Source organism: Veillonella sp. 3_1_44 (assembly GCF_000163715.1).
In the GTDB taxonomy this organism is placed as follows: Bacteria; Bacillota; Negativicutes; order Veillonellales; family Veillonellaceae; genus Veillonella; species Veillonella parvula_A.
Genome location: NZ_GG770199.1, coordinates 59,002 through 174,344, shown reverse-complemented (window position 1 = coordinate 174,344; position 115,343 = coordinate 59,002). Strand labels below are relative to the sequence as shown.

Annotated in this window: 104 protein-coding genes and 2 pseudogenes (1 of these 106 running past the window's edge); 6 read left to right on the top strand and 100 right to left on the bottom strand. The window is 36.8% G+C overall.

Features of this window, described 5'->3' with window-relative positions; genetic code table 11:
* The 16 genes from HMPREF0873_RS00780 to HMPREF0873_RS00705 all read right to left on the bottom strand — a co-directional run.
* Positions 1 to 967, bottom strand: partial view of an aminopeptidase gene (locus tag HMPREF0873_RS00780; protein WP_008713783.1) — the 5' portion only. It extends 425 nt beyond the left edge of the window; the window shows 967 of its 1,392 coding nt (coding positions 1–967); its start codon is at positions 965 to 967; its stop codon lies beyond the left edge, outside the window.
* Between the two features lie 71 nt (positions 968 to 1,038).
* The gene (locus tag HMPREF0873_RS00775) at positions 1,039 to 2,022 is read right to left on the bottom strand and encodes a 3'-5' exonuclease (protein WP_008713781.1); all 984 of its coding nucleotides are present in this window, start codon (positions 2,020 to 2,022) and stop codon (positions 1,039 to 1,041) included.
* 4 nt (positions 2,023 to 2,026) lie between these two features.
* Positions 2,027 to 3,067, bottom strand: a complete 1,041-nt coding sequence (locus tag HMPREF0873_RS00770; RefSeq protein WP_008713778.1) for a glycosyltransferase family 9 protein — start codon at positions 3,065 to 3,067, stop codon at positions 2,027 to 2,029.
* Positions 3,067 to 4,086 (bottom strand): glycosyltransferase family 9 protein, encoded by a 1,020-nt coding sequence (locus HMPREF0873_RS00765; RefSeq protein WP_004692982.1) that lies wholly within the window; start codon positions 4,084 to 4,086, stop codon positions 3,067 to 3,069. Before HMPREF0873_RS00765 ends, HMPREF0873_RS00770 begins: the two co-directional genes overlap by 1 nt.
* 70 nt (positions 4,087 to 4,156) lie before the next feature.
* The gene (locus HMPREF0873_RS00760) at positions 4,157 to 4,651 is read right to left on the bottom strand and encodes an HAD-IIIA family hydrolase (RefSeq protein WP_008713775.1); all 495 of its coding nucleotides are present in this window, start codon (positions 4,649 to 4,651) and stop codon (positions 4,157 to 4,159) included.
* Complete coding sequence (gene rfaD, locus HMPREF0873_RS00755) at positions 4,651 to 5,616, bottom strand: ADP-glyceromanno-heptose 6-epimerase (RefSeq protein ID WP_008713773.1); 966 nt, start codon at positions 5,614 to 5,616, stop codon at positions 4,651 to 4,653. Before rfaD ends, HMPREF0873_RS00760 begins: the two co-directional genes overlap by 1 nt.
* Positions 5,613 to 7,091, bottom strand: coding sequence for a D-glycero-beta-D-manno-heptose-7-phosphate kinase (rfaE1, locus tag HMPREF0873_RS00750; RefSeq protein ID WP_004697349.1), 1,479 nt, complete (start codon positions 7,089 to 7,091; stop codon positions 5,613 to 5,615). Before rfaE1 ends, rfaD begins: the two co-directional genes overlap by 4 nt.
* A gap of 93 nt (positions 7,092 to 7,184) precedes the next feature.
* Positions 7,185 to 7,754, bottom strand: a complete 570-nt coding sequence (gene gmhA / locus HMPREF0873_RS00745) for a D-sedoheptulose 7-phosphate isomerase (RefSeq protein ID WP_008600733.1) — start codon at positions 7,752 to 7,754, stop codon at positions 7,185 to 7,187.
* Positions 7,754 to 8,680, bottom strand: coding sequence for a dipeptidase (locus HMPREF0873_RS00740; RefSeq protein ID WP_008713770.1), 927 nt, complete (start codon positions 8,678 to 8,680; stop codon positions 7,754 to 7,756). Before HMPREF0873_RS00740 ends, gmhA begins: the two co-directional genes overlap by 1 nt.
* Positions 8,681 to 8,740: 60 nt before the next feature.
* Positions 8,741 to 9,232, bottom strand: a complete 492-nt coding sequence (nrdR, locus tag HMPREF0873_RS00735; protein WP_004692976.1) for a transcriptional regulator NrdR — start codon at positions 9,230 to 9,232, stop codon at positions 8,741 to 8,743.
* A 198-nt stretch (positions 9,233 to 9,430) separates the two neighbouring features.
* Entirely contained in the window at positions 9,431 to 12,877 is a 3,447-nt protein-coding gene (locus HMPREF0873_RS00730) for a pyruvate carboxylase (protein ID WP_008713768.1), read from the bottom strand.
* A 281-nt stretch (positions 12,878 to 13,158) separates the two neighbouring features.
* On the bottom strand, positions 13,159 to 14,508 hold the full coding sequence (locus HMPREF0873_RS00725; protein ID WP_008713766.1) for a M18 family aminopeptidase: 1,350 nt from the start codon (positions 14,506 to 14,508) through the stop codon (positions 13,159 to 13,161).
* Between the two features lie 233 nt (positions 14,509 to 14,741).
* Complete coding sequence (locus HMPREF0873_RS00720; protein WP_008713765.1) at positions 14,742 to 16,142, bottom strand: anion permease; 1,401 nt, start codon at positions 16,140 to 16,142, stop codon at positions 14,742 to 14,744.
* Between the two features lie 233 nt (positions 16,143 to 16,375).
* On the bottom strand, positions 16,376 to 17,209 hold the full coding sequence (locus HMPREF0873_RS00715; protein WP_004697392.1) for an Mrp/NBP35 family ATP-binding protein: 834 nt from the start codon (positions 17,207 to 17,209) through the stop codon (positions 16,376 to 16,378).
* A 119-nt stretch (positions 17,210 to 17,328) separates the two neighbouring features.
* Complete coding sequence (locus HMPREF0873_RS00710) at positions 17,329 to 18,522, bottom strand: PLP-dependent aminotransferase family protein (RefSeq protein ID WP_008713762.1); 1,194 nt, start codon at positions 18,520 to 18,522, stop codon at positions 17,329 to 17,331.
* Positions 18,523 to 18,673: 151 nt separating this feature from the next.
* Entirely contained in the window at positions 18,674 to 19,411 is a 738-nt protein-coding gene (locus HMPREF0873_RS00705) for a TVP38/TMEM64 family protein (protein ID WP_004692970.1), read from the bottom strand.
* Between the two features lie 246 nt (positions 19,412 to 19,657).
* On the opposite strand from HMPREF0873_RS00705, the gene HMPREF0873_RS00700 reads away from it, so the two are divergent.
* Positions 19,658 to 20,050, top strand: coding sequence for a thioesterase family protein (locus HMPREF0873_RS00700; RefSeq protein ID WP_008713760.1), 393 nt, complete (start codon positions 19,658 to 19,660; stop codon positions 20,048 to 20,050).
* 144 nt (positions 20,051 to 20,194) lie between these two features.
* Here the strand turns inward: HMPREF0873_RS00700 and HMPREF0873_RS00695 are convergent, their stop codons facing one another.
* Complete coding sequence (locus tag HMPREF0873_RS00695) at positions 20,195 to 21,217, bottom strand: branched-chain amino acid aminotransferase (protein ID WP_008713759.1); 1,023 nt, start codon at positions 21,215 to 21,217, stop codon at positions 20,195 to 20,197.
* 287 nt (positions 21,218 to 21,504) lie between these two features.
* On the opposite strand from HMPREF0873_RS00695, the gene HMPREF0873_RS00690 reads away from it, so the two are divergent.
* Positions 21,505 to 22,167 (top strand): fumarylacetoacetate hydrolase family protein, encoded by a 663-nt coding sequence (locus HMPREF0873_RS00690; RefSeq protein WP_008600718.1) that lies wholly within the window; start codon positions 21,505 to 21,507, stop codon positions 22,165 to 22,167.
* A gap of 172 nt (positions 22,168 to 22,339) precedes the next feature.
* On the opposite strand, the gene HMPREF0873_RS00685 is transcribed toward HMPREF0873_RS00690, so the two are convergent.
* The 14 genes from HMPREF0873_RS00685 to HMPREF0873_RS00620 form a co-directional block, all read right to left on the bottom strand.
* A complete protein-coding gene (locus tag HMPREF0873_RS00685) occupies positions 22,340 to 22,837 on the bottom strand; it encodes a methylated-DNA--[protein]-cysteine S-methyltransferase (RefSeq protein ID WP_008713758.1) in 498 nt (165 codons plus the stop codon).
* A gap of 17 nt (positions 22,838 to 22,854) precedes the next feature.
* The gene (locus tag HMPREF0873_RS00680) at positions 22,855 to 23,706 is read right to left on the bottom strand and encodes a Sir2 family NAD-dependent protein deacetylase (protein WP_008713757.1); all 852 of its coding nucleotides are present in this window, start codon (positions 23,704 to 23,706) and stop codon (positions 22,855 to 22,857) included.
* Positions 23,678 to 24,457 carry a protein-ADP-ribose hydrolase gene (locus HMPREF0873_RS00675; protein WP_038125341.1) on the bottom strand — a complete coding sequence of 260 codons (780 nt, stop codon included), beginning with the start codon at positions 24,455 to 24,457 and terminating at the stop codon, positions 23,678 to 23,680. The genes HMPREF0873_RS00680 and HMPREF0873_RS00675 overlap by 29 nt, the downstream gene beginning before the upstream one ends.
* A 108-nt stretch (positions 24,458 to 24,565) precedes the next feature.
* The gene (locus HMPREF0873_RS00670; RefSeq protein WP_008713755.1) at positions 24,566 to 25,333 is read right to left on the bottom strand and encodes a putative quinol monooxygenase; all 768 of its coding nucleotides are present in this window, start codon (positions 25,331 to 25,333) and stop codon (positions 24,566 to 24,568) included.
* A 10-nt stretch (positions 25,334 to 25,343) separates the two neighbouring features.
* Positions 25,344 to 26,684, bottom strand: coding sequence for a radical SAM protein (locus tag HMPREF0873_RS00665; protein WP_008713754.1), 1,341 nt, complete (start codon positions 26,682 to 26,684; stop codon positions 25,344 to 25,346).
* 129 nt (positions 26,685 to 26,813) lie between these two features.
* On the bottom strand, positions 26,814 to 27,299 hold the full coding sequence (locus tag HMPREF0873_RS00660; protein WP_008713753.1) for a prolyl-tRNA synthetase associated domain-containing protein: 486 nt from the start codon (positions 27,297 to 27,299) through the stop codon (positions 26,814 to 26,816).
* Positions 27,300 to 27,365: 66 nt separating this feature from the next.
* Positions 27,366 to 28,388, bottom strand: a complete 1,023-nt coding sequence (locus tag HMPREF0873_RS00655) for a DMP19 family protein (protein ID WP_008713752.1) — start codon at positions 28,386 to 28,388, stop codon at positions 27,366 to 27,368.
* A gap of 56 nt (positions 28,389 to 28,444) precedes the next feature.
* Positions 28,445 to 29,953 carry an SMI1/KNR4 family protein gene (locus HMPREF0873_RS00650; RefSeq protein WP_008713751.1) on the bottom strand — a complete coding sequence of 503 codons (1,509 nt, stop codon included), beginning with the start codon at positions 29,951 to 29,953 and terminating at the stop codon, positions 28,445 to 28,447.
* 29 nt (positions 29,954 to 29,982) lie between these two features.
* Positions 29,983 to 30,453 carry a hypothetical protein gene (locus tag HMPREF0873_RS00645; RefSeq protein ID WP_008713750.1) on the bottom strand — a complete coding sequence of 157 codons (471 nt, stop codon included), beginning with the start codon at positions 30,451 to 30,453 and terminating at the stop codon, positions 29,983 to 29,985.
* Between the two features lie 47 nt (positions 30,454 to 30,500).
* On the bottom strand, positions 30,501 to 30,860 hold the full coding sequence (locus tag HMPREF0873_RS00640; protein WP_038125340.1) for a hypothetical protein: 360 nt from the start codon (positions 30,858 to 30,860) through the stop codon (positions 30,501 to 30,503).
* On the bottom strand, positions 30,853 to 31,272 hold the full coding sequence (locus HMPREF0873_RS00635; RefSeq protein WP_038125339.1) for a hypothetical protein: 420 nt from the start codon (positions 31,270 to 31,272) through the stop codon (positions 30,853 to 30,855). Before HMPREF0873_RS00635 ends, HMPREF0873_RS00640 begins: the two co-directional genes overlap by 8 nt.
* A gap of 28 nt (positions 31,273 to 31,300) precedes the next feature.
* Positions 31,301 to 32,362: an ankyrin repeat domain-containing protein gene (locus HMPREF0873_RS00630; protein ID WP_008713746.1), complete on the bottom strand. Its 1,062-nt coding sequence runs from the start codon at positions 32,360 to 32,362 to the stop codon at positions 31,301 to 31,303.
* 220 nt (positions 32,363 to 32,582) lie between these two features.
* On the bottom strand, positions 32,583 to 33,218 hold the full coding sequence (locus HMPREF0873_RS00625; RefSeq protein WP_038125337.1) for a DUF6037 family protein: 636 nt from the start codon (positions 33,216 to 33,218) through the stop codon (positions 32,583 to 32,585).
* Between the two features lie 44 nt (positions 33,219 to 33,262).
* Positions 33,263 to 33,679 (bottom strand): hypothetical protein, encoded by a 417-nt coding sequence (locus HMPREF0873_RS00620; protein ID WP_038125336.1) that lies wholly within the window; start codon positions 33,677 to 33,679, stop codon positions 33,263 to 33,265.
* A 207-nt stretch (positions 33,680 to 33,886) separates the two neighbouring features.
* Between HMPREF0873_RS00620 and HMPREF0873_RS00615 the strand changes: the two are divergent.
* A pseudogene (locus HMPREF0873_RS00615) lies at positions 33,887 to 36,172 on the top strand (TonB-dependent receptor).
* Between the two features lie 106 nt (positions 36,173 to 36,278).
* Here HMPREF0873_RS00615 and HMPREF0873_RS00610 read toward each other — a convergent pair.
* The 10 genes from HMPREF0873_RS00610 to HMPREF0873_RS00565 form a co-directional block, all read right to left on the bottom strand.
* On the bottom strand, positions 36,279 to 36,932 hold the full coding sequence (locus HMPREF0873_RS00610) for a DUF4304 domain-containing protein (RefSeq protein ID WP_008713737.1): 654 nt from the start codon (positions 36,930 to 36,932) through the stop codon (positions 36,279 to 36,281).
* A 106-nt stretch (positions 36,933 to 37,038) separates the two neighbouring features.
* Entirely contained in the window at positions 37,039 to 37,518 is a 480-nt protein-coding gene (locus HMPREF0873_RS00605; RefSeq protein ID WP_008713734.1) for a pyridoxamine 5'-phosphate oxidase family protein, read from the bottom strand.
* A 9-nt stretch (positions 37,519 to 37,527) separates the two neighbouring features.
* Positions 37,528 to 38,172, bottom strand: a complete 645-nt coding sequence (locus tag HMPREF0873_RS00600; protein ID WP_008713731.1) for a hypothetical protein — start codon at positions 38,170 to 38,172, stop codon at positions 37,528 to 37,530.
* A 110-nt stretch (positions 38,173 to 38,282) separates the two neighbouring features.
* Positions 38,283 to 40,076, bottom strand: a complete 1,794-nt coding sequence (locus HMPREF0873_RS00595) for a DUF262 domain-containing protein (protein WP_008713729.1) — start codon at positions 40,074 to 40,076, stop codon at positions 38,283 to 38,285.
* A 19-nt stretch (positions 40,077 to 40,095) separates the two neighbouring features.
* Positions 40,096 to 40,827 (bottom strand): hypothetical protein, encoded by a 732-nt coding sequence (locus HMPREF0873_RS10040; protein ID WP_008713727.1) that lies wholly within the window; start codon positions 40,825 to 40,827, stop codon positions 40,096 to 40,098.
* 194 nt (positions 40,828 to 41,021) lie between these two features.
* On the bottom strand, positions 41,022 to 41,933 hold the full coding sequence (locus HMPREF0873_RS00585; RefSeq protein ID WP_038125334.1) for a DUF4435 domain-containing protein: 912 nt from the start codon (positions 41,931 to 41,933) through the stop codon (positions 41,022 to 41,024).
* Complete coding sequence (locus tag HMPREF0873_RS00580) at positions 41,917 to 43,467, bottom strand: AAA family ATPase (protein WP_038125333.1); 1,551 nt, start codon at positions 43,465 to 43,467, stop codon at positions 41,917 to 41,919. Before HMPREF0873_RS00580 ends, HMPREF0873_RS00585 begins: the two co-directional genes overlap by 17 nt.
* 79 nt (positions 43,468 to 43,546) lie before the next feature.
* The gene (rlmD, locus tag HMPREF0873_RS00575; RefSeq protein WP_038125332.1) at positions 43,547 to 45,067 is read right to left on the bottom strand and encodes a 23S rRNA (uracil(1939)-C(5))-methyltransferase RlmD; all 1,521 of its coding nucleotides are present in this window, start codon (positions 45,065 to 45,067) and stop codon (positions 43,547 to 43,549) included.
* Positions 45,067 to 45,735 (bottom strand): TerC family protein, encoded by a 669-nt coding sequence (locus HMPREF0873_RS00570; RefSeq protein WP_008713722.1) that lies wholly within the window; start codon positions 45,733 to 45,735, stop codon positions 45,067 to 45,069. Before HMPREF0873_RS00570 ends, rlmD begins: the two co-directional genes overlap by 1 nt.
* A 200-nt stretch (positions 45,736 to 45,935) precedes the next feature.
* The gene (locus HMPREF0873_RS00565) at positions 45,936 to 46,595 is read right to left on the bottom strand and encodes a TerC family protein (RefSeq protein ID WP_038125331.1); all 660 of its coding nucleotides are present in this window, start codon (positions 46,593 to 46,595) and stop codon (positions 45,936 to 45,938) included.
* A 271-nt stretch (positions 46,596 to 46,866) separates the two neighbouring features.
* Between HMPREF0873_RS00565 and HMPREF0873_RS00560 the strand changes: the two genes are divergently transcribed.
* On the top strand, positions 46,867 to 48,225 hold the full coding sequence (locus HMPREF0873_RS00560; protein WP_008713720.1) for an MATE family efflux transporter: 1,359 nt from the start codon (positions 46,867 to 46,869) through the stop codon (positions 48,223 to 48,225).
* A gap of 143 nt (positions 48,226 to 48,368) precedes the next feature.
* Here HMPREF0873_RS00560 and uvrC read toward each other — a convergent pair whose 3' ends face one another.
* The 20 genes from uvrC to HMPREF0873_RS00460 all read right to left on the bottom strand — a co-directional run bounded on the left by uvrC (position 48,369) and on the right by HMPREF0873_RS00460 (position 71,594).
* Entirely contained in the window at positions 48,369 to 50,195 is a 1,827-nt protein-coding gene (gene uvrC, locus HMPREF0873_RS00555; RefSeq protein WP_008713719.1) for an excinuclease ABC subunit UvrC, read from the bottom strand.
* Positions 50,196 to 50,329: 134 nt separating this feature from the next.
* Positions 50,330 to 53,182, bottom strand: a complete 2,853-nt coding sequence (gene uvrA, locus HMPREF0873_RS00550; protein ID WP_008713718.1) for an excinuclease ABC subunit UvrA — start codon at positions 53,180 to 53,182, stop codon at positions 50,330 to 50,332.
* 134 nt (positions 53,183 to 53,316) lie between these two features.
* Positions 53,317 to 55,494, bottom strand: a complete 2,178-nt coding sequence (gene uvrB / locus HMPREF0873_RS00545) for an excinuclease ABC subunit UvrB (RefSeq protein WP_004697449.1) — start codon at positions 55,492 to 55,494, stop codon at positions 53,317 to 53,319.
* The gene (locus HMPREF0873_RS00540; RefSeq protein WP_008600675.1) at positions 55,494 to 55,877 is read right to left on the bottom strand and encodes a hypothetical protein; all 384 of its coding nucleotides are present in this window, start codon (positions 55,875 to 55,877) and stop codon (positions 55,494 to 55,496) included. The genes uvrB and HMPREF0873_RS00540 overlap by 1 nt, the downstream gene beginning before the upstream one ends.
* Entirely contained in the window at positions 55,867 to 56,802 is a 936-nt protein-coding gene (gene ftsY, locus HMPREF0873_RS00535; RefSeq protein ID WP_004693455.1) for a signal recognition particle-docking protein FtsY, read from the bottom strand. The genes HMPREF0873_RS00540 and ftsY overlap by 11 nt, the downstream gene beginning before the upstream one ends.
* Entirely contained in the window at positions 56,802 to 60,356 is a 3,555-nt protein-coding gene (gene smc, locus HMPREF0873_RS00530; protein ID WP_008713716.1) for a chromosome segregation protein SMC, read from the bottom strand. Before smc ends, ftsY begins: the two co-directional genes overlap by 1 nt.
* 45 nt (positions 60,357 to 60,401) lie before the next feature.
* A complete protein-coding gene (locus HMPREF0873_RS00525) occupies positions 60,402 to 61,601 on the bottom strand; it encodes an elongator complex protein 3 (RefSeq protein WP_038125330.1) in 1,200 nt (399 codons plus the stop codon).
* A gap of 170 nt (positions 61,602 to 61,771) precedes the next feature.
* On the bottom strand, positions 61,772 to 62,512 hold the full coding sequence (gene rnc, locus HMPREF0873_RS00520) for a ribonuclease III (protein WP_004693448.1): 741 nt from the start codon (positions 62,510 to 62,512) through the stop codon (positions 61,772 to 61,774).
* Positions 62,512 to 63,756, bottom strand: a complete 1,245-nt coding sequence (gene fabF / locus HMPREF0873_RS00515) for a beta-ketoacyl-ACP synthase II (protein WP_004693446.1) — start codon at positions 63,754 to 63,756, stop codon at positions 62,512 to 62,514. The genes rnc and fabF overlap by 1 nt, the downstream gene beginning before the upstream one ends.
* A gap of 35 nt (positions 63,757 to 63,791) precedes the next feature.
* Complete coding sequence (locus HMPREF0873_RS00510; RefSeq protein WP_004693443.1) at positions 63,792 to 64,748, bottom strand: nitronate monooxygenase family protein; 957 nt, start codon at positions 64,746 to 64,748, stop codon at positions 63,792 to 63,794.
* A gap of 77 nt (positions 64,749 to 64,825) precedes the next feature.
* Complete coding sequence (locus HMPREF0873_RS00505) at positions 64,826 to 65,056, bottom strand: acyl carrier protein (protein ID WP_004693441.1); 231 nt, start codon at positions 65,054 to 65,056, stop codon at positions 64,826 to 64,828.
* Positions 65,057 to 65,107: 51 nt separating this feature from the next.
* A complete protein-coding gene (gene fabG / locus HMPREF0873_RS00500) occupies positions 65,108 to 65,851 on the bottom strand; it encodes a 3-oxoacyl-[acyl-carrier-protein] reductase (protein WP_008713711.1) in 744 nt (247 codons plus the stop codon).
* Position 65,852: 1 nt separating this feature from the next.
* Complete coding sequence (gene fabD / locus HMPREF0873_RS00495; protein ID WP_008713710.1) at positions 65,853 to 66,794, bottom strand: ACP S-malonyltransferase; 942 nt, start codon at positions 66,792 to 66,794, stop codon at positions 65,853 to 65,855.
* 11 nt (positions 66,795 to 66,805) lie between these two features.
* Entirely contained in the window at positions 66,806 to 67,750 is a 945-nt protein-coding gene (fabK, locus tag HMPREF0873_RS00490) for an enoyl-[acyl-carrier-protein] reductase FabK (protein WP_008600662.1), read from the bottom strand.
* 15 nt (positions 67,751 to 67,765) lie between these two features.
* Positions 67,766 to 68,761 (bottom strand): beta-ketoacyl-ACP synthase III, encoded by a 996-nt coding sequence (locus tag HMPREF0873_RS00485; protein ID WP_008713708.1) that lies wholly within the window; start codon positions 68,759 to 68,761, stop codon positions 67,766 to 67,768.
* Positions 68,745 to 69,773 (bottom strand): phosphate acyltransferase PlsX, encoded by a 1,029-nt coding sequence (gene plsX / locus HMPREF0873_RS00480; protein ID WP_008713706.1) that lies wholly within the window; start codon positions 69,771 to 69,773, stop codon positions 68,745 to 68,747. Before plsX ends, HMPREF0873_RS00485 begins: the two co-directional genes overlap by 17 nt.
* Before the next feature lie 3 nt (positions 69,774 to 69,776).
* On the bottom strand, positions 69,777 to 70,337 hold the full coding sequence (gene fapR, locus HMPREF0873_RS00475; protein WP_008713703.1) for a transcription factor FapR: 561 nt from the start codon (positions 70,335 to 70,337) through the stop codon (positions 69,777 to 69,779).
* 307 nt (positions 70,338 to 70,644) lie between these two features.
* Positions 70,645 to 70,821, bottom strand: coding sequence for a 50S ribosomal protein L32 (rpmF, locus tag HMPREF0873_RS00470; protein WP_004693428.1), 177 nt, complete (start codon positions 70,819 to 70,821; stop codon positions 70,645 to 70,647).
* Positions 70,822 to 70,846: 25 nt separating this feature from the next.
* Positions 70,847 to 71,359, bottom strand: a complete 513-nt coding sequence (locus tag HMPREF0873_RS00465) for a DUF177 domain-containing protein (protein ID WP_038125328.1) — start codon at positions 71,357 to 71,359, stop codon at positions 70,847 to 70,849.
* A 100-nt stretch (positions 71,360 to 71,459) separates the two neighbouring features.
* Complete coding sequence (locus HMPREF0873_RS00460) at positions 71,460 to 71,594, bottom strand: rubredoxin (RefSeq protein ID WP_004693422.1); 135 nt, start codon at positions 71,592 to 71,594, stop codon at positions 71,460 to 71,462.
* A gap of 546 nt (positions 71,595 to 72,140) precedes the next feature.
* Here HMPREF0873_RS00460 and HMPREF0873_RS00455 point away from each other — a divergent pair.
* Positions 72,141 to 73,094 carry a nitronate monooxygenase gene (locus HMPREF0873_RS00455; RefSeq protein WP_008713701.1) on the top strand — a complete coding sequence of 318 codons (954 nt, stop codon included), beginning with the start codon at positions 72,141 to 72,143 and terminating at the stop codon, positions 73,092 to 73,094.
* A gap of 21 nt (positions 73,095 to 73,115) precedes the next feature.
* Positions 73,116 to 73,664, top strand: a complete 549-nt coding sequence (locus tag HMPREF0873_RS00450) for a gamma carbonic anhydrase family protein (RefSeq protein WP_008713700.1) — start codon at positions 73,116 to 73,118, stop codon at positions 73,662 to 73,664.
* A 92-nt stretch (positions 73,665 to 73,756) separates the two neighbouring features.
* Here HMPREF0873_RS00450 and HMPREF0873_RS00445 read toward each other — a convergent pair whose 3' ends face one another.
* The 39 genes and pseudogenes from HMPREF0873_RS00445 to HMPREF0873_RS09840 form a co-directional block, all read right to left on the bottom strand.
* Complete coding sequence (locus HMPREF0873_RS00445) at positions 73,757 to 74,995, bottom strand: chloride channel protein (protein WP_008713697.1); 1,239 nt, start codon at positions 74,993 to 74,995, stop codon at positions 73,757 to 73,759.
* Positions 74,996 to 74,997: 2 nt separating this feature from the next.
* Positions 74,998 to 75,495, bottom strand: a complete 498-nt coding sequence (nrdG, locus tag HMPREF0873_RS00440; protein ID WP_008713695.1) for an anaerobic ribonucleoside-triphosphate reductase activating protein — start codon at positions 75,493 to 75,495, stop codon at positions 74,998 to 75,000.
* Positions 75,496 to 75,750: 255 nt separating this feature from the next.
* Positions 75,751 to 77,901 carry an anaerobic ribonucleoside-triphosphate reductase gene (gene nrdD, locus HMPREF0873_RS00435; protein WP_004693410.1) on the bottom strand — a complete coding sequence of 717 codons (2,151 nt, stop codon included), beginning with the start codon at positions 77,899 to 77,901 and terminating at the stop codon, positions 75,751 to 75,753.
* A gap of 244 nt (positions 77,902 to 78,145) precedes the next feature.
* Complete coding sequence (locus tag HMPREF0873_RS00430; protein ID WP_008713693.1) at positions 78,146 to 78,949, bottom strand: tyrosine-protein phosphatase; 804 nt, start codon at positions 78,947 to 78,949, stop codon at positions 78,146 to 78,148.
* A 288-nt stretch (positions 78,950 to 79,237) separates the two neighbouring features.
* Positions 79,238 to 79,672, bottom strand: coding sequence for a VanZ family protein (locus HMPREF0873_RS00425; protein ID WP_008713690.1), 435 nt, complete (start codon positions 79,670 to 79,672; stop codon positions 79,238 to 79,240).
* A 36-nt stretch (positions 79,673 to 79,708) separates the two neighbouring features.
* A complete protein-coding gene (locus tag HMPREF0873_RS00420; RefSeq protein ID WP_008713688.1) occupies positions 79,709 to 80,875 on the bottom strand; it encodes a nucleotide sugar dehydrogenase in 1,167 nt (388 codons plus the stop codon).
* A complete protein-coding gene (locus HMPREF0873_RS00415; RefSeq protein WP_008713687.1) occupies positions 80,876 to 81,973 on the bottom strand; it encodes an NAD-dependent epimerase/dehydratase family protein in 1,098 nt (365 codons plus the stop codon).
* A gap of 22 nt (positions 81,974 to 81,995) precedes the next feature.
* Entirely contained in the window at positions 81,996 to 83,450 is a 1,455-nt protein-coding gene (locus HMPREF0873_RS00410) for a lipopolysaccharide biosynthesis protein (RefSeq protein WP_008713685.1), read from the bottom strand.
* The gene (locus HMPREF0873_RS00405; RefSeq protein ID WP_232192000.1) at positions 83,450 to 84,583 is read right to left on the bottom strand and encodes a CapA family protein; all 1,134 of its coding nucleotides are present in this window, start codon (positions 84,581 to 84,583) and stop codon (positions 83,450 to 83,452) included. The genes HMPREF0873_RS00410 and HMPREF0873_RS00405 overlap by 1 nt, the downstream gene beginning before the upstream one ends.
* On the bottom strand, positions 84,567 to 85,499 hold the full coding sequence (locus tag HMPREF0873_RS00400) for an ATP-grasp fold amidoligase family protein (RefSeq protein ID WP_038125308.1): 933 nt from the start codon (positions 85,497 to 85,499) through the stop codon (positions 84,567 to 84,569). The genes HMPREF0873_RS00405 and HMPREF0873_RS00400 overlap by 17 nt, the downstream gene beginning before the upstream one ends.
* A complete protein-coding gene (locus tag HMPREF0873_RS00395) occupies positions 85,477 to 86,718 on the bottom strand; it encodes an O-antigen ligase (RefSeq protein WP_004693397.1) in 1,242 nt (413 codons plus the stop codon). Before HMPREF0873_RS00395 ends, HMPREF0873_RS00400 begins: the two co-directional genes overlap by 23 nt.
* 19 nt (positions 86,719 to 86,737) lie before the next feature.
* Entirely contained in the window at positions 86,738 to 87,805 is a 1,068-nt protein-coding gene (locus tag HMPREF0873_RS00390; protein ID WP_008713679.1) for a glycosyltransferase, read from the bottom strand.
* A complete protein-coding gene (locus tag HMPREF0873_RS00385; RefSeq protein ID WP_008713676.1) occupies positions 87,802 to 88,851 on the bottom strand; it encodes an NAD(P)-dependent oxidoreductase in 1,050 nt (349 codons plus the stop codon). Before HMPREF0873_RS00385 ends, HMPREF0873_RS00390 begins: the two co-directional genes overlap by 4 nt.
* A complete protein-coding gene (locus HMPREF0873_RS00380) occupies positions 88,844 to 89,566 on the bottom strand; it encodes a 2-C-methyl-D-erythritol 4-phosphate cytidylyltransferase (protein WP_008713674.1) in 723 nt (240 codons plus the stop codon). Before HMPREF0873_RS00380 ends, HMPREF0873_RS00385 begins: the two co-directional genes overlap by 8 nt.
* Positions 89,567 to 89,575: 9 nt before the next feature.
* Positions 89,576 to 90,442 carry a phosphorylcholine transferase LicD gene (locus HMPREF0873_RS00375; RefSeq protein WP_008713672.1) on the bottom strand — a complete coding sequence of 289 codons (867 nt, stop codon included), beginning with the start codon at positions 90,440 to 90,442 and terminating at the stop codon, positions 89,576 to 89,578.
* A gap of 11 nt (positions 90,443 to 90,453) precedes the next feature.
* The gene (locus tag HMPREF0873_RS00370) at positions 90,454 to 91,140 is read right to left on the bottom strand and encodes a sugar transferase (protein WP_008713670.1); all 687 of its coding nucleotides are present in this window, start codon (positions 91,138 to 91,140) and stop codon (positions 90,454 to 90,456) included.
* A complete protein-coding gene (locus tag HMPREF0873_RS00365; protein ID WP_008713668.1) occupies positions 91,134 to 92,333 on the bottom strand; it encodes a DegT/DnrJ/EryC1/StrS aminotransferase family protein in 1,200 nt (399 codons plus the stop codon). The genes HMPREF0873_RS00370 and HMPREF0873_RS00365 overlap by 7 nt, the downstream gene beginning before the upstream one ends.
* Positions 92,334 to 92,410: 77 nt before the next feature.
* Positions 92,411 to 93,022 carry a CpsD/CapB family tyrosine-protein kinase gene (locus HMPREF0873_RS00360; protein WP_008713665.1) on the bottom strand — a complete coding sequence of 204 codons (612 nt, stop codon included), beginning with the start codon at positions 93,020 to 93,022 and terminating at the stop codon, positions 92,411 to 92,413.
* A 1-nt stretch (position 93,023) separates the two neighbouring features.
* Positions 93,024 to 94,469: a GumC family protein gene (locus tag HMPREF0873_RS00355; protein ID WP_008713663.1), complete on the bottom strand. Its 1,446-nt coding sequence runs from the start codon at positions 94,467 to 94,469 to the stop codon at positions 93,024 to 93,026.
* A 150-nt stretch (positions 94,470 to 94,619) separates the two neighbouring features.
* A complete protein-coding gene (locus HMPREF0873_RS00350; RefSeq protein WP_008713661.1) occupies positions 94,620 to 96,446 on the bottom strand; it encodes a nucleoside-diphosphate sugar epimerase/dehydratase in 1,827 nt (608 codons plus the stop codon).
* Between the two features lie 37 nt (positions 96,447 to 96,483).
* Positions 96,484 to 97,227 (bottom strand): polysaccharide biosynthesis/export family protein, encoded by a 744-nt coding sequence (locus HMPREF0873_RS00345; protein WP_008713659.1) that lies wholly within the window; start codon positions 97,225 to 97,227, stop codon positions 96,484 to 96,486.
* Positions 97,228 to 97,638: 411 nt separating this feature from the next.
* Positions 97,639 to 98,349 carry an ABC transporter ATP-binding protein gene (locus HMPREF0873_RS00340; RefSeq protein WP_004697319.1) on the bottom strand — a complete coding sequence of 237 codons (711 nt, stop codon included), beginning with the start codon at positions 98,347 to 98,349 and terminating at the stop codon, positions 97,639 to 97,641.
* 1 nt (position 98,350) lies between these two features.
* A complete protein-coding gene (locus HMPREF0873_RS00335; protein ID WP_008713656.1) occupies positions 98,351 to 99,112 on the bottom strand; it encodes an ABC transporter ATP-binding protein in 762 nt (253 codons plus the stop codon).
* Positions 99,113 to 99,123: 11 nt separating this feature from the next.
* Positions 99,124 to 100,134 carry a branched-chain amino acid ABC transporter permease gene (locus tag HMPREF0873_RS00330; RefSeq protein ID WP_008713655.1) on the bottom strand — a complete coding sequence of 337 codons (1,011 nt, stop codon included), beginning with the start codon at positions 100,132 to 100,134 and terminating at the stop codon, positions 99,124 to 99,126.
* The gene (locus tag HMPREF0873_RS00325) at positions 100,134 to 101,015 is read right to left on the bottom strand and encodes a branched-chain amino acid ABC transporter permease (protein ID WP_004697158.1); all 882 of its coding nucleotides are present in this window, start codon (positions 101,013 to 101,015) and stop codon (positions 100,134 to 100,136) included. The genes HMPREF0873_RS00330 and HMPREF0873_RS00325 overlap by 1 nt, the downstream gene beginning before the upstream one ends.
* Before the next feature lie 16 nt (positions 101,016 to 101,031).
* Positions 101,032 to 102,180, bottom strand: a complete 1,149-nt coding sequence (locus tag HMPREF0873_RS00320) for an ABC transporter substrate-binding protein (protein ID WP_008713654.1) — start codon at positions 102,178 to 102,180, stop codon at positions 101,032 to 101,034.
* Positions 102,181 to 102,300: 120 nt separating this feature from the next.
* Entirely contained in the window at positions 102,301 to 104,220 is a 1,920-nt protein-coding gene (locus tag HMPREF0873_RS00315) for an ABC-F family ATP-binding cassette domain-containing protein (protein WP_008713653.1), read from the bottom strand.
* A 28-nt stretch (positions 104,221 to 104,248) separates the two neighbouring features.
* Positions 104,249 to 105,571, bottom strand: coding sequence for a type II secretion system protein GspD (locus HMPREF0873_RS00310; RefSeq protein ID WP_038125307.1), 1,323 nt, complete (start codon positions 105,569 to 105,571; stop codon positions 104,249 to 104,251).
* The gene (locus HMPREF0873_RS00305; RefSeq protein WP_004697230.1) at positions 105,553 to 106,401 is read right to left on the bottom strand and encodes a hypothetical protein; all 849 of its coding nucleotides are present in this window, start codon (positions 106,399 to 106,401) and stop codon (positions 105,553 to 105,555) included. Before HMPREF0873_RS00305 ends, HMPREF0873_RS00310 begins: the two co-directional genes overlap by 19 nt.
* 125 nt (positions 106,402 to 106,526) lie before the next feature.
* Positions 106,527 to 107,516 (bottom strand): UDP-glucose 4-epimerase GalE, encoded by a 990-nt coding sequence (gene galE, locus HMPREF0873_RS00300; protein ID WP_008713651.1) that lies wholly within the window; start codon positions 107,514 to 107,516, stop codon positions 106,527 to 106,529.
* Between the two features lie 9 nt (positions 107,517 to 107,525).
* Complete coding sequence (locus HMPREF0873_RS00295) at positions 107,526 to 108,962, bottom strand: glucose-6-phosphate isomerase (protein ID WP_004697345.1); 1,437 nt, start codon at positions 108,960 to 108,962, stop codon at positions 107,526 to 107,528.
* Positions 108,963 to 109,045: 83 nt separating this feature from the next.
* The gene (locus HMPREF0873_RS00290; protein ID WP_004697386.1) at positions 109,046 to 109,324 is read right to left on the bottom strand and encodes a DUF1294 domain-containing protein; all 279 of its coding nucleotides are present in this window, start codon (positions 109,322 to 109,324) and stop codon (positions 109,046 to 109,048) included.
* A gap of 20 nt (positions 109,325 to 109,344) precedes the next feature.
* Positions 109,345 to 110,268: an NAD-dependent epimerase/dehydratase family protein gene (locus HMPREF0873_RS00285; protein ID WP_004693351.1), complete on the bottom strand. Its 924-nt coding sequence runs from the start codon at positions 110,266 to 110,268 to the stop codon at positions 109,345 to 109,347.
* A gap of 22 nt (positions 110,269 to 110,290) precedes the next feature.
* Entirely contained in the window at positions 110,291 to 111,016 is a 726-nt protein-coding gene (locus tag HMPREF0873_RS00280; protein WP_008713648.1) for a viroplasmin family protein, read from the bottom strand.
* 10 nt (positions 111,017 to 111,026) lie between these two features.
* Positions 111,027 to 111,518, bottom strand: a complete 492-nt coding sequence (ybaK, locus tag HMPREF0873_RS00275) for a Cys-tRNA(Pro) deacylase (protein ID WP_008713646.1) — start codon at positions 111,516 to 111,518, stop codon at positions 111,027 to 111,029.
* A gap of 81 nt (positions 111,519 to 111,599) precedes the next feature.
* Positions 111,600 to 112,598 (bottom strand): nucleoid-associated protein, encoded by a 999-nt coding sequence (locus HMPREF0873_RS00270; RefSeq protein ID WP_008713644.1) that lies wholly within the window; start codon positions 112,596 to 112,598, stop codon positions 111,600 to 111,602.
* Positions 112,599 to 112,625: 27 nt separating this feature from the next.
* Complete coding sequence (locus HMPREF0873_RS00265; RefSeq protein WP_008713642.1) at positions 112,626 to 113,921, bottom strand: AMP-binding protein; 1,296 nt, start codon at positions 113,919 to 113,921, stop codon at positions 112,626 to 112,628.
* A gap of 1 nt (position 113,922) precedes the next feature.
* Positions 113,923 to 115,029: an acetyl-CoA C-acyltransferase gene (locus tag HMPREF0873_RS00260; protein WP_008713641.1), complete on the bottom strand. Its 1,107-nt coding sequence runs from the start codon at positions 115,027 to 115,029 to the stop codon at positions 113,923 to 113,925.
* Positions 115,030 to 115,192: 163 nt separating this feature from the next.
* A pseudogene (locus HMPREF0873_RS09840) lies at positions 115,193 to 115,343 on the bottom strand (IS200/IS605 family transposase); the annotation flags it as partial.

Here is a 115,343-nt window from a genome sequence, read left to right as displayed (position 1 = left end):
GTACACTTACAGAGTTAGGTTTACCCATAAGTGTTAAAATTTCAGCCACTGCATTTTCAAAGAAACGTGATTGCATACCTGTAGCACCTACAGAACCAATTTCCTCTTTATCTACAAGTAAACAACAAGTAGTACGCTTTACATTATCCACTTCAAGCATTGCTACCAAGGATGTGTAGGCACACACGCGATCATCTTGGCCATACGCCATTACCATGGAACGATCAAAGCCCATATCACGTGCTTTACCAGCTGGTACAATTTCTAGTTCTGCAGACAATAAGTCACGTTCAATAAATCCATACTCTTTTTCAAGAAGGCTATTAATAAATTTAGTAACCCCTTCTTTTTCTTCGTCTTTAACTGGACGGCTACCGATGAGTAAATCAAGAGCTTCCCCTTCAATTACTTTAGCTGCATTTTTTTGCATTTGTTCTTGTCCCAAATGAGGCAACAAGTCAGTAATACAGAATACAGGATCGCTTTCCTTATCACCAATATTAATATTGATACGAGTACCATCTGTTTTTACCACAACGCCATGAATAGCAAGAGGCATAGCTACCCAATGATATTTTTTAATACCTCCATAATAATGAGTATCCCAAAATACTAAATTACTATCCTCATATTGTGGATTTTGCTTTACATCGATGCGTGGAGAATCAATATGAGCACCTAAAATATTCATACCCAATTCAATATTATCAGTACCAATATTAAATAAAGCAATAGATTTATCCATATGTGTGTAATAAATCTTATCACCAGCTTTAATTGACGTATTGCTTTTAATAATGTCATTTAGATTTACATAGCCCTTTGCTTCTGCAAATTCTACAGCTTGCACAACGCATTCACGTTCTGTTTTACCATTATCTAAAAATTGACGATATGTATCACTTAAAGCATATACCTTTTCCATAGTGGCATCATCATAATTATGCCATGCATATTTACGTTCCATAATCTATCCTTTCTAAAAGTTCATATCCTAATATATAGTACAGTTCAGAAAACGAACTTGAATTTACATAACTATTTTTGGCGGACTTTTTCTTGTTCCGCCTTACGATACTCTAAATATTTTCGCTCTTTTTCGCGATTGATTTCAGACTTCTGAGTATATAGAGAACGAATTTCATCCGTACAATGGGTCAGTACCTTAGTAACATAGAATTTACTACTGCCGGACTTAATCGTATACTTTCCAACTTTAAGTTGCACCGCAAAATCGCCATGTTTAGGACATACTCCAATGGCTAGGTGCTTATCCCCTTGTAATCGTTCAGGTCTTGTCATTTCTAAACGTGTTTGACAGTACGGACAGAAGGACATACGTACTCTTCTATCATGAACAATACGTTTTTTCTCAGAAAAATTTTCATACATAAAGAATGTGAGAATTGGAGGATATAGGAAAGGATTACTACTTTCCTTGCGAATTAGATCATAATGTAAAATTCCTTGTGCAATATCTAAAGTCTGACAAATGTGAGCTGTAAAAACTGCATCATGCAAGGCATTATGAGCAGATAGATGCTCCGTTGATATATTGAGATCCTCCATAGCATGCGCCACAGAATACTGCTGACTTGTTCCATAGCGTTGATAAGAATAAATCATTTGCGCATCTACCCATTGATCATAAGATAATGCTTTCATCTTATGAAGCATAAGATTTTCTCGAAGGATAAGAATATCGTCTGATCCCCAAGAAAGCAGCATATATTCATCACCACACCATTTTTGAAAGTATTGCATAGCCGTCTTAAATGGCACACCATGATTGAGCTCATGGGTGGTTATCCCTGTCAACTCACGCACATGTTTATGCATCCGTGTCAGATATTGAGGTTTGATGAACATCGTAAAATGATCTATAATGTCCATCTTTTCATTCAGTTTTACCGCTCCGATTTGAATGATTTCCCCTGTCAACGGCATTTTTGTGCGCTTCATAAAGCTAATATCATTGCTATAGGGTTGATTCCATTCTAAATCAAATACAATATAGTTCATATGTTTATTTCGATTCTAAAAGCAATGTTTCCGCTGCTTTAATAACCTGTTCTTCAGAAATTACAGATAATCCTTTATAATTTCCTTCTTTAATAATTTTTTTCATGCTTTTACCAATCTCATAAGAATCCATCGTTTCTAAAACGATAGCATGAGCTTGATAAGGTCCATAAAAGAATGGATTTGATGGACCATACAGTGCCACAATTGGCACACCTTGACTGATTCCTACATGCATTGGTCCAGAATCATTAGTAATAAATAGATTACAACGGCTCATAGCCGCTGCCAAAGGGCCTAACTGGAATTTTCCGGTAGCCACAATAGGCTTTGTTTCCATTTGTTCTACTACGGGCTGCACCATTTCAAGGTCCATAGGTCCGCCAAAGAAAACCGTCTTATAACCTAAACGACCAAAGTAATCTGCTACATGAGCAAATCGTTGAGCTGGCCAACGTTTCTCAGGAACGGCGCTACCGATATTAAAACCAATGAGTATATCAGTATCAGTTAATCCATGACCAGAATAAAACTCTCGAGCCTGACGACGCCATTCTTCACAGGTCTCAATATGTAAACCAGAGTTAGAAGTATCTGTTACACCTAATTGCTCTAGTACATTAATGTACATATCCGCAGCATGACGAGTTTTACGATCTAAGCGCGTATACTTTGTCATGAATGGTCTAAAGAGGAAATGACTCATACCAGTTGTAATAGGTGCATGAATCTTCCAAGCTAAATATGAAGTACGCTCATTAGGATGTAAATTAATGACAATGTCAGATTTTCCCTTAGCATTGATTTCACGAGCCACTTCATTGAGACCTGAGATGCTATTATGGCGCCCTTTTTTATCTACAACAATAAGTTCATCAATATTTGGATTATATTCCATTACTTGTTGTAATTTTTCATCTATTACATACGTAATATGACTATGAGGAGCCGCTTTGCGAAGCACTTCTAAAAATGGAGTCGTTAATATAACATCGCCTAAATGCATTAAAAAGGTTACCACAATGCGCTTATAATCTAGTTCCATTATAGTTCCTTTCCAAGTACTTGTTCATACACTGACCATACCGCGTCTACAGGAATTTGTGCCATACAGTCTGGATCATCTACTAGTGGTTGCTCAGGTGTAGCCTTAGAAGTAGGTGAAATAATGAGATGTACATGACTACCACCATAAGGACCTGTACGCTTAGGTGATGTTGTACCAAACATGGCAATCAAAGGACGCTTCAAAGCATTTGCAATATGCAATGGTCCCGTATCGGCACTAATAAAAATCTGACAATGACGAATCAACTCAATGAGTTCAGGCATGGTTGTAGATCCAACTAAATTGATGAGATTCTTATGTTTTACATAATTTTCTATGAAAGCACCTTTATCTACATCATCAGGAGCACCGGCAATAACAACCTTCTTACCAGATTCACATAAACGAATACAAAGTTCTCCAAAATTTAGAAGTGGCCACTCCTTAACAATCCATCGTGCCCCTGGTACAACTACAATATATTCATCATCTACACCATGGCATTTCAACTTTTGTTTTATGGATTTCTCAGCCTCAACGTAAGCTGGCATAGGAAATTCAATCTCCTCTACCTCGCCACCAAGTACACGTACAGTATCAAGATACCGTTCGATAACATGGTCGTATTTATGCTCACCTACTAAGGCTTTATTAACAAGATTACTGCCCTCACGAAGCTCCCAGTAGCCATATTTTTCAGGAGCACCAGATAATAAGGAAACAATAGCACTTTTTGCGATGCATTGAAGGTCTAAGGTCATATCAAAATGACGACTATGTAGCTCCTTGCGCAATTGATATAAATACGTAGGCTTCTTTAGTTGCTTTTTGTCAATGATAATCACGTCATCAACCCATGGTGTACCAGGTAAGAGGCTAGCGAATTGCTCATGAATAGCCCATGTAATACGCGCATTAGGCCAATTCTTGCGCACAGCATACAAGGTAGGCAATGCGTGAATTACATCACCTAAGGAACTCATCTTGATGATGAGTATATTCTTGTAATCTTTCATAAAGCCTCCCCAAATACAACACAACAAACCCAAATATATTCTTCCGAAATAAACTAAATGGAATAAATGATTAAATTATTGTTTTAATGAAATCCAATAGATTAGAGCCTTTAAATAGATACCCCTTAATGCCAGCAGCCTCAGCTGCATCAACATCACGCTGACTATCACCGATAAGAAAACTATTTGATATATTTACATCATAATCCTTAATGGCTTGCTTAATCATGCCAGGTTTAGGCTTTCTACATTCACATTCTACTGCATAGAGAGGAACAATACCTTCTTTATGATGTGGACAGTAATAGAAATGTAAAATCGGTGCTCCACTGCGATCTAATTCATGAGCCATATAGTCATGTAAAATCTGAACATCAGATTCTTTATAATAACCACGAGCTACACCACTCTGATTTGTCACTACAATGAGATCATAGCCTTTACTATGAGCATAAGCAAGGGCCTCTTTTGCACCATCTACCCACTCTAAATCGCTGATTTTATATAGATAACTAACATCCTTGTTAATAACCCCATCGCGATCTAAAAATAATACCTTGCGCATTAGCGTAAATACCCTTCGTTATTATCTAATAGTTCACAATATTCTTTAACGGCATCTTCCATTTTATGGAACCCTTTGTCATAGCCAGCGGCTAACAATTTAGTAGTATCAGCCTCTGTAAAGCTTTGGTATTTACCCTTTAACACCTCTGGGAATGGCACATATTCAATTTTGCCTTGACCATTGTAGTCGATAACAGCTTGCATGAATTGGTTAAAGCTATGAGCATTACCTGTACCACAGTTGAAAGTACCAGAGATTTCAGGATGCTCCCAGAAATAGAAGTTTACATTAACTACGTCTTTTACATAGATAAAGTCACGTGTTTGACCACCATCTTCGTAGCCATCTGTACCTTCAAAGAGATTAATAATACCTGTTTCTTTATTTTTGTAGAACATTTGACGTACTAAAGAAGCCATTTTATCTTTATGGGCTTCATTAGGACCATATACATTAAAGTAACGTAGCCCAACAACTTGCGCAGTATATTCACCTTCATATTTGCGTACATAACGGTCGAATAACAATTTAGAATACGCATATGGGTTAAGCGCTTCTTCAGCTTCCGGTTTTTCTACGAAACCATTTGTACCATTACCATAGGTAGATGCAGAGGAGGCATAGATGAATGGAATGCGACGGTCTTGGCAATAATGGAATAGATTTTTAGAACCTTCATAGTTGTTCTTCATCATGTATTTGCCATTATATTCCATTGTGTCTGCACAAGCACCTTCATGGAATACGACTTCAATAGGGCCAACGTCGAATGTACCATCAGCAATAGCACAATCAAAATCATCACAATCGATGTAATCTAGAAATTCTAAATTTTGAATATTGCGAATCTTACGACCATCTGTAAGATCATCTACGATGAGAATATCTGTACGACCACGATCATTCAGTGCTTTCACAATATTACTGCCAATAAAACCAGCACCACCTGTTACGATAATCATAATTTGCCCTCCTTAGCCATAGTGGCTATTTTCCCTACAATATCTGATGTAGAGTAACCTTCTTTAAATGAAAGAACCTCTACATTGTCAACGGACTCGCGTCCAATAATATCTTCTATTTTGTAATCTCCGCCCTTAACAAGAGTATTGGGACGTAAGTACGCTAGTAATTCAGCCGGTGTATCCTCTTCAAATAGTACTACACCGTCAATACATTGCAACGCACTCAACAAGGCCGCTCTATCCGCTTCACTTACGATGGGCCGTGTTTCTCCTTTTAAACGTCGAACAGATGCATCAGAATTTAATCCAATGATTAAATGATCACCTAGCTGCGCAGCTTCTTGTAAATACGTGATATGTCCACGGTGAAGAATGTCAAAACAACCATTTGTAAACACTACAGTTTCACCTTTGCTTTGCCATTGTGAAACGAGTTCTTTCATCTCTTCCTTCGTATATAATGGCTTAGATTGAATACTATGTTTATAGGAATGCCATAAGTCTAATAACTCAGAACGATGTATTGGATACGTACCAACCTTAGATACTACGATACCCGCTGCACCATTGGCGATATGTAAGGCTAAACGCATCGATAAACCACTTGCAAGACAGGTCATCATCATGGATACAACGGTATCTCCTGCACCACTCACATCAAACACCTCTTGTTGAGTAGCAGGATTATGCCATGTACGGCCATCCTTTGCAATAACCGTAATACCCTTAGCAGATCGAGTGGCCACAATATAGTCTAAATCTACATCAGCAAGTACAGACTTAGCAGCCTCTACAATAGTAGCATCATCATTTTCTAACGTACGGCCTACACATTCACCAAGTTCTTTCACATTCGGTGTAATACATGTAGCACCATTGTATTTAGACCAGTCTGCCCCCTTAGGATCTACGATAGTTTGCACACCATATTCCTTAGCCAAACCAAAGATTGTCTTCAATAAGGTAGGTGTACAAACGCCTTTACCATAGTCAGATACGACAATACCATCAATCCCCGCTTTACATAGATTTTCCAACCAAACAGACAATTGTTGCTCTTCTTGATTGGTTAAATTTGTAATTGTTTCAAAATCAAGGCGCATCATCTGTTGACGATCACCCAATATGCGCATCTTAGTAATAGTAGAGCGGTCATCACTAGTGATTAAACCAGTCGTATCGATTTTATCAGTATCAAGTAAATTTTTTAATAAATGGCCATGGTCGTCATTACCTGCTAGTGCACCAAGATATACTTTACAGTCTAAATTAGACAGATTAGATGCAACATTACCAGCTCCACCAAGGACCTCTTTCATCTTGGACACGCGGTTTACAGGAACCGGTGCTTCTGGAGAAATACGACTTACATCACCAAAAACATAACGGTCTACCATTACATCGCCTACAACGGCAATCTTCAAGTTTGGCAGTTGCTTTGTTAAAAACTGACTAATGGTAGTATTTATCATAATCCACCTATTCCTTATCAAAATTACATATGTTCCTAATTTAAATAAATTTTTAATTGAAACAATGTGTATCTATGAGTAAAAACCTATCGGTTAATAATCTTCTTCAATAATTTCGCACATAATATGCCCAGCTAAGATATGCATTTCTTGAATGCGCGCTGTCACATTACTGGGAATAGCCAGCGTAATATCACATAGTTCGGCTAGTTTGCCACCGCCTTCCCCAGTGAAAGCAATGGTATGCATACCAATAGAACGGGCCATTTCTGCAGCTTTTACAACATTCTTAGAGTTACCAGATGTAGAAATACCGATGAGGACATCACCTGTACGGCCTAAACCCTCTACTTGACGTGCAAAAACAGATTCAAAATCATAGTCATTCGCAATAGCTGTTAATGCAGATGTATCAGTAGTTAATGCAATGCCTGCAAGAGAGCGCCGTTCCTTTTTAAAGCGACAAATCAATTCAGCTGCTAAATGTTGAGAGTCCGCCGCAGAGCCACCATTACCACAGAACAAAATTTTATTACCATTTTCTAAAGCCGCTTTACAGCGATATCCGATTTCTTGAATGGTATCCATATGTTCCATCGTTTTACCAAACACTTCAAGATGCTCTGTAAAACGATCAGCAATGATTGGATTTAAATCAGTCATTATAAAATCTCCTTTAATAGTCTATCTGCATTTTTCCAGAATAACTTTTCACATTGTTCCACAGATAAACCTGCCTCTTTAAAAGCATCATAAAGACGACTCATTTGAGACATATCTGCAATCTCTGTGTCGGGTGGAATCCCATCAAAATCAGTTCCTAATGCCACTACATCTTCACCGCCCTTGTCGATGAGATATAGACCATGTTTAACAATATCTTCAATGCGACTAATTGGCGATGTGCCGAGAAAATTCTGTGCAAAATTAAGTCCTATAATACCTCCCTTATTAGCAATAAGTCTAATAAGATTATCTGGTAAATTTCGCGTATGAGCCCGAACTTCCCGTGCATTTGAATGAGATGCTATAAAAGGAACATCTAGAATATCTCCTAGTTGCTCTGTACCAGCATCATTAAGATGAGAGCAATCAACAATTATCCCTAACTCTTGCATAGCTTCTACAAATTCAACACCTTTAGATGTTAATTTTTTATGTTGCTCACCACAATGTGGCTCGCCAAGTCCATTTGGATAGTTCCATGTTAGCGTTATAAGTCTGACTCCATCTTGGTAAGCTTGTTTAAGTTTATTTAAATCGCCACCTAGTACGCCACCTTCCTCAATAGACATAAGTGCCCCAATCTTACCAGTCTTGTATACAGACTCTACATCTTGATAAGAGAGCACATGTTGTATGTGCTCTCCATAGTGATGAATTTGTGATACACACAAATTACGCATCTCTTCATAGCGACCATAAGGGTCATTCGTCTCACCCATATTAATAAAGAGTGCAAAGTCTTGTATCTTGCTATGAGCCTTTTGTAATTTTTCTATATCTATTTTCCAAGTATTACGATATAAATCACCACTATCAGGATGATCTAGCAATTGCATCATCGTATCACAATGTAAATCTATCATAAAGCCTCACACATCGCTAATTTCAAAACTATGTATAACCAATCAGTAATACAGAATCAATTATTCTTCTACAACAGGTTTGCGTTTTGGCTTTTTAGCATCTAACTTCTTCAGAGCTTTTAACTCTTCCATAAAGCTATCAATATTATCAAACTTACGATATACACTGGCAAAACGAACATATGCAACTTGATCTATGTCTTTCAGTTGTTGTAACACAAGCTCACCAATGCGATCAGTTGTAACCTCTTGGTTAATTTCATTCCGAATGTCACGCTCCACATCATTAACTACTTGCTCCATCACAGACATAGGAACTGTACGCTTATCACAAGAGCGCAATAACCCATTCAGTAGCTTACCGCGGTCAAATAATTCACGTCGTCCATTTTTCTTCAATACCATTAGTGGTACTTCTTCTATAATTTCATAGGTAGTAAAGCGACGGCCACAATTGATACATTCACGGCGACGGCGAATACTATTACCTTCATCAGTCGTTCTAGAGTCTGTTACCTTCGTGTCTGTGTGTTGGCAATAAGGACATCTCATCTGTTACTACTCCTTTTCTACTAATCATTCTAAAATAACGCATAATACGCCCATTTTCTCTATATTATATAGTACCATGAAACCCTTGAAAATACAAAGAATCCCTAGGATTTCCTAGGGATTCTTCCATTATTCTTCAATTTTTCATTTTATGAAATATTTGAGAAATAATATTTTTAATTTTAAATGATTGTTAGCTTATCGTTTTAAAGCATCTTCAATACGAAGCAAGCAGTCACCAGATTCGATACGACTACCTTCACGTACAAGGATTTCTTCTACGATACCATCAATAGGAGCTGTAATTGTTGTTTCCATTTTCATCGCTTCTGTAACGATCAATGGTTCACCTTTAGTTACAGATTGACCATTCTTAATAAGGATCTTAACAACGGAACCAGACAATGTAGCACCAATTTCACCAGGGTTAGATTCATCCGCTTTGCGACGAACAACACCAGTTGTCTTAGCATGTTTATCATGAACCTTAATGCTACGAGGTTGACCATTAAACTCGAACAATACGATGCGGTTACCATCTTCATCAGGTTCAGAGAAACCATTCATCTTGATAATCAGTGTCTTACCTTTTTCAATGGTTACTTGAATTTCTTCGCCCCGTTTCATACCAAAGAAGAATGTTGGAGTATCTAATACAGATACATCGCCAAAGTCTTTTACAAATTTATTGTAATCTTGGTAAACCTTAGGATACAAGCAATATGCACTAATATCTTCATCAGTTGTTTGGGCTCCCATTTCACTTAATTCATGACGAATATGTTCAAAATCTGTTGGAGGTAATACAGCACCAGGGCGAACTGTGATTGGGCGAGCACCTTTCAAGATGATTTTTTGTAATTTTTCAGGGAAGCCTTGATATGGAGTACCAAGACGGCCTTCAAAGAATTCAACTACGGATTGAGGGAAATCCAATACATCGCCTTTTTCGTAGATATCTTTTTCAGTTAAGTTGTTTTGTACCATGTACAATGTCATATCCCCTACCACTTTAGAGGATGGTGTAACTTTAATGATATCACCAAACATCATGTTTACTTGGTGGTACATTTTCTTAATATCTGTCCAACGATCACCAAGCCCTACCATTTTAGCTTGTTGTTGCAAGTTAGAGTATTGTCCGCCTGGCATTTCATGTTGATATACTTCAGTATTAGGATATGCTTCTGCTTTATCTACACCTTTGTAATATGGTCTGATACTACCAAAATAATGAGACATTTCTTCCATATAGTCGATGTTCATTTCTGGTTGACGTTCATGACCAGACAACGCATAGTACATGGAATTCATACTAGGTTGAGAAGTACCATTAGCAAAAGCAGAGTACGCTAAGTCGATTACATCAACACCAGCATCTACAGCGCGGCCATATGTATAGATAGAGTTGCCAGAGCCTTCATGAGTATGCAAGTGAATTGGAACAGAGACAGCATCTTTCAAGGCAGATACCAAGTTATAAGAAGCTTGTGGTTTTAAAAGGCCGGCCATATCTTTAATGGCAATAATATTAGCACCAGCTTTTTCAAGCTCTTTTGCCATATTTACATAATAGTCCAAATTGTATTTTGTACGAGCACCATCAAGGATATCGCCAGTGTAGCACAATGCAACTTCAGCTATTTTATTTTGTGCACGCACTTCGTCGATAGCAACATGCATATTATCGAGGCTGTTCAAGCTATCAAATACGCGGAATACATCAATACCATTAGCAGCAGCCCGTTGAATGAATTGACGAACTACGTTGTCTGGATACGATGTGTAACCTACAGCATTAGCACCTCGAAGAAGCATTTGAAGCAATGTATTTGGCACTTCACGACGGAACATGCGCAAACGCTCCCACGGATCTTCATGTAAGAATCGGTATGATACGTCGAAAGTAGCACCACCCCAACATTCTAAAGAGAATAAGTTAGGTACACCTTTTGCAGCATGACCAGCTACGCGAGCCATATCGATTGTACGAAGGCGTGTAGCGAACAAAGATTGGTGAGCATCACGCCATGTGGTATCAGTGAAAAATACTTGTTTTTGTTCCGATAACCATTTACTAAATTTATCTGGTCCAAGTTCATCAAATTTTTGTTTTGTACCAGATGCTGGACTTACATCCAAAGCAGATGGCATTTGAATCGGTTCAAAGTCAGGAACCTCTTGAGCTCCTGCACCAGAATAGCCATTAATTGTAACATCAGCAATGTAACGTAATAATTTAGTACCACGGTCACGATCTGGTTTTAATTCAAATAATTCAGGATGCTCTTCAATGAAGTTTACATTGTAAGAACCACTTTGGAATTCAGGATGTTCCAATACATTAATCAAGAAGTGAATATTTGTTTTTACACCGCGAATACGGAATTCTTTCAAGCAACGAAGCATTTTACGAATAGTTTCTTCGTTGTTAGGACCAAATGCTGTCGCTTTCACAAGCAAGGAGTCATAGTAAGGTGTTACAACGGCACCTGTAAAAGCATTACCAGAATCAAGACGGATACCAAAACCACCAGAGCTACGGTACGCTAAGATTTTACCGGTATCAGGCATAAAGTTGTTTTTAGGATCTTCTGTGGTAATACGACATTGGATAGCAGTGCCTTTACAAGGAATTTTATCCTGCTCAGGAATACCTACTTCAGGGCTATGTAAACTAAAGCCTTCAGCGATTCTAATTTGAGCATGAACAATGTCAATATCTGTAATCATTTCTGTTACAGTATGCTCTACTTGAATACGTGGATTAACTTCGATAAAGTAGAAGCTACCATCAGCAGTTACCAAAAATTCTACAGTACCTGCATTCACGTAGCCAACATTTTTCATGATTTTAACGGCAGCATCACATACAGCTTTACGAGTTTCTAATGATAACGCAAAGGCTGGCGCCATTTCAACTACTTTTTGGTGACGACGTTGAACAGAGCAATCACGTTCATGCAAATGAACTACATTGCCATGTTCATCACCTAAGATTTGAACTTCAATATGTTTAGGCTCTACGATAAGTTTTTCTACATATACATCATCATCGCCAAACGCAGCTTTCGCTTCAGATTTAGCACGATCATATGCATCTCGAAGATCTTCTTTATGATGAACTTCACGCATACCACGACCGCCGCCGCCATTAACGGCTTTAATCATCAATGGAAAACCATGTGTATCAGCAAATTCTTCTAGTTGAGCATAATCTTTTAAAGCCCCATCAGAACCTGGGATCATCGGAATTTTTGCTAATTTAGCTTGCTCACGAGCATTTACTTTATCACCAAACATATTCAAATGCTTGATTTTAGGCCCGATAAAGATAATACCTTCTTCTTCACAACGACGAGCAAAGCCTTCATTTTCAGATAAGAAACCATAACCTGGATGGATAGCATCGATGTCATGTTCTTTTGCAATACGGATGATATCTTCTATATCGAGATATGCATCAACTGGTTTTTTACCTTCGCCTACGAGATAGGCTTCATCGGCTTGGTTACGATGCAAGGATAATGTATCCTCTTTAGAATAAATGGCTACAGTTTTAATACCCATTTCATTACATGCACGGAACACGCGGATCGCAATTTCTCCACGGTTGGCAACCAATACGGATTTAATTTTTCTCATGTATTGCCTCCTACTAGCTTCCACAAATATGAACTATCAGCTTTCATTTTTATTAATATATGAATATTTCCTATACTTACAGATAAATCAATATTACGGAAGACCTCATCAAAATTTATGATGAGTTTTTATATTCATAATAATATATACTTATTATACAATATTTTCATTATATTTAAAGGATTATACCAATTATGAAAGTATAAAATATATTTTTTACTGTTCATTACAAAAAATCATATGTCTTTTAATAATGCACATCGAATTAATTCTTTTTTATATCATTTATCACCTAAAAAGTGATTCATTAATCGATTTAATTGCTCTTGATCAGCTGCCCCCATCAATTCTCTTGCAGAATGCATGGCTAAAAGTGGCAAGCCTACATCAACAGTACGCATCGGTAACATAGCTGATGAAATCGAACCTACAGTAGATCCACCTGGAGTATCTGAACGATTTACATAAATCTGATACTGTGCATCCGCTTCTTCACAAAGACCTTTAACGATAGCAATGGCCTTAGCATCTCCGGCGTAAGATTGGCTACATGCAATCTTGAGGGATAACCCTTTATTAAGTACAGGAATATTCGTAATATCATTTTTCTCTGGATAGTTTGGATGTAATCCGTGAGCCACATCGGAGGAAATCATAAAACCTTTAGAAATAAAACTGTCCATCTCTTGATTAGAATATCCTAATGCGTCATAGACGCGTTTAATGAGATTTGGTAATATCATACCCGCCCCACCTTGTTTTGTACGACTGCCCACCTCTTCATTATCAAAGAAAATAGCACAGCGAACACCATTGGCATTCATTTTACGTGCCTGAATAATACCAGATAGTACACCAAAGCAAGATGTTAAATTATCTAAACGAGGTGAGCTAATAAAATCACTTTCCGTACCGAGCACACAACCTAGTTCCGTAGGATATAAAGTCATTTCGTAAGATAATATTTCAGAAGGATCACAATCTACTTCATCAGCTAAAAACTTCGTCCACTCATCGTATTGAGTGTCTGATTCTGGAAATAAACTAGGATTATTTCTATTATTTAAAGGCTTTGTAGGATTATCTTCATTACTTCGTTCCATCATCAATATAGGAAGCATTTCTTTTTGACGATTTAGTTTAATCCCATCATTAACAGAGCGATTCATATGAATTGCTAAATTTGGAACAATAGCGATAGGCCGTTTTGTATCGACTAGAACAGAATCTACGTCAAAGGCATTTTTCCCTTTTAACACAACCGTACCTGCTGCACCTAATGGACGGTCAAGCCATGTATTTTCGATAAGACCACCATACATTTCTACATTTAACTTTGTGTATCCTTTCATAGAGGTTATAGGGTTTGGTTTAACACGAATAGCAGGAAAATCTGTATGAGCCGACGCAATACGTAATGTATGTTCTGGTTTCTTCCCTATATGAAAGGCAAATAAGGTGGTGCCGAACACGTTAACTACATAAGAACCAGAGTCTAACTGCCACTCATCTTCTAAACTGAGCTCTGTAAATCCTGAATCCAAAAGCATTTGTAAACTTGTATCTACTGTGTGATACGGAGATGTACAAGCGCCAATATACTTTAATAATTGTTCATTATCAAACTTCATAGGTCCCTCCTATGCACAAATCATATAAAATTTGTACAATTAGCTTGAATAATTTATTATGTATATTATTTTACAATATTTACATTAATTATCTATTAACTACTCATATTTTATCACAAAAAGCCGCCCCTATCGGGACGGCTTTTTATATACGATGTAAATGCATAGTACACTAAGTCTGATAGGTTTAAAGTACATGCATTACAATCCTATAAAATTGTCAGTACTAAATTTTACCACATACCAATCAACTTCATCCATACAGAGCCAAGACCCATGAAGATAATTAAGTTGATTACAGATGTGAAGAAACCAAGTTTCCACCATATATTTTGAGGAACATAACCAGTATTAAAGATTACTGGAGATGGACCTGCTGCATAGTGAGTCAAAGACATACACAAGTTAGATGTGAATGCGATCATCAACAATGTCAACATTGGTGGGGCACCTGCAGAAATAGCGATTGCAGAGAATGCTACAAACATTGCAGAAATGTGTGCTGTTAAGGATGCAAATACATAGTGAGCATATGTATTAACGAGAACTGCTACAACAAAGGCAATTACCCAAGAACCTTCTGGAATATAACCACCAACTTGAACTGTAGCCCATTTGATAAAGCCCAATTTGGAAAGGAATCCTGCAAAGCCCATCAATGTGCCCATCCAAACCAATGTATCCCAAGCACCTTTTTCACTCTTAACATCATCCCAAATTAGAACGCCTGTAGCAAGTAAAATAGAAATACCTAAGAATGCAACAGTTGTAGCATCAAGTTTTGTGAATTGAGACGTAGCCCATAAAACTAATGCTAAGATAAATACACCAAGCATTACCCATTCTTGGAAAGACATCTTACCAAGACCTTTTAACTCTTCGCGAATCATTTGTTGAGCTTCACGAGCATCTTTGATTTCCGGTGGATATACTTTATAAATAAAATACGGCATAATAATCAATGCAATAATACCAGGTACGATAGCTGCCATAGCCCAGTCGCCCCATGTAATGCCAATACCAAAGGATTGAAGCGCTAATGCTGCAACCAATGTATTACCAGCCATGGATGTTTGGAACATCGCAGATGTAATCGTATTTACTTGGTAAATAGATTGCATCAAGAAAGAACCAATTTTACGAGGTCCATCTTGTGGTTCAGAACCGAAAGCTTTTGCTAAGCTAGTTGTAATTGGCATGATTACACCGCCTACACGAGCTGTGTTAGATGGTGTTGCGGGAGCTAAAATCAAATCAGACAAAGCCAATGCATAGGCCAAACGCAAAGAACTACTACCAAAAGCAGAAATCAAATTATAAGCAATACGTTTCCCCAAACCAGTTTTAATAAAGCCACGAGAGAATAAGAAAGCACCTACAATTAGCCAGATCGCAGAGTTAGCAAAACCTGAAATACCTTCACTAATCTTTAATGTGCCTGTCAATGCAGCAACAGTAATAACAACGATAGATACGCCACCAATTGGTAACGGCTGAGTAATGAAGCCTACGATAGTAGCTACAAAGATTGCAAATAAATGCCATGACTGAGGAGTTAATCCCTCTGGAGTTGGAACAAACCACAGACCTAAACAAAAGGCTGCTGGAATGATCCAGTTCAATAGTTTTTTCATACACATACCTCCTACATAGGAAAACATTAAAATTAAAACAATATATGCCAATACATCCTATAATATCATGTTAAGAAAAATAAAAATCTATACTAACTATGTTCAGCATATCTGTAGTAAGAGAATTAAAGATATAATTCTATCTTCTTACCATAAATATAATATAATTCACCATAAAAAGATGTGATAAAAAGCTGTGCATTTATAAATGCACAGCTTTCATCATATAAATCCTATTCGGGTAGGGATACGTCTTCTAAATTTGTTTTTTCGATAGACTCAATATCACCTTTATCGCAAAGGTTTGCAATAGTTGGGTCGATTGGTAAACGGTTCAACAATAATAGACCGTATTTCTGAAGGATTTCTTCGATGTGGCTTTCACCAAAAATTTGATAATCCTTACCGTTATCTGGGCAATGGAAGTAAGAGTAGTTTTCCACCACACCAATAATAGGCACTTGCATTAAATCAGCCATTTTAACTGCTTTTTCAACAATCATGGATACCAAGTCTTGAGGAGATGTAACGATAATAATACCGTCCAATTTCAAGGATTGATATACAGTAATCGCTACGTCACCTGTTCCTGGCGGCATATCAACAAATAAATAATCGATGTCTTTCCAAATAACATCTGTATAAAATTGTTTTACTACATTGCCTAAAATAGGACCACGCCATAAAACAGGATCTGTATCGTTTTCCAAAAGAAGGTTAACAGACATAACGTCGATACCGCCTTTGGATTTTACAGGATACATACCGATTTCGTCAGCATATGCCTTTTCCTTAATGCCAAACATCTTAGGAATAGAGGGACCTGTAATATCCGCATCGAGGATACCTACTTTGTAACCTTTACGCGCCATTGTAATGGCCATCAAGCTGGTAACGGAAGATTTACCTACGCCACCTTTACCAGATACTACGCCAATTACATGTTTAACAGAACTAAGCTCGTGTAATTGAGCTGTAAGATCTTGAGGTTGTTGAGACGCGCCACCACCGCAACCAGAAGATTGAGATGGGCATCCGCCACAATCACTGCTGCTACCGCAACCCATAGTAAACACCTACTTTCTTTGAGGCTATACCTCACATCTATATTAAAACTTTTTTATGTGGTAAACACAATGTATCTACGCTTACATTGTATCACGTTATATCAAAAATTATCAATATATTACTCACCACAAAATTCTTTAGTTAACCCGCCGAGAATTTCCATCCCCTTTGTAATTTCCTCTACTGTTGGTACCGTATAGCTCAAACGAAATGCATGACCTTCTCCTGCTCCATCTGCTGCAAAGGCACCACATTTAATAATCCCTACATTGCGGTCCATACAAGTTTCAAAGAATACATCACAATCTACATCCTCAGGCATCGTCATCCATGCAAACATACCACCTGTAGGTTGTGTCAAATGAACTTTAGAACTCGCATACTTTTCAAAAGCGTTAAGTAAAGCTTCACATTTCATTTTATATACTTTTCGTACATTATCTAAATGAGCATCGTAATCAATGGTATCAAGAACCTTCGCTACCACCTTTTGAGTTACTAATGGCATTTGACCGGCCGTATTATTTTTTAATGCTTGGATAGCTTCAATAACTTTAGTTGGACCAAATAAGAAGCCTACACGCAAGCCTGCAGATAATGTTTTAGAATAAGAACCTGCATACAGAACACGATCTTCTGTGTCGAAGGATTTGAACGTTGGAATATATTCTCCGGCGAAACGAATTTCACCATATGGATCATCTTCATAGATAAATAAATCATATTTAGATGCAATAGCATAAATCTCCTTACGGCGCTCTAAAGGCATAGTAATGCCTGTTGGATTCTGGAAGTTGGGAATTAGATAAATATATTTACCTTTACCAGATTGAGCCGCTTTTTCTAACTCACCCGGAATCATACCGTACTCGTCAGTTTTAATACCTATTGCTTTACCGCCCATGTTTCGCACAGAGTTAATAGCACTGGTGAAAGTAAATTCATCCATGTACACTTCATCGCCTGGTTCTAAAACTGTGATTGGTACAAGACCTAATAATTGACCTGCACCATTGGAAATAATGAGACCTTGTCCTTCCGGATTCATCTTATGAGTTTGTACTAAACGTTCTAATGTAAGTTCTGCTAAATGTGCATCACCTTGCATTGGACCATATTGTAAAAGGCTCATAGGATTAGAATGCACAACTTCATCAAAAGCCTTTTCGATGATCTCGACAGGAATTGCTTCTGGCGCAGGATTACCAATACCAAAGCTAATAAAGCCTTCCACACCTACACCACGTTCAAATACTTCACGAATAAAATTAGGACCTTTCAAGGTTACACGTTCAGGAAGAGAAAAGCTCATACTATCGCCTCTTTCATATATACTATGTAGAAAACACTTCTAAGTAGAAAATATTACTAACATCAAGAATTAAGAATATTACATTATTAAAACGTAAGCAGCCTATAGTTAATTAGTTATTTTGTAATGCCTTACCTAATTAGACTTTATATTACGCATTAGGATCATGCTCTTGTTCCGCATTTTTCTTATTAATATAGTTCTTATATACTTTCCAAAGAATGAAGTATACAACACCTGCAACAAGAACAATAATTCCTAATCGTCCCATATTTTCTTGGAAATTTACAATATCTGTACCAATAGCTACTTCTAAAGCCGTAGATGGAAATTTACCAATCAAGTTTGCCAATATATAATCTCTAGGTTTGATTTTACTAATGGCCCCTAAGGCGGTAATGACTCCAGATGGAAAATACGGTAAGGATCGTGCAAATAACATGACCACAAAACCATTTTTACCGGAAAAATCATCTACTTTCATCAATACCGTACTCTTAGCAATCAACTTGTCCGCTGTATCACGTAAGAAGTAACGCATAATATAAAAGCTAATGACTACACCAATTGTTTCAGCCAACCAAGAAATAATAATCCCAGGCCACATACCAAATACTAAACCATTAGCTGTAGATATGAAAATTGACGGTAAAAAGCCTACGGCGTTAACAAAAATATCGAGGACCATACTCACCAACATGGCCATAGGGCCAAAACTTTGAATATACTCCGCTACCTCTTCCATAGAGCCACTTGTTGCTAAGTGCCACATGGTCGGATAAAATGTAGGATCTACAATATTTATAATAATTAATAAAACAATAAAACCTATGCCTGCTATTAACTGTACCCAACCTTCACCAGAAGGTTTTAAATTTCTTTTACTCATATATACCTCGTATAAAAAAGACTAGCTTCATTATATCACGTATTCTATAGAACAGTTATAACTAGTTACATTTCTTTAATTTTAATCTGAATAGCTTTTTTAATATATTTAAAATTGATAACCGATATAGCATTAGAGGTATATACATATATCTATAAAATATGTATCATTACATTAGCATAAAAATTATCGAAAGATGTATAATACTATTATAACGAGAATTTTCTTAATGAAAGAAGGTATAATATGGTATCAGCAGGTCAAACAGCTACGGCTACTGTAACAGTTACAGAATCTAATATTGCTAAAACAATGAAATCTGGTTCTTTAGATGTCTTTGCCACACCAGCCATGTGCGCTTTAATGGAAGAAGCGGCTCAAGCAGCAGTACAACCATACTTAGAAGAAGGTGAAGGCACTGTAGGTATTGCTTTATCCATCACCCATGAAGCCCCTACTCCACTTGGTGCAACAGTAACGGCTAAAGCTACAGTTAGCGCCGTAGAAGGACGTAAAATAACCTTTGATATTGAAGCATCTGATGGTGTTGGTATCATTGGTCGAGGAACTCATGAGCGATTTGTTATTAATAACGAAAAATTTATGGCTAAAGTGCATAGTAGAGCAAACGCTAACTAAATATAGCTAGAATATTTATCAATCAAAATCATTAGTTTACTAATATCTTTAGCAGAATAAAAAACGGCATCTATCATACGATAGATGCCATTTTTATATACTTTCATGTTTGCATAATTAAATCATATTTGCATAGTTAAATAATTAGCAAATTTTAACTACCCAGCCTTCAGGAGCTTCGATTTCACCATGTTGAATGCCAAGTAATGTGTCATATAATTTTTTAGTGATAGGACCCATATCATCCATGCCAGCAGGAACATTAATAGTGCCTTCTGGAGTATCGATTTGACCTACTGGAGAAATAACAGCCGCTGTACCACAAAGACCAATTTCAGCAAAGTCTTTTAATTCATCTTTATGAACAGGACGATGTTCTACAGTCATATCAAGGTAGTGTTCTGCTACATACATCAAAGAACGACGTGTAATGGATGGCAAGATACTATCAGATTTAGGTGTAACTAATTTACCATCTTTCGTAATGAAGATGAAGTTCGCACCACCAGTTTCTTCTACATGTGTACGAGTAGCCGCATCAAGATACATATTTTCTGCATAGCCTTTGTTATGAGCATCAGTGATAGCATACAAACTCATAGCATAGTTCAAGCCAGCTTTAATATGCCCAGTACCATGAGGAGCTGCACGATCAAAATCAGTAATACGAATTTTGATTGGTTTAGCACCACCTTTAAAGTAAGGGCCTACTGGTGTTGTAAACACACGGAATTGATATTCATCAGCAGGTTTTACACCGATAACGGAGTTTGTACCCATCATGTAAGGACGAATATAAAGGCTTGCACCATGACCATATGGAGGAACAAAGTCTTTATTTGCTTTTACAACTTCTTTTACAGCTTCGAGGAAACGACCTTCAGGTAATGTAGGCATCACAAGGCGTTCACAGGATTGATTCAAACGTTCTGCATTCAAATCTGGACGGAAGCATACGATGTGACCATCTTTTGTATAGTATGCTTTCAAACCTTCAAAAACAGTTTGAGCGTATTGGAATACACCAGCACATTCATTAAGGACAACGTTAGCATCAGTAATTAGACCACCTTCGTCCCATTTACCATCTTTATATGTAGTCAAATAACGGTAGTCGGTTTCTACATAACCAAAACCGAGATTATCCCAATCGATATTCTTGCTCATAACAATAACCTCCATTTATATTGATATACACTTAATCTTATCACTATCATCTTGTATTTTCAATAGATTCTATAGAGATGATAAATTATATATACAGATATAGTATCTATTAAGATATATCATCTATACATAGGTAACATATTAATAGATATGTATATTATCAAATAGACGACCAGCTATACTATCGTTAAATATATAAATTATTTCTTTACAGTATAGCTACCGCCTTTTTTATATTATAATAATTGCAGATATACATTATCCTAATTTACTAGGAGGGCCCTATTATGAACGAAAATAAACATTTTTTAATTCCTAATCCTAAAAGTATCATTTGTATTGGCCTTAACTACGCTGATCATATTGCTGAAACTAGTCTACCTACACATAATTTTCCAGAAATCTTTATGAAAACATCAAATGCTCTTGCAGGTAATCATGATACAATTACCATTGAAGACGAAACTTTCCATTACGATTATGAAGGAGAATTAGTTATCATCATTGGTAAATCTGGCAAAAATATATTTCCAGAACATGCGAAAGACCATATCTTAGGTTATACAATTGGCAATGATGTTTCCGCCCGTAGCTTACAGTTTAGAGGCTCCCAATGGATTCTTGGCAAATCACTTGATCACTTTGCTCCTATTGGTCCTACTATTGTATCTCCTGATGATTTTGACTTTGAAAGTGCTACTATTACGACAACAGTAAATGGTGAACAACGTCAACACGCCAAGCTAGAACAAATGATTTTTAAGCCTTATGACATTATTGCCTTTTTATCAACATATATGACGCTCCAAAAAGGTGACATTATCTTTACAGGTACGCCTAGTGGTGTAGTATTAGGTAAAAATGAAAGTAAATATTCTTGGCTAAAACCAGGAGATACTGTTACAGTTTCCATAAGTGGTATTGGCACCTTAGAAAATAAATTTATTTAAAATAAGTAAATTATTAAAGTATTGTATTTGCTCGTATTCTAATTATTACGATATCTATTTACATTACAACTAACTATATCTAAACACAAAAAGAGATTACTGTTATGTATATCTACGGATAAATAGAAGTAATCTCTTTTATTATTATCTAAGTTTTATATTTACTATTACTTTATTTATGCTCTGACTCTAGGTCTAGCATATATTTCTTACGTTCAATGCCCCCTGCATATCCTGTTAACTGGCCATTACTACCAATAACACGGTGACAAGGAACGATGATAGAAATTGGATTATGCCCTACAGCCCCCCCTACGGCTTGAGCAGAGAATTTCTCTTTACCTTGTTGCTGTGCAATCTGTTTACCAATATCTCCATATGTTGTAGTTTCACCATAAGGAATTGTCTGTAATATAGACCATACGGATTTACGGAACTCAGTACCTTCTAACTGGATGGGAGGGGTAATAAAAGGCTTTTTACCATTAAAGTATTGATTTAGCCACATAATTGTTACTTCAAATGGACCTGTTAGTTGCTCTATATACTCAGCATCATCATAACTAGGTGCATGAGCTTCATCAATAAAAAATAAATCTGTTAAGTATGATAATGTACCAAGCATAACCATAGTTCCTAATGGGCTTTCATAGGTGTATTTATAATTCATAGTACATTAACTCCTTCTTAAGATAACAAATCATTCAATACCTTTTGTATGTCTTTATTAAATAATACTGTATTTTGCTGAATATCAAATGGAATCGATTGTTTTTCAATATTAACTGGTACATATAGTGTGTCTATATTGTCATGTGCCATCCGCATAAATGGATATTTGATAATCATCGGCGTATTATAGCCAACACCAAGTTCTAACAATACAGTTTTCTTATCTTTATAATTCTCTATAAAACTTGCATATCGTTTTTGAGCCGCATACCAACCTTCGTCTTGCACAAAGGCACCGTCGACACGTAAATTCATCGTCATTAGTTCGCCACATCTAGGACAGTGAGGAATTAATTCTGTAGGAATTTTCATATCCTTTTGTTCTTTCACCATACGACGCACTTGTTCTTCATTATCATAAGTCTTTTGATGACATGGCTCAGAGCATTGCCACAAGCCATAATCACCTTGCATATAATAAAATCTATTTTTATCCACTCCAGCAAATTGCATTTGATGATCTACATTAGTGGTAATCACAAAGTAATTCTTATTTTGTAATAACTCCATCAACCGAATATAAGGTTCACCTGCTAAAATATCATAGCGATTATAGAAGATATGACGGCTCCACCACGCCCAATATTCTTCCATGCTTTCAAATGAATAGAATCCACCAGAATACATATCTGTGATACCGTACTTTTTGTGAAAGTCATCGAAGTATTTATGAAAACGTTCTCCACTATAGGTCAGACCCGCTGCAGTAGACATACCGGCCCCGATACCTACGAGTACCGCATCAGCTGTATTCAAAAAATCTTTTACACGTTCTATATTATCCCAATAATTTGTTGTAGGTTTCATAATCTATATCCTTATATACATTAAATACCACTTGTATTTTACTATTAGTTTCTTTTAAATACCTACGTACCGTATCGATAGCAATTTGGGCCGCCAATTCATTAGGAAATCTAAACTCACCAGTAGAAATGCAGCAAAATGCAATGGAGTTCAAACTATAAGCATTAGCTAGCTCCAAACAAGATCTATAGCACGATGACAATTGTTCTTTTTCTAAGTCTGTAACAGTATCATAAACAATAGGCCCTACCGTATGGATAACATGACTGGCAGGTAAATTAAAACCATAGGTCATACGAGCTACACCTGTCTTTTCAGGCATATCCATATACTCAGTCATCCTAGCACAGGCCATACGTAACTCAATACCAGCAAAAGTATGAATGGCATTATCAATACATTTGTGATTCGGTAGAAAACAACCGAGCAACTGCTCATTAGCTGCATTGACTATAGCCTTTACCGCTAGACGCGTTATATCACCTTGCCACAAATAAATTTGTGGTTCTCGTTCTTCCATATCATTAATCGTAACGATGCCTTTTTCATGAGCCAATGTATTTAAGTATTCATCCTGTATCTTCATCCATTCAGCGGGCATGGCTCCTGCAGGACGAATATTACAAAGTGCTCTAAATAGAGTAAATTGTTCTTCTTCATTTACTGGAATATCTATATGTTCCTTATATTTCTCTTTATATTCTGCTACTAATCCCTCTAAAAGATAGTGCAATCGTTCTTGCTGTGTCATATATAACTCCTGAATAGAATTAACTAGATTATAACCTATTATATAGTAAAAAACTGCTAGCACATAATATGCTAGCAGTAACTTTACTGATTAGTATTGTATCAAAGACTAAGGTCTGACAAAAGCTTGCCCACCATGGTTTACGAGGATATCCCCATCTAATACTTTAGTAGTAACCCCTTGTAGACTACCTTGGATTTGGCTCATCATAAAGCGATAGCCTGGACTATTCAAGTGTTTAGTAAGGGCTTCCTGATCGCTATAGATCTGAATGACATACCAGCGATTTTTTGCATTTCTTTCACGAAGCACATAACCAACCTTATAACCCACATCATCACGAACGGCACGTTCCATATCGAGTTGATATTGTCGTTGTACCGTATCGATTTCATTGCTATCAACAGTAAACTCAGTTAAGGTCACTACTGCCTTACCATCATTTACGATAGATAATGCATCTTTCTTTTCAAATAAAAGTACAGACTGTACATCATACATCTTACGATTTGTTAATTTAGAACCGACTTCATTAACAAATGCTTGATAATGGTCAGATTTGCGATGTGTTTCAATAGCAGCTAAATCTTTATAGATTTCGACTACATAAGACTCCGATGGATTACCCTTTACATGAGCCACATTCATGGATAATGTATTAGGTTCTTTTTCCATAGATGCTGTCAGATTAACTACACCTGCACTATTATAAGTTCCTTGTAACTCTACAGGTACTTCGAAACGATACATACCTACACTAGGTGCTGTATCAACTGATTGATCTCGCTCCATAACAAGAGCTGCAAAAGATGTGCTTACACCTAATACTGCTATGGCAGATGTTAGTACAATACGTTTTAATAAATTTTTATTCATACATACTCCTTTACATATATCTTGATAGCTTCTCAGCAAACAAACCGATACGCTTATAAGTTAACAACTCACATACTTTTGATGTAAATTGTCCAAATCTACGATAAAAGAAATTAAAAGTTAGATATGCTGGTATTGTACCGATAGTTTTAGGCATGCGACGAAATATATTTTTTATGGAATATAGCTCTTTATAGATCCAAAGATACCCTTTTTCTAATTCTTCTTTAGACATACCAAGTGGCGTTACAACTACGTGAGACGTATTGTATTTAGACAAATCATAATCAAAAATTCTATTTTGAGCTGCCATTCTCTTGTAGAATTCAGTACCTGGGTATGGTGTGACAATATGTGATGTAATCGTATCAATTTTCTGGCTAATAATCCAATCTAACGTATTTTTAAAAGTCTCTGGTGTATCTCCATCTAAGCCAAATACAAAGCTAGCATTAACCATGATACCACGCTTATGTAATTCGTTAATAAGTCGTTCAAACTCTTCACGATTATTTTGCATTTTATGAACGCTAGATAAAGATTGAGGGCTGATACTTTCAAAACCAATAAATAAACTCTGGCAACCAGTCTCTTTCATTAAATCCATCAATTCAGGGTATTGTCCTATTTTCATAGTAACCGCTGCATTCCAGTTTAACTTCAAAGGTTTAATACGTTCTAAAAACTGTTTAGTCCAAGAAATATTACCAATAAAATTATCATCAATAAACATAATATGTTTTGTACCTAATCTTTTGATATCTCTCAACACATCCTCTATATTTCGATTAATATATTGGTGTGTTCCAGAACTATTATAGCAAAAATCGCACTTATGAGGACAACCTCGACTAGTAGAAACAACGTTATACCATAAATAATCGGTCTTATCTATCAAATCATATGCTGGTGATGCAATATCATCTCCAGATTCTAAGGGCGCAGAAACATATTGAGATTGCAATCGACCATGTTTAGCATCTTCTATAATTTGAGGCCATGTATTTTCTGCGAAACCTATACAAAGGCTATCAAATGCCTCCTTAGGTACAGTATCGAATGCTGTCGTAATATGTATACCACCAGCAATCACCTTAGCCCCTTTCTTTCTATATAGAGCTGCAATTTCTATTGCTCTAGGCAATACATCAACAGTCACCGCGATGCCTACTAAATCAGGTACATCATTAAAATCTATTTCTCTAATATTTTCATTTTCAATTGTGATCTCACACTCATGCCGAATAATATTAGCCACAGTTAATAAGCCTAAATGTGGGGACATACGTATTTTTAAATCTGTATCCATAGGACGCTTCAACATACGTGGTTGAATCAATTTAACTTTCATATAAAACCTCTTATATAACAAATGGTCTTACATTATTATAAAAGATTATGAGTTCTTTTGCATATAAAAACATCCTATTTATGAAAACTATATTGAGTAATATTAGTTCCAACAAATAGGATGTTACGCTTATATTGTTATATATTCAATAGTTGTACCATGCTCTTCAATAAGTTTAACTAGTTCTTTACCTTGAAGCCACACGGTCGCATCATTTTGGTTCGGATGTATGCCGATTAAATTATTCTCGTAGTCCGCGTCAATATAATAATGAACCTTATGGTCCTCATCATGGAGCAAGCAAAATGGAGATACATGACCTGGTTTAATCTTCAATATATCCCATAGTTCTTCTTCGGAACCAAAGGAAATTTTTTTAAGTTTGTGATCTTTACGAAATTGTTTTAAATCTACACGCTTTGATCCACGAACGGTAATTAAATAGTAATGCTCCCGCTTATGGTCTCGAATAAATAGATTCTTCGCATCCCACTCAGGATACGGCAACTGCACATTTGGCTTATCGTCCATACTAAATAATGGTGCGTGATCTGTAATTTCAAAATCGATATGATGGTCACGCAAACAATCATATACACCTTGTTTATCTAACATGTAATACCTCTAATACATAGTATAATCTTAGTGAAAGCAGCCCCTCATATAGGTCTTACTAACACCTTATTCTGACACTTTATAGGTTCCATCAAATACAAATAGTTCTGGATGTGCATGTACGAATGTATCTTCATAGATTCCATCATATTCATAGACCACATCATCTTTTGCGTCGAGGAAATCGAATAGTTCATCCTCGTTCTCCCAATCTTGTAAAATAGTCCATCGCTCAGCTCTATCAAATGGAACAGAGCCGCCAAAGTAATCGATTACGGATTGTAAATTATCTGCTAATATATCCATCTTGAAGAGGCGTAACCCCGCAAGAGCATCTTCCCATACGATGCCTGTAGAGTTATAGAAGAATTGATGATGTCCCCCATTATTAACCTCTGCAAAGTACCAGCATATGGCGTTAAGGTAACGTTGCTCCAAGGTAAAATCCTTTGCAGACTCTATGTAATCATCATAGGAACCATAGATATTGATTGTCCAGTAAGCAGGCTCATTGATAGTCCACATATCATCTGTTGCTTGTATTTCTTCAACAGTAATAGTTCGATGACGAGGTACGCCTCGTCTTTTCTTTTGTTTTTCTGCTACGTACTCATTATAGGCAGTACTCAAATCAGGATAATCAGCTTCACATTTTTCAAAGTCCATGCCCATGTAGCACATATCGATAACTTCAAAACAATATGATTTTATATCATCTCGGCTTTCTTCTATAGCTAAACGTATACCCTTATCGACTAACGTTAGCATCTGTTGCATATTATTTGATGTGTACGCTTCACTATTATCTAGCACAATAGACCCATATGCATAGGCACAACGGTAATACCACACCGCATCACGATGCTCTTTATCAATAGACTCTAATACCTTGATTGCCTCTTTTTCATTGTCATTATTGTTATAGGCTCTACCAAGCTCTCCTAATAACGGTATAGAGAGATTTTCTACACCTACACCAGTTAACACATCAATGATCTCTTTCAAGTTCCCAGTATCATTAAGGTCTTTTATTTTTTCTAGTTTCTCCACATCAGATAGAGATTCAAAATCTTTAACAGTTAACGCCATTATGCTTCATCCTATCAAATTACAAATATAGTTTTATAGTTAACAGTATCTAACAGTTAACTACCACAAACAATAAAGAATACAGGTATACCAGCTTCGTTATCTATAAGCCCATAACCTTCACATTCATGACCTTCGTATTCAATACCTTCAAAAAATACGTGATCACCCAGTTCTTTATTAGCCATTAGATTATGCAATTTAAAGAGCAGTTCTTCTCTAGCAAAATATGTACCATTATCTGCAATGAGATGAGCCATAATTTCTACTTGCCACATACCATCTTCTTTATCGTCTTCGAGTAGTTCTTCATCGGTTACACGTTCATTACTAAAGAGTTGGTTTACACTTTCAATCCAAGCTTCATAGGTTACTAAAATTTCTGGTTCTTCTAATATGTCAGATTCACTTTCATCATCTTCATAATCTTTTATATTTTCATTGTATTCTTTTGAAAAAGCCTCTCTACTATATGTATGTTTATTAAATGTCCAATGTACTTCATCATAAGTAGGATAGTTATCTTCTTCACATTCATTAACGTCTTCAAGATCTCTACTTTCAGTAGTATTTGTTTTGTCCTTCTTACCAAAGACACTCTTAACTGCTTCAAAGATCATAGGGTAATCCTCCTTGTACTCTTTTGGTTTAATTTTAAATAGTAAATATTTTACTACCTCACAACACCAGCCAAGCTCTTTCTCTAAATGGGCTTCTTTCGTCATTTTCACGGCTGTCTCAATTAACTGTAATGCTTGTTGTACATGTTCAAATTCGTAGCTTTTACCACACCCTAACGATGCATGAGCATAGCCCTTACGATAATACCAAGACCAATCACGATATTTCTCTTCAAACCGGTCAAATAATTCAATAGCCTCTTTCGGACGACCATTATTGTTATAAATACGACCTAACGTATTTAGTAACATAAGAGATAAATTATCAATACCGATATTGGTTAAAAGTTCAATAGTCCGTTTGATATCGAGATCCGCTTGCTCATTAATAAGCTTAACCTTTTCATCATCACTTAGAGCTTGAAACTCTTCATCCGTAATCTCTTCTATGCTTATATATAATTGCTTAATAAAGTCACCAAAGTTATCGGCTAACAGAGTAATTGAGTAATCTCCTTCTTGGTCGACACGAACTACCTTAGGCTCACCTGTTGGACCGCACTCACGATAATCGAGGAAAATCATATCATGACCACCAGAAATGGTATTGGCTATAACGACACCGATAGGAGGATATTTACATTTCGAGGTCCAAAACTCATTGCCAAACTCCCCAAAGAGAGAATACTTTTTATCTCTATCAATACCATATATACCAGTTAGATTTACACTTTCACCATCATTATTAATAAAGCAGTTTTTATGTAACACACCGCCATTATGATGCTTAAGTAATTCAATATATGCTGCAGGTAATGTATAACCTAGCTCAGCTTCAGCATCCTTAATATCCTTATCAGTAACAGGTTTACCTATATAGGATTCGAATGCATAGTCACAATCATTCCAAAATCCGAACCAATCAAAGTCTTTTAGATTACTCATAATACGCTCTCCTAGCTAAATAGATTATTTTAACCAAATGGTTTCTCATCAGTGGCATATTCTTTAATTAAATCTTTTACCCTGCGTCGTATCAAAATGGTATCAACAATATAGGAAAAAATGATATAAGGAGATACATTTATAATCGCTATAGGGGCTAACATAACTGCTACTCGCAATAGGTCAAGTGAATATGCATACCATTTAAAATCAATGGTATTTAAAATTGGTTTAACATATTCTATTACGTTTACTTCCCATTGCATTAACGGGTTTAATTCATCACTTGTTCCTAATAGCCAAACGAAACTTACAGCAAAGATCAAACAATATAATATGCCAACAGGAATTAATACCTTCGCTCTCTTTTTTAACAGATTACGACAAATCTCATCTTCTTCCTCTACTGTTACATCATATACCATATTGCATTGAATCTGAATCCGTCTAAATCGATAGCGAATATACTTATACAAAAAGTTATTCGGTGTATATAACATAGTAGTCTCCACATATAAGTCATAATAGACAAATCATTGAAAATATATCACCCGTCTATAGCAAAGTAGTGTAAATCTTTAAATTCATCATCCCGAAATGTAAAGGAAAAGATGTGCGTATCATCAAAGGTTTGCTCGCAATAGGTCACAGCATCTCGATCTGGTTCAATAATAGGCATACCTATCCGTGTTTTTACTTCATCAATAGTTACATCGCCATACCAATCTCTTATTTCGTTATAGATGAAAATAGCAATTATATCTATATTCTTATGGTAATTGGCAGCTAATAATTTTGCAATTTCTACATTAACATCCGTTGGAACCTCATCCCAGCAAAATTGTATTCCTTCATAATACAAGGTGTATTGTCTTAACTGTTCATCATATTTTACATGATTAGTCATTTTCAGTATCCGGTACATAGCTTTCCGTCTTAGGTCTTAAATCTAACACGATTTCCCAACTATCTAATGCTGGCACCTTATGATGTGCGATAAAATCTGCTATTATCTGTAATACCTCTTGGGGACCTTGCTCATTTTTACCATATATAATAGCGCCTTCCTCACCATTATTGGTTACACTAATTTCTGTATGTAATAAATCAGTATCTTCATCACTGCAAACTTGTAGAAAATTATACAGTTTATTATCTATGAGGATTTTATTTGATGGTGATACAATCACAAAATCTTGCTCTTGATCCTCAATAGCATAGAGATTTTGCTCAACTTCATTCAGTGTAATCCCTTCATATTTATAAGTACCTACATCAATTGACCAATCAGTATATGTTTTATCGAATTCATCTACCATATATACAGACTCTCCTTTATAACACATATTAAAATAAACTTTTTAATTGACCTGACATATCCGCCATAAATTCATCAAATTTACAAAGCTCTCGTAACTCTTGATGTTCTATATCATAGCAACTTATCTTCTTAGTTTTAGAATCCCACACAATTTGGAGATCATTATACTCGCCTAGTTCTTTAGATAAACGTAATAGATTACGACGTCCTAATTTAAAAGGAATCGTATCAATAAGTGGGAAGAACTCTATGGATATAAAATCGGTGTCTGGTAATTCAAAGTAAAGAGTATCGCCCTCTAAAAAATTTACTAATGCTTTTGGTAATTTAAAAGGCTTTAATTGATCCATCTTATTCTGTATATCATGGAACTCAGCAGGCTCTAAAGCTTTAAAATACTCGGCCATTTTCATATCGCCTTTTTCAATGGCAATGCTATAGGGACGCATACCATCCTTTTCCGTAATGGTTACATCAGCACCATGTTCTACCAAGTATTTACACATCTTTAAGTCTACATACCGAGCCGCAACGCACAAAGGAGTCGGCTTAAAGGGATATACAGAATCAGGCTTGTTGTAGTTAATGTCTACACCATTATGAATAAAGAAATCTAGAACCTTATAATTACTATTTGTAATGGCATTTCTGAAAGCTTTACCGCCATATTTCTGTACACTATGGCCTAAGTCATGAATAATTTGTAGGTTCTCATATTTCTTGCCATATAAAGCAGCTTGAAAGGCATCTACTTTCACACGGTTCAAAGCATGAACATTGGCACCATGATCTACAACATAGTCTATAATCTCTTTATTACCATACCGTACAGCTAACAAGAAACTTGGATTTTCTTCATCATTTAGATCTACGCCATGCTCGACTAACCATTGAATACTTGGCAAGCAACACATGACAAGAGCTAATTCTAAAGGTGTATGCTCACTATATTCACCAATTTCTATAGGTTTATTAATATTCCAACCATTGGCTAATTCATTTTCTAACACGCTAACATTTCCTGTTACAATATCCGTTACAATGTGAGGCACAGATTCAAATGTACCTAAATCTTTTAACTCTATCATGTCTCTCTCCCATGAACTATATTTTTAAAATGATTATCACTAATTACATTATATTACATTTATAAGTATGATTGTATAGTAAAAGCCCCTCGTATAAGCGAAAGGCTATCATATACCAAATACAATTCTAAAATCTCAATTTATCTTTTCATAACGAAATAACAAGAACATTAATAAATTTTAATCCATGCACATTTAAAAATTGCATTCCACAGATAGTCTATTTACCATGACGCTTGGCAACTTGACAGATAATCTCTTCATCACTCTTTTCATCACTTGGATTAGGAGAAAAATAAAAACTAAGATTCTGATCTTCTCTATATTTATAATATAAAAAAGATCTTAAAGTACGAGCCTTATTACTATTTTCTATAGTTCTAGTATTCTTATGACCATTTGTACTCCCATTACGTTTAACATCATAACAAAATATTGCATCAGGATTATTACCTTCACATCTTGAACCTTCTAATCTCCTAAGCAAATCGCTCTTTTCCTCTATTTTCTTAACAGGTATAAACTTTGCAAAAATTTTCGAAAAATCAATAAATAAGTCACGATTAGCATCGCTTCTATTGATATTAAAAAATTTAGCGAACTCATCTCTACTATTAAAATATATTTCCCAAAAATCTGCATAAGCATGAATAGAATCTTTAACATTATTGCCTCTAATAAATTCTAATTTTACTTTTGCATAATCACTTGGTTTTCTCTCCTTTTCGTTATACACTTTAAGAATAACTACATAATTTTCACTCTTATACTTAAACCAAAAAGTATCGATTATCCATTCATTTTCCTTCATACTCTTTAATAACTTTCGAAGATTTTCAAATCTAACCTCAGCCACAAAACGCACCACCTTCTATTTTGATAAAACTAATCTTATAAATATTATCTAACAGCGTCAAACTCTTCACAATTCAGTTTTGCTTTTAAATCTCTAAAATATATTTTTTGTTGTCGTTTCAAATATAAGCTTATAAATGGCTTAAGTATTGATTTTTTAGAGACAATATTTTCTGTAAAATCTAGAATCGTTTTATCTCCCTCCGCATAAAATTTTCCAACCCAAGTACCCTTAATATTTTTATTTTCTATCTCAAATATCCATGACTGGTATTTAATACATTCTGTAATTTTAAAATAAGTTTCAATACCATCCTTTGTAATCTCTATAAAGCTATGCTCATCTATAATTCTTACATCTTTTAAATCACTTCTCCATGAATAATCATTCAGATTTGTCACTGTATCCCATACTATTTCTATTGGACATATTAATGTAGCTTTTAAATTAGAAACTGCCATAGTAATCACCTCAAATATATTAAAAATACACATAATCAATAAAAGATGGATTAAACTCTTTAACCTACTTACATATCTCTACAAGCCCATTAGTAAAATTCATATTAATATAAGTAGTATTCATAATATGATATTATTCAGAAACATATTACAATGCTATACTTAAATTAGTGTATTTTTATATATTTTATATAAAGGGTTGTGTATATGAGAAAAAGTAAATGTAAGAAAAAAACAAGTGGTTGCAATCAAACCATTACATCGAAAGCTCTATTATTTTCCATGATTTTAACGGCTATGAGTGGTCAAATTGTAAATGCGATTGACAAGAATGTAACAGATGAACCTGTGACATTACCAACTTATAATGTGACTGTGACCGCTACAAGAACAATGGAAGACATTGTAAAAACACCTAGTTCTGTTTCTGTTGTAACAGCGGAAGATATTGAAGCGCGAAGAGCTGATACGGTAGCAGATGCTTTACAAATGTTGCCTGGTGTTTATAAAAGCCAAAAAGCCAATGGCGGCTTACAAATCCGTGGATTTGACTCTACAAATACATTAGTACTACTTAATGGTGTACCAATGAATAATACATTTAATAATAGTGTTGATTGGGAAGCTATACCGGTACATTCAATTGAACGAATTGAGCTAGTACGTGGCCCTAGCTCTTCTTTATATGGTGGTAGAGGTGTGGCAGGTGTTATCAGCATACAAACGAAACAAGCAGAACCAAAACAATCCGTAAAAGACATTCATTGGCATGGTCAAGTTGGATATGGCTCTCATGGAACACTGAATAACGAGTTAGGCTTTGACGCTCGTGTATCAGATCGTGTTGCTGTTGGTATGTCTTTTGAACAAAGACGTACCGATGGATATCCAGGTTTCTTCATTACTGGCAAAGCAGCAAAAATCAAACCTAATACAAAAACAGTGACACCTGATAATCCTGTACCACAAACCAAAGATGGTGCCTATCTATTAGGTAGTCGAGGTAATAAGTCATATAATAATAAAAGTCTTTCAACCTATATAACGATGAATCTACGTGACAAGGAAGCTTTAACATATTCATATCTATACACAAAAAATAGATATTCCTATGAAAATCCTATGAGTACGATTACAGTAAATGGTAAACCAGTTTTCTCAGGAAACATCAAAATAAATGATCAAAAATATGTGGCTCTTAGAACAAGTAGATATTTAGGCTATGATGGATTGAAAGAATATCACGCTCATAATTTACAATATAAAAATGACAAGAGCAAATTACAAGTTATTTTTAATGTATTGGATCGCAAGAAAGACGGATTCTCTAGTCCTAATAGTCCAAACACACCAAACTATAATGGACCTGGCGATGACTCCTTCTACCCTGGAAAAACAATTAACTTAGATGTACAAAAAATCTGGGACCGTATGGGTAAACATACTCTTGTTGCTGGATTAAACTGGAAAAAAGAAAACTTTGATCAAAAACGAAGAGAACTAACAAATTGGAGAAATCATTCCTCTTTTGATTCTACAACATATCCAGGTGGATTGTATGAAATTAACAAAGGCGCTACTAACAATCTAGCATTATTCATACAAGATACTTATCGACCTAATAATGATTGGGCAATTTATACAGGGCTTCGTATAGACCGATTTAAAAAGTACCATGGACAACACGTTACGTATGATAAGGTTAATAAAAAATATGACACCGTAAATCATGGAGAAGGCGCCTATACAGAATTGAGTCCTAGATTGGCTATTGAACATTATTTGAATGACTCTTTGAACGTGTATGCTTCTTACGGACACTCCTTTAACCCACCTCCATTGAGCCAAGTGTATCGATATAGTGATATTGTAAAAGCCAATCCTAACTTAGATCCAGAACGGTCTGACTCATTTGAAATTGGTCTAAAAAAAGAATGGAATACAAAAACAACATTAAATGTATCTGGATTCTATGTAAAAACAAAAGACAAAATAAAATATGTAACCTATTATGATCGTAATGGTGATGTAGATTATAAAATGTATAATAATGTGGACCTAGAAACTCGCCGTGGTGTAGAACTAGAAGTTCGACATAAATTATCATCAAAATAGTCTGTATTTGGAAATTATACTTGGCAAATGGGCCGTATTAAACATAAAGAACTTCCTAATACAAATACTAACGAATATACGGAAGTAAATTATGATATTCCTAAACATATATTCCATGCAGGGCTTGAATATACTAGTGGCAAATGGAATGCACTTTGGGATACTCAATATGTAAGTCGTCGTCAATCTGTAGATGACATTACTGGTCAATATGGTTCTGAGGATAGTTACTTTATTTCTAATATAGCTATGAATTATAAGTTCTCTAAAGAGGCGACATTGCAGTTTGGTATTCAAAATGTATTTAACCGCATATTCTTTAATGATGAAGCAACAGCCGGTCGTACATACTCCGCAAGTATGAAGTTTAAATTCTAGTAATCATTGGTCAAATTATAGTAAAAGCCCTTCATATATGATATGTACCCCCTTTACTGGATAACCAGTAAAGGGGGTACATATCACTATGCGAAGGGCTTCCCTATTATTTGTCTATTTCAAGTCCATTGATAAAAGCAAACTTAACCATATCAGCTCCATAAAACTCTCCTTCATCTAATAAGATACTTTCCTTCGGCAAGTCTTTCAAATGATTATAAAAGCCAATATATTTACTTCTTAACTTATCTTTTTCAATTATCTTATTAAAATACTGCTGAGCCTTAGCTTTCCCACCAAAGTGATAAATATAATACAGTAAATTATGTTCAATTATATCTCCATCTATAAACTTTTCAATATTACTTTCTATATCTTCAAAATCATCAAATATTGGTATGATATGTTCCTCAAGTAATTTGCTAACTTCATCTACAGTATACTGATAGCTTGCTCCTGCTAATTGCCACCAATGCCAAGCTTTTCTATTTAATAAGCTTCCAAGTTCTCCGCCATAAACAAATCCATTATGATAATTAGCCTTCTTCATATCTTTTGAATAAATAAAAATATGTGGAACAAATTCTACACTACACGCATAATTATTTCTATTAGCCTGAAAATAGATTTCAAATGTAAGATCTTTATTTTTAGAGATTTTCTTTAACTTCTGACCTTTGCCGGTCACCTTAAAATCTGGAAAATGACTCGCTATATCCTGCCACGCTTTTTCACATACTTCTCTAGGCTTCAATGTCATACTAATACTCCTCAAATATCTTATAACTTGTTTATTTTAATTATATTACATCTACTAGTATGATTATATAGTAAAAGCCCTTCGTTTATGCGAAGGGCTAATCCTATTATTTCTCTTGTACTTGTTTACCACTCATATGTTCAATGGTAATTTCAAACATTTGTGTTGCTCTCCCATTACGAGCAATTTGTTCATCAGCTAAAGTTTCATCAGGATAATACTTCATAGCAAATTCTTTTAATCGCTCTATAGATTCGGTTCCAGCCTCTAATAAACGACACCGCCCAAACACAACTACACTTTGTACATACGGTGCCCAGGATTCAGATTCATCAATACGCTCATTACCATGTACAGTAAAACATACCTTATCTGAAGCTTTCAATGCATCTACTTTATGACCCGCTTTAGCTCCATGAAAATAAATTTTCTTCTTATCACAATCATAAAAATAATTAATAGGAATAGCATAAGGGTACCCATTATCGCCATTCATGGCTAATATGCCTCGACGATTAGATTGTAATAAAGCTTCTGCAGCACTATGGTCTATTTCATTTATCTTCTTGCGAACTGGTTTAAACATATGTATCTCCTAATTTTTCTTACTAATTGTATTTACAAGATACATGAAAGTACCACTATTAGTATCATCAACTTTAGAATACTCTTTCCAATTTATTGGATACATACCCGTTAATACTATGGGTGCCTCCATTCCACGCATTGTTCCTTTTCCTGTATTAGTGGCCCAATTCATGCATCCAGTTTTAATAGAACCATCCTCAATAGAGAATTCAGCATATGTACAATTTACTTTTGTCGGAGGCTTTAGATAAGACATCTCACTAGTTATCTTAATAGTATAACCTTCAATAAATTTATTACTCTTATCCCTGAATTCCTCTATACGCATTATATCTTTTAAATAGTTATAACAACCTTGATCCTTAGCTCCGTGTTCCTTTAAAACATAAATTTCTTCATTTATAGTTTTAATGCATTTATTAGTTGTATATTTGAGTTCAATAGGAATCCATTTACCATTTAATATAACAAGAATATCTAGATGTAAATTAGGATTAAATTCAGGAACAAATTCTAATCGAATTTCACATTCAGAGTATTTCTTTTTTATGAGCCAAGCTAAGCTAAACTGAAAGTCTGCTTCAGAATGAAATATTGGTCTCCACATACTCAATTGGTGCATTATCTCATGAACATCTAAGATTGATTCCATAATACATACCTCATCGAATATAATATATCTATTTATTCTAATTATATTACATTTATAAGTATGAGTGTATAGTAAAAGCCCTTCGCATAAGCGAAGAGCTCTTCATAACTTTAAATCCAACCGTTCTTTTTATATTCTTCTATTTTTTCTAAATCCTCGTTAGAAGGTTGTTTATTTTCAGAAAATTCCTTAGAAATATAATTATATTCAGAATTCCATTTACTTAAAATATTCTTTATAGAATCCAAAATACGAATATTTCTTGTCATAATAGAATCTAAATTCCATTCATTATTTTCTAATTCACCTAATCTCTTTGTAATTACTATGCTAGATGCTAAGTATTCCTTTTTCTTTTTACCAAAGTAACCATTTCCAGCAATAATATTAAGTTTCTTTTCAAATGGAACCTTATTGCCTATATATTCTATTTTTTCTTTTATAGTTGAATCTGATACATCTGTAAAATAATTATCTTGCCATTTCTGTGGGAATATATGTTCAATTTCCCAATTTTCTGGTAATAATATCTCTTGTTCTTGATAAGCAAGAATTTTTAATAGCATTCTAACAAGGTTTCTATGTGGATTCTGAATATGTTTTTCTAATAAAGCTAAATCAATCTCCTTGAAATCAAAGATAGGTTTATCAGATTTAACAATTGCAGCATTTAGCTTTAGTATATCAGTCTTGACAGCATTAACAGTTGGTAAAATCAAATATTTTGTAAACAATTCTAACACTAGTTTATTTAGAAATGTACAAAATTTTTCTTCAAAGCTTTCATTATTTCTATGACAAATATAATAGATTACGACTGGATATTTCCAAAACTCATTAGGATAAGAACGAAGTGTATCTAATGTTTGCTTAATTTTTATATTCTTAGACCACTCTTCTCCTTCAATCTCTTCATTCTTATTTATAACTTTCCATAGGTTTAAAATTATAAAAAGGTTATCTAACAAAGCTACTTCGTATAATCTTTTAAATTTTTGATTAGCATAGTACTTTCTTATACCAGGTGTAGTAGTCTTTGTATCCTTTTCTAAAGCACGCAAATAAAACATATAGTAATAAAATAGTTGTTGAATACTTTCTTTACTTGATGTAGCTTGCTCATCAAGATCCTTCCATCGTTCAATGAATAGCTTCTTACTATCTATATCCAGCTGATTATAAATTTTGGCTTTAAAAATATCTGCATCTGATAATGGCAATCCTCTATCATTTAATGTAGAAAAAATTGTTAACGCAGTATCTTGAGTATCTGCAGTAATAGGAAGTAGTATAGCTTGATTTAATAGGGCATAAATAAATTGATAAACCATTAATGGATTCTCTTGAGAATGCTTATCTAATAAACTTAAAAACAATCTATAGTTTTTAGAATAATTATCTTTGGAACTTTCAATAGCTATACCAGTTTTAAGAATTTCACGCAGAATTTCATTACCATCATTATTCATCACACGAGAAGTTAATAAAATGTCTGTATAATCAACAACTCCTGTTAGCTTATTTGTTCGCCAAATAGCTGGCTCAATTTTACTTATAAAATTTTTAGCTTCTGCGGTACGCTCTAATTCAGATGTATCAGTTAATCTAGTATATATGGCTCTAAGAAGTAAAAACAAAGAAGTTATCCGTTGCTGTCCATCAATAATCTCTTGTTCACCATCTTCATTTTCATAGGAAACTATGCTCCCTAAAAAATAAGATCCATCATTTTCAGTACCACCGGTACTAGCAGTAAACTCCCATAAATCCTCAAAAAGAGTCTCTACTTGCTCATCACTCCACGCGTATGGTCTTTGATATTCTGGAATAACGAAGGGTTTAGCCTTTCCACTCCCTAATAACGTTTCTACACTTTGTTTATTTACTTCTATTGTTGTTGGCATCTCCCATTCCCCCTATTTATTACTTTGTCACAATATCAAGTAGTGATTTATAGCTATCAACTACATCATAAACAACGTCCCCTTTACTGATAGCTTTAAAGTGTTCTCGTGCACAATGTAACTTAGATTCCTCAAGCAACCGAAGTTGCATTGAATTCATAGAGCCTTTTGTTTCTGCAACAAAATAAATATGTTTTACAGTGCCTTCATAAAAAGCTATTGCCCAATCCGGATTATATCTACCAACAGGTGTTGATATATAAAATCCATCAAATAATTTTACATATACTGCTACATCAGAGTTTATATCCAATTCAGATGCAAAGTTTTTCTCATTTGTTGAGTCATAAACAATATGATCATATAAATGCTTATTAGCTTTCATTGCATTCGTGCCTAAACGTCCTTTAATTGTTGGAGCTGTAAATACATTAGTATCGTATTTTTCATCTAATACATCATATGTAATATGCTCAATAATTGCTGTTGCTTTTTCATCATTTATAAGTGATGCAGCTTTAATAATGAACTCTTCTGGATTATCTTTGAATTGATTAAATACAGCAGATTTAATACCTTGCAGAATCTGTATAATTGCTTTTCGAGTTAGTCCTGTCTCATCTACTAGTTTGCCGACTAAATCATATTTAACATTTGTGCTTACAGCATTTTTACTTCCATAAGTTGAAGCAGATTCTTTTACAAAAGAACCTGATGTTTCTAACTCCTCTTTTGATTTAATCTGCTTCATCGAGCCAGATTCAACCTTATAGAAAATTTTTGAAACTCGAAGTTTACTATTTAAAGATGAAATGGCATTTCTAACAAGTTCATCAGTATCAAAATCAACTACATATACCGACTTTGAGTTTATCTTTGCCCATAATGCCTTTAATTTAGGTATAGATACTTTGTCCTTATCTAACTAAAGCTCTATATATTACTTCATCGAGTTAAAGTTCTATCGTTTATATATTTAATTAAGCAAGTAGGAGTAATAGCGTAGTTTGAAAATTCTGAAATAAAGTTATTCTTTGTTATATTTAATCTTACAAGACGACGTTTAGAAAGTAATTCATCTCCACATCTATTACGCTTATTAGAATCATCCACAATAAAGTTTATACACTTTATCATCCCCTCTACTATATATTTCCCACGAATTAACATAAGTGGATTCTGCCTCAATCGATTACACTCTTCATTAAGTTCCTCCTCTGATACCTTAACATGGTTTTCAATTAAATTCTCAAAGTCTTGAAGTGTCTTACATGTTATTAAATCACAATATTGCTTTATTGCTGATAGATTAGGTTTTTCTATACCTGCATCTGTTGATTTTCTTACTTGACAAGAATAGTATGCATTTCCATAAATAATATTTTCAATTAATTCCTCTCTACATTTTTTTACATAATTAAATACAATATTTAAATCTTTATTATCATCATCAAGATGATTAGAAAGGCCTATTACACCTCTAAGCATATTTTTGATAGCAATATCGGTAAAATATAAATTTTCTATAGAGTAAGTTGGAGTTATATATATGTCTGTATCAATTAAACTATTATCATCATAGTCTTTGTCTACAAAAAATAGCTTAATATCATTAGATTTTGAAGAAGATTGATTTTTTATCATTTTATGTACTTTAATAACATTATTTTTATTATCGCAAATATAAAGATTATATTCTTTATTATTAATAAATGATATCCTAGGGCAATAATATTTAAAATCATCTTTCCCTTCAAAAAACAAAGAGATATTATTACTAGACTTACTATTAATATAACTTAGAAAAATAGCTTCTATACAATTTGATTCAGCATACATTTCATCTTTTCGTGACATCACCAAACTCCTTGGCTGTACCCAACTCCTTAACATAGTCAATATAATCATTTTTAAAAACAAAAGGAGAATGAGTAGTTGCTATAAGTAAATTTATTTTATCTGAATTATAAATATCTTTCAAAAAATCCTTTTGCCACTCAATTGATAGTGATATTTCTGGTTCATCGATAATAAAAATACATGGCATGGTAACATCTAAGTAAACTTTAGAAAAAATTGATACTATTTGCTTTTCACCTGATGATAAAGAATCTAAATCAATTTTAATCCCATCATTATCAAAAACATCTACAGTCAATAAAGCTTCATTATATACTATTTTTTTACCTACTAAATATTTAGAACAAACTTGTACAAATTTTGTTAATTTTTCATTTATTGCTGCTTGTGAGTTATATATATTAACGAGTTTTTGTAAATAATAAATTAGAAATTCTACATTAGAGTTTTTGCGGTGCTTATGTTTGAACTGGATAAAATCTTTCAATTTCTTAATATTTGCAATGCGTTCTTCTCCAATTCTTTTTATAACAACGTCAACCTTATGCACATCAATATTTCCAAAATTATTTATATAATTGCTAATTTTATCTTCTAATAACTCACTAATTATATTTGCATTTAACTCTATATAAGATGAATTTGCATCCTCTCTCATTTTTGTTAACAACTGTGATATTCTTTTTTTTACATCTCTCATTCCAAAATCCATATATTTAGTAGTCAAATCGCTACTACTAATTCTACCTATACGAGAAGATAGAACTTTTTCCATTCCAACTTCTATCCTTCTATATGTTGGATAAAATACAACTTCTTCTTTTAGTTCCTCTTTAATCTTATATAAGACATCATAAAATTCACCATATTGTAAATCCTTTATTTCGTAAATTATGGTATCTAGTTTATCAAGATCTATTAATTTATCACTAGATATTTTATGTCTAGCATCATCTAATATCGATAAATCTATAATTCCATTATTTCTTATATCATATCTAAGTTTAATAATAGTTCTTAGAGGTATAAACTCCTGTAACTCTCGTAACAAATACAATATTTTTGATTGCATTCTCTTATTATTTTTAGGAAACGATTTTGTAATCTTCTCTTTATCGATAATAAATTCTTTATTTGAAATAAAAATAATAATTCTTTTAAAATTTATTTCATATAATATTCTTGCATCAGCAGTTAAGAGTGCAACAATAATAGTTAATATAGTTGTTTTACCTTTTCCGTTTTCAGAAATCCATATTGCAATATCTTTATCAAATTCAAGATTATAATCATATTTATTAAATAAACCTTCTATTCTAATAAATTGTAATCCAGATTTATTATCATGATTATATTTATTTTTTGCTTTTAGATTATCAATAAGCTTAATGAATTTTTTATCTGAAAAATCAACATCCATATTATTGTATAAATCAATACCATTAAGTAATAAGTACTCTTGTAACTGTTCATTAGTCAAGGCCAATTGTTTTGATAATTCATTAATTTTAAAAAAAGTTTCAGCATTCATCTCATATCTCCATTTAGTTTACATTACTCTTATACAACTATATTGAATTTTAATTTAACAGCGGTTACATAAAACAATTCTAATTATTTAATGCGCTAACCATTGTAAGCAAAGCCACTGCCTCAACGTGAGCAGTCATGGGGAACATATCTACAGGTTGAACTTCTTGTAGTTCATAGCCATAATGTGTAAGGATTTCAATGTCTCTAGCCATAGTTGCTGGGTTACAGGATACGTAGACGATGCGTTTTGGTTCCATTCCCGCAGCGGAGGTCAGGACTTCTTTTTTACAGCCCGCGCGGATTGGGTCGAATACGATTACGTCAGGTCGTACGCCTGCTTTATAGAGTTTTGGCATTTCTACGGCCGCGTCGGCGACGATAAATTCCGTATTATCATAGCCATTGCGACGTGCGTTTTCACGAGCATTGATAATGGCTGGTTCTACGATTTCAATACCGATAACATGTTTTGCCTTATGGGCCAAAAACAGTGAAATGGTACCTGTTCCACAGTACGCATCGATAACAGTTTCCTCCCCTTTTAGGTTCGCATATTTTAGTGCTTGATCGTAAAGCACTGTAGTTTGTTCTGGATTAACTTGGAAAAAGGAATGAGGTGATAAAGTAAACCGTAAGTCTTTAATATGGTCTGTAATAGTCCCATCTCCATAAAGGATACGATTTTTTGGTCCAAGAATAACATTTGTACGTTTACCATTCACGTTATGAACGATTGTTTCTACTTGAGGTACACGTTCAGTCAGGTTTTTAACCCACTTTTCTTGATGCGGTAAGTTATCTGTTGCGGTTACAAGAATAACCATCCATCCAGATTGCCCAATACGTCCAATGATATGACGCAACACCCCTTTTCCTGTATGTTCATCATATGGTTCAACATCAAGCTCTTTAGCAATTTGATAACATGCTTGCGCAATGATATTGTTACCTTCATCTTGTATGGGACAATTCGTGCCTTGCACGATATCGTGAGAACCCATGGCATAAAATCCCATGAGAATATCACCTTTAGTACCACCTACAGGCATTTGCATTTTGTTACGATATGCCCAAGGATCTTTTGGACCTAATGCGGGTTTCACAAGTTCTGGGTTTTGATGTCCAATGCGTTCTATAACATCTTTCACCTTTTGTGTTTTTAGTGAAAGCTGCCCTTCATAGGTAATATGTTGTAATTGGCAACCACCACAGAATCCGTAAAGATCACAACTAGCATCGATCCGATTCGGTGCCATAGTAACGATTTTCAAGAGTCTACCTGTAGCATACGTCTTTTTCACCATAGTAATAGATACTTTCACCGTTTCCCCAGGTAAGGCAAAGGGAACAAACACTGTAAAGTCCTCTACGCGACCTACCCCTTCGCCACTACTGCCAATACCGTGAATGGTAACTAATACTTCGTCCCCAAGTTTAACAGGGGCATTCAACATAGCTTGTTGTTTTTTAGATACAGAAGTATTGGTATTTTGCTGTCCATTATAATGATTGGAATTCTGTTTCCCATTAGATCGATTTTTATTCTGTTGTTTAAATTTCGATTTATTCTTACGAGATGTACGACTTGTACCATTCATTACGAGTCTCTTTTCTTCCAAATTTTAATCATACCAGTTACAATGAGTACAAAGAATACCGTTCCAAATTTCACCAATAACTCTTCCCCTTGAATATGGGGAACAAGGAGTGGATCTTCTACAATCATTTCACCAGCAACCCAACCTAATAAAGCACCACCAGCCCAAAGGATAACAGGAAACTTATTAATGATACGAGCAAATAGTGTAGAGCAGAACACAATGATTGGAACAGTGATTAACATACCAACAATAACGAGCTCTAAATGTCCTTTAGCGGCACCAACTACGCCAATTACATTATCGATACTCATCATCGCATCAGCAACAATGATTGTCCAAATGGCTCCCATTAAGGAATTCTTAGCTTCGATATGTGCATCTTCATCTCCACCTTTTAAGAGTTGAATGGCAATCCATAAAAGTACAAGGCCACCACCTAAGTGAATAAGAGGAATTAAAGTAAGTGCTTCTACTAAAAGAGTGGCAAATACAAGGCGCATTCCAATAGCCCCCACTGTACCCCAGATAACAGCTTTCTTTTGTAATTCTGGTGCCAATTTACCCGCTGCCATACCAATAACAACGGCATTATCTCCTGCCAATAAAATATCGATCAAAATAATTTTACTAATCGTTATCCACGTTGCAGCTTCTAAAAATTCCATTCTATACTTACCTCAATTCACTCAGCTGATTCTATAACTATCCCTTAACTATACCACAAATTCTCTATTTTCTCATCTAAAAGAAAGCTCTTAGACTACCACTGTTATTCTTAAGATTAGCCTATAAGGTTCTTTATAATGACTATACTTTTACAAAAAAATATCTCTCCGCCTATGACTAGAAGAAGAGATATATTACATTATTTTTTAAGTTTCTTTACTAACAAAGATGCCCCTACTACGAGAATAACAGCACCAATTTTAATGAGTAATGCATACGGTTCTACGGTATGTGAAATTAATTTATCTTCCACACTCATCGCTGCACCCACCCAGGCAAGGATACCGCCACCAACGTAAAGGATGATTGGTAAGCGTTCGATAACTTTTACAAATAAAGTACTACCATAAATGATAATAGGTACTGTAATAAGCATACCGACAGCAACTAATGTCATATTGCCACTAGCGGCACCAACTACACCAATAACATTATCAATACCCATAATTCCATCTGCAATAACAATGGTCATGATAGCAGCGCGCAAGTTATCTTTAGCCTCGATATTATGCTCGCTATCATCATCAACAACAAGCTTGTAACCGATCCATAAAAGAAGGATACCACCAACTAAACGAAGAGCAGGAATATTGTTCAATGCCTCTACAAATAGGAATGCCATAACAAGACGTAAAATAATAGCGCCAGCTGTGCCCCAGAAAATCGCCTTCTTCTGTAAATGTGCGGGTAGGTTGCGAGCCGCCATACCAATAACGATGGCATTATCACCAGCTAATAAAATATCAATAACGATGATTTGAAGCATCGCTAATAAGCCTTGTACAGTTAAGATGTCCAATGTATCCTCCTTAGAATAAAACAATAGTATATATATTATAATCGATATAGTAAAGTAGTGTAAAATTCAATTATCAACATATATATACGTTTTTATCATAATTCTTTCTTATTAAATAAGATAGTTTATATAAGGTCATTTCTCCCCTTACATAATCACAATATGGGCTCTATTTTTTTTATAAATTTAATTCCTTTTTCCCTTAGGTTTTGGCTATTAAATTAAGCTACTTTATGATATGGTATAGTATATCGTTACTAGGGAGGTTAGTATGTATCAAACATATTCTATACTGCAAAAATTATGGTTGTTTATAAAACTATTTACTCCAATGTGCATCACTCAATTTTCCCTGATTGGGGCGACCTTTATCGCCATCTTTTTAACGGGGCAATATAGTACGACTGATTTAGCTGGTGTTGCTACGGGATATAATTTATGGCTCCTCTTCTATATCTTTGCACAAGGTACATTAATGGGTATCACACCAATTATTTCTCAACTATTAGGAGCTAAGAAAACAGATGATATTCCAATAATCTTTCATCAAGGCCTTTTCATCGGTACAGGACTAGCATTTTTAATTTTACTAATCGGTATATTCGGCTTACGCCCTTTATTGACATATTTAAATCTTGAGCCGGCTGCCACCGAGGTATGTATTAGTTATCTGAAAGCCTTTGCACTTGGTTTATTCCCATTACTCTGGGTAAATACCTTGCGTAACACTGTCGATTCTCACGGATTAACGCATTACTCCATGGCCATCGTCTTTACAAGCTTTGTGATTAACGTATTCTTAAATTATGCACTCATCTTTGGACATTACGGTTTTCCTGAAATTGGTGGTGTTGGTGCTGGCTACGGTATTGCTGGTGCCTGTTGGACAAACTTAGTTCTATTTAGCTTAGTCATTCTATTGCATCCTAAGTTAAAAGGCTATCGCATCTATAAAGATTTCCATAGCCCGAATTTTCACTATATCCGTGAACAATTACAAGTCGGTATTCCCATAGGTTTTTCTATCTTTTTTGAAGCTAGTATCTTTAGCATTGCTGGGCTCTTAATGGTTCACTTTGGATCTGCTGTAGTAGCAGCTCATCAATCTGTCATTTCTTTTACTAATGTATTCTACTGCTTACCATTAAGTATTGCCATGTCCTCTACCATTGCCGTTGCCTATGAACTCGGTGCAGGACGAAAAATAGAAGCTATCCAATACTCTTATATTTCTCGTGTATTAGCCATCATCATAGCCGTTCTCATTTGTGCCTTTACGTTCACTCATATGGATAATATTGCGGATCTATTTACAAATGATGATGAAGTATATGAACTTATTTATCAATTCCTTGGATATGGCGTATTCTTTGCCGCTATCGATGCCATCGGTACTCCATTACAAGGTATTCTAAGAGCTTACAAGGATGTAAAAATAGTGCTTTACATCTCCCTCGTATCGTATTGGGGCGTATGTTTCCCAACAGCTTATACCCTTGCCAAAAATCCTAATTATGGACCATTTGGCGTATGGATTGGTTTGTTGGCTAGCGTAGTAGTTGCGGGTATATTATTTACACTTCGCACATACTACATACAACATTACAAACCTAGAACTATTGCAAAATAATAAAAGCACCTATTGATTACTTACACTTGAGCGTAATCAATAGGTGCTTTTTTATTGTAAAAGATTCCAAATACATAATCTATTAGTATATGGACCCTTTTAAATAGACTAATATTTTAATTAGGTATATGACTATGAAAGTCTTATTTTAAAGCCTCTTGTTTCTCTACTTTGGACATACGGAAGAAATTATATAGCGTTTCTGCCGTCTTATAATTCATAGATTCTACATTTGCAAGTTCATCAATCGATGCCTCTTTCATGGCCTCTAAACTATTAAAGTGAGCCCATAAGGCCTTACGACGTTTAGGCCCGATTCCTTCAATATGGTCAAGAATAGATTCAAGATTTCGCTTGCCCCGCAACTTACGGTGATAGGTAATGGCAAAGCGATGCGCTTCATCACGAATTTGTTGAAGTAATTGAAGCTCCGGCGTATGATGACTCAAAATGATACTTTCAGATTGCCCCTCTACAAAGACCTCTTCAATACGCTTAGCCAAGGAGATAACTGGCACATCTGTAACACCAACGGCACGAATTAACGGCAAGGCCGCATTGAGCTGACCTTTACCACCATCGATGATAATAAGATCTGGCATAGGCCAGTCTGTTTCATTACCATAACGGCGTTCCATGATTTCAGCCATCGATTTAAAGTCATCAGGTTTACCTTGTGTGGTTTTCAGTTTAAAGCGGCGATATTCCTTCTTCGCAGGCTTGCCACCTTCAAAAACAACCATAGAAGCTACCGTTTCGGTTCCTTGTGTATGAGATATGTCAAAACACTCCATGCGTTCAGGTAAACGCGGTAAGTCGAGAATCTCGGCTAGTTTCTTAACCGCCCCGCCAGTCTTATCAATTTGGTGCTGCCACTGACGACGACGTTCTTCAAGGAAAGTTTCTGCATTTTCATGAGCCATCTTAATCATATCCATCTTATAGCCACGTTGTGGCACAGATACATCTACATGTTGGCCTTTGAGCTGTGTAAACCATTCTGTTAATAAGTCTCTATCTGTACTCTCCATAGGTAGTAACAACTCTTTAGGAATAAAGTTTGTATCTCCATAGTATTGCTTGATAAAGTCTGTCATAATGGTTTCTGAACTATCTCCATCATGTTGCACAAAGTAATTCTCACGGCCTAACAGACGACCACCGCGGATGAATAGCAACTGTACACAGGCCATCGATGTATCTACAGCCAATCCTAAGACGTCTAAGTCGCCACGTTGAGTAACCATGCGTTGCTTTTCTTGTATCTTTTCAATGCTAGACAATTGATCACGATAACGTGCAGCATCTTCAAAGCGCAAATCTTCTGCAGCAGCCTCCATCTTTGATTTAATTTCCTTTAGCAATGGTATAGGTTTACCTTCAAAAAGTTCTATGATTTCGTCAATATACTTTCGATAATCCGGTACAGATATTTTGTTAAAACACGGTGCCTCGCAGTAATGCATATGATACTGCAAGCATGGGCGTTCTACCTTCATAGACTTACAGGTACGCAATGGATAGTACTGTCGTATTAATTTCAGTACCACATGAACAGATGTGACATCTGTAAAAGGGCCAAAGTACTTGGCTCCATCACGCTCTAGGCGACGCGTCATATATACGCGTGGGTAATCCTCTTGCACTGATATTTTAACATAGGGATACGTCTTATCATCACGAAGCCTAATATTATATTTCGGTTCATGCTCCTTGATAAGTGTATTCTCCAAGATGAGCGCTTCCATCTCCGTTTTTGTTTGAATAACTTCCACATCGACGGCTCGTTTCATCATGGCCGTAACCTTTGGTGCGCGATTTGCATCGTTACGCACATAGGAACGCACACGATTTCGCAAGTTAATAGCCTTACCTACATAAATAATTCGGTTATATTGATCACGCCACAAATATACGCCTGGTGTAGTTGGCAAATGACTAACCTTTTCCAGTAATTCTTCAGACGGCATATTTCCTCCTTTCCTTGTAGATTACAAGAGAATAGATTACACACTTCTTTAAGTATTGACCTTTATAAGTTGAAGGATGTAGTCTATTCTCTTTATGATTTTTCTTTTATGGAAACTTAAATATATGTACTATTTTATTTCTTATGCTTCGCTGCTTTCATAAATTTCTTAGTCTGTTCCAATACAGGGCCTAAGAATTTCCCGGTATAGCTTTCTTTCACCTTAACAATTTCCTCAGGCGTACCAATTGCCACGATAGTGCCTCCGCGATTACCACCTTCAGGACCAAGATCAATAATGTGATCAGCCATCTTAATAACATCTAAATTATGTTCGATAACGACAACTGTATCGCCACCCTCTACGAGTTGTTGCAATACGTGTAATAACTTGCGAATATCCTCGGCGTGAAGACCTGTAGTAGGTTCATCTAGGATGTATAGCGTTTTACCTGTGCTGCGACGAGCTAATTCAGTAGCTAATTTAACGCGTTGTGCTTCACCACCAGATAATGTTGTAGCCGCCTGACCTAAACGAATATAGCCAAGACCTACCTCTTGCAAGGTAACCATTTTACGATTGATCTTCGGAATAGCGCTGAAGAACTCAACCGCATCATCTACCGTCATATCTAGTACATCTGCAATAGATTTACCTTTGTATTTAACCTCTAAGGTTTCTCGGTTATAACGGGCTCCCTTACAAACCTCACAAGGTACATACACATCTGGTAAGAAGTGCATTTCAATTTTAATGATACCGTCACCACGACAAGCTTCACAACGGCCACCTTTTACGTTAAAGCTAAAGCGCCCTTGTTTGTAACCGCGCATCTTTGCTTCCGGTGTTTGACTATATAGTTCGCGTATGGCATCAAATACACCTGTATATGTAGCTGGATTGGAACGAGGTGTACGTCCGATAGGGCTTTGATCAATATTGATGATTTTATCGATATGTTCAAGACCACGGATTTCTTTATGAGCCCCTACTTTGTGGTTAGAGCGATATAATTGATTAGCTAAACCTTTGTAGAGAATTTCATTAATCAAGGTAGACTTACCAGAACCGCTGACACCAGTAACAACATTAAACAAGCCAATAGGGAATTTTACATTTACATTTTGTAAATTGTTTTCCTTAGCACCGCGAATTTCAATGCAGTTCTTACCTGGTTTACGGCGTTCTTCCGGAAGAGCGATAAATTTACGACCACTCAAATACTGACCCGTAATAGAGTCTTTTACCTTCATAACTTCCTCAACAGAACCAGCGGCAATAATTTGACCGCCATGCTCACCTGCACCTGGACCAATGTCCACGAGATAGTCAGCCGCACGCATCGTATCTTCGTCGTGTTCTACAACGAGCAAGGTATTACCTAAGTCCCGCAATCCTTTTAAGGTATCGATGAGTCGATCATTATCTCGTTGATGTAGACCTATGGACGGTTCGTCTAGGATGTACAATACACCTACCAAACCAGAGCCGATTTGCGTAGCTAGACGAATACGCTGTGCTTCACCACCAGATAATGTGCCTGCACTACGGTTCATTGTTAGGTAATCGAGACCTACATTATTAAGGAAACCTAGACGAGCATTGATTTTCTTTAAAATTTGAGCACCAATCACTTGTTCACGTTCAGTTAACTGTAGATTACCAAAGAAATCGAGTGCTTCTTTAATAGTTAACTGCGTTACTTCGTTGATATTCTTATCCCCTACAGTAATAGCTAATACTTCAGGTTTAAGACGAGCCCCATGACATGTAGTACACGGCTTAATAGACATAAACTTTTCAAATTCTTCACGCATAGAGTCTGTAGAGGCTTCACTATGACGGCGCTTAACCATCGGTAAAATACCTTCGTACTCAGTAAAGAATTCCTTTATCTCACCTCTCATATTTTCATAGGTGAAATTTACCTTATCCGTCGTACCGTACATCACCTTTTTCTGTAATGCTTTCGGCAATTCATCATAGGTGGAGTCTAAGGAATATCCATTAGCTTTTAATAGACCTTCTACTTGACGCATAAACCAAGCATTAGGATTGGAGCTCAAGGCTTGCACGCAACCATCAGCAAAGCTAATAGATCCATCTGGAATAACGCGCTCCTCATCAACCTCCATAGTAGAACCAATCCCTAAACAAGATGGGCACGCACCAAACGGACTATTAAAAGAGAACATACGCGGTTCAATTTTAGGTAATGAAATATGACAATCTGGGCACGCAAAATGTTGGCTATACATGTGTTCAGGTCCGTCTACCTCTTGAATCACAACGATGCCTTCTGCCCATTTTGAAGCGGTCTCCATAGAGTCAGCCAACCGAGATTCAATGCCTTCTTTTACAACGAGACGGTCCACAACGATATCGATGGAATGCTTCTTATTTTTCTCTAATACAATTTCTTCGTCCAAGGTACGCACTACACCGTCTACTCGAGCACGAACAAAGCCTTCTTTGCGAAGTTGTTCAAACACCGATTTATGTTCCCCTTTTTTACCTTGAATCATAGGGGCCAGCACTAAAACCTTTGTACCTTCGGCAAAGCTCATTACATCGTCGGTCATTTGTTGTATTGTTTGCTGGGTAATAGGCTTACCACACTCTGGACAGTGTGCATGACCTACGCGTGCAAATAAGAGACGTAAATAGTCGTAAATCTCCGTTACGGTACCAACCGTAGAACGAGGGTTGCGACTCGTCGTCTTTTGGTCGATAGAAATGGCTGGAGACAAACCTTCAATATAATCGACATCGGGTTTATCCATTTGTCCCAAAAATTGACGGGCATACGCAGACAGGGACTCAACATAACGTCGTTGCCCTTCTGCGTAAATCGTATCAAATGCTAGGGATGATTTACCAGAACCACTGAGGCCAGTTAAGACGATAAACTGATCACGTGGCAAGGATATATCAATATTTTTTAGGTTATGCTGACGCGCACCTTTTACAATCAATTGATCTTTCATTATCTTTCCTATTTAAAGAGATGATACCAAACGGCATCATCTCTCCGATTACTAACATGAAATAATATATGTATATTATCGCACATATAGTCTATATAATCTATGTGTTTTCTTACAATCTTTTAAAATTGCTCCTAAGATTTACTTTTTGGACTCGTCCGCTTTCTAGATTTGGTAGAAGCAGGCTTCTTCAACTTGCTATCTCCTGCACTATGCATATCGGACCATTGTTGACGTAATACGCCCAATTGATCACGTAATTTAGCAGCGGATTCAAATTCAAGCTGCTTGGCGGCGGCCTTCATTTGACGATCTAGCTCTTCAATCTTATTGTACAATTCTTCCGGTGTTATATCTGCCACCTTAGGTGCTGATGTATCTTGAACATATGATTCGTGTCCATGGTCCATGCCCTCTGAGGATTTTTTTTGTTTTCCTTTTTTCGGTGAAAGTCCCTTTCCCTCGGTAACCATATCTTCTTCGATTTTCGTTAATTCGATAAGCTCTTTTACATCTTTAGATACAGATTTAGGCGTGATATTATGTTCAATATTATAAGCCTCTTGCACGGCACGACGACGATCGGTTTCATCGATAGCTCGTTGCATGGAACCTGTTACACGATCTGCGTACATGATAACATGACCATTCACATTACGAGCCGCACGACCTATAGTTTGAATCATGGCCGTATCGGAACGCAAGAAACCTTCCTTATCCGCATCTAAGATAGCAACCAAGGAAACCTCTGGCATATCGAGACCTTCACGAAGCAAGTTAATACCAACTAATACATCGAATACGCCAGCCCGCAAATCACGAATGATTTCAGCCCGCTCAATAGTAACAATATCGGAATGAAGGTAACGAACTCGTACGCCCATTTCCTTCAAAAATTCCGTTAAGTCCTCAGCCATCTTCTTCGTCAATGTCGTAACAAGAACCCGTTCATTCTTGGCAGCTCGTTTGTGAATTTCTCCAAGCAAGTCATCCATTTGCCCCTTAATAGGACGAATTTCTATAGATGGATCTAATAGGCCCGTAGGACGAATGATTTGCTCTGCAATATTCGTTTCTACTTCCATTTCGTATGGGCCAGGTGTAGCCGATACGTATACAATTTGATTGATACGCTCTACAAATTCATCGAATTGAAGAGGTCTATTATCTAATGCAGAAGGAAGACGGAAACCGTATTCGATAAGAGATTCTTTACGGGCACGGTCACCATTATACATAGCACGAATTTGAGGCATCGTCACATGCGATTCGTCCACCATGATGAGGAAATCATCTGGGAAATAATCAATCAATGTAAACGGTGCTTCCCCAGCCTTACGTTCAGACATATGACGGGAATAGTTTTCGATGCCCGAGCAATAGCCCATTTCTTGCATCATTTCTATATCGTAACGGGTACGCTGTTCTAAGCGCTGAGCCTCCAATAGACGGTCAGCAGCTTTTAACTTCGCCAACTGCTCATCTAATTCGGCTTCAATACGCTCTACAGCAATATTCATCTTCTCTTTCGTCGTTACATAGTGAGATGCTGGATAGACAGCAACGTGTTTTCTTTCCGCAATAACTTCACCCGTCAAGGAATCTACCTCTACGAGGCGGTCGATTTCATCACCAAAGAGCTCCACACGAATGGCTCTTTCACTATAAGCGGCAGGGAAAATATCAATTGTATCCCCTTGTACACGGAAGGTACCGCGGATAAAGTTCATATCATTTCTCGTATATTGAATATCTACGAGTTTAGATAAGATTTCATCGCGCGATTTAGTTTGACCTAAGCGCAAGGACAATACAAGATCAGAATAGTCCTCAGGGTCACCTAAGCCATAAATACAGCTAACAGAGGCAACGATAATGACATCGCGGCGCTCAAAAAGGCTCATCGTAGCACTATGTCGCAGTTTATCGATTTCATCATTAATAGACGCATCCTTCTCGATATATGTATCACTAGAAGGAATATAGGCCTCCGGTTGATAAAAATCGTAGTAAGATACAAAGTATTCTACCGCATTATTTGGAAAGAAACTTTTAAATTCACTACATAATTGAGCCGCCAAGGTTTTATTATGAGCAATGATCAAGGTCGGCTTTTGAACTGCTTCAATAACCTTGGCCATTGTAAAAGTCTTACCAGTACCAGTGGCACCGAGCAAAACTTGCGCCCATTCACCACGTTCAATACCTTCTGTTAAAGATTGAATCGCGGTAGGTTGGTCACCTGTAGGCGTAAAGGGCGCCTCCACTTTAAATGGTTGGCCCCCCTCGTAATTATATGTACTATGCTTCATTACTGTTCATCCTGATGTTTACGGATGGCTTTCATTTCTTCATCCGTCAAACGACGACCTACATTTTCCGCTTGATTCAACGTATCCTCACCTTCTAAGACTTCGATGAGCATAGCAATAGAAAAGCGATCTAGTGTAGGTGTGGTCTTCTGGATTTCATCAGCCATCATCCAATCTGATTCAGTATAGTTATTAATACGTTCTGTAATTTCTTCCCAGTTTGAAAGTAGCAATCTCGTAATGGGGCGATATAGTTCAATACCGAAGTACTCGATTAAGCTAACTATCTTATTCATATTTTCTAGGCTAACATTACATTCATTTTTTTTATTTTCAGATTCTACATATTCAAGTAAGAATTCCCGGTTATATTTATTTGTCACCTTGAATCATTCCTTTATTAAATAGTGCATTAGCAAATTCTTTTGCATTAAATGGACGCAAGTCATCCATACCTTCGCCAACGCCAATCCAGCGTACGGGTACGCCCAGTTCCTCTTTAATAGAGATAACTACGCCGCCTTTTGCTGTACCATCTAGTTTAGTTACTACAATACCATTTACTGGTACAGCTTGACCAAATAATTTAGCTTGGCTTACTGCATTTTGACCCGTAGTACCATCTAAAACGAGCAATGTTTGATGCGGCGCACCTTCTACGTGGTTATTCGCTACGCGCCCCATCTTTTTAAGCTCTTCCATAAGGTTAACCTTAGTATGTAGACGACCAGCCGTATCTACGATAACAAGGTCTGCATTACGAGCTTTCGCAGCTTCCATTGCATCATATACAACGGCAGCAGGGTCTGCGCCTTCTTTATGTTTAACAATCGGCACACCAACGCGATCAGCCCAAATGGATAATTGGTCAGCTGCAGCGGCACGGAATGTATCACCTGCAGCAATGATAACCTTTTTACCTTCTTTAGTATAATAGTTAGCCAATTTAGCGATTGTCGTTGTTTTACCAACACCATTTACACCAACTACGAGGATAACCTCAGGATGGTGCAAAGTAATTTCATCTTCTTGATCGATGAGCATTTCCGTGATGCGGTCTTCCATAAACGGCATTACATCGCCTGTATGATTAATGATACCTTCTGTTACACCACGACGAATTTCTTTCATCAAGTATTCTGTCGTCTTAGGGCCTAGATCACTAGTAAGCATAACTGCTTCTAAATCATCTAAAAAATCATCATCGATTTGCGCATAACCAATAACGATGCTTTCTACATTTTTTACAAAAGACTTACGAGTTTTCTCTAAACCGTCTTTAATTCTATCAAAGAATCCAAATGCCATTATGCTAGATCCTCCTTCACATCTTCAAATGCTACTGTTAATAATCGCGATACACCGCGTTCCACCATGGTTACCCCTTGAAGTACTTCGGCAGCTTCCATCGTCTTTTTACGGTGAGATACAACGATAAATTGTGTTTCTTTATTTATTCGATTTAAGTAAGAGCTAAATCGTTCAACATTAGCTTCGTCAAGCGCCGCGTCAACTTCGTCAAGCACACAGAACGGAGCTGGACGATAGTCAAGGAATGAGAACAATAAAGCGATAACCGTAAGAGCACGCTCACCACCCGATAAAAGTGTCAATTGTTGACGCTTTTTCCCTGGTGGTTGAATGTAGAAGTCGATACCACCCGTCAAGATATTATCTGGATCAGTAAGTACAATTTGCGCAGTACCACCGCCAAACAATTGGCTGAATACTTCTTGGAATCTACGGCCTACCACATCCAATACATCATATAGCTGTGTACTCATCGCCTTATCCATTTCGGCAATAACCGCCTGTAATTGCGCCTTTGCCGTATCTAAATCAGCTAATTGTGTGGTTAAGAAATCATAGCGTTCTTTAGTCTCTTCGTATTCCTCAACGGCATTTGGATTGACTGGACCCAATTCGGCAATTTCGGCTATCAAACGAGCTTGCTCATCCTTCCAATCGCTAACGGAGCCTTCAATGCGAAGGACTTGAGCATCTTCCAAAGTAAAGCCTAGCTCTTGTAATTCTTCTACAAAGCGCTCACAGTCCATGCGATGACGTGTAATTTTACCTTCCATATCAACAAGGCGACCTTGCACCACTTTGTAGCGTTGATTCAATCGGTCTTGCTCACTGAGGATAGATTCCATTTCCTCGCGCCCCGTAGATGTTTTATCATAAGCTTCATCGCGAAGGGCACGTAATCGTTCAACCTCAGCCGTAGCAGAGGTCAACTCTTGTTCTGCAACTTCCTGAGCCAGAGGGATATCCTCTTCATAGCGTTGTGTAGTACTAACTAACAAATTACGAAGTGGTGTTAAACGCTCAATAATACTAGAAATAGACTGATTACGCTGTTCACGTTGTGATTCCCGTTCCTGAATGGTATGTCGCAAGGTATCACAAGTAAGGCGAGCTTCTGTAAAAGCTTCATACGCCTCTTGTTGCACCTTTTGCAACACGGTTAATCGACCCATCAACGCCCCTTGATTACCATCCATACCATGATCCTCTTGCAAGGAAGCTAATGCTGTTTCTTGATCTTTCAAGTTAGCTGTTGTAGTAGCCAAATCAATATCAATTTGTACTAAACGTTGCTCTTCTTCATGGAGAACACGTTTCTTACGATCCAGCTGATTTTGTATATTTTGTACCTTTGTTTCACTAGCCACATAGAGTAAGTTCGTATGTTGATAGCTTTCATCAAGAGTCGCTTGATCCTTTTCAGTCTCTTCAACCCGTTTTTCAAGGCTTTCTAAGTTAGCTATTAAGGAGCGAATTTGTTCTTCAATTTGTACCAGTTCTTGTTCAAGACTAGCAGCCTCTTCCTTGCGGCTCAATACAGAAGCACGCTTACGTTTTGTGGCACCACCGGTTAGAGAACCACCAGGTTGAAATTGTTCCCCTGTAAGAGTTACGATGCGCAATTGCTGATTGTATTTTTTCTGTAATCCAATGGCATCATCCATGGAAGACACTACCAAGGTGCGCCCCAATAAGTATTGGAAAATATGGGCGTATTTATTATCAAAAGAAATACAATCAACAGCAGTGCCTAATACACAGCTTTCATGTAAAGCCGGTGTATCATATGGTTTACCTTTAACAGAATCCATCGGCAAGAAGGTTACGCGACCACCTTGGATAGATTTCAAATAATTGACACCCTCCGCAGCAGCGCGAGCTGTAGTAGTTACAACGTGGTTAACACTACCGCCTAAGGCCGTTTCGATAGCCGTAGTATATTTCTCCTCTACCGTAAAGAGATCGCCAACAGCGCCCGTGATCTGTTCGCGCCAAGAACCTTTACCATTGAGGATGTTCTTTGTGCCTTCTAAGTAACCTTCGTGCTGTTCCTCCCACTGTGCTAATAGTTCTAATCGACCTTTTGCACGTTGTTCTTGAGTGCGCAGCTTTTGTAATTCCTTACGCTCTTCACGCGCTTTCATGATCGCATCCTTAGCATCATCAACGAGGGCTTGTCGTTGAGCAGATAAGGCATTAAACTTTTGACCTAGCGCTTCAAATTCAGAACGAGCGACTTGTAGTTCACTATCTACCTGTGCTATTTCAGATTCTAGAATAGCACATTGATTTTTACTTTCCCCCTTGCGAGCTTCTAAGCTCCGAATACTAGCCTTAGCCGTTTCAATAGCACTCACAACTTCTAATTGACGTTTCTCAAAAGCCTCTCGATTGGATTGCAAGGATTGGAACTTAGCTTGTTCTGACCTTACATCTTCAACAGCCTTTTTGTAACTCGCTTCTAATTCTTCTAGATTAGACTCTTTTTCTACTAATTGAGCACTTTCATCTTGAATCAATTGATTTAAGATGCGCAATTGTTGCTCCTCGCCCTTTTGCGTAGCCTCTAGCTCGCTAATGCGCATAGACGTTTCATCTAATTCACGGCGCGCTGTTTTTAGTTGCTCTTCTAAGAGACGTAAATGACCAGATAAGCGTTCTTCATCGCGTTGCTTTTCAGTATATTGAGCCTCCCACAACTTAAGCTGTTCCTGCTCTTTTGACGAGGACGATTGCAATTCGTGACGACGAGCCTCTAATTTAGACAATTCAGTTTGAAGCTCAATTTCTTCATCTTTAAAGGCAATATTATCGTTTTCAAAACGTGTTAAAAGACGATCAGAGGTCTTATAATTGTGGAAGCCTAATGCCCCATCATAATCGCGCTTTGCGCGGCTTAAGGTCATATATTTTTTAGTCTTTTCCGCTTTTTCAGACAAAGGTCCTAATTGCTCTTCAATGGTAGCCATTACGTCTCGTACACGCTCCATATTACGATCTGTACTGGCAATACGACGCAATGCATCTTCTTTATTGATCTTAAAGCGAGAAATACCTGCTACATCTTCAAAGATAAGGCGCCGTTCTTCAGGTTTAGAATTTAAAATAGCATCAATTCGGTTCTGCCCAATGATAGCCATGGAGTCTCTACCAAGACCGGTATCTGCTAGTAAAAGATGTATGTCCTTTAAACGACAAGATCGCTTATTAATGAGGAACTCACTTTCACCAGTGCGGTATATACGGCGTGTAATGGCTACCTCAGCCATATCTATATCTAATTGTTGGTCACTATTGTCAAACACAAGTGTAACCTCAGCAGCGCTCATAGGTTTGCGCTTTTCCGTACCAGAGAAAATAATATCCTCTGCTTTTTGACCGCGCAAATTACGGACATTGGATTCTCCCAATACCCATTTCATAGCATCCGTAATATTACTTTTACCACTTCCGTTAGGACCAATAACGGCAGTCATTCCTGGTGAGAATTTTACAATCGTTTTATCCGCAAACGATTTAAAGCCCTTTAATTCCAACCGAAGTAATTGCATGACTGCCTCCTTTCTACCAACAACCCTAAATAATCATATCTTTTATTATAACACATATTGCAGGCCATCAATACAGCAACGAACGGTATTTCTCGTGCGTTCTTCACACCATTCAAATGCATACTGCGGATACTGAATCTGAAAGTATTTAACGTTTCGATTATTAAGGCCTCGCACCTTAGATGTTAAGCATCTCGGATAAGAAATAACAATATTATGCTGTACTGCAATACCATTATTCCTAATATAATTTGTTCTATCATTATTAGTGTTATCTATATATCCACTATTATCAGCATTATAAGCACTAACTCCACTAAATCCTAGCTTTTCATAAGTAGCGTAGTCAGTTAGATTAAAACAATCGTTACTTAGTGCGTACGTATACTGAGATGCATGCTCATCAATACAACGTTCAATTCGCTGCTTATACTGTTCGTTCACAACCAGCTCCCCCATAGCGGGCTCATATGGCCCCGCTACTAAGCTATTCCTAGAATCTAATTCTTCTGTACTTTGTAAACCCGTGCGAATGACTTCAATGCCATGCTGTTCAAACCAATCTTTTAAAAATGAACAATACTGTATAGCTAGCTCAGTACTTAGTGGTTTATATTCTCCAGCTCTATACTGTTCGGCTAGCTCTGTATTTTCTATAACTAGTACGGGATAGATACGTACAAAATCAGGTCGTAATGCGGCTACTGCAATGGCCGTTTCTATTATGGTTTGCCATGTCTCTCCTTTTAGTCCCGGTAAAAGTTGAACCCCAACGGTCATATCACGATGTTTTAATCGTGTAACAGCCTCTACTACCTCTTGTGCCGTGTGCCCCCTCTTAGCATCGACTAAAATACCATCATTCATAGACTGCACACCAAGTTCCACAGTTTTTACTCCATAAGACTGTAATAATGTAATCGCTTCATCTCCTACAGCATCGGGCCTTGTAGAACAGCGTATGCCATCAATGAGGCCCTGTTGAAGCATTTCATAGGCAGGCATTAATAATTTATGTTGTAAATCTTTAATAATAGCCGTAAATGATCCACCATAAAAGGCAACCTCCCAAAACTTTTCATTCCGCTTTGTTCCTACATAGTCTTTGATTGTTTGTTGTATATATTCTGGAGTTAGGTGACTAATACCAGATTGGCCTGTAATACGAGATTGATTACAAAATGTACACACATAGGGACAACCTACGTGAGGTATAAAAAAGGGAATCATACCAAATGGTTTCATAGACACCTCCTCTTCTTATGTAAAAATTATTATTCATCTATTATTATATAGATTATTGTTCATCTATCATTATATAGATCATTATTCATCTACCATTATATAGATTATTACTCACATACTATATATTACTCACATACTATTATACAAAAAAAGCGCCATTCGGCGCTTTTCTATTTATCAGCCATCAACTTTTCTAAAGTCAATTGAGCCGCATGTTGTTCTGCAATTTTTTTACTTTTACCAGAGCCGGCCTCGTAAGTAACACCATTAATTTCAACCTCCATATGGAAGGTTTTAGCATGATCGGGACCACTTTCACTGAGCAAATGATAGACAATATGTTTATCCCCATCACGTTGCACATATTCTTGTAATAATGTCTTATAATCTTTGCCCCGCTTACCTTCTAAGGCTTGCATGATATAGGTAGTTAAATGCTTTAAAACAAAGGCCATAGCCGTTTGATAATCTGTAGAAATATAAATGGCACCGATGAGAGACTCAAAGGTATCCGCTAATATAGAGTTTCTATCGTTACCACCGGAAGCGCGTTCTCCATGACCGAGCAATAAATATTGTCCTAGTTGCAAAGAACGACTCACAGATGCTAAAGAATCCTCACACACTGTAGCGGCCTTAATTTTCGTTAAATTACCTTCAGCCATATCTGGATATGTCTTAAATAGGTATTCCCCAATAATAAGATCCAAAACAGCATCGCCTAAAAACTCTAATCGCTGATTGTGATGAATATGCTTTGATTTATGTTCATTCGCATAAGAAGTATGTGTAAAAGCACAATCTATAATGGATATATCTGACACAGGTATGTCTAAACGAGCAACAAGCTCATGAAGAGATTCTTCACGAGCTTGTGTTATCTTACTCTTATGCGTTTCGATAGTAACCATTAAGCTTCATAACGGCGAATGCAAAGTGTACCGTTATGACCACCAAAACCGAAAGAGTTAGAAAGTGCACATTTTACTTGAAGTTCACGTGCGCCTTCACGAACATAGTCCAGATCCAAACCTTCATCAGGATTGTCACAGTTAATTGTAGGGTGAACTTTACCAGTTTCAATCGCCATTGCCATTACGATAGTTTCAATAGCACCAGCAGCCCCCAATAAGTGACCTGTCATGGATTTAGTAGAGTTAACAGCGATATTTTTAGCGTGATCGCCGAACAATTCTTTAATAGCCAATGTTTCATTTTGGTCATTAAGGCCAGTAGATGTACCATGAGCATTGATGTAGTTAACGTCTTTAGGATCAATACCTGCATCTTTAATTGCTAATTCCATACATTTACGAGCTTGAACACCACCTGGAGCTGGTGCAGTGATATGGTAAGCATCACCATTGCTACCATAGCCCACAACTTCAGCATAGATATGCGCACCGCGTGCTTTTGCGTGTTCTAATTCTTCAAGAACTACGATACCAGCACCTTCACCCATTACGAAACCATCACGGTCACGGTCAAATGGACGGGACGCCTTTGTTGGCTCATCATTGCGTGTAGACATAGCTTTCATAGCCGCAAAACCAGCTACAGCAGCCGGAGATACCGCAGCCTCAGTACCACCAGCAAACATCACATCAGCATCTCCACGTTGGATGATACGGAATGCATCGCCAATCGCATTTGTACCAGAAGTACAAGCAGTTACGTCTGTAATAACTGGACCTTTAAGACCAAGGCGAATAGATACGCGTGCAGATGTCATATTTGCAATCATCATAGGTACTGCAAATGGACTTACACGGCCAGGACCTTTTTCGAATAATGTTTCATACACCTCATGGATAGAGTCAATGCCGCCTATACCTGTACCAACTACAGTACCACAGCGATCTAAATCTGCTTTATCTAAATCAAGATCAGCATCTTCACAAGCAAGAACAGCTGCACCGATAGCAAATTCTACAGAACGGTCCATACGACGAGCTTCTTTCTTGTCTACCCCATAGTTTGTAATATCAAAGTCTTTTACTTCACCCGCAATGCGTGTTGCATAGTCAGATGCGTCAAAGCGTGTAATCGGCCCAATACCAGATTGACCTGCCAATAACGCATTGTAGAAGTTCTCTTTACCGATACCTACAGGAGTCACTGCCCCTAAGCCAGTAATTACTACACGTTTTTCCAATTATTCCACCTCTTATAGCTATACAGCCCTTTAAATTAATCAATCTCTGCTACTTGCTGTTTTAATTGAGCAAAGATATCTTTAACTGGCATAATCCTATCGACTTTTCTCATATTATTGCCAGAGAACACCAACCCCGTTTCCACATCACCTTGTTGTGCGCGAGAAAGAGCACGGATAATGCAGAATTTATGGGAACAATGTTTTAAACAGTTATCACACACCGTTGGAGGCGCTACAGTACCATCTAAAACAGATTCAGCAAATTTGTTTTTTATTGCTTGACCAGGCAAACCAACAGGACTTTGAATCAATACTATATCCTCAGGGTTTGTAGCTCGTACATACATTTTTTTCAATTCATCAGATGCATTACATTCATCAGAAGCAGCAAAACGGCTACCCATTTGAACACCACTAGCGCCGATTTTTAACATTTCAACGATATCATGGCCATCTAGAACACCACCAGCAGCAATTACTGGAATGTTTTTTACCGCTGCTACAACTTCGGGAACGATTTCTCGAGCGGAACGATCCGTCCCCAAGTGTCCACCAGCTTCACAGCCTTCTACGATTACAGCTGCAGCACCTAAACCTTCAGAAATGCGAGCTAATTTTGCGGACGAAACAATTGGTACAATAGGAGTACCAGACTCTTTGCCCATTGCGAACATATCTCTTGAAAAACCAGCACCTGCTACTACAAGATCAATGCCTTCTTCGATGGCAGTCTTTACTAAGCCAGCAAATTGAGTTGCTGCTACCATCGCATTTATACCAATAATACCCGTAGGTGATAATTTTCTAGCTAATTGTATTTCGTATCGTAATTCATCGAAAGGCAAGCCCGATGCCGCAATAAGGCCGATACCACCTTCATTTGCAACGGCTGCTGCCAAGCGAGCTGTAGACAATCTAATCGCCATACCACCTTGAATAATAGGTACTTTGGCCACTAGATTCCCAATGCGAAGTTCAGGGAGCTTCACTATCAAATCCTCCTGTAAATAAAACCGGTTGGGAGGCCACTCGGCCTCCCGTTCGGTTGAATTGTTAGCTTTACAGCTTATTTAGCAGAATCAATATATTCTACTGTATCCTTAACGGTTTTAATTTTTTCTGCAACGTCGTCAGGGATTTCAACATTGAATTCTTCTTCAAATGCCATGATCAATTCAACGATATCTAAGGAGTCAGCGCCTAAGTCGTCGATGAATGTAGAATCAATGGTAACTTCAGCTTCATCAACGCCTAATTGTTCCACAACGATTGCTTTAACTTTATCGAAAGTGTTCATTAGTGGTTCACCTCCTTTCAAAGTGTATTTATATATAGTCTAATTTTACAACTACATTACCATGCCACCATCAACATTGATGACTTGACCCGTAATATAATTAGCAAAATCGCTAGCAAGGAATGTTGCTACTGTTGCTACTTCTTCGGCATCAGCCATACGGCCCAACGGAATTTGAGTAACCATAGCTTCTTTAACTTTTTCTGGTAATACATCAGTCATATCTGTATTGATAAAGCCTGGTGCAATAGCATTAACTGTAATACCACGGCTAGCCAATTCTTTAGCACAGGACTTAGTAAAACCAATTACGCCCGCTTTAGAAGCAGCGTAGTTAGTTTGACCAGCATTACCAATAACACCTACAACAGATGTCATGTTGATAATATGACCAGAACGTTGTTTCATCATGATTTTAGATACTGCTTTAGTTACCAAGTATACACCTTTAAGGTTGATATCAATTACAGCATCAAAATCTTCGTCTTTCATTCTCATCAACAAACCGTCGCGCGTAATACCCGCATTATTTACGAGAATGTCAATGTGACCAAATTCTTTATGAGCTTCTTCCACCATGGAAGCAACTTCATCAGCATTTGCTACATTAGCTTTAAATTTAATGGCTTTTCGGCCTAACGCTTGTACAGCTTCAACCGTTTCTTGTGCTGCACCTTCGCTACCGCTATAGTTTACTACAATATCAGCACCAGATTGTGCTAGATTGATAGCTACAGCGCGACCAATGCCACGGGATGCGCCAGTTACAATGGCTACTTTACCCTCTAAATGCATTTTATCGAACCCCCTTCAAAAATTCAAGCGTTTTCTCTAAGGATGCAATGTCTTCAACATTAGCTAATTCCATATCTTTGTTAATCTTTTTAGTAAAACCTGTGAGTACTTTCCCAGGCCCCACTTCAACAAAGCGAGTAACACCAAAGTTTACCATTTCAGTTACACAATCTTCCCACAAGACAGGGTTAGCGGCTTGAGTAACTAAGGACTCTTTAATATCATTTGCATTAGTCAAAATCTTGCCAGTAACATTTGCAACTACAGGAATTTGTGCATCACACACTTGGATCTTATCCAACTCTTCCTTTAACCGAAGAGCTGCGGGTTCCATCAAACGGCTATGGAATGGAGCACTTACCGGAAGCATTACTGCGCGTTTTGCTCCTGCTTCTTTCATTTTTTCAGCTGCTGTTTCCACCGCTGCAGTTTCACCGGCAATAACGATTTGTCCAGGGCAATTGAAGTTAACTGCTTGTACAGAACCTACAGAAGCATTTACTTCTTCACAGATTTCTACAACTTGCTCACGAGGTAATGCCAAAATTGCTGCCATAGCGCCTTTACCCAATGGCACAGCTTCTTGCATATATTCACCGCGTTTATGAACTACATATACTGCGTCTTTAAAGTTCAATACACCGGCTGCTACTAGAGCACTATACTCACCAAGACTATGCCCGCCTACGATGTCAGGCGTAAAGCCTTGTTCTTTTAGAATTTCATAACAAGCTACGGATGCAGTCAAAATAGCTGGTTGTGTATTTGCTGTTTTAACGAGCTCTGTATCAGGACCTTCGAAGCATAATTTACTGATAGAATAACCAAGTGCCTCGTCAGCTTCTTCAAAACGTTGTTTCACAATAGGGTACGCATTATACAAATCTTGTAACATGCCTACTTTTTGAGAACCTTGACCAGGAAAAACAAATGCCGTTTTCATTAGGGGCCTCCTTATTTACTAAGACCTTGAAGATTCTTAATCACAGTTTCAGCTTCAGTCATAATATCTTTAATGATAGTTTCACATGGTTTAACATCTGTTAACATACCAGAAATTTGACCGATCATTACAGAACCTTCTTTTACATTACCCTCAATAGCAGCTAAACGAAGTGTACCAGCACCTAATGCTTCCAATTCCTCTTTAGATCCACCACTGAATTCAAGGGATTTATATTTATGAGCTAACGCATTATCTATAATACGTACAGGATGACCTGTTGTTAAACCAGTCATAACTGTAGCACGATCTTTTGCTTTCAATACAGCATTTTTATAATTTTCATGGGCAATACATTCTTCGGATAATACGAATCGTGTCCCCATTTGTACCGCTTTAGCACCTAATGCAAATGCCGCGGCCATACCACGACCATCTGCGATACCTCCGGCAGCAATAACTGGTACATCTACAGCATCAACTACTTGAGGAATTAATGCCATAGTTGTAATATCACCTACGTGACCACCAGACTCTGTACCTTCAGCAATAATTGCATCAATACCACCACGTAATAAGCGCTTTGCTAGTAATACTGATGCAACTACAGGAATAACTTTTGTACCAATTTCTTTCAAAGCGGGAACATAAACACCAGGATTACCTGCACCTGTAGTGATAACAGGAACACGTTCTTCCACGACTACTTCCATAACCTCTTTTACAAATGGAGACATGAGCATGATATTACAGCCAAAAGGCTTACTAGTGCGCTCTTTTAATTTATGGATTTCATTACGGAAAATATCAGGAGGCATATGACCAGCACCAATAATCCCAAGTCCACCAGCTTCAGAAACGGCTGCCGCTAATTCTGCAGTACCGAGCCAAGCCATGCCACCTTGAAAGATTGGATACTCAATCTGCAATAAATCACAAATGTCAGTCTTAATCATCTTGATGTGTCCTCCTTAATACCATTTCAAGACCAGGCTTGCCCATGTTAGGCCTGCACCAAATCCTGCAAACGCAACATTATCACCGCGTTTGAAACGTCCCTCGCGATTAGCTTCATCAAGTGCAATCGCTACAGACGCGGCAGATGTATTACCATACTTATGTAAATTAACAAAAACTTTTTCCATCGGCAGATGTAAACGTTTGGCTGCCGAATCAATAATACGAATATTCGCTTGATGAGGAATGAAGTAATCTAATTCATTTAACTCCATATCAGCACGTTCTAAGGATTTTAAAACCGTACGTCCCATCGTTTTAACGGCAAATTTATATACTTCAGGGCCATCCATATGAATAAATGTTAAGCCCTCTTCTACGCGTTGATCATTTGCTACTACAGCAGTGCCACCTGCAGGAATGCAAAGCGCTGATCCTCCAGTGCCATCGGCGCCCATATCAATACCTTTAATGCCATAGCCTTCAGGTACTTCAGATACTACTGCAGCCCCAGCACCATCACCAAAGAGGATACATGTACCACGATCATTCCAGTTTACTCGACGAGAAAGAATTTCTGCCCCCACAACGAGTACTTTTTTATAAATACCAGAGCTAATATAACTAGCGGCAGTAATCAATCCATATACAAACCCAGAGCATGCCGCTTGTAAATCATAGGCTGCAGCGTTTTTAGCTCCTAAGTTTGCTTGCAATACACAAGCTGCCGAAGGAATAATCATATCTGGTGTTAGAGTAGCAAAGATAATCATGTCGATATCCTCTGCAGAGACATTAGCCATTTGCATAGCTTTTTTTGCTGCCTCGGTCGCCATATAGGATGTATTCATACCTTCCGGTGCAATGCGTCGTTCTTCTATACCCGTACGCTCTCTAATCCATTGATCATTGGTATCAACCATTTTTTCAAGATCAAAGTTTGTTACTACATTGTCAGGAAGGAAGCTCCCAGTACCAATGATTCCTACAGGTTTATTCATCATAGTCATACTTTAAGGCTCCTTCAATATCCATCGTTTCTCTTATGTGTTGAATAATTTTACGCTCTACTAAATCACTAGCAATTTCAATAGCAGTTTTTATTTCTTTTGCTTTAGAACTACCATGAGCAATCATGAATACCCCATTAACTCCTAAAAGTGGAGCACCACCATTTTCTGTGTGATCCAAACGTTTTGCCATCTTTTTCAAGGCTGGCTTTACAAGCATAGCTCCTATCTTGGCAAAAATACTTCCTGCCATGATGCTATCCTTTACTAATTGCGTAAGACCTGTTACTAACCCTTCCGCAAATTTAAGTACCACATTGCCTACGAATCCATCACATACGACAACATCAACGGCACCTTTAGGAATATCACGACCTTCAATATTACCTTTAAAATTGATAGTCTTCATACCCTCCAAAATCGGATACGTCGCCAATACGACATCGTTCCCTTTTGTGGCTTCTTCGCCAATATTTAATAATCCCACAGTAGGATTTTCTTTACCTAATAAAAGCTTAGCGTATTCAGATCCCATCAAAGCACCTTGAACAAGATGTTTAGGTTTACTATTGGAATTTGCACCAGAGTCTAACATAACAGTAATTCCATTGACTGTTGGCATCGGAGTTGCAATAACAGGGCGATCAACCCCCTTAATACGACCAAGCCCAAACAAAGCCGCTGCAACAGCAGCTCCCGTACTACCTGGAGCAATTACAGCATCACAACGATTATCCCGAACCAACGAAGTAGCGACCACAACAGATGCATCTTTTTTCTTGCGCAATGCTTGACCTGGATGTTCATCCATACCGATTACCTGGCTAGCATGATGTACAGAAATACGTGGATTCTTAGCTTCATTATTAGCTTCTAATATATCAAAAATTTGCTGCTCATCGCCGACGAGCACCACTTCAATGTGTTGATTTGCTCGTACGGCTTCAATGGATCCAAGTACAGTCTCCATTGGAGCAAAGTCGCCACCCATGGCGTCTATTGCAATTTTCATAATTTACACCCTATTCTCTACGGATTCCATAATAAATTTTGCGCGAAACACTTCTTTTATTTTATCTCTTATTATAACCCAAATAAAGAACTTATTACCTCGGCGACGAATAATTTCTGCTTTCGCTACCAAATTAGTACCAGATCCTACTGGGTTCTTATATTTTATATTTCCAACTTCCGCAGAGCAAACAGTCGTCCCCATAACCGCTTTTGCAAGGGAATTTGCTTGAGCATATAAATACTGCGGTTCTACATATCCGAATTGATCTTCCATATCAGCCGTAGTACGTAACATAGATAATGCTTGGTGCCCCTCGGTGACATCAATCAATTCACCAACCACTTCATATGATACATGTTCTACCATTTCATGTGATTGACCTGTAGCCATAACACGAATGCGTTCACGCAATTCAGGAATACCCAATTCTAGTCGATCGAGACGAATTGTTGGCACACTTACACCAAAGTGTGTTGCCAATTCTTCATCAGTAAGAAATGGCGTAATATTCAGTTTTTCTTGTAACTGCTTCTGGCGCTCTTGCTTCTTTAACCGACTCATGGGACCACCTTTTATGACCTAGTATTAATATTACATCCTAAGTATATACAATAATTCCCTTATTGGCAAGACTTTTCATACATATAGTAAGAAATTTTCATAGCATATACAAAATATAGTTGTTTTTTTATATTTTAGTATTTTTGTTTATAAAAAATAAAAATGTATCACCATCTTATAGAATAATCATACTATAAAATAGTGACACACTTGCTATTGATAACGAAACATATAAAATTATGAGTGTATAATTTGAAAGCATATAAAAAAGACGCCTACTAGGTAGGCGTCTTTCTCCACTCACATATTAAGCATTAGCTACTACTTGTTCACCTTTATAGTGACCACATGTAGGGCAAACACGATGAGGCATCTTAGGTTCGTGGCATTGTGGACATGCTACATAACCAGGAGCTTCTAATTTCCAATTAGCACGACGACGATCGCGACGGCATTTAGACAATCTACGTTTAGGTACTGCCATTATCTGCACCTCCTTAGTACAATCATTAGGATAATCTATCATCTTTCTCATCAAGCAAAGCACGTAACTCTGCAAATCGAGGATCCACCACAAAGGATTCACAAGAACAAGGTGAAACATTCAAATTTGCTCCGCAATGAACGCACAATCCTTTGCAATCATCCTGACATAACACTTGAGAGGGCTCATTGATGATTAATGTATCCCTAATTAGTTCAGTTAAGTCAATTTCTTCTCCATCAAAAGAATTCACATCATCCGCAGCATCTCGACAATCACTAAAGATTTCCTCAAAGAAATCTTTTCGATAATGTTCTGTTGTATTTAAACAACGGGAACAATCATAATTGCCTTTAGACTGAATCGAACCTTGAACGATGTAATTTTGACCATCAAACCAAAACTCACCACTAATGGTTATATCATGACGGCTCCAAGGAAAAGCAGTTACGTCACCAAGCTCTGAGGCTGATATCGTATAGCTATAAGGAAATTTCTTTCCTATATGTTCTTTTGCTTGCTCTACTTGCAGTTTCATAATCTTACCTCGACTCATAATATTATAAACATGACATGGTGCTTTGTCAAATAAAAAAGACTATCTCAAGTGGACTTAAGATAGCCTTTTGGTAAATCAATTACATTTTTTCGAATTGGTCTTTACCAACACCGCAAATAGGGCAAACATAATCAGCTGGTTGATCTTCGAATTTTACGCCTTCAACAGCTTCGTCATAAACCCAACCACATACTACGCATACATATTTTTCCATGTGTATTTCCTCCTTCACTTGAAAATTATTGTTTAATGTTTATCTTTAATTAATTCAGATACTCTATCTGTAATGTAGTATATCAAAGACATCGAAACTTTTCAATACTCATTTTCTTATTTTCTCATTTTTTATAATATTTAATAATCATAGATACTATGCGGTTTTCTACTACTCAACTCATTTGAAATATATTATCATTTAGTTTTTTATCTTTAGACTACTGCTAAACAGTTTATTCTAATCTGATAATTAGAAATTAATTCTAAAAACATATTGTTTAAAGAAATAACTATAATAACCTTATCTAAGGTGTACATAATTACTATATTATACTATTATATAGAGAAGAGATTATATGATTACATATAATCTCCAAACAATAATAAGCTTAATCTCTTTAGTATATAAGTATATACTGATATATTCTTGACTTTATTAATGCTCTATTTCTTATATAAGAAAATAAAATTATTCTTATATAAAATTCTCGTATAAAGGTTTAATAAAGTTTCAGTAAATTTAATTGTTATCATAGGAGGCTTTATGAGAACAGCGTTAACACAACTTTTACAAATCGAATATCCTATTATCCAAGGCGCTATGGCTTGGGTATCTGAACACAAACTAGTTGCTGCCGTAGCTAATGCAGGTGCTACAGGTGTAATTGCTCTTGGTGGTCGTGATGCAGAATGGACGCGCAACGAAATTCGTGCCTGTAAAAACTTAACGGATAAGCCTTTCGGAGTCAACCTCATGTTAATGGCTCCTAATAAAGACGAACTAGTGGATATTATCATTGAAGAAAAGCCTGCATTTGTAACACTTGGAGCAGGCAATCCTGTACCATATATTAAACCATTGCAAGATGCAGGCATTAAAGTTATCCCAGTAGTTCCATCTCTAAAACTTGCTAAACGTATTGAAGAAGCTGGTGCTGATGCAATTATTATTGAGGGTATGGAAGCCGGTGGACATATCGGTAGCCAAACAACCATGTCCTTAATGGAAAATATTTTACCTGAGATTTCTATTCCTGTTGTTGTAGCAGGCGCTATCGTAGATGGTCGTGGTATTGCAGCAGCATTATTGATGGGTGCTGAAGGTGTACAAATGGGTTCCCGTTTTTTGTTAGCTGAAGAATGCCAAGCCCACATAAATATGAAAGAAGCAATTATCAAAGCCACAGATACAGACTCTGTTGTAACAGGTCTGCTCTCCGGCCACGGTGGAGTACGTAGCTTAAAAAACGAATTCACTACGCGTTACTTAGCTGCCGAAACAGATGGTGTTACTACTCCTGAAGAACGCACTAAAATGTCCCAAGGCACTAACAAACGTGCTGCTATCGATGGTGATGTTGTAAATGGTGCCGTACAAGTTGGACAGGGTTTGAACCGACTTACTACTATTGAACCTGCTCACACTATAGTACAAACAGTAATGAACGAAGCTATCATGTCTATTCGTAAAGCACAACGTCTTATTGAAATCGTATAATTAATAAATTAGGAGTTCCTTATGTTACCATTTCACGGAAAATACCCCAAATTAGATCCTAAAAGTTGTGTTATGCCTGGTGCAGAACTTGCAGGTGATGTTGAACTAAAAGAATATGCTTCCATTTGGCAAAACTGTGCACTTCGCGGTGATGTAAATAAAATCGTAGTAGGTCGCTATTCTAATGTACAGGATAACTCTGTATTACACGTTGATGATGACAAGGCTTGCATTCTTGGAGATTATGTAACAATTGGCCATGGTGCGATAGTACACGCTAGTACTATCGAAGATAATGTATTAGTCGGAATGGGTGCTATTGTATTGAGCGGTTGTCATATTGGCTCTGGTTCTATTATTGCTGCTGGTGCAGTCATAAAGGAGAACACTGTAATCCCACCTAATTCTTTAGTTGTTGGAATCCCAGCTCGCATAGCTCGTACAGATGATACGCAAATTGAACGTATTCACAATCAAGCGCTAAAATATAAACACTTATGGACTGTAGAATACGGCATGCTTCCTGATGCGGGTGGCGAGGAATACGATAAGAACGCAAAAATTGTATAATTACATATACATTAAAAGCGGATAGTTGATTAACTCAACTATCCGCTTCTTTTCTATATATTATATTCACTTTTATTAACTACTATTTAGCGTTACTTAGCGCTATTTAATTTTGATTGAATGATTTGCTCTACCATAAGTGCTGTCCCCATTGTTAAAGCTATAGGAAACAACATTTCTACAGAGAAACGGGATAACTCAAGCATAAACACACAGGATGTCATAGGCATTTTTTGTGCAAGGCCTAAGAATACTACGGCCCCTACAAAAGCAGCCATACCTAAAGATATCGGCGCTACTGCAATAGACCATACAGTGCCAAATACGATGGCTAAAGTGCTACCTAACATCATAGATGGAGTAATACGACCACCATATGCACCAGCGGCCAAGGCAAGTAAAACAGCTACCCATTTGGATCCAAATAAGCCCAATGCATATGTCCATGTGATATCGTTCGTAAAAGTCAACTCATTGCCTGCTTTACCATTTCCAAGAATTTCAGGAAAATACATAGATAAGACACCAATTAGTGTAAATGCTACGATAGAAATGGGAATCATTACAGGACTACTACGATGAATGGCAGGTAGCTTACCTTGTGTAATATTAAATAAAACAACACCAATTGCAATAATAGCTCCTAATGCAATAGAAAACTCTACATAGTGACTACCCAAACTAGGTTGTGCCATTGTATATTGAATGACATCTCCTACACCAGCTTGTCGCGTCACAAATGTAGCTAAACCACAACATAAGAGGGCTGCACTCATAGCACGTACATTCCAAGTAAGAAGCAAAGTTTCTAATGTAAAAATTGCCGCAGATAATGGTGAATTATAAACTGCAGCTAGGCCAGCACCTGCAGCACATGCAATTAATAATTGACGGTCTTCTTGCTTTATATCAAAATGTTTCACTAGAAAGGTGGTAATACCAGCGCTAGCCTCACGTGGTGCAACTTCTCGACCTAATGGAGAACCAATACCTACCGTAATTATTTGCAGTGTTGCATGTAAAACAGTAGTAATTGGATTCATATCCATTTTACCAGAAACTGCCGTTTTTATATCTACAACGCCTTTACCATATCTGTGAATCAAAACCCAACCTACGCCACCTATCACGCCACAGACAATTAAGGGTATTAATCGTTCTATCGGTGATACTCGGGCCACAGCTGCACCAAAGCTCAGATGATCAGCAGAAGAGTAATTATATACGAAATGTTGGATTCCATGTAATAAATGCGTATAGGAAGCCCCTACTAGCCCCGCTATAAAGCCAACTATAATAATGAGACCTATAAATCGTTTATCATATATCATATTTACTCCATCGCTAATACAATTTCCCCAGCCGCTAATGTCTTTTTAACATCAATGATACGCTGATTTGAGGAACCTCTGAAGCGCAATGCAGGGTCCTTAAGTTCGTCTACAAAACGACCATCTACGAGAATGTCAATTTCTTGTAATAAGGCACTTCGTAACTCATCTACTAAGATATCATCTATTTCATAGCCTGAATAGGCCCAAATCTTCTTTTCTGGCGCCGCTGCACGAACAGCTCTCACCACCGGTAATAAGCCTTGTACATTTTGAAATGGCTCCCCACCTAATAATGTTAAACCTGAACATGTAGGATTCTTCACATAGGAAACCACTAAATCTGTCTCAGCTTGCGTCCATACCTTACCAGCATTAAAATCTTGGTATTCTTCGTTAAAACAATTATAACAACAATGTGTACAACCTGTTACAAATATAGATGTACGAATCCCTTCTCCATTGGCAATATCATATTGTCTTATTTGCCCATATCTCATCATAACCTCCATAGTAGTGCCTATCAACTTTGATCAACACTATATAGATATATTTCAATTTCTCATATATACAGTAAAAGCTGTGCCTTAGGCACAGCTTTTACCATTTAAAACTATCGTATTTAGAACTAAAATCATATCTATTAAAATATCCACATCATTAGATGTCTATGATAATTATATTAATCTATATAACAGTTTATCTTAATATGCTTAATATACAGGATAATTATTAAAACTATACCTCTAATAATCTTAAATGTGCATTACACGATCTTTAATTTCCTTTGTGCGCCCCTCATTCCAGAAGTTTTCACCAAGGTATCCACAAGTACGACGGATAACAGTTAATTTATCGCGATTTGTATTGTGGCAACGAGGGCATTCCCACTCGTTATGTTCGTTTACCTTGATTTCGCCATCGAAACCACATTCGTGACAGTAGTCAGACTTGGTATTGAATTCAGCGTAAGAAATATGATCATAAATATATTGAATCATAGTCAAAACAGCTGGAATATTATTAGTCATATTAGGAATTTCCGCATAGGAAATACAGCCACCTGTAGATTTCTTTTGGAACTCAGATTCAAAAGAGAACTTGTCAAATACATTAATTTCTTCTCGTACGCTTACATGATAACTATTAGTATAATAACCTTTATCCGTAATATCTTCAATAATACCAAAACGAGCGCGATCCAAAGAAGAGAATCGATGGGTTAAACTTTCAGCAGGTGTACCATATAATGCGAACCCCATGTTATGTTTAACTCGCCATTCATCAACAGCTGCATTTAAACGATCCATAATCTTCATCGCAAAAACGCGACCTTTCTCGCCCGTATTCGATTCACCGGTAATTAAGCGAGTTGCTTCATAAATACCAATATATCCCAAGGAAATAGTCGCATAGCCGCCAGTCAAGAATTTAGCAATTTTCTCGCCTTTTTTAAGTCTTGCAATGGCACCGTGTTGCCAATGGATTGGCGACACATCGCTCACTACGTCCTTAAGTAATTCATAACGAAGCATTAGAGCTTTTTCTGCTAACTCAAGTCGTTTATCTAAAATTTCAAAATATCGTTCTTCACTACCTCGGGCTAGAATGCCGATTTGAGGTAAGTTCAAGCTTACTACACCAATGTTAAAACGTCCATCAAACTTGTATTCACCATTTTCATCCTTCCAAGGAGATAAAAAGGATCGACACCCCATAGGACTAAAGACATTACCTGAGTAGTTTTCCTTCATTTTTTTCGCAGAAATATAATCAGGGTACATACGCTTAGCTGTACATTGTGCTGCCAATTCAGTTAAGTAATAGTATGGACTATCTGGTGTTACATTATGCTCATCAAGAACATAAATCAGCTTAGGAAAGGCCGGTGTAATATATACATCAGCTTCGTTTTTTACACCTTTAATACGTTGGCGCAAAATTTCTTCTGTAATAAGAGCCGCTTCCTTCGCGTATTCATAGTCTGGTTGGAAATACATAAATAATGTAACAAATGGAGATTGACCATTTGTAGTCATCAATGTATTAATTTGGTATTGAATAGTTTGAATACCATCTTTAACCTCTTTACGCGTACGTTTCCACGCAATTTCACGAGCCTTTTCCATATTAGGCTCCATGCCGTAAATCTCAACTTGCTCTTCAATAACATTATTGAGGATTTTTTCATAAGATTTACGTACGAATGGTGCCAAAATACGATCAATACCATTAATACTTTGACCACCATATTGACCAGATGCTACTTGTGCAATAATTTGTGTTGTTACAGTACAAGCAACTTGGAAGGACTTAGGAGTATCGATTTTCTTACCATTGATTACTGTACCATTTGTAAGCATGTCTTCCAAATTAATTAAGCAACAGTTAAACATAGGTTGAATAATATAATCCATATCATGGAAGTGGATGGCCCCACTATCATGAGCTTCTAAAATATCAGTAGGAATCAATTTACGACGAGCAATATCTTTAGATACTTCACCAGCAATTAAATCCCGTTGGGTAGATACTATAGCAGCATCCTTATTAGAGTTTTCATCAAGAACACTTATATTACTGCGATCTAATAAACCAATTACATCATCATCAGTTGTATTTTGACGACGTTTAAAAGCTTGAACAGCTTTGTAACCTTCATAGGCACGTGCCGTTGCAGGATTATGATACTCAATCAACTTATAATACACTTGATCTTCAATAGCATAAATTGTCATGTCTTTTTGAAGCTTAGTAGCATATTCCTCAATTTCATTTGCAATACGCTGTGCCAAGCCCTCTTCGTACAACCCTGTACTACTATGTTCAGCCTTTTCAATAGCCAAAGCAATCTTGTTCTTGTCGAATGGTACCTTTGTGCCATCTCGCTTAATGACCTGCAACATATTGGCAACCTCCCCATCTTGTTACTGCCAAAATATATGTTAAGACGTATAAAAAGTATGGCAAATCACACTTTTTATAAATTTATATGTAAAAATGTGAAGAATTATTAAAAAAACCCTCTATTTTTACCGCCTTCTCAGTATACTATATATGGTGGTTGTTTTCAACCCCAAATACAACATAAAGTAAAAATAGGCTCTCCTCTCTATGTCAATATGACATGGACAAAAGAACCTATGTAAATTATAATGCAAAGCCAAATAGACGAGTCAAAAAATTACCCTTTTTCCCTACCCAACTAGATGGGACAGAGGGATAAAATGTGCGATTAGCTAAGAGGTCGCGTTCATTAAGATGGATATTTGGTAACAAATCTTTTTTATATGTATTGTCTAATTTAGAAATTGCTTCCACATAACCTTGGTACGCTTTAACATCACAGCCATTGCTGTAACCAGTGCCAAAGAAATGAATTAAACCATTGCGATATAATTCAATAGCCCTATCATAGTTAGCGTTACCATGATTAAAAGATGCCATATTACATTGAATTAAAATACCTTTATCAACCCATTCTAATAATTGTTCAGGTTTAGTAAATAATTGTCCATAAGTTTCTACTTCACTAACAATAGGTACAATACCCATATCTAGTAGACTTAACAACCATGCATTAATATGATGCACTTTGCTATTTTGTGGAAGAGCAACTAATATAAAATGGCTATCTCCCAACGTATATTGATTGCGATGAAAGACTATATATTCAACCATTTCATCACAAAGCATTACGCGAGCTCCACTGTGAATAGTTACATCTACTAGCTGTTCCTTAATCGCAACTTTTACTTCATTAACTAAAGATTTCATAGCATTCCATGTATTCAGATCCATAGATACTGTAACATCTGGCGTACTAAAAATATCTGTAATACCTTGTTTAGACAAGGACTTAATCATTTTTACTGATTCTGCCATTGTTTGAGGCCCTTGTGGACCTAACACAGCTGGCAAAATGCAACCATGTAAATCAACCACGCGACTCATAATCTTTCCCTTCTACTTTCGATTCTCTTTTCAAAAATCGACCTCTTATATAAAGTTCATGTTATTCTCACTTAATTTTGGAATTCATTTTACATTCACGATTATAACAAGAGACCAGTCGCGTGTATAGTGATTTTTCTATAAAAATAGATAAATTATTATATGTTCATTTAATACAATTTTTATATATTCATTTATTCTTCATAAAATATGACTCATAATCTCTATGATTATGAGTCATATTTTACGCATCATTATATTAATAATTTTTAAATTTTTAATATACTTTTATCTTTTATCATGACTAATATAATAAGCTAATTTTACTACCAATATACCAATGATTATACCAATTGTATCAATCAATACATCAAAAACTTGAGAGCTGCGACCTAGAGAAAATAATTGTATAAATTCGTCTAGACAAGCTATTACTATACCCACTCCTATAGTTTTTACTACTGTGCCATATTCAATATAACGTCGTAGAACTACATATAAAACACCACCAAGGATTGTGAACTCTGTTAGGTGGGCTAATTTTCGAACAATCCTATTTAAGGCCCATATATTTCCGTAAAAGCCTAATTTATCAGCTATAGGAGCAAGCCACTCCGCAAAAATAAGACTAAACCCATCAGAGGTTCCTCCATTTTGCAAGGAATTATCCCATATAAAAAACACAATCAGACCTAACACAATATATAGTATCCAACGTTTCATACTACTCTCCTAAACGCCACAATACATATAGCTATATTAATCTCTATCAAAAATATCTCTTGTATAAACTTTATCTTTTACACCTTCTAAGCTATTATCCCAGCGATTAGCTACAATGACATCACTGACACGCTTAAAGTCTTCAAAATTACGAATAACTGGCGAGTTGAAGAAATCTTCTGCATCTAGTGTAGGTTCATATACTACTACAGCAATGCCCTTCGCCTTAATACGTTTCATAACACCTTGAATCGCTGACGCTCTAAAGTTATCAGAGTTCATTTTCATGGTCAAGCGATAAATACCAACGATTTTTGGATTTTTTGCAATAATAGTATCTGCCACATGATCTTTACGAGTCCTATTCGCATCGACAATGGCAGAAATCAAGTTTTGTGGTACATCATTATAGTTAGCTAATAATTGTTTTGTATCTTTTGGCAAGCAATAACCACCATAGCCAAAGGAAGGATTATTATAAAAATCTCCAATACGAGGATCTAAACAAACCCCCTTAATAATTTGACTTGTGCTAAGGCCACGTACCTCCGCATAAGAGTCAAGCTCATTAAAGTACGCTACACGCAACGCTAAATACGTGTTAGCAAATAATTTAATCGCTTCCGCTTCCGTAGGGTCAGTATATAACTGCGGTACATTTTCTTTAATAGCACCATCTGCTAATAATTGACCAAAGCGATGAGCGCGTTCAGAGTCCTCACCTACAACAATACGAGATGGATACAAGTTATCGTATAATGCTTTACCTTCTCGCAAGAATTCTGGGGAGAAGATTAAATTTTCGGTTTTAAGCGCTTCACGCATTTGTACAGTATAACCTACTGGTACAGTTGATTTAATAATCATTACCGCATCAGGATTAATTTCTAAAACGGCTTTAATGACTTGCTCAACAGAAGATGTATCAAAGAAGTTTTTTTGTGGATCATAGTTTGTAGGTGTAGAAATAATTACATACTCAGCACCTGTAAACGCTTCCACAGGATCTAATGTAGCTTTAAAGTTTAATTCTTTAGTGGCTAAATATTCTTGCAATTCCGCATCTACAATAGGTGCTTCCTTGCGATTTAACATATCCACTTTTTCTGGGATGATATCGAGGGCCACCACTTCATTGTGTTGAGCTAACAACACACCATTGGAAAGGCCTACATAGCCTGTACCAGCAATTGCAATTTTCATTTATTTGCTCTCCATCATATAGAAATCTTTATACCATATGGCAAAACGCTTTAACCCTTCTCGTAAGGTTGTATTAGGTTTAAAGCCAAAATCTGCTTCTAACGCACTTGTATCAGCATATGTAACAGGCACATCCCCTGGTTGCATGGGTACTAATTCTTTATGCTCCTCGAAATTATAATCTTCTGACAATACGCCAGAAGAAACCAATTCCTCTGAAAGAATGCGCACAAAATCAAGTAAATTTTCTGGGTTGCTATTGCCGATATTATAAATAGCGTACGGTGGAACCGGCAAGCCATCCGCACCATTGCGACGCTCTGGTGCAGTGGACATAACCTTAGAAACGCCTTCTACGATATCATCGATATAGGTGAAATCACGCTTACAATTGCCGTAGTTAAAAATTTTAATTGTCCCACCATTACGTAATGTATTTGTAAAACCAAAGTATGCCATATCTGGACGACCTGCAGGGCCGTATACAGTGAAGAAACGAAGCCCTGTGCTAGGGATGTTATATAATTTAGCATACGAATAAGCCAATAACTCATTTGACTTTTTTGTAGCTGCATAAAGAGATACAGGATTATCTACTTTATCATCTGTAGAGTATGGGATTTGTTTATTTGCACCATATACAGAAGAAGATGATGCATACACTAAATGCTCTACACCTCTTTCACCATCGTCATAAGAATGACGACAAGCTTCTAGAATATTATAAAATCCAATAATATTAGACTCGATATAGGCGTCGGGGTTAGTAATAGAGTAACGAACCCCTGCTTGAGCTGCTAGATTCACTACAACTCGTGGTTTATAGATAGCAAAAATTTCATCAACAAAGGACTTATCTGCAATATTCCCTTTTTTAAAAATCCATATATTCTTATTATCTTTGCTAAGTTCATCAATCTGTTGCAATCGATACTCTTTCAATGCTACATCATAGTAATCATTAACAGAATCTATGCCAATAATTTGAGTCCCTTCTGCTTCAGATAGTAAGGACATAACTAGATTAGCCCCCACAAATCCAGCGGCACCCGTTACAAGGATTACCGTGTTGTTTAAATCTACATTTTTTGAAAGCATATGTACTCCTTTCATAGTTCTGTTAATTATGTCGTTTTACTTTACTTAAGACTTTTTTATAGCCAGAAGCAATAATTATGCGCTCAGATGGAATGACGTATAAAATAGCCACATATAATACAACACATAAAAGCATACAGACGACGGTCCACCATACTGCATCATAGAGATGTAAAATACTATAGGCAATTAACCCAACTATAGATGCTGTAATGAGATATACACTGATATTAGATATTATGCGAAATGCACTCATATTGACAAATAAAGCCAGTAGCAACATAGAAGCTGCTAGCATTTCCATTCTTACTAACGATCGAGCATATACAAAGGTACTGAAATCATATTGAATACAAATATAAATAACTGGTATTAAAACTACTAGATGTAATATTTGAGTCCAAAATGATAGATTAGGCATCCCTTTTGCACGAAATATTTCGGAAATCAAATTAGCTGTTACAGTCATAATAGCCGAACTCAATGCCCAGGAACCTAATACAATGCCCGCTAACGTCCATTGTGGCCCTAGTAAAAGCTGAACAACAAAGTCTTGAAATACAAATAAGCCTACACCTAAAGGTACCAAAAATAGAGCCATATAGCGTTGGAATGTAAAGAATGTATTCGAAAAGGCCTGTTGATTATTTTGCACACGACTTAAAGCCGCGAATAATACAGGAGCCAAAGATGCTGTAGCCATAGCCATTACAGTCGTAACAATAGCCATTGGCATCTTATATATCCCCAAATAATAAGCATCTAAAAAACGGCTAATAATGAATGTATCCACCCAAGCAGTGAGCCATATAGAAAATGCTTCAGCTAAAGACCATGCACTATAGTTAAACATATTCATAAAGACGCGACTACTAAAAAACAGATGAATTTGATTCTTCCGACTCTTTAATAATGCCAACGCCGTAAATAGCTGAGCCCCTAGCATACCAGCAATTAAAGACCAATAATCGTGCCCCATAAGTGCCATTGGTATAGATATCAATATAGGTGTAAGAATTGTTATGAGCCTAATATTTAAAAGAAACTTAAAATTAAAATCCCTTCGATACAATGCCATTTGGACACTACTAAAAGCAGATAAAGGAATCATAGCGCCCATCACGGCTAAAGGTATCCCTAAGCCATCATTACCTACTAATACGGCCAATTCATCACGACCGATTATGATAGCGCCCCATAAAACTAGAGAAAACACTAGGTTGGCAATAAAGGCCACATCTGTGGCCTCTTGCTTATCTTGGGTACTTTCAAACTCATGCTGAACAAGAAATTTTTGAAAACCCGCATCAGCAAACATTTCCGCAAAAGATATAACCATCATAATCGTCGCCAATATGCCGAATGCAGTCGGTGCTAACATATGAGCCAATATTATATTTGTCAGTGGTGTGATAAGCTTTGCCAAAACCTCTGTAATAACAGACCATTTAGCAGCAGCTACGATTTTAGTATCCATTATTTCTTATTGATATTCTTAATGCCTCTCAAGAATAGTTCATGATGAGCTTCACATTCCAAATAATTTTGTATTGCTAAATAACTCGTTTTGCCCAAAATAAGTTCTACCAATTTTCGGCCCAATAAAGCATTAATAGCGCGTACAATAAATGATCTACCTAAAAACTCACGCAAATAACGTTTTACATGTGTATCAGCAAAGGCCTTATAAGCTTGAGTCACAAAGTGAGGGTCTTTAATTTCTTCACTACGTTTTCTATAAGCCTCTAATGTTTCTGTAGCTTCAACTTCTGTGGCTAGTCGTGTACCATTATCGGTTCTACGAATAGGCAATTCAGACACCACAAAATCATCCTTAGTTACGTCTATAGTAACTAGTATTGCATCTTTCACAAATTCCTGATGATTTACATAAAAGTCAGAGTTAAAAATAAAGTTTCCCTGTCCATAAATGATAGTGCCCCCCTGGTAATCTTCGCGAGACCCTACACAATGATTATGTTGACAGATAACGAGATTCGCTCCACTATCGACAAATTTATGGCAATATTTCTGTAGCATAGGAGATGGATAGCGATAGAATTCCTTGCCGCCGTGATATAGAACGATGACGTAGTCGCATTGTGCCTTTAAAACTTTCACTTCGTCAAAGCTTTCTAGCACATCAAAAGGATTAGCCCCCATTGTATGACAAGTAGCCATAGTAAACTCGTTCTCTGTACAAAGATAGAATCCAATACGTATATCATCTTTTTCAAAGATAAATGGCTTCTTAGCCTCTTTCAAATTAGCTCCAGCTCCAGCATGAGCAATCTTATGCTGCTTCAACAAATTTAATGTTGTCGTCAACCCTTCCACCCCTTGATCTAAGGAGTGGTTATTAGCCAGTGTTAAAAATAACGGCTCTAATGCCTTATATCCATTAATTGTTTTTGTAGGCGCAATTAAATTATTACCAAATTTTACGATGGGTGTCTCTATATCAGTAAGAGGAACCTCTAAATTGAAAACATTTAAATCCGATTGCTTCAAAATTTCATAAAGCTCTTTTCCTACAAAAGCTTCTCCATTACCGTTTTCAAATAATGTTTTATTAATATCCGTAGGAACTAAATCAGCCCCGATGTACATTCTCAAGATGTAACCACTCTCCTAATTCATAATCCTTTGACATAGGACGAAATCTTTCAAATCCAGCACCAGGGAAAAATGTTAATTCTCCAATAAATAGATGCCCTTTAATTTCATAAAAATCAACACGCAAAAATGGACACCCTTTGCTAAGCTCCATCGCAACCTGTTGCATTTCACCATATGTATCTGGCTTTGGAAACTCTGTAGGTAACGGTGGATAATGTCCAAAATGAATTCCCATAGGATTCCAATCGATATCATAGAAGTTCATACTCGTTCCTGTTTTAGAAAAACGATTAGAACATACTACTGTTAACTTTGGTTCACCATGAAAGCAATACATCTTATAATCTAATATGTCATTGCTACCTAACTCCGACAAATATTCCTCTCCGATAATACGTCGAGGAACATTCTTATAAGGCCACTCTCTAGCAATACGTGAATAATCCCGTTTTAAGAATGTTCTTAATTTAGCTTTTGCTGCTTCCCAATCAAGTGTTGATTTATCTTTACAAATAACGATGCCTCCACTATCATGTGTACATTTCAAAACGAATTGATTAGGCAATCTATCAAGGTCAATATCATCTACAGAGTTCCATACGGAAATCGTAGGTATTATATACTGATTACCTACACGTTGAGCAATAAAATGTTTAGCTTCATGCTTATCAACCATCACCGTTTGTATTGGGTCTCTAAAATTAACCTTAAGCCATTGTAACTTTTCGCTGAAAGTTTTTGGATTTTCTAGATCTAAAGGGTATCCCATATACTTAGGAAATACCTTCTTCAAAAAGTCTTCATCAGACAAAGAGTCATAATAACCCGATTTAATTAATACCCTCGTACGATAGTAAGGTTTTGTTAGAAAGGACATGCCAACATTACACAATTTTCTGAACTTCATGTTTTCGTCCTTTCCGAAGCAGTTGCACCTCTAAATAAAACAACATCATATAAAAATAAGTGCTCTTACTTTCATAAGAAACCATACCCATATCCATAACAATCTGTGAAAGGAATAGAATGAGTACCATTATATATTCATTACTATGTATATCACGATAGCGAATTAAATTATAAGCCACATAGAGATACATTGAATAATAGGCTAGTAAACCAATGACACCCGTGCCAGCTAATAATTCAATATAATTGTTATGCAAGTAGTAATTATCTTTGCCATATACGAAAAAAGTATATACAGATGGATTATTGATACCTACACCAGTTATGGGAGATTGATAAAATAAGTCCCATCCAATATCTACCAAAGCTAATCGAATAATAGTGGATGAGTCCCCCCCTGTGCCTGTAAAGGCTTCTACCATGTTAGACATTCGGTCTAATACTTCAGAGAACATCGGCAATTGCAAGACCGCAATACCTATAATGGTAAGACCTAATAAGGAACCAATAACTTTTACAATAGAATTGACCGCATTAGCACTACGAAAACTTTTAAAGATAAAGAGTAATACTGTACCAACACCGACAAAAACTAAGGCCTTACGACTACCTGTAGCCGCTAAAATACCAAGTGTTGGTAATGCAATAATATGCCACCAACGAGGACGATCATATAGCATATAATACAAGGTCATAACAATAGCATTGGCCCCCAATAGCCCTACTGTATTCGCATTCAATGCATCATTAGCAATACGCGCTGAGGATGATAAAACAGTAATAAAATAATCTAAACCGTAGAAATAAACAGTATAGAAACAAACTATATAGCCTGTCCACATACCAATCTTTAATAATGTATCCACCGATTTCTTATCTTGATAACACATGTATAAAATGATGAGCATAAAGAATATCTTGACCATATCAAAACTTCGGCTCATAGCTACGGAAACATCTGTGGCATTAATCGCACTTAGATAACAAGCACCAATAAAAATCAACATATAAGCATGCATCCAATTAAACCGCAGTTTTATAACACCCTGTTCTCGTATAAGATAAAAAATGATGAGACCAAATAAGCATACAAATAATACATACGCACCATAGTTCGCTTCGCCAAGGGCAAAGGAAATGGTCAATGACAACACTAAAAAGATTAGAGTTATGAACCATATCATGCGATCAGCAAGAGCCGTAATATTTAACTTCAATGGTTCTCCTCCTTACAACTCATAAAACTTCTAACCAACGTTTTGCGATTTTCCATAATGGAAATTCATCGCGTACTTTGATGGCATTCTGTGAAAGTTTAGCCGCTAGTGCAGGATCCTTTAATACACTGCGCATGGCTTCATACATAGCCTGCGTATCACCTACAGGTACGAGAATGCCATTCTCTCCACTTTTAATTACCATGCGAGCACCGCCTACAGGACAATCTGTGACTACTACAGGTAAGCCCATACCCAATGCTTCTAGCATGGAATTTGAAATACCTTCAAAATCAGAGGATGATACAAACATGGAACAAGGGGCTACCTTTTCTAAAATATTACTAGCAAAGCCAGGCAATAAAATGCGATTTTCTAAATTAAGAGACTTAATTTGAGCTCGTAATTCATCCTCTAATACACCTTGACCATAAATGACGAGTTTATATTCTGGAAACTCATCTGCCAACATACTGAAGGCATTAATCATCATAGGCAAGTTCTTTTGCGGATGCAAACGACAAGCTGTAACGATTGTCTTTTCTCGTTCCCCTTCTATTGGTGGTGGCAATTTACCATTAATAGGATTTGGTATGATGACACCACAATTTTGCACAGATTTTGGGAAATAAGAACGAGCATCTTCCGTTTGAAATACTAATGCATCTGCAAATCTAAAGGCAAAGTTGCGCAGTGCTTGTTGATGCCAACCAATAGGAACTTTACGTGGATTATTGCGCTCAGAAAACACAATGCGATTTTTTATAAACCAAGAGCTAATCGCTAAGATAAAACTAGATGCAGACAAGAAAGATAAGCATGTCGCATTCGGTCTAGTCTTTAAGATTTTGATTAGTTCTTTTATTTCTTGCATAAAACGAATGACTTTATTAGAGCTTGTAGTATGAATTTCAATTTGTTCAATACTTTCCTCTAACGCATATTCATTACCATATCGATTAGGGCTTGTTTGGATAACCGTAATATGATGACCATCATGTACCCACTGACGAGCCAACTCTGTTAAGATTCGTTCAGCCCCATCGTTACCAAGGGAGATGGTGACAATTATTATTTCCTTTTTCATAAGCCTTCCTCTTGGATATATTCTGCCAGTCTTACATAGGCTTGTGCCATTGATACCTTAGGTTTCCAACCTAAAGACTTTAACTTCTTAGAACTTAAGAACATGTGTACTGTCGGTGCATAGCCGAACCCTTGTACATCTTCTGGAATATCAAAAACAACTTTACTCTTATTATTGCTCACATGAGTGGCCACTAATTGAGCAATGCTTGCAATAGAACGAGTCTCTTCATCATGACATACATTATAGGCTTCGCCAGCTTCGCCCGCCTTCATAAGGGCTAAAATACCAGCTAATGCATCGGTAATGTAGCAATAGTTCGACATAGAATCGCCTTTTGTGTGAAGAACAATATTTTCATGTTTAAGAGCACTCTTGGTAAACTGCATGAATACACGGTTATCTGATACCGGAACACCTGGGCCAAAGGTTTGAGCTAGTCTAGCTATTACAGCAGGAACGCCATACTCCACAGCATAAGACTTGCAATAACATTCACAAAGTCTCTTGCTTTCGGAGTAGGAGCTACGAACATTTAGATGATCCAAATAGCCTAATCGTTCCTCTGTCATAACTTGGCCAGATTCATAAGGTACACCATATTGCTCCATACTGGATAAGTAAACTAGTTTCTTTACCTTTTGACGGCGACCTAATTCAAGCATGGCCTCCGTACCATAAATAGAGGTACGGATAGTTTCTACTGGATGTTCTACAAAAAACTTAGACTGTGTCGGTGCGGCACCATGCAAAATATAATCACATGGCACATCAATAGATTCTAATGAGCCATCTACTAGGGTTAACGACTTATTGTCTAAATACTCACCGAGAATATTTTTTGCCTTTTCATGGCTTCGCACATGACCAATCACTTTTAAATCCAGGTCATGAGTCTCATTGGCAAGTATAAGTAATTTTATAAACATCGATCCAATAAGCCCCGTTGCACCTGTTATAAGAATGCGTTGATGACGGAGGAAATGAAAGTAATTTTTTTCCTGTACTAAAGCCGTTAACTCACGTTGAATAACGGAATTACTCATCTTTTAATCCTCCTAGCTCACGATTTTTAATAATCCCTGTGAACATATAATAATCAGATGGAGTTGTAATCTTTATATTTTCAGTTTCCCCTAACACAGGATATAGAGTATATCCATAGTGCATCATCATCGATGCGGAATCAATAAAGTCATGAATGCCCTCATCTTTTGCACGATTATGAACTGATATAATATCATCTAATCTAAAACTCTGAGGAGCTTTAGCCATAAGACATTCATTACGATTTAAAATATGCTTAATAGAACCATTTTGGGTAACCATAACTGTTTCTATAGCTGGAGTAACAGTTATGGCAGAACCCTTTGATTCAACAGATTCTATGTTTCTCTCTATAGTAGAATTATCTACAAGTGGACGAACTCCATCATGAATCAATACAGTCACCGCATCATCAGGAAATAAACGCTTAGCCTCTACGAGTCCATTATATTGGGATTCCAAAGCACTTTCACCACCAGGCACAATGGATAATACCTTTTGTAACCCCGCCTTTTCTATGAGTTGTTTAGTATGATCAATCCATTCTGCTTTACAGGCAAGAACAATCCCATCAATAGTCTCCGTTTGTTCAAATACATCTAAGGTTTGAATCAAAATCGGTCTACCGTTCCATTCTAAAAATTGTTTTGGCGTCTTACTGTTTTTCATACGAGCACCTACGCCACCCGCAAAGATTACTGCTATTCGTTTCATAGGCCCTCCTTATGGTTGAGCTTCTTTCTTGGCATAATGTATGCCTTTATACTCCTTGTAAGGTGTGTGTAAATCAGCAAATACTGCATCATGTTTTGCTACACGTTGCTCTACAGGTGGTAATTGCATATAGTCGCCCCAAATAAGGCGCAAATATCTCTCATACCCTTTCATAACAGGTATTTGATGACCTTCAAAGTCTTTATATATAACAGAGGCAAAGTCCTCTCTAGGATGACGTAGCTTCATACCTTTTAAGCTGCCGATTAACTCCGTACATTCATCACTGGTATCAAAGTCGTATTGAGTCATTCTCTTTTCTGCAAATCGCCAAATATGATAGCGTATAGACTGACTGGAAAAGATTTTATAAATATACCCAGCTAAAGCGCGATATGTAGGCCCTTTGTTATCTGGTAAACGCTGTGCATTAAAGAGTGCAAACGTCATGGCCCACACCAACTGCAATAAACGACTAATTTTGCCAGGTGCACAGCCATCAATAGGCATAATTTCAAGTGCTAAACCATGACAAACATCTTCATGCATACTATGACGATTGATAAAGGTCGTATTATTATCTCTTATAGATGCACCTGCATCATGATAGATGTGATTGCGATCAGTACGACAATACGTAAATCGTTCAGTGTCAGCATATTCCGGCCATAATTCAGCTAGCTTTTCATAATCTGGACGAGGCATAAATAAATCTAAATCATCATCCCAAGGGATAAAGCCATTATGCCGTATAGCCCCAATGAGACCACCGCCGCAAAGATAAAAGCGCAAATTATGTTTATCACAGAACTCTTTAAAGTACAGCAACATATTCAGCTCTTTTTCTTGTATTTCCTTTGTCATAGATGTACTCATAGAGACCTCTTTCAACGTAATACAGCTAATACTGTATCAATCATCGTTTTTATATCTTGTAAAAAAGAAAACTCCTTAATACTCTTTAAATTCCAAGCCATCTTGCCCGGTAAAACCTCATTTATATAGACTTCATCAATATTTTGAGCATTTTGTAAAAGTTGATCTTCATCCTTATAAGTAATACTGGCATTACTGGTAACCCCAGCTGGTAATAATAAGGTAGCTTTCATTTCATCTGTATAAGCAGACACGTAACGTGGAACCTCAGGTCTTGTACCAACAAAACTCATATCGCCTAAAAGGATATTGATAAGCTGAGGCAATTCATCGAGGCGACAGCTGCGAAGCATATTTCCGACCTTAGTAACCCTCATATCATTTTGCGACGTCACTTGTGCTCCTAAAGATTCTGCATTTTGTACCATAGTACGGAACTTGTAGATGCCAAAGGTACGACCGTACTGTGTCACTCGAGTTTGACGGAAAAAAACCTCTCCCGCACTATCTCGTTTAATCATGACGGCTAGTATCAAAAATACAGGACTTAATGTAATAAGCAGTCCCGCTGCCATTACGCGGTCAAAAATGCTTTTACAAAGAAGGCTTGTACGTCTTTGATTTAATATTTCAAAATAAGGACGAACCGCTTCACACTGTAGCTCTTGTGGTAGATCATGAAAGTTTTTTACTAGCATTCGGTAATAATCCTTTTAAACTGTTCAATGATATATTGCACTTCTTCATCTGTAAGGAGCGTATGAAGTGGCAATGTAATTTCATTCTTAAATTGGTCATAAGCATTTGGATAGTCATCGATTGTAAAGCCTAAGTTTTTGTAAGCCGTATGCATTGGAATTGGCTTATAGTGAACATTCGTTGCAATGCCAGCCTCAGCCATAGCTTCTATAACCTTATTCCGATATTCCGCATCACGGCCATCTAAACGAACTAAATACAAGTGACCACTACTCTCATGCTCATCTGTATAATGGTTCAACAATGTAACAGGTAAATCCTTAAATGCTGTATCATAAGCTTCGATAATTTCTTTACGACGTGCCAAAAGTTTTGGGTATCTTTCAAATTGAGCTAGCCCAATAGCCGCCATGATATCCGTCATATTACATTTATAATAGGTACCTTTAATATCATATTCCCAAGCACCTGCTTTTGTTTTTGCAAGAGCATCCTTATCTTGACCATGCAAAGATAGCAATTGGAATTGCTTGTAAATAGTTTCATCATCAATACCATCTATATGACGCCATGTAGCACAACCACCTTCAGCAGTAGTAAAATTTTTTACTGCATGGAAGGAAAAGCTACTAAAGTCTGCAACATTACCTGTTCGTACCCCTTTATATGAAGCCCCAAAGGAATGAGCACAATCAGCCACAATAGGAATATGCCCTAATGCTTTTTGAATATCACTAGATGGTGTAAAGAGAGATTTCTTTTCCTCTACAATGGAACGCAAGCGATCATAATCACAAGGCACCCCCGCAATATCTACAGGGATGATTGCTTTTGTTTTTGGTGTAATAGCGCGAGCGACTGCATCGTAATCCATTTCATAAGCATCTTTCTGTGTATCAACGAGTACTAAGGTAGCACCTACATGAACTACAGGACTCGCACTAGCTGTATAAGAATAAGCACTAGTTATGACTTCGTCTCCAGGTCCAATACCCAATACACGAAGAGACATTTCAAGCGCTGCCGTAGCAGAGTTTAAACAAACGGATTTAGGTGTACCTAACTGATGAGCTATCTTTTTTTCTAATTCTTTAGTACGAGGACCCGTCGTAATCCACCCACTTTTTAAGGCTTCAACGACTTCATTGATTTCTAACTCTGTAATATCTGGAGGAGAAAAATTAATTCTCATATAAATCACCTCAATACTTTCTGTACCATATTGATACGTTTGATTTATCACATAGAAGACTGATTAAAACAGTTATATTAAGCATCAATTACGATAGATCCTAAAAGAGAAATACCTACTTGTGAAAGCCGGTTCTTAGCTTCAATCAAATCTTTTGGACTAGCTACTTCATTTTTAACAACTAACACAACACCATCTGATTTTTCTGCCAATACAACCGCATCTGTAACAGACAATACGGGTGGTGTATCTATGATAACCACATCATATTCATCACGTACATACTCAAAAATCGCAGGTAATTTGCTAGAATCTACAATATCAGATGGATATTCAACAACTTCACCCGCCGTAAGAACATCCAAATGAGGCACTACATTACGATGAATCGTCAAATCTTCATCCATCACCACCGCATTTGTAAGGCCCTTATTTTGTACATTAAAGGCTATATGTTGTGTTGGATTACGTAAATTACCATCTACTAGAAGAACTTTATTATTATTTTTAGATAAAGCTAATGCAGTATTAGCAGCCACCTCAGAAGTGCCTTTACCACTAGTGGCTGCAGTAATACAAATTAGCTTACACTTATGTTGGTTACATACATATTGAAGATTGCTACGCAATGTACGGTATGCTTCCACAAGTGGTGTATCACCACGTTCATTAGAAATTAGTCTAATCATATTAACCTCTCACTTTGCGCAACAATGCTACGAAACGATTAGTAGGCTCTTCGTATTCTACTTCTTTATGATTTGGAATCACGCCCAAGTTTTGAATGCCAAGGATGTCATTAATCTCTTGTACAGATTGGACTTTGCGATTACCGAAGAATTGGACCAATGTATAGAGACAACCAAAGAGGACCCCTAAAATGGCAGCGCCTAATAAAATAAGTACTTTACGCGGCGCAATTGCTTTTTCTGGTAATGTTGGAGCATCCACAATTTGAACTTCATTTGGTACCATAACCTCTGCTACCTTCGCTTCTTCTAAGCGAGTGGATAGCATTTGATAGATATCTTGTGCCACATCTACATCACGTTTTGCTTGGATATAACCGCGTTCTTTTTCAGGTAATCCCTTTATAGCTTCTTCGTTTGCTTTATCTAACTCAGCTAATGTAGATTGTTTACCTTGAGCTACAGCTAACGCAGCTTCATTTTTGAACTTATCCGCTAGCAATCCTTGTTGTGCAGAGTTGCTTGAAGGTGCTTGTTGAGAGGCAATGGCGTTGATTTCAGCATTTAGACCACTTTTAGCTTCTTCAATTTGTTGATTAATTTCTTTCATCGCAGGATGTTCATCAGTATATTTACCAATATAAGAAGCTTTACGAGATTCTAAATCTGCTAACTGACCCTTGTAGGCTTGAACCGTAGCACTATCAGCGATGCTTTTACCTGCAGAACCTAATTGCTCATTGATACTGCCAAGTGCAGCTTGTGCCGTTTCTAAATCGAGTTGATTTTGAGCCTTCTCACGATCAATTAGAGTAACCTTATCAGTTAAGCCTTTCATCTGATCAGCTGTAGAGTACACCTTATTATCTACTTGGAATTGTTGCAATTTATTTTCTGCTTGCTCTAATTCAGATTTTGCAGTAACAACGCGTTTTTGTAAGAATTCACGAGTAGTTCGTTGTTCAACATGAGAAATTTCGGCAAGACGTTTCAAGAAGGTATCAATAAGTAATTGATTAGCTTCTTGTGCTTGCTCAGGGCTCTTACCAGTTACGCTTACTTGTAATAACTCGGTTTCTTTATACGGTTTAGTTTCAATGCGAGTTTTAACAAAATCTTCATATGTTGGCGCATTACCAGTACCTTCAGGATCTTCTATAGCAGTAATTACTGGCTCTACTACATTACGACTTTTTAAAATTTCTGCATCTGTGTTCATCAATTGACGAGACATAGAATCAGAATAGGCATTAGCACTAGATAATACAGAATTACTCAAACCTTGAGCTTGTTTAATGCGCAACATCGATGTAGATTGATATGTAGATGGTGCAAGAAAGGCATACGCACCACCTAAAACCATACATGCTACCGTAATATTAATAATTTTACGGCGCTTTTTAATGAGGACTCTGCCCACCTCTTTTAAATCAATAATTTGTTCCACCCATATACCCCTTTCTGTAAAAGTATACAAACAACAGGGTCTCTCCCACTTAGAATATTAACTGTACCAAACCCTCTCAATAAAGGCACAATGTATCAAAATTAAAATAGTCTTATACATATATTGGGTAATAAATGTATCGTCCAGGACCTATACATTATGATTTGGATCGTATGTAGGAATGATATCCTGCAATACATTAATTACATCTATATCGGTTTTACATGTATCAAAGCGCTCTATTTCACGACTCAGCCATTCTCGATCAACATCTTCTAGAGCTGCTTCAAAAATTTTCTTATGCGTAGTAGTATTCGTACCTTCTTCGGCAGTCAATAATTCTTCGTATAACTTTTCACCTGGACGTAATCCAGTAAATTCAATACGAATATCCTTATTAGGCTCAAAGCCAGAAAGGCGAATCATATTCTTAGCCAAATCAACAATTTTAACCGGTTCACCCATGTCCAAAAGGAACACTTCTCCTCCATTCCCCATGGCACCAGCTTGAAGTACTAATTGACTGGCTTCAGGAATAGTCATGAAATAACGTGTCATTTCTGGATCTGTAACGGTTACAGGACCACCTGCTTCAATTTGTTTACGGAATAAAGGAATAACCGAACCACGGCTACCAAGTACATTACCAAAACGAACTGTTATAAACTTAGTATCATATATGTGATTCATACCAAGCACAACTTTTTCAGCAACCCGTTTTGTAGCGCCCATAACGCTAGTTGGATTCACCGCTTTATCCGTGGAAATCATAACAAATCGATCTACCCCATGAGCTCCGGCTACATCCGCAACATTACGAGTACCATAAATATTATTTAATACCGCAGCAATTGGCTGGATTTCCATAAGAGGCACATGTTTGTGAGCTGCCGCATGAAATACTACATCAGGATTATAGTTTTTGAAAATTTGTTCTAATTGATTCTTATCGCGAATATCTGCAATGATTGGAACCAAGGTATCTTGGGGCGCAATATTGCGCAATTCTTGGTGAATAAGATAAATACTATTTTCACCATGACCTAGAAGCAATAGTTTTTTAGGCTTTACACGTAAAACTTGACGACAAATTTCAGAACCAATAGAGCCCCCTGCACCAGTAACTAAAACCACTTTATCCTTAAGATATGTTTCAACCTTGGACGTGTCGAGCTGAATCTCATCACGCTCCAACAAGTCCTCGATTGAAACAGGATGTAAATGAGATACAAGAACTTCATCATCAAGTAATTGATACATCCCCGGTAAAATATTGATTTTACATTTTAAGGGAGAACAGATTTCCATGATTTCTTGAATAATATCTCGCTTCACGGAAGGCATGGCAATAATAATTTCTTCTACCTTATACTTAGCAACTAATGTTGGAATATCTTCACGATTACCGAGAATTCTAAAACCATTCATAAGACGATTATGTTTAAACATGTCATCATCAACATAACCAATCACTCGACGAGAACGCTTATGATATCGTTCAATTTCACGAGCTATAGTTGCACCTGCATCACCGGCTCCTATGATCAATGTATTCACTTGGCCACTTTCACCATCGTCCCCACTGCTATAGTGAAGTGCCACATAATGAAGCAACATACGTCCCATACCAACAGCACCTGTAGTGAGGAACCATGTAATAAAATAGACAGAACGTGGTAATGACTTACCAAATACAAACATAGAGGAATAGAATAAAGCCGTACCAATTGTAGTCGCTACAAATACTGCTAATACCTCTCGCATCCCTGCATAGCGCCAAATACGTGTATATAAATGCATTATCAAGAACATCAACATATACGAAATAAGTAATAACGGAAGTGCATCCACCATTTGATTAATATATTGAGGTTCTATGTGTCCATCAAATCGAATAAAAAGACTGATAAAAGCAACGATTACAATCGTCACAATATCGGTAATAAACAATATGGATGGTAATAAATATGAACGCAAAAAAACGCCCCCTTATATGATAGATATCGCCTTATCTTTAATCCTTACCTATTCGTGATACCATATAAGCCCCTGTTAAGATTGGAGCAATATCACGAGCAAAGTTGATACGACTATTCTTAGTTAAGTAAAGAATATCACCTTCACGCATGATGTAGTTTTCAGACATATCTCCAGTTTGTAAAATACGATTTAAATTGATAGGAATCGGTTTCTCTGGATTATCTTGATGAATCAAGTAAATTTTCTTCTTTGCTGTATCCCAGTTAAAACTACCTGCAGCCCCAATCGCATCAATAACTGTACTAGATTTAGTCAACGTATAGGCGCCAGGCTTATTAATTTCACCAAATACATATACGCGAACGCCGCCCAATTTCGATACATTTACTGTGATATCAGGATTAATGATATAACGAGACAAACCTTGCTGTAATTCAGCTGTAAATTCATCTATAGTTAAGCCATCTGCTTTTACAGCACCAACCATAGGAAACGATACATATCCATCTGGTCTGACGGTATACACAATGTCATTACCATTACGTGTACCAAGCTCTGCCTGCTGAACCACTTGAATATTCAGTTCATCGCCTTGACGCAGACGATATTCTTTATCAGAGCTAATTACAGATGCACTATTTTCCAATGGTGCATGGCCTTCCATTTGTACATTCTTAGCATTATAAGGCTGATTAGTATTTATATTAACTGGTGCAGCCATAGCCATTGTTGTAGTACATAAGAATGTAGCCATCATCATATACTGTTTCTTCTTCATACTTACCTCTTTTTTATTCAACTTATTTAATTCATCACTTAATTATTGATGTATCTTATATCTAAAAAATCAGTCATGCTATTTTATCATTTTTTTAAATATACTTCTACAAATCTAGTATCTTCCAGGCGAACTTCATATAATCTTCAACAACAATTCCCTAAAAATACAGTATTTTCAATATATGTTCATTAATTATTATTTGCTTTTTTCATTCTTAATTCACTAGATTTATTATTGATTATCTTAAAAATAATAAAAAATTTATAAACTCACTTCATTATCAGCTCATATAGTGCTTCTATTTCAATCAGAATTAGTGATAAAAAAAAATAAGGTGTATATACTAGAAATCTAGTATATACACCTTATTCAAAGTTTTTGACACTAATGATCGCTTTATATAATTACTTATTCAACACGACCACCTAAATAAGCTTCCATAACACGAGGATTATGGCGAACTTCATCAGCAGATCCAGATAATACCATTTTACCAGTCTCCAAAACATACGCATAATCAGCAATCTTTAATGCTTGGCGTACATTTTGTTCTACTAAAAGAACTGTTGTTCCATCGGCACTGATTTCTTTAATGGTTTCAAAGATCTCATTTACTACTAAAGGCGCAAGCCCCATAGATGGTTCGTCTAGTAATAACAACTTTGGACGAGCCATAAGTGCACGGCCAATAGCTAGCATTTGCTGTTGACCACCAGATAAAGTACCACCCAATTGATAGCTTCGTTCATCAAGAATAGGGAATCGTTTAAATACCTTTTTGATATCTGCTTCGATTTCTTTATCTTTACGTGTATAAGCACCCATTTCAAGGTTCTCATAAACACTCATATCTTGTAGTATTTGACGCCCTTCAGGAACTAAAGAGATACCATTCTGTACAACTTGATGAGTTTGACGACTCGTAATATCTTGACCTTCAAAAATCACTCGACCAGATGTGGGTTTTACAAGTCCCATAATAGTCTTCATCGTAGTAGTCTTACCAGCACCATTAGCACCAATAAGAGATACAATCGAACCTTGTGGAACCTCTAGGCTTATATCTTTTAGGGCTGTAATATGTCCATAACCAGCCACAATATTTTCTAGTTTTAACATATTACACCTCTTCTTTACCTAAGTATGCTTCAATTACAGCTTCATTATTTTGAATTTCTTGAGGTGTACCTTCGGCAATTTTCTTGCCAAAGTTAAGTACTACCAAACGATCACAGATATTCATCATCAATTCCATGGCATGTTCGATAACCACAACGGTAATACCTAGGTCACGAATCTTGCCAATCAATTGACGCAGAACTTCAGTTTCACTATCATTCATACCTGCTGCCGGTTCATCAAGCAAGATTAACTGAGGGTGTGTCGCTAAGGCACGAGCGATTTCAAGACGACGTTGCTTACCATACGGTAATGATGTGGCAACCTCTTCTGCATCTGCTTCAAGACCTACAAGCTTTAAGAACTCATAAGCAATACCACGACAACGCTCTTCTTCAATGCGTTGACGTTTTGTTTTCAAAAAACTAGATAAGAAGCCAGAGCCAGTACGACAATGCATACCGGTTAAAACAGTTTCAAGAGCTGTCATATTGCCAAAGAGACGAATATTTTGGAATGTACGAGCAATCCCCATTTCAACAGTTCTATGAGGCTTGATGCCTACAACAGACATACCATCAAATACAATTTCACCAGAACTTGCAGGGAATACACCAGTAATCAAGTTGAAGAGTGTAGTCTTACCAGCACCATTTGGGCCGATAACACCAAATACCTCACCTTGTTTAACACCAAAGGATACACCTGTGAGAGCTGCAACGCCACCAAAGCTTTTACTTACTTCATTTAATTCTAATAGCATTCAGTTCCCTCCTATCCTTGTTTTTCCTGTTGTTTACGCTTATATGCTTCAAAGCGTTCTGTTAATACTTGTGATTCTGGAATATATGGAGCTTTCTTAAAGCCTAATTTACGGCTAATTTTATCCACCATGGATTCTGTTAAAATACCATCTGGACGAACAGCCATCAAGATTACTAGCAAAGCACCATAAATAATATCGCGATAGTCGGATAAGAAACGCAATACTTCTGGTAGTAATGTAAGAATAAAGGAACCTAGTACGGAACCCCATACTACATTGGAACCACCAAATACAGGGAATAACAAAATTTGTACTACTTTATGGTAGCTGAAATCTGTAGGATTAATAAAGTTTGTAATATGCGCATACAAACCACCACCAATACCAGCGATGAAAGCGCCGATAATAAAGGCCATCATCTTGTAGTATACAACGTTGATTCCCATCAATTCAGCTGCATGATCATCAGCCTTAATCGCTGCAAAGGCACGACCCACACGGCTATTATTAATCCGTACACAAAAGGCGATAATCAATACTAAAATAGCTAACAAAATAATAATAGCCATTAGATTGCCCCATGCAACAGCATCAATGCCCATTAAACCATCGAGATCAAATTCATAGGCATAATTTGTCAATTCTTGAGGAATGGATGGAATACCAGAAAGGCCTAATGCACCATTTGTAATATCCAAATTCAAGAAAATAACACGCACAACTTCGCCAAATCCAAGTGTAGCAATGGCAAGATACAAACCTTTAAGACGTGTTGTTGGCAAACCGATAATAACAGCCACAAGACTAGCAACTAAGCCACCAATAATAATGCCTACAACGATAGGCAAATCAGCTTTCAAAGAAAGAATAGCGCCTACGTATGCACCAACACTCATAAAGCCAGCAGCCCCTAAAGAAAGCTGTCCACTTGCCAGTGTGAAATAAATTGAAATACCCATGATGGCATTAATGATGAAAAACATCACGATCTGTAGATAATACGGGTTTAATAATTCCATTACGGTCTACCCCCTTTATCTTTAGATCCAAACAAGCCTTGTGGGCGCCAGAATAATAATAGGATAATGAGACCAAAGGCAACAGCATCACGGAATGTAGATGCACCATAAGCAACAGAGAAGATTTCTGCTACACCTAAAATAAAGCCGCCAACCATGGCGCCTGTAATATTACCAAGACCACCTAAGATAAGTACTGCCAGACCTTTAAAGCCTATAATAACACCCATAGTAGGCTCAATAGCATTAAAGGACAAGCCTACCAATACACCTGCCGCTGCACCTAAAGCAGATGCAATCATAACAGTAATAGATATAATCATTGTTGGATTGATACCCAAGAGAGCTGCTGTTTCCGTACTCATGGATACAGCGCGAATAGCCTTACCAATCTTAGTTTTCTTAATAACTACATTTAAAATCAGCATTAGCACAACAGAAACGCCTAAACCAATAATTTGTACCATAGAAATTTTGAAAGCTCCAAAGTCGATTAGGCCACCAATATAGTCTGGTGGGAATGATCTAGTTTGAGGGCCCCAAAGCAATAATGCCAAACTTTCAAGGAAAATAGAAACACCAATGGTACTAATAAGTGGTGCCAAGTGAGACACCTTTTTCTTGCGTAGTGGACGAAGCGCCACAAATTCTAAAATATAACCAAGGATAGCACCGACAGCCATAGCTACGATAAGGGCTACAAAAATGTTAACGTCAAAAACAGTTACCATAAAAAGACCAACGAAGGCACCTATCATAAAGATGCCTCCGTGTGCCATGTTGATGATATTTAAAACGCCAAACACAAGTGTTAAGCCAATAGCGAGTACAGCATATAAGCTACCGAGGGTTAACCCGTTAACTAATTGTTGTAAAAACACTATACTACCTCAACTTTTATTTTTTTAATGCGTCAAATTGACCGTTTTTAATTTGTAAAACTTGAACTTCCATGGAAGGGTCGCGTTTTTCGTTGAACTTGAATTGACCAGTTACACCAACAAAGTCAGCAATATTTTTCAAAGCTTCTCGGAATTTTTCACGATCTGTAGTGGAACCTGCTTTTTTCAAAGCTGCTTCATAGAGGTATACCGCATCATAAGCTTGAGCTGCGAATTGGTCTGGTTCTTTACCGTATTTATCTTTATAAGCTTTACGGAAATCTTTTACCTTTTGATCGTCTTTGTTAGGGAACCAAGGTGTACCTACGATAACGCCATCAGCTGCAGCACCTGCAATTTTAATGAATTCAGGGCTGTTAAAGCCATTGGAACCAACTACAGGTTGATTCATACCCATTTCACGCATTTTTTTCATGATTAATGCGCCTTCTTGGTAAAGAGAAGCAACTACGATAACATCAGGTTTTGCTTGTTGAATCTTAGTTAATTGTGCAGAGAAATCAGTATCTTTATCTGCAAATGTTTCAGTATCAACGATTTGTACGCCTACAGCTTCCAATGCTTTACGAGCTGTATTATTTACAGATACCATTTGGTCATTATTGTTGGAGTACATAATAGCTGCAGTTTTGAAGCCTAAAGTTTTATGTGCTTCTTTAATTGCAGTATCTACTGCCAAGGATTCAGGTACAGCATTACGGAAAATGTAATCGCCGATATCTGTAATACCTTCAGCAGTTGTAGATGTACCAAGAGCTACGATTTTACTTTTGTTTGCTACAGGACCAGCTGCCATCATTTCACCAGATAACATTGGGCCGATAACAGCTACAACTTTATCCTTAGAAATTACTTTATTCATTGCATTAATTGCTTCGTTTTTATCACCTTTAGTATCTTCTACTAATAAGTTAATTTTTACAGCATTAGCATCAGCGTTAATTTCGCTTACTGCCAATTCTGCACCAGCTTTAATGGACTCACCATATGCGGCTGCACCACCAGTTGTTGTTGTCAACAATGCGATTTTAGCTTCATTGCTATTTGCATTACCTGCATCTTTATTACTGCCACAACCAGCAGCAACTGCCATTACACCAGCAAGGCCAAAAATGACTGCTTTTTTTAACATGGATTTATTCATGTTACACCCTTCCTTTAAAACATAAAACTTTGATTCTATACCTATATTATGAGAAATTTCAATCTTTTGTCAATTAAAAGAAAATGATTTTAATTCCTTAATAATATATACATTAAAAAGCTATTCACATAGCCGTTCCCACTTCTCATATAATGAATCCAACTCAGTTTGAGTCTCTTCAATTTGTATGGAAATTTTAGACATTTCATCTAAATCTTGTTGTACTACAGGATTCGCTAATTGCACTTCATACATCTTCATCGTCGCCTCTAAACGAGCAATTTCAGCTTCTACCTCAGCTAATTGTTTTTCTACCATATAAGCATTTGGCTTCTTCTGATTTTCCTCTATAGTTTCTGATGCTGAAAGCATTGACTCATTAGTAGGAGTAGCTTTACTATCACGCTTACTGCTCTCAGAGTTTTTCTCATTAGCTAATGCTAATAAGTCTTCTTTCTCTTTCAGCTTTTCCTTATAGTATGAATAATTACCGAGGTACTCTGTAAATTTACCTTCATCTAGAATTACTGTTTTTGTAGAAACTTGATCTAAGAAGTATCTATCATGAGAAATAATAAAGCAAGTCCCTTCAAATTGTTGTAATGCTCTTTCTACGATTTCTCGTGTAGGAATATCTAAATGGTTTGTCGGTTCATCTAAAATTAGGAAATTATCGCCTTGAAGAAATAACTTAAGCAAAGCTAAACGAGCGCGCTCACCACCCGATAATTCACCTACTAACTTAAATACATCATCCCCCTTAAATAAGAACGACCCAAGCACATTACGCGCCTTATCCTCACTATAGTTAAAGTGATTCATAATCTCTTCTACTACCTGCCAAGAATCGTGCAGCTCTTCGTGCTCTTGTGAGAAGTAACCCACTTGTACCCGATTGCCAATATCTACATGACCATTTTCAGGGAATAATTCTCCTACAATAGTTTTCACCAGTGTAGACTTACCAGCTCCATTAGGCCCGATAAGTGCTACGGATTCACCACGTCGAACAACAAGAGAGATATCATTAATAATACGACTTTCACCATATCCTACAGATAAGCGATCTAGTACTAAAACCTTATCGGCACTCATTGCTGCAGGAGGGAACGAAAATTGTAAATGATGTGAAGTAACAGGTGCCTCTAGACGTTCTAATCGATTAAGTTGGGACTGACGACCACGAGCCATTTTAGACTTGATACCAGCACGGTATTTATCTATATAAGCCTCTGTTTTCTTAATGTACTCCTGTTGTTTTTCATAAGCCACCATATCTGCCTTTAAGCGTTCATCCCGTTGTTGAATATACCGACTATAGTTACCGCGATAGGTTGTAGCCTTATGATTATCTAACTCTACAACACCTGTGACAATACGGTCTAAAAAATACCGGTCATGACTTACAATGAGAATTCCACCCTGATAGGCAGATAGGTACCCCTCTAACCACTCCAGCATATCCATATCTAAATGGTTAGTTGGTTCGTCTAAGAATAAAAAATCGGGACTACGTACTAATGCTTTAGCTAAGTTAATACGTGTTTTTTGACCACCTGAAAATGCATTAGCCGGCTTATCTAAGTCATCGTCAGTAAAACCAAGACCATAGACTATGCGCTTTGTCTTTTGCTCGTAGTCATACCCGCCTAACCATTCTAGACGATTCTGTAAATAATCTAAGCGTTGTAAATCCGATTCGCTAGCCTCTTCAGATTCCAATCGACTAGTGAGTTCTTTTAATTGTTTTTCCAATGCATGAACATCGGCCCAAGCCTTTTCTATTTTCGTAGCAAGGCTATCATCCCCCAGATTTACATCTTGTTGTAAATAGCCAATACTAGCAACAGGCGACTTGACTACATTACCTTCATCCAGCTCTTCATAGCCTAATATGCACTTTAACAAGGTAGATTTTCCAGCCCCATTAGGGCCTACCAAGGCGAGTCGATCACCTTCTTTTAACTCAAAGGACACATTGGAAAATACTTGGCGCACTCCAAACGATTTTCCAAGGCCTATCATTCGAATGCGTTCCATTCACAACCTCCTAATCATTTACTCTTCATTATACCACAGTTGCCCTCACTAACATTAGCATTTCTATAGAATCTTTTGTTTTTCGACTATGACGGAATAATTTTCCTAACAAAGGGATATCTCCTAAAATAGGTATCTTTTGTATTTGATGTTGATCTCGATTGTCCATGAGTCCACCAATAACCAGCACTTCTCCTGGTTGTAATCGTACTCTTGTATGTGCTTGACGTGTGCTTATTTTATAGGCTTTCATTTCAGATACCATAATAGGTGTACTCACCTCTGCATGTATTTTAGCATCTACACCATCATCAGCAGTAATAATAGGAGTATAATTCAACTTAATGCCCACCTCTTCATAACGAGTAGAACGCTTTCGTTCTCCATTCACTTCCGATTCTTCTATAACTGGTATTCTTTCACCTATCAAGATATGTGCAGTCTCACCATTGAGAGCCATGATAGATGGCTTTGCAATTAGAACGGCTTTACCTGAGCTTTCCATAAGACTTAGCTCTGGTTTTACAAAAAACTTATAGGCCTCTCCAGTCGGAGTTTTGCCAAAGGTAACGGCACCATAGGAATGTGTTTTATCTTCTCCATGGCCGGTCAAGCTAAGCCAAGACCATCTAAATCCTTGTTCCTTAGCATAGGATTGTTCCATAGCAATGATGGTAGCTTCTAATTGCACTTGTTTTGGTTCCTTGTCGATAGCACGTACTAAGGTTTCTACACGTCGCTTTTCTCCACTCGTCAAATGCATAATTACTTCGTTTTGTTCTGAAAGCACTGCCATTTTATCGTTTTTTACCACTGTGCCTACCACATTTTTCAAAGACTCAGCCGGCAAATGTTCAGGTGATATAACATATAGCTCTCTTTTTTCAAGTGTTTCATCATCAGAATCAATAAGAAGGGTATTATGCTCCTTCGATACGGAAAAATGATATAACTTACCTAATTCATTAATAATTGCTTCTGGTGATTCTCCCTTTACAGTGGCCGTAATACTCCCTTTTAACGACTCTACACCAATTACGGATATACCATAACTACGACAAATGCCTAAGACGGTCTCCTTTAAGGATGCATTGCGTACAGAAATCGTTATGAGTTCGTTCCCAACCTTTTTTTCATTTTTATCTACTTCACTACTATTTACGATAGTTTCAGAACTACTAGCAGTTATTCTATCATTTCTATTAGTACCTATCCTATCAGTACTATTAGCAAATACCATGAACGGAGTTACAAGCATGACGACCATCCATAAGCTTATTCGCAATATAACTATCACTATAATCTTATCTATATATTTTAGACCTAGAAAGTTTACTCGATTCTTAGCCACCGTGATGAACCTCCTTCAATAATTTCTACACCACTTGCAGTTATCTTAGATACTGATATTTCTTTCCACACACTTCCTATACTAACCATTTGTTCCTCTGTACCTTTTCGTAAAATGGCAATATTCTGTTGGCCCTCAATAATACCTATAAGCTCTATGGGATGTTGTTTGATAGGATTACTTATAGTAGGTTGTATACTAGATTCAACTCGTCTAGCACTAGTATCTTTAGATTTTAATTCAATATAATTACCACTATGCTTTTTATTATTTCTTATTTGTTGATATTTTCCATTTCTACGACTTTTATCTTCCGTTTTTCCAAAAGTACTCTTTTCATCATCGGACTCATATAAATTATTATTTATATCAACGAAATTGCCATTACTATCTTTAGTCATCTTATTCTGACCAAGTAAATCATCTATAGGAATATCTTTAAAAACCTCTCGCCAAGGATTTGCTCGCTCAACACCGGTAATATCATATAATAATCGTCCATGAACATTGCTTTTTACCTCTCTATCCTTTACATTTTTTATATCACTTTCATCTTTAAAATAGTTCTTTCCTTTCCCTGTTCTATTACCATGTGTTGTTTCTTTTGATAATTTCTCTGAGCCTCGTTCATCTTGATTACCATCTCTACCATTAGATTGATCTAAACTAATATGAACATTTTCCTCCTCATGAGGATAAAAAATACCAATACCTAAAAGGGCCACCGTAATGATAAGGAAAATACTAAGCGCAAACTTATAGTGGCGCATAATAAAATGCTGCTTATCAATCCACATTTTCATACGTTCTATATAGTCTCGTAAATTCATAATCCACCTCCTGCTGACATATTCTAGGAGGCTCTTTTAAAATCCTACAAAAAAATGACTCTACCAGTCACCACGGTGACTAATAGAGTCATTCATTATATTGACAAATCAAAACTATTTGTTCTTTATTTACTACTAAACCCATCTGGATGAGATGTATGCCAATGCCATGCATCTTTGATAACATCAGCAACATTACTAAATTTAGGATCCCAACCAAGTAAATTTTTAATTTTTTCAGAGGACGCAATTAATGTTCCTGGATCACCAGCACGGCGATCACCATATTGAACAGGAATATCGATACCTGTAACCTCTTTTGCAGTCTCAATGATTTCCTTTACAGAGAATCCATTGCCACTACCAAGATTAAATACTTGAGATTCTCCGCCTTTACGTAAGTAGTCCATAGCCAATACGTGAGCAGTTGCTAAATCATTGACATGAATATAGTCGCGTACACATGTGCCATCAGCCGTATCATAATCAGTACCAAATACAGTTATATGCTCTCTTTTACCACGAGCCGCATCTAACACAAGTGGAATCAAATGAGTTTCAGGATGATGGTCTTCTCCAATCATACCAGACGGATCTGCACCGGCCGCATTGAAATAACGCAACGCAACATATGTAGAGCCATAGATAGAACTATAATCAGACAACATTTCTTCTATCATCAATTTAGTGCGACCATATACATTTGTTGGTTGCAGTTGAGCATCCTCACGAATAGGCACTACCTTTGGCTCACCATGCACAGCAGCCGTACTAGAAAATACAAAATGCTTTATACCTGCGGTACGAGCAGACTCAATAAGGTGATAGGAACCAACTACATTATTTTCATAATAAATAGCTGGATTTTGCATGGATTCACCAACTTGTGAGTGAGCAGCAAAATGCATTACACCTAGGATGTTATGTTCTTTCATAATGCCTACTAGTTTAGGATCTGCAATATCCATATTGTAGAACTTTACCCCTTCAGGAATAGATTCTACATGCCCTCGAGATAAATTATCTACAATGATTGGTGTATATCCTGCTTGTTGTAAAGCACGTACAGTATGACTCCCAATATAACCAGCACCACCTGTTACTAAAATATTCATAGTTCCCCCTCATGAATTATGTACATCCTTTGCTCGAGCCAATTTGGGCCCAATGAGACGCTTATAAACCTCTACCCCTGGTTGATCAAAAGCATCAACGCCCGCAAAAATGGACTCAAAATAAACGGCCCAACAATGCATAAACATAATTTCCCCTAAATGGAATGCGTTTAATGTTGGTACAGTTATAGTCATGTTAAAACGATTGTCACTAGACAAGGCTTCTCTATTAGCATCTAAAGCAATGTTTAAAATATCACAAATGCCTACATCAGATAGAGAGTGTAAACGTTCATATTGACTATAAGAATCTGGAACAATGAGATTATGTTTCCATTCCTTAACCTTAATAAATTGAACTACCTTATTTAGGCGCCCCTCTTGATGTTCTTGAACTTGGGCATGCATATCCATAGTACCTACTGCAGCTACTGGCGTACGTCCATATGGCAGACAAGTATTACTCATTTTTCCAAGAGATTCGGATAAGAGCTGCACATACCAATCAGATAATGAGTGGAGTGCTTCACTATAAGGCATAAACACCTCTATAATACGACCATATCGTTCAGATGCAATATATTTCAATAATGCACTTAAAAGGCCTGGATTTTTAAAAATGTCTTCTTCTTGACATGCTGCATCCATAGATGCAGCACCAGCTAAAAATCCTTCAATATCAAATCCTACAAGAGCGGCCGTTACAAAACCAACTTCTGTAAATACAGAGAAACGACCACCTACGCCATAAGGAATACTATAGGTCTTCCAATTATTTTCTATCGCCATAGATCGTAAAATCGTAGGATGTTCATCATCAGATACATCTGTAACAGCTATCACTTCGTAGTTAATATTACGATCTTGTAAAGCCTTCTCCAAAATCATGAAGTTAGCCATAGGTTCAATGGTAGATCCAGACTTAGAATTAATAACGAGCATCACCTTATAATCAGGACCTTTTTTCTGAGCTTGACACTCTAACGTACGAATTAGCCCTACTAAGTAATCACCATCCACATTAAAGCCTGCAAAGTACATTCTAGGATAGCCGTCGCGTTCCTCTGCACTGTAGTTATTCCAAAATGCTCCACATTGCACATCAAAAATAACTTTGCTCCCCAAATAGGAGCCCCCAATACCTACAGATACAACCGTATCAATATTATGGCGTGCATAGTCACGTAATTCGTAAAGCCGCTCTAACATATCTGGTGTATTGATACCATCTTCTGAAATATATGGAAGTTGGTAAAACAACACAGGTTCAGGTAAACCATCTTTAGAAACATGACCTTCTTCAAAGCCTGTAGAACGCAAAATATTTGTATGACGCCATACATTTTGTATAGCCCGTTCAAAATTATTCACATCGCGTTCTTGTATGCAACTTTCATTATATATATTAGCATAATCTAACTCAAAACCTGATTGTAATCGCAACATCAAATATCTCCTTCACTGACATTTTATGTACAATATTCTCTTATTATATCATAAAAGAATGAATAAAATATTAGTTTATACAATCATTTCACCCACAAGCCATAACCGAATCCAACCGCATATACAGACCAAAGTAATGCAAAAGGAATGGCTAATTTAAATTTAAGCTTTAACGTCTTATGACGCCATAGGACCATACCTAATAAAGCACCAACACCACCAAAGGCAAACGCTAAAAATAATAATGTGAACTCTGAAATCCGATCATATCCATTAATGGCACATAATTTATCGTATCCGTACATACTGAATACGATAAGATTCCAGACACCTACAGTTACCCAAAATTGTGTATCACTCATATCCCCAAACCTTATTCCCCTTACTTATGATGAGCTTTAAAGTATTCTAATGTCTTTTGTAAGCCGTCCTCTAATGTTGTAGTAGCAGTAAAGCCAAAATCACGTTCAGCTTTCACATTACTTAAGCGCGAATGTTTAATATCTCCTATACGCTCATCTTCATAATAAACCATAAAATCTGTCCCGCTAATAGTCCGGAATCGCGTAATCAACTCATTCACAGATGTTCCCTTATTGGTAGATATATTATAAATACCTGTGCATTGACCATTCCCCATAGCCTTAATGTTAGCATCTACCACATCATCTACATAAATGAAATCTCTAGTTTGCTCACCATCACCAAATACAGTTAATGGTTGCCCTTCGACAATCAAGCGGTTGAAAATACTGATAACACCACCTTCACCACCATCACCTTGACGTGGTCCATATACATTAGCATATCTAAAGCATACTGTATTTAATCCAAAAGCTTCATGATAAATTCGCAAGTAGCCTTCTGCAGTAAGCTTTGTTAAGCCGTAAAAAGACGAAGGCATACCACTCAAGTCTTCAGTCAATGGCAATACTGCCAAGTCGCCATATACAGCAGCTGATGAAGGCATTAAAAATTGTTCAACATTCACTTTACGACAAGCATCGAGAACATTAATAAGCCCTATTAGATTTACATCACAGTCATAACTTGGGTTCTCCATAGAGGATTGTACCATTGTTTGCGCCGCTTCATGGAAAACAATAGACGGCTTAAACTCTTCAAATACAGATAGTAATTTTGGATCTCGTACATCCATCTCAATAAATTGAGCATCTTCATGTACAAAGGAGCGCATACCTGTAGATAAATTATCTATAACGAGTACATCGTGACCTAATTCAATTAATCTATCAACTAAATGGGAACCAATAAATCCGGCCCCACCAGTAACACATATATTCATAGCGCCCTCCCTTCTAACATCTTTAAATACCTGCACCTTGTTTTGCTAGTGCATCAGCCATTTCATTATATGTATCGCCCGTATGAGCAGCCACCTTGTGAAAGTAAACTCGCACACGATTTTTTATAGAATCATAAAATGCTGAGTACTCTTGGGTTAGCTCATTATTACGTTTCCATCCCTTAGTAGCCCACATTTCTATGCCCATATAATCATAGTAAAGTGAACATTCAGAAATCCCATTATCAACGGCGTATTTCATAACATGCATAGCAGCCAACAACTCGCCAGCTACATTCCAAAACGATGTATATCGTTTATCAGTAGAGGAAAAAGAAAAAGTTTTCCTCTTGCCATTCAAAAAGATAACCCCACCTGCCCCAACAGTATTGGTCTCTTTATTATAACTACCATCGATATACGCAACCATATAGTTTGGAGTAGTAAAATCTGGTTTCACAACATTTGCTGATACTTTACTTTGAATACTAGAACTAGAAACTATAGGCCTAGAATTTTTAGATTTAAACTTCACTTCTTGTGGCGATTTAAGTTCACTCTTTTTAGCGCTCATAAAATCACTTAAAGACAAACCTGAATCCTCTACAAAAGCACGTGCTTCGGCTTCTGTCGAAAATGATTTGTAGATAGCACCACCATAGCCCTTTACTTGTTTCTCACAGTCAGACCATGTAGTATAAACTCCTGGTACACGACCCTGACGAACAGCATAAAACTTTTTTGCCATACGCCCCCCCTTAATGGTCCATTGTCAGTTCAACAAATTCAGCATTTACAACAGATGCCAAATCCTTTGGATCTACCTTCATTTGCATACCGCGTAAACCTGCGCTTACATATACAAACTTTTGGGGTTCCATAGTAGCATCAAAATAGGTAGGGAATGCTTTTTTCATGCCTACTGGAGAACATCCACCGCGCAAATAACCTGTAATACCTAACAAATCCTTAACATGAACAAGCTCTACAGACTTATTATGACTAACACGTGCTGCCTGTTTCATATCTAACTCTTCAGCCACAGGAATACAGAATACTACATATCCAATTTTGTCACCTTTGCCAACTAATGTTTTAAAGACTTGTTTCTCATCGAGTTTTAATGCTTCTACTACATGAAGGCCAGCAGCACGCTCTTCAGACCACTCATATTCGCTAATACTATAAGGTATCTTATGAGTATCTAAAATACGTAATGCGTTTGTTTTTTTATGTTTCTCTTTACTCATCATAACCTCCATATACTAGCATAGCAAATAAATTTAATCATTACATAATATATTTCTATAGACAAATATAATTTTTCATTACTATTTATTTACGATTTTATTAATATTTTTTAATTCAATACGCAAAGTACCATCATCATTAGTTTTTATCTCAATAAACTCACGATTTTTCATATATTCTACAGGAAATGAAATCTCAATACCTGTATCTGTTTTAATCTTATGATGCTCTCCAACCTTCGTGGCAAACTCACGATTGACTGGCAAAGGACGCAGCATATCCGCATCAGCTAATTCTTTTTTTGCCGCCTCTTGTTGAATGGGATTCGCTTTAAATACCTCTTCTACAATACGAACAGGATCAACGGTATCTGATACTTCTGCATTTTTAGCAATCATAGATTTAGCGGTTGTCAACTCAACAACGCTATCAGACTCATGAGCTTGAGCCACCTTATCTACGATAGTCTTTACCTTTCTCACCGTATCTCGCGAGGATTGATTAGTCCCTAATTGCAAGACCTTATCTGCTAGGATATAGGATACCTCACCATCAAATTCCCCTTTAGGTTCAAAAATTCGAACGCTAAAATCATGCAAATTAATGGATGCAAAGGCACGTAACTTCTGCGACGGCATCGGCAACACAGCCTTATGAGAAACGAGTTCTGTAGCCAATGTACCATCATCTTCACTGAATAATTGATGGGTAAAAGCATCATGAGCTTGACACAAAAGAATACAAACATAAGGCGTATCCGTAACGGCTTCACAGATAATTGTATCAATAACAACAGAATCAGTAGCTTGTTTCATGTATGAAAATAAGCTTTCACCTAAATTCTTACATAAATCAATAAACTTAAGCGCTCCATTTTTATAATCTAATAATTGTTTGCCCACAGGGCTCGCATCATGTAAGGTTCCGGTTCTAGCCCCTGGATCTTTAAAAGCCTTAACTACATGATTTGCTATATAATCTTGTATAGCTTGATCCCCAACCTTTAATTCATGTTCAGAATATACAGCTAACGAGGATGTAAAGTCGAAAATCTCTAGCGCCGCCTTATTAATCTGCATGATGCCTCCTTGTAGTACAAAAAATGTTTACCCTTTATTATACCACTCTTTTAGCTTTCGTTTATCAACTTTTGAGCATTCCGTAAGGGGTAGCATAGGAACTTCTATTATAGCTTTTGGCCACTCCATAGAAGGCCTTTTATTATGAATAAGGTCTATAACTTCATTCAATCTAGCCTCACCATCTAGCACCATATAAACTACGTAGTCCTCCCCTCGTATCTCATCAGTAATATCAATTATAGCAACCTCGGAAACCCCTTGTAAGGATTGTAAATACAATTCCATCTCTGGAATAGAAATTTTATATCCCCCTTTATTGATTACGTCGCCTGCTCTCCCATTAAACATTAGATAACCATCGCTATCGATATATCCACAATCATTTACAGTATATGTATTAGAAATCCCTTCAATATGATATTTTGTGGTCACATAAATAACATTATCAGTCTCTGCTATCTGTATGGTTGGGAATGGTCTCCCCACCGTACCTTCTCGCTCTAGCCATTCCTTACCTGTACAATACGTTATATAGTTAAGCTCTGATGCGCCATAGTACAAGATAAACTCCATATCAGGACATATATGTTGTAACTGTTCCATTAATTGTCGATTTAGAACTTGAGATCCTGCAATTATATATTTAATAGATGATAAATTACTTTTACAGTGTCGTACCAATAATCGTAGTTTTGTTGGTAATGCATATATATGGTCTACATTGTATTCCTCTATGAGCTGTATCCATCTACTAGGACGCAATGAACTCGTAGTAACAACGGTCCCTCCAGCCCATAAAGCGGCAATAACCATATTGCTAACACCTGTGAAACTAAAACTCCCTTGTAAAAAGATTTTAACATCTTTGTTTATATGAAAAATATTATTTTGAATATCAAAAAAATCACGCCAAGACCTCTCTCGTCTCCACAAAGGTTTTGGTCGTCCCGTAGTCCCCGATGTAAGTACTCCAAAATCAGCTAATGGCGGTACACCTTCATAGGCTATAATACGAGCTAGCTCATCTACATAAGCCTTATCCATCTCATTGTGACATACCATAGGAATATTATCTTTATATATTGCCCCAAGCCACTGTGTAAGTTGTTCAACAAACGACAATTCCTTAATTAAAAGAACCTTAGTTTTTAATGTCTCTTTAGACTGAGTAAAATTTACAATGTGACTTGTATTATTAATATTTACCGATAGAATAGCATCATATAGTTCACCATATGTATATTGTATGTCATCTACGATTAGGGCAATTTTATGGGGCTCTAACTCTTTATACTGTTGTAAGCGTTCAATAATTGTCATATTACATACGTTCCATAATTAAAGCCGAGCCTGTGCCTCCTGCACCAGCAATAGCGCATAAACCATAACGACCACCACAAGATTCTAAAGCAGCCATACAGTGAAGCACTAATATGGCGCCAGAACATCCATAGGGATGCCCATAAGCTAACGCTCCACCAAACAGGTTATATTTCCCAATATGATTAGGATAAGTCTTATCAAAAAGAACATCAATAATGGCAAAGGCTTCATTCCATTCCACTACGTCAATATCATCCATAGTTAAACCTGTACGTTTTAAAATGGCTTCTGTGCTTTCAAGGGCACCCTCTGGACTAAACTGGGGATTTCCTGCCCAAGGTTTGACGCTATGAATTTTAAAAGGCCCTTTTTTATTAGATAAATATACAAAGGCTGCTCCATCATGAGTTAAACACGCATTGCCTGCATTTGTAATAGAGTCAGCTCCCAACAAAGGTTTCATCCTAGACAAGAGTTTTTTGTTCATCGTAGGTCGAATACATTCATCTATACATCTTTTACCATCTATAGTAATAGGCATAATATGTGACTGTAAATATGGGTTATCTAAAGCGGCTGATGCTCTTTGATGACTGCCAATAATATGCGGATATAAATCTTCCTTTGTTACATTGTGTTTATGAATAGTCCGCTCGGCCCCTTCGAGCATGGCTAAATGCGATTGATCTTGGGGCGTAAATTGAGCTACCTTATAGGCACCTTCTCGGTCATCCCCAGATGCATACACCCGCTCTGGCTGTAACGACGAACTTTCAATACCGCCTGCAATAGCAGAATCCATAATACCAGACACAATATGTGCATATGCTATCTCAATACTCATCAAAGCTGAGGCACATTGCATATCAACGGTGATAGCAGGCACAGAATTTGGTAAATTACACATAAGACCCATGAGTCGGCCAAGGTTACCACCAGTACCAACTGCATTACCACAGAAGATTCCATCTATATGTGAAATAGTATAACGATTAATTATTTCATCAATTACTTGAGAGCCCAAAATCTCGGGTCTCATATGTTTATATTGTCCATTTAAAACGCCGATAGGACTTCTAAGCCCACCATGAATATATACTGACATATATACTCCTTCTATTAAAATCATAACCACCCGTAGAACGGGTGGTTTGCTCTGACCCTATAAGGGTCTTTCTCTAGTGGTGGCCCTCTAAAGAGGGCATTGAATGATCTGACAACCACTCTATTACCACTGGCTGCCCCCTACTCGGGGGCTTTTATTTTGCCTATTTTACCGGCTCACCCGTAAACGGGTCGGTATACTCTTTAAAGTTTAATGTATCTTGTGCAATATCTTCTTGTAGTTGATTGCGAATATACTCTTTTATCGCTCCTTCATATCGTCCTACCGTATCCACATAATATCCTCTACACCAG

Bases quoted from the DNA above. Each gene is read 5' to 3' on its own strand.
- HMPREF0873_RS00775 (WP_008713781.1), bottom strand. From the start codon at position 2,022: ATGAACTATATTGTATTTGATTTAGAATGGAATCAACCCTATAGCAAT.
- HMPREF0873_RS00770 (WP_008713778.1), bottom strand. From the start codon at position 3,067: ATGGAACTAGATTATAAGCGCATTGTGGTAACCTTTTTAATGCATTTA.
- HMPREF0873_RS00765 (WP_004692982.1), bottom strand. From the start codon at position 4,086: ATGAAAGATTACAAGAATATACTCATCATCAAGATGAGTTCCTTAGGT.
- HMPREF0873_RS00760 (WP_008713775.1), bottom strand. From the start codon at position 4,651: ATGCGCAAGGTATTATTTTTAGATCGCGATGGGGTTATTAACAAGGAT.
- rfaD (WP_008713773.1), bottom strand. From the start codon at position 5,616: ATGATTATCGTAACAGGTGGTGCTGGTTTTATTGGCAGTAATATTGTG.
- rfaE1 (WP_004697349.1), bottom strand. From the start codon at position 7,091: ATGATAAATACTACCATTAGTCAGTTTTTAACAAAGCAACTGCCAAAC.
- gmhA (WP_008600733.1), bottom strand. From the start codon at position 7,754: ATGACTGATTTAAATCCAATCATTGCTGATCGTTTTACAGAGCATCTT.
- HMPREF0873_RS00740 (WP_008713770.1), bottom strand. From the start codon at position 8,680: ATGATAGATTTACATTGTGATACGATGATGCAATTGCTAGATCATCCT.
- nrdR (WP_004692976.1), bottom strand. From the start codon at position 9,232: ATGAGATGTCCTTATTGCCAACACACAGACACGAAGGTAACAGACTCT.
- HMPREF0873_RS00730 (WP_008713768.1), bottom strand. From the start codon at position 12,877: ATGAGAAAAATTAAATCCGTATTGGTTGCCAACCGTGGAGAAATTGCG.
- HMPREF0873_RS00725 (WP_008713766.1), bottom strand. From the start codon at position 14,508: ATGAAGTTTGATAATGAACAATTATTAAAGTATATTGGCGCTTGTACA.
- HMPREF0873_RS00720 (WP_008713765.1), bottom strand. From the start codon at position 16,142: ATGAAAAAACTATTGAACTGGATCATTCCAGCAGCCTTTTGTTTAGGT.
- HMPREF0873_RS00715 (WP_004697392.1), bottom strand. From the start codon at position 17,209: ATGGGTTGCGGTAGCAGCAGTGATTGTGGCGGATGCCCATCTCAATCT.
- HMPREF0873_RS00710 (WP_008713762.1), bottom strand. From the start codon at position 18,522: ATGAGCTTTTCTCTTCCTGAACGTGTAACCTTGAAAGGTCCTAATTTT.
- HMPREF0873_RS00705 (WP_004692970.1), bottom strand. From the start codon at position 19,411: ATGAGTAAAAGAAATTTAAAACCTTCTGGTGAAGGTTGGGTACAGTTA.
- HMPREF0873_RS00700 (WP_008713760.1), top strand. From the start codon at position 19,658: ATGGTATCAGCAGGTCAAACAGCTACGGCTACTGTAACAGTTACAGAA.
- HMPREF0873_RS00695 (WP_008713759.1), bottom strand. From the start codon at position 21,217: ATGAGCAAGAATATCGATTGGGATAATCTCGGTTTTGGTTATGTAGAA.
- HMPREF0873_RS00690 (WP_008600718.1), top strand. From the start codon at position 21,505: ATGAACGAAAATAAACATTTTTTAATTCCTAATCCTAAAAGTATCATT.
- HMPREF0873_RS00685 (WP_008713758.1), bottom strand. From the start codon at position 22,837: ATGAATTATAAATACACCTATGAAAGCCCATTAGGAACTATGGTTATG.
- HMPREF0873_RS00680 (WP_008713757.1), bottom strand. From the start codon at position 23,706: ATGAAACCTACAACAAATTATTGGGATAATATAGAACGTGTAAAAGAT.
- HMPREF0873_RS00675 (WP_038125341.1), bottom strand. From the start codon at position 24,457: ATGACACAGCAAGAACGATTGCACTATCTTTTAGAGGGATTAGTAGCA.
- HMPREF0873_RS00670 (WP_008713755.1), bottom strand. From the start codon at position 25,333: ATGAATAAAAATTTATTAAAACGTATTGTACTAACATCTGCCATAGCA.
- HMPREF0873_RS00665 (WP_008713754.1), bottom strand. From the start codon at position 26,684: ATGAAAGTTAAATTGATTCAACCACGTATGTTGAAGCGTCCTATGGAT.
- HMPREF0873_RS00660 (WP_008713753.1), bottom strand. From the start codon at position 27,299: ATGTTAGATAAACAAGGTGTATATGATTGTTTGCGTGACCATCATATC.
- HMPREF0873_RS00655 (WP_008713752.1), bottom strand. From the start codon at position 28,388: ATGGCGTTAACTGTTAAAGATTTTGAATCTCTATCTGATGTGGAGAAA.
- HMPREF0873_RS00650 (WP_008713751.1), bottom strand. From the start codon at position 29,953: ATGAGTAATCTAAAAGACTTTGATTGGTTCGGATTTTGGAATGATTGT.
- HMPREF0873_RS00645 (WP_008713750.1), bottom strand. From the start codon at position 30,453: ATGTTATATACACCGAATAACTTTTTGTATAAGTATATTCGCTATCGA.
- HMPREF0873_RS00640 (WP_038125340.1), bottom strand. From the start codon at position 30,860: ATGACTAATCATGTAAAATATGATGAACAGTTAAGACAATACACCTTG.
- HMPREF0873_RS00635 (WP_038125339.1), bottom strand. From the start codon at position 31,272: ATGGTAGATGAATTCGATAAAACATATACTGATTGGTCAATTGATGTA.
- HMPREF0873_RS00630 (WP_008713746.1), bottom strand. From the start codon at position 32,362: ATGATAGAGTTAAAAGATTTAGGTACATTTGAATCTGTGCCTCACATT.
- HMPREF0873_RS00620 (WP_038125336.1), bottom strand. From the start codon at position 33,679: ATGGCAGTTTCTAATTTAAAAGCTACATTAATATGTCCAATAGAAATA.
- HMPREF0873_RS00610 (WP_008713737.1), bottom strand. From the start codon at position 36,932: ATGACATTGAAGCCTAGAGAAGTATGTGAAAAAGCGTGGCAGGATATA.
- HMPREF0873_RS00605 (WP_008713734.1), bottom strand. From the start codon at position 37,518: ATGTTTAAACCAGTTCGCAAGAAGATAAATGAAATAGACCATAGTGCT.
- HMPREF0873_RS00600 (WP_008713731.1), bottom strand. From the start codon at position 38,172: ATGGAATCAATCTTAGATGTTCATGAGATAATGCACCAATTGAGTATG.
- HMPREF0873_RS00595 (WP_008713729.1), bottom strand. From the start codon at position 40,076: ATGCCAACAACAATAGAAGTAAATAAACAAAGTGTAGAAACGTTATTA.
- HMPREF0873_RS10040 (WP_008713727.1), bottom strand. From the start codon at position 40,827: ATGAAGCAGATTAAATCAAAAGAGGAGTTAGAAACATCAGGTTCTTTT.
- HMPREF0873_RS00585 (WP_038125334.1), bottom strand. From the start codon at position 41,933: ATGTCACGAAAAGATGAAATGTATGCTGAATCAAATTGTATAGAAGCT.
- HMPREF0873_RS00580 (WP_038125333.1), bottom strand. From the start codon at position 43,467: ATGAATGCTGAAACTTTTTTTAAAATTAATGAATTATCAAAACAATTG.
- rlmD (WP_038125332.1), bottom strand. From the start codon at position 45,067: ATGAATGGTACAAGTCGTACATCTCGTAAGAATAAATCGAAATTTAAA.
- HMPREF0873_RS00570 (WP_008713722.1), bottom strand. From the start codon at position 45,735: ATGGAATTTTTAGAAGCTGCAACGTGGATAACGATTAGTAAAATTATT.
- HMPREF0873_RS00560 (WP_008713720.1), top strand. From the start codon at position 46,867: ATGTATCAAACATATTCTATACTGCAAAAATTATGGTTGTTTATAAAA.
- uvrC (WP_008713719.1), bottom strand. From the start codon at position 50,195: ATGCCGTCTGAAGAATTACTGGAAAAGGTTAGTCATTTGCCAACTACA.
- uvrA (WP_008713718.1), bottom strand. From the start codon at position 53,182: ATGAAAGATCAATTGATTGTAAAAGGTGCGCGTCAGCATAACCTAAAA.
- uvrB (WP_004697449.1), bottom strand. From the start codon at position 55,494: ATGAAGCATAGTACATATAATTACGAGGGGGGCCAACCATTTAAAGTG.
- ftsY (WP_004693455.1), bottom strand. From the start codon at position 56,802: ATGGCATTTGGATTCTTTGATAGAATTAAAGACGGTTTAGAGAAAACT.
- smc (WP_008713716.1), bottom strand. From the start codon at position 60,356: ATGCAATTACTTCGGTTGGAATTAAAGGGCTTTAAATCGTTTGCGGAT.
- HMPREF0873_RS00525 (WP_038125330.1), bottom strand. From the start codon at position 61,601: ATGAAACCATTTGGTATGATTCCCTTTTTTATACCTCACGTAGGTTGT.
- rnc (WP_004693448.1), bottom strand. From the start codon at position 62,512: ATGGTTACTATCGAAACGCATAAGAGTAAGATAACACAAGCTCGTGAA.
- HMPREF0873_RS00505 (WP_004693441.1), bottom strand. From the start codon at position 65,056: ATGAACACTTTCGATAAAGTTAAAGCAATCGTTGTGGAACAATTAGGC.
- fabG (WP_008713711.1), bottom strand. From the start codon at position 65,851: ATGCATTTAGAGGGTAAAGTAGCCATTGTAACTGGCGCATCCCGTGGC.
- fabD (WP_008713710.1), bottom strand. From the start codon at position 66,794: ATGAAAACGGCATTTGTTTTTCCTGGTCAAGGTTCTCAAAAAGTAGGC.
- fabK (WP_008600662.1), bottom strand. From the start codon at position 67,750: ATGATTAAGACTGACATTTGTGATTTATTGCAGATTGAGTATCCAATC.
- HMPREF0873_RS00485 (WP_008713708.1), bottom strand. From the start codon at position 68,761: ATGACTATGATGAATAAACCTGTAGGAATCATTGGTACTGGGAGCTTC.
- plsX (WP_008713706.1), bottom strand. From the start codon at position 69,773: ATGAAAATTGCAATAGACGCCATGGGTGGCGACTTTGCTCCAATGGAG.
- fapR (WP_008713703.1), bottom strand. From the start codon at position 70,337: ATGAGTCGGTTAAAGAAGCAAGAGCGCCAGAAGCAGTTACAAGAAAAA.
- rpmF (WP_004693428.1), bottom strand. From the start codon at position 70,821: ATGGCAGTACCTAAACGTAGATTGTCTAAATGCCGTCGCGATCGTCGT.
- HMPREF0873_RS00465 (WP_038125328.1), bottom strand. From the start codon at position 71,359: ATGAAACTGCAAGTAGAGCAAGCAAAAGAACATATAGGAAAGAAATTT.
- HMPREF0873_RS00460 (WP_004693422.1), bottom strand. From the start codon at position 71,594: ATGGAAAAATATGTATGCGTAGTATGTGGTTGGGTTTATGACGAAGCT.
- HMPREF0873_RS00455 (WP_008713701.1), top strand. From the start codon at position 72,141: ATGAGAACAGCGTTAACACAACTTTTACAAATCGAATATCCTATTATC.
- HMPREF0873_RS00450 (WP_008713700.1), top strand. From the start codon at position 73,116: ATGTTACCATTTCACGGAAAATACCCCAAATTAGATCCTAAAAGTTGT.
- HMPREF0873_RS00445 (WP_008713697.1), bottom strand. From the start codon at position 74,995: ATGATATATGATAAACGATTTATAGGTCTCATTATTATAGTTGGCTTT.
- nrdG (WP_008713695.1), bottom strand. From the start codon at position 75,495: ATGAGATATGGGCAAATAAGACAATATGATATTGCCAATGGAGAAGGG.
- nrdD (WP_004693410.1), bottom strand. From the start codon at position 77,901: ATGTTGCAGGTCATTAAGCGAGATGGCACAAAGGTACCATTCGACAAG.
- HMPREF0873_RS00430 (WP_008713693.1), bottom strand. From the start codon at position 78,949: ATGAGTCGCGTGGTTGATTTACATGGTTGCATTTTGCCAGCTGTGTTA.
- HMPREF0873_RS00425 (WP_008713690.1), bottom strand. From the start codon at position 79,672: ATGAAACGTTGGATACTATATATTGTGTTAGGTCTGATTGTGTTTTTT.
- HMPREF0873_RS00420 (WP_008713688.1), bottom strand. From the start codon at position 80,875: ATGAAAATTGCAATTGCTGGTACAGGCTATGTAGGCCTTTCCAATGGT.
- HMPREF0873_RS00415 (WP_008713687.1), bottom strand. From the start codon at position 81,973: ATGCTTTCAAAAAATGTAGATTTAAACAACACGGTAATCCTTGTAACG.
- HMPREF0873_RS00410 (WP_008713685.1), bottom strand. From the start codon at position 83,450: ATGGATACTAAAATCGTAGCTGCTGCTAAATGGTCTGTTATTACAGAG.
- HMPREF0873_RS00405 (WP_232192000.1), bottom strand. From the start codon at position 84,583: ATGTACATCGGGGCTGATTTAGTTCCTACGGATATTAATAAAACATTA.
- HMPREF0873_RS00400 (WP_038125308.1), bottom strand. From the start codon at position 85,499: ATGAAGTTCAGAAAATTGTGTAATGTTGGCATGTCCTTTCTAACAAAA.
- HMPREF0873_RS00390 (WP_008713679.1), bottom strand. From the start codon at position 87,805: ATGAAAAAGGAAATAATAATTGTCACCATCTCCCTTGGTAACGATGGG.
- HMPREF0873_RS00385 (WP_008713676.1), bottom strand. From the start codon at position 88,851: ATGAGTAATTCCGTTATTCAACGTGAGTTAACGGCTTTAGTACAGGAA.
- HMPREF0873_RS00380 (WP_008713674.1), bottom strand. From the start codon at position 89,566: ATGAAACGAATAGCAGTAATCTTTGCGGGTGGCGTAGGTGCTCGTATG.
- HMPREF0873_RS00375 (WP_008713672.1), bottom strand. From the start codon at position 90,442: ATGAGTACATCTATGACAAAGGAAATACAAGAAAAAGAGCTGAATATG.
- HMPREF0873_RS00370 (WP_008713670.1), bottom strand. From the start codon at position 91,140: ATGCTAGTAAAAAACTTTCATGATCTACCACAAGAGCTACAGTGTGAA.
- HMPREF0873_RS00365 (WP_008713668.1), bottom strand. From the start codon at position 92,333: ATGAGAATTAATTTTTCTCCTCCAGATATTACAGAGTTAGAAATCAAT.
- HMPREF0873_RS00360 (WP_008713665.1), bottom strand. From the start codon at position 93,022: ATGATTAGACTAATTTCTAATGAACGTGGTGATACACCACTTGTGGAA.
- HMPREF0873_RS00345 (WP_008713659.1), bottom strand. From the start codon at position 97,227: ATGAAGAAGAAACAGTATATGATGATGGCTACATTCTTATGTACTACA.
- HMPREF0873_RS00340 (WP_004697319.1), bottom strand. From the start codon at position 98,349: ATGTTAAAACTAGAAAATATTGTGGCTGGTTATGGACATATTACAGCC.
- HMPREF0873_RS00335 (WP_008713656.1), bottom strand. From the start codon at position 99,112: ATGCTATTAGAATTAAATGAAGTAAGTAAAAGCTTTGGTGGCGTTGCA.
- HMPREF0873_RS00330 (WP_008713655.1), bottom strand. From the start codon at position 100,134: ATGGAATTATTAAACCCGTATTATCTACAGATCGTGATGTTTTTCATC.
- HMPREF0873_RS00320 (WP_008713654.1), bottom strand. From the start codon at position 102,180: ATGAATAAATCCATGTTAAAAAAAGCAGTCATTTTTGGCCTTGCTGGT.
- HMPREF0873_RS00315 (WP_008713653.1), bottom strand. From the start codon at position 104,220: ATGGAACGCATTCGAATGATAGGCCTTGGAAAATCGTTTGGAGTGCGC.
- HMPREF0873_RS00305 (WP_004697230.1), bottom strand. From the start codon at position 106,401: ATGAATTTACGAGACTATATAGAACGTATGAAAATGTGGATTGATAAG.
- galE (WP_008713651.1), bottom strand. From the start codon at position 107,516: ATGAATATTTTAGTAACAGGTGGTGCTGGTTATATTGGGAGTCATACT.
- HMPREF0873_RS00295 (WP_004697345.1), bottom strand. From the start codon at position 108,962: ATGTTGCGATTACAATCAGGTTTTGAGTTAGATTATGCTAATATATAT.
- HMPREF0873_RS00290 (WP_004697386.1), bottom strand. From the start codon at position 109,324: ATGAGTGATACACAATTTTGGGTAACTGTAGGTGTCTGGAATCTTATC.
- HMPREF0873_RS00285 (WP_004693351.1), bottom strand. From the start codon at position 110,268: ATGAATATATGTGTTACTGGTGGGGCCGGATTTATTGGTTCCCATTTA.
- HMPREF0873_RS00280 (WP_008713648.1), bottom strand. From the start codon at position 111,016: ATGGCAAAAAAGTTTTATGCTGTTCGTCAGGGTCGTGTACCAGGAGTT.
- ybaK (WP_008713646.1), bottom strand. From the start codon at position 111,518: ATGAGTAAAGAGAAACATAAAAAAACAAACGCATTACGTATTTTAGAT.
- HMPREF0873_RS00270 (WP_008713644.1), bottom strand. From the start codon at position 112,598: ATGCAGATTAATAAGGCGGCGCTAGAGATTTTCGACTTTACATCCTCG.
- HMPREF0873_RS00265 (WP_008713642.1), bottom strand. From the start codon at position 113,921: ATGACAATTATTGAACGCTTACAACAGTATAAAGAGTTAGAGCCCCAT.
- HMPREF0873_RS00260 (WP_008713641.1), bottom strand. From the start codon at position 115,029: ATGTCAGTATATATTCATGGTGGGCTTAGAAGTCCTATCGGCGTTTTA.